This window comes from Streptomyces sp. NPDC030183 (assembly GCF_055573455.1).
On record NZ_JBVIBK010000005.1, the window covers coordinates 230,687 to 322,893 of the forward strand.

The 92,207-nt window shown below is 71.3% G+C and carries 83 protein-coding genes and 5 pseudogenes (1 of these 88 cut by a window edge); 46 read left to right on the forward strand and 42 right to left on the reverse strand.

Annotated features, from left to right (window positions below):
• The 3 genes from ACZ4Z2_RS08170 to ACZ4Z2_RS08180 form a co-directional block, all read right to left on the reverse strand.
• On the reverse strand, positions 1-982 hold the 5' end (the start) of the coding sequence (locus ACZ4Z2_RS08170) for an NADP-dependent isocitrate dehydrogenase (protein ID WP_468073586.1). The gene continues 1,238 nt to the left of window position 1, outside the view; only the first 982 of its 2,220 coding nucleotides appear in the window; its start codon is at positions 980-982; the stop codon falls past the left edge of the window.
• A gap of 250 nt (positions 983-1,232) precedes the next feature.
• Positions 1,233-2,336, reverse strand: a complete 1,104-nt coding sequence (locus tag ACZ4Z2_RS08175; protein ID WP_468073587.1) for a mechanosensitive ion channel family protein — start codon at positions 2,334-2,336, stop codon at positions 1,233-1,235.
• A gap of 275 nt (positions 2,337-2,611) precedes the next feature.
• Positions 2,612-3,529, reverse strand: a complete 918-nt coding sequence (locus ACZ4Z2_RS08180) for a lysylphosphatidylglycerol synthase transmembrane domain-containing protein (protein WP_468073589.1) — start codon at positions 3,527-3,529, stop codon at positions 2,612-2,614.
• A 197-nt stretch (positions 3,530-3,726) separates the two neighbouring features.
• Between ACZ4Z2_RS08180 and ACZ4Z2_RS08185 the strand changes: the two genes are divergently transcribed.
• Positions 3,727-5,604, forward strand: coding sequence for an ABC transporter ATP-binding protein (locus ACZ4Z2_RS08185; protein WP_468073763.1), 1,878 nt, complete (start codon positions 3,727-3,729; stop codon positions 5,602-5,604).
• 43 nt (positions 5,605-5,647) lie between these two features.
• On the opposite strand, the gene ACZ4Z2_RS08190 is transcribed toward ACZ4Z2_RS08185, so the two are convergent.
• The 5 genes from ACZ4Z2_RS08190 to ACZ4Z2_RS08210 form a co-directional block, all read right to left on the reverse strand.
• Positions 5,648-6,334, reverse strand: a complete 687-nt coding sequence (locus tag ACZ4Z2_RS08190; protein WP_468073591.1) for a DUF6766 family protein — start codon at positions 6,332-6,334, stop codon at positions 5,648-5,650.
• Positions 6,335-6,421: 87 nt separating this feature from the next.
• On the reverse strand, positions 6,422-6,856 hold the full coding sequence (locus ACZ4Z2_RS08195; RefSeq protein WP_468073593.1) for a hypothetical protein: 435 nt from the start codon (positions 6,854-6,856) through the stop codon (positions 6,422-6,424).
• Positions 6,857-6,977: 121 nt separating this feature from the next.
• The gene (locus ACZ4Z2_RS08200) at positions 6,978-7,724 is read right to left on the reverse strand and encodes a metallophosphoesterase family protein (protein WP_468073595.1); all 747 of its coding nucleotides are present in this window, start codon (positions 7,722-7,724) and stop codon (positions 6,978-6,980) included.
• Entirely contained in the window at positions 7,721-8,035 is a 315-nt protein-coding gene (locus ACZ4Z2_RS08205) for a hypothetical protein (RefSeq protein ID WP_468073597.1), read from the reverse strand. The genes ACZ4Z2_RS08200 and ACZ4Z2_RS08205 overlap by 4 nt, the downstream gene beginning before the upstream one ends.
• Complete coding sequence (locus ACZ4Z2_RS08210) at positions 8,019-8,666, reverse strand: nucleotidyltransferase family protein (protein ID WP_468073599.1); 648 nt, start codon at positions 8,664-8,666, stop codon at positions 8,019-8,021. The genes ACZ4Z2_RS08205 and ACZ4Z2_RS08210 overlap by 17 nt, the downstream gene beginning before the upstream one ends.
• 142 nt (positions 8,667-8,808) lie before the next feature.
• Between ACZ4Z2_RS08210 and ACZ4Z2_RS08215 the strand changes: the two genes are divergently transcribed.
• Positions 8,809-9,033: a hypothetical protein gene (locus tag ACZ4Z2_RS08215; RefSeq protein WP_468073601.1), complete on the forward strand. Its 225-nt coding sequence runs from the start codon at positions 8,809-8,811 to the stop codon at positions 9,031-9,033.
• A gap of 175 nt (positions 9,034-9,208) precedes the next feature.
• Positions 9,209-10,543, forward strand: coding sequence for a cytochrome P450 (locus ACZ4Z2_RS08220; protein WP_468073603.1), 1,335 nt, complete (start codon positions 9,209-9,211; stop codon positions 10,541-10,543).
• 9 nt (positions 10,544-10,552) lie between these two features.
• Here ACZ4Z2_RS08220 and ACZ4Z2_RS08225 read toward each other — a convergent pair whose 3' ends face one another.
• A complete protein-coding gene (locus tag ACZ4Z2_RS08225) occupies positions 10,553-11,212 on the reverse strand; it encodes a GNAT family N-acetyltransferase (RefSeq protein WP_468073605.1) in 660 nt (219 codons plus the stop codon).
• Between the two features lie 660 nt (positions 11,213-11,872).
• Here ACZ4Z2_RS08225 and ACZ4Z2_RS08230 point away from each other — a divergent pair.
• The 3 genes and pseudogenes from ACZ4Z2_RS08230 to ACZ4Z2_RS08240 form a co-directional block, all read left to right on the forward strand.
• Positions 11,873-12,775 (forward strand): annotated as a pseudogene (locus ACZ4Z2_RS08230) (non-reducing end alpha-L-arabinofuranosidase family hydrolase); the annotation flags it as partial.
• A gap of 130 nt (positions 12,776-12,905) precedes the next feature.
• Positions 12,906-13,802, forward strand: a complete 897-nt coding sequence (locus ACZ4Z2_RS08235) for a phosphotransferase (RefSeq protein ID WP_468073607.1) — start codon at positions 12,906-12,908, stop codon at positions 13,800-13,802.
• Positions 13,803-13,924: 122 nt separating this feature from the next.
• Entirely contained in the window at positions 13,925-14,182 is a 258-nt protein-coding gene (locus tag ACZ4Z2_RS08240) for a hypothetical protein (RefSeq protein ID WP_468073609.1), read from the forward strand.
• Positions 14,183-14,284: 102 nt separating this feature from the next.
• On the opposite strand, the gene ACZ4Z2_RS08245 is transcribed toward ACZ4Z2_RS08240, so the two are convergent.
• Positions 14,285-14,809, reverse strand: coding sequence for a hypothetical protein (locus tag ACZ4Z2_RS08245; protein ID WP_468073611.1), 525 nt, complete (start codon positions 14,807-14,809; stop codon positions 14,285-14,287).
• A 349-nt stretch (positions 14,810-15,158) separates the two neighbouring features.
• Here ACZ4Z2_RS08245 and ACZ4Z2_RS08250 point away from each other — a divergent pair, with 349 nt between their 5' ends.
• The gene (locus tag ACZ4Z2_RS08250) at positions 15,159-15,842 is read left to right on the forward strand and encodes a four-helix bundle copper-binding protein (RefSeq protein ID WP_468073613.1); all 684 of its coding nucleotides are present in this window, start codon (positions 15,159-15,161) and stop codon (positions 15,840-15,842) included.
• 46 nt (positions 15,843-15,888) lie between these two features.
• On the opposite strand, the gene ACZ4Z2_RS08255 is transcribed toward ACZ4Z2_RS08250, so the two are convergent.
• The 5 genes from ACZ4Z2_RS08255 to ACZ4Z2_RS08275 form a co-directional block, all read right to left on the reverse strand.
• Complete coding sequence (locus ACZ4Z2_RS08255) at positions 15,889-16,725, reverse strand: cytochrome c oxidase assembly protein (protein ID WP_468073615.1); 837 nt, start codon at positions 16,723-16,725, stop codon at positions 15,889-15,891.
• Positions 16,722-17,213 carry a DUF2243 domain-containing protein gene (locus ACZ4Z2_RS08260; protein WP_468073617.1) on the reverse strand — a complete coding sequence of 164 codons (492 nt, stop codon included), beginning with the start codon at positions 17,211-17,213 and terminating at the stop codon, positions 16,722-16,724. Before ACZ4Z2_RS08260 ends, ACZ4Z2_RS08255 begins: the two co-directional genes overlap by 4 nt.
• A gap of 105 nt (positions 17,214-17,318) precedes the next feature.
• Complete coding sequence (locus tag ACZ4Z2_RS08265) at positions 17,319-17,570, reverse strand: hypothetical protein (RefSeq protein WP_468073619.1); 252 nt, start codon at positions 17,568-17,570, stop codon at positions 17,319-17,321.
• Between the two features lie 82 nt (positions 17,571-17,652).
• Positions 17,653-18,327, reverse strand: coding sequence for a hemerythrin domain-containing protein (locus ACZ4Z2_RS08270; protein WP_468073621.1), 675 nt, complete (start codon positions 18,325-18,327; stop codon positions 17,653-17,655).
• Between the two features lie 187 nt (positions 18,328-18,514).
• Positions 18,515-20,050, reverse strand: coding sequence for a RecQ family ATP-dependent DNA helicase (locus tag ACZ4Z2_RS08275; protein ID WP_468073765.1), 1,536 nt, complete (start codon positions 20,048-20,050; stop codon positions 18,515-18,517).
• An 87-nt stretch (positions 20,051-20,137) separates the two neighbouring features.
• Between ACZ4Z2_RS08275 and ACZ4Z2_RS08280 the strand changes: the two genes are divergently transcribed.
• From ACZ4Z2_RS08280 to ACZ4Z2_RS08295, 4 genes are all read left to right on the forward strand, one after another.
• Positions 20,138-20,401: a hypothetical protein gene (locus tag ACZ4Z2_RS08280; protein WP_468073623.1), complete on the forward strand. Its 264-nt coding sequence runs from the start codon at positions 20,138-20,140 to the stop codon at positions 20,399-20,401.
• A gap of 148 nt (positions 20,402-20,549) precedes the next feature.
• Positions 20,550-20,969, forward strand: coding sequence for an aspartate 1-decarboxylase (gene panD, locus ACZ4Z2_RS08285; protein WP_468073625.1), 420 nt, complete (start codon positions 20,550-20,552; stop codon positions 20,967-20,969).
• Between the two features lie 47 nt (positions 20,970-21,016).
• The gene (locus tag ACZ4Z2_RS08290) at positions 21,017-21,361 is read left to right on the forward strand and encodes a GNAT family N-acetyltransferase (protein ID WP_468073627.1); all 345 of its coding nucleotides are present in this window, start codon (positions 21,017-21,019) and stop codon (positions 21,359-21,361) included.
• A gap of 8 nt (positions 21,362-21,369) precedes the next feature.
• Positions 21,370-22,026: an aspartate/glutamate racemase family protein gene (locus tag ACZ4Z2_RS08295; protein ID WP_468073767.1), complete on the forward strand. Its 657-nt coding sequence runs from the start codon at positions 21,370-21,372 to the stop codon at positions 22,024-22,026.
• A gap of 716 nt (positions 22,027-22,742) precedes the next feature.
• Here the strand turns inward: ACZ4Z2_RS08295 and gndA are convergent.
• Positions 22,743-24,182: an NADP-dependent phosphogluconate dehydrogenase gene (gene gndA, locus ACZ4Z2_RS08300; protein ID WP_468073629.1), complete on the reverse strand. Its 1,440-nt coding sequence runs from the start codon at positions 24,180-24,182 to the stop codon at positions 22,743-22,745.
• A 427-nt stretch (positions 24,183-24,609) separates the two neighbouring features.
• Between gndA and ACZ4Z2_RS08305 the strand changes: the two genes are divergently transcribed.
• Positions 24,610-25,740, forward strand: coding sequence for a transglycosylase family protein (locus tag ACZ4Z2_RS08305; protein WP_468073631.1), 1,131 nt, complete (start codon positions 24,610-24,612; stop codon positions 25,738-25,740).
• Between the two features lie 78 nt (positions 25,741-25,818).
• Here ACZ4Z2_RS08305 and ACZ4Z2_RS08310 read toward each other — a convergent pair whose 3' ends face one another.
• The gene (locus ACZ4Z2_RS08310; RefSeq protein ID WP_468073633.1) at positions 25,819-26,964 is read right to left on the reverse strand and encodes a DMT family transporter; all 1,146 of its coding nucleotides are present in this window, start codon (positions 26,962-26,964) and stop codon (positions 25,819-25,821) included.
• A 228-nt stretch (positions 26,965-27,192) separates the two neighbouring features.
• Here ACZ4Z2_RS08310 and ACZ4Z2_RS08315 point away from each other — a divergent pair, with 228 nt between their 5' ends.
• The 5 genes from ACZ4Z2_RS08315 (at position 27,193) to ACZ4Z2_RS08335 (ending at position 33,866) form a co-directional block, all read left to right on the forward strand.
• On the forward strand, positions 27,193-27,942 hold the full coding sequence (locus tag ACZ4Z2_RS08315) for a (2Fe-2S)-binding protein (RefSeq protein ID WP_468073635.1): 750 nt from the start codon (positions 27,193-27,195) through the stop codon (positions 27,940-27,942).
• Between the two features lie 78 nt (positions 27,943-28,020).
• The gene (glgA, locus tag ACZ4Z2_RS08320; RefSeq protein ID WP_468073637.1) at positions 28,021-29,172 is read left to right on the forward strand and encodes a glycogen synthase; all 1,152 of its coding nucleotides are present in this window, start codon (positions 28,021-28,023) and stop codon (positions 29,170-29,172) included.
• A gap of 47 nt (positions 29,173-29,219) precedes the next feature.
• Positions 29,220-30,440 carry a glucose-1-phosphate adenylyltransferase gene (glgC, locus tag ACZ4Z2_RS08325; RefSeq protein WP_055712986.1) on the forward strand — a complete coding sequence of 407 codons (1,221 nt, stop codon included), beginning with the start codon at positions 29,220-29,222 and terminating at the stop codon, positions 30,438-30,440.
• Positions 30,441-30,687: 247 nt separating this feature from the next.
• Positions 30,688-32,034 carry a wax ester/triacylglycerol synthase family O-acyltransferase gene (locus tag ACZ4Z2_RS08330; protein WP_468073639.1) on the forward strand — a complete coding sequence of 449 codons (1,347 nt, stop codon included), beginning with the start codon at positions 30,688-30,690 and terminating at the stop codon, positions 32,032-32,034.
• 329 nt (positions 32,035-32,363) lie between these two features.
• A complete protein-coding gene (locus ACZ4Z2_RS08335; RefSeq protein ID WP_468073641.1) occupies positions 32,364-33,866 on the forward strand; it encodes an SDR family NAD(P)-dependent oxidoreductase in 1,503 nt (500 codons plus the stop codon).
• Here the strand turns inward: ACZ4Z2_RS08335 and ACZ4Z2_RS08340 are convergent.
• Complete coding sequence (locus tag ACZ4Z2_RS08340) at positions 33,845-34,348, reverse strand: hypothetical protein (RefSeq protein WP_468073643.1); 504 nt, start codon at positions 34,346-34,348, stop codon at positions 33,845-33,847. The genes ACZ4Z2_RS08335 and ACZ4Z2_RS08340 overlap by 22 nt on opposite strands.
• Before the next feature lie 494 nt (positions 34,349-34,842).
• On the opposite strand from ACZ4Z2_RS08340, the gene ACZ4Z2_RS08345 reads away from it, so the two are divergent.
• Positions 34,843-35,016, forward strand: coding sequence for a hypothetical protein (locus tag ACZ4Z2_RS08345; RefSeq protein ID WP_468073645.1), 174 nt, complete (start codon positions 34,843-34,845; stop codon positions 35,014-35,016).
• 53 nt (positions 35,017-35,069) lie between these two features.
• A complete protein-coding gene (locus tag ACZ4Z2_RS08350; RefSeq protein WP_468073647.1) occupies positions 35,070-35,552 on the forward strand; it encodes a GNAT family N-acetyltransferase in 483 nt (160 codons plus the stop codon).
• A 12-nt stretch (positions 35,553-35,564) separates the two neighbouring features.
• On the opposite strand, the gene ACZ4Z2_RS08355 is transcribed toward ACZ4Z2_RS08350, so the two are convergent.
• Positions 35,565-36,905 (reverse strand): amidase, encoded by a 1,341-nt coding sequence (locus ACZ4Z2_RS08355; RefSeq protein WP_468073648.1) that lies wholly within the window; start codon positions 36,903-36,905, stop codon positions 35,565-35,567.
• A gap of 84 nt (positions 36,906-36,989) precedes the next feature.
• On the reverse strand, positions 36,990-38,414 hold the full coding sequence (locus ACZ4Z2_RS08360) for a lipase maturation factor family protein (protein ID WP_468073650.1): 1,425 nt from the start codon (positions 38,412-38,414) through the stop codon (positions 36,990-36,992).
• 129 nt (positions 38,415-38,543) lie between these two features.
• On the opposite strand from ACZ4Z2_RS08360, the gene ACZ4Z2_RS08365 reads away from it, so the two are divergent.
• Positions 38,544-40,625, forward strand: a complete 2,082-nt coding sequence (locus tag ACZ4Z2_RS08365; protein ID WP_468073652.1) for a SpoIIE family protein phosphatase — start codon at positions 38,544-38,546, stop codon at positions 40,623-40,625.
• Positions 40,626-40,874: 249 nt separating this feature from the next.
• Positions 40,875-41,750, forward strand: coding sequence for an Fpg/Nei family DNA glycosylase (locus ACZ4Z2_RS08370; protein WP_468073654.1), 876 nt, complete (start codon positions 40,875-40,877; stop codon positions 41,748-41,750).
• 150 nt (positions 41,751-41,900) lie between these two features.
• Here ACZ4Z2_RS08370 and ACZ4Z2_RS08375 read toward each other — a convergent pair whose 3' ends face one another.
• The 4 genes from ACZ4Z2_RS08375 to ACZ4Z2_RS08390 all read right to left on the reverse strand — a co-directional run bounded on the left by ACZ4Z2_RS08375 (position 41,901) and on the right by ACZ4Z2_RS08390 (position 44,740).
• Complete coding sequence (locus ACZ4Z2_RS08375; RefSeq protein WP_468073656.1) at positions 41,901-42,560, reverse strand: hypothetical protein; 660 nt, start codon at positions 42,558-42,560, stop codon at positions 41,901-41,903.
• Positions 42,561-42,788: 228 nt separating this feature from the next.
• Positions 42,789-43,304: a hypothetical protein gene (locus ACZ4Z2_RS08380; RefSeq protein ID WP_468073658.1), complete on the reverse strand. Its 516-nt coding sequence runs from the start codon at positions 43,302-43,304 to the stop codon at positions 42,789-42,791.
• Positions 43,305-43,451: 147 nt separating this feature from the next.
• Positions 43,452-43,997 carry a sigma-70 family RNA polymerase sigma factor gene (locus tag ACZ4Z2_RS08385; RefSeq protein ID WP_468073660.1) on the reverse strand — a complete coding sequence of 182 codons (546 nt, stop codon included), beginning with the start codon at positions 43,995-43,997 and terminating at the stop codon, positions 43,452-43,454.
• 281 nt (positions 43,998-44,278) lie between these two features.
• Complete coding sequence (locus ACZ4Z2_RS08390; protein WP_468073662.1) at positions 44,279-44,740, reverse strand: universal stress protein; 462 nt, start codon at positions 44,738-44,740, stop codon at positions 44,279-44,281.
• 147 nt (positions 44,741-44,887) lie between these two features.
• On the opposite strand from ACZ4Z2_RS08390, the gene ACZ4Z2_RS08395 reads away from it, so the two are divergent.
• Positions 44,888-45,742 (forward strand): polysaccharide deacetylase family protein, encoded by an 855-nt coding sequence (locus ACZ4Z2_RS08395; protein ID WP_468073664.1) that lies wholly within the window; start codon positions 44,888-44,890, stop codon positions 45,740-45,742.
• A gap of 51 nt (positions 45,743-45,793) precedes the next feature.
• Here ACZ4Z2_RS08395 and ACZ4Z2_RS08400 read toward each other — a convergent pair whose 3' ends face one another.
• On the reverse strand, positions 45,794-46,465 hold the full coding sequence (locus ACZ4Z2_RS08400; protein WP_468073666.1) for a class F sortase: 672 nt from the start codon (positions 46,463-46,465) through the stop codon (positions 45,794-45,796).
• 333 nt (positions 46,466-46,798) lie between these two features.
• Between ACZ4Z2_RS08400 and ACZ4Z2_RS08405 the strand changes: the two genes are divergently transcribed.
• Positions 46,799-47,290: a hypothetical protein gene (locus tag ACZ4Z2_RS08405; protein ID WP_468073668.1), complete on the forward strand. Its 492-nt coding sequence runs from the start codon at positions 46,799-46,801 to the stop codon at positions 47,288-47,290.
• Positions 47,291-47,424: 134 nt separating this feature from the next.
• On the opposite strand, the gene ACZ4Z2_RS08410 is transcribed toward ACZ4Z2_RS08405, so the two are convergent.
• The 3 genes from ACZ4Z2_RS08410 to ACZ4Z2_RS08420 form a co-directional block, all read right to left on the reverse strand.
• Entirely contained in the window at positions 47,425-47,931 is a 507-nt protein-coding gene (locus ACZ4Z2_RS08410) for a hypothetical protein (protein ID WP_468073670.1), read from the reverse strand.
• Positions 47,932-48,220: 289 nt separating this feature from the next.
• On the reverse strand, positions 48,221-48,985 hold the full coding sequence (locus ACZ4Z2_RS08415; RefSeq protein ID WP_468073672.1) for a bestrophin-like domain: 765 nt from the start codon (positions 48,983-48,985) through the stop codon (positions 48,221-48,223).
• A gap of 16 nt (positions 48,986-49,001) precedes the next feature.
• Positions 49,002-49,619: a hypothetical protein gene (locus ACZ4Z2_RS08420; RefSeq protein WP_468073674.1), complete on the reverse strand. Its 618-nt coding sequence runs from the start codon at positions 49,617-49,619 to the stop codon at positions 49,002-49,004.
• Positions 49,620-49,892: 273 nt separating this feature from the next.
• Here ACZ4Z2_RS08420 and ACZ4Z2_RS08425 point away from each other — a divergent pair, with 273 nt between their 5' ends.
• The 3 genes from ACZ4Z2_RS08425 (at position 49,893) to ACZ4Z2_RS08435 (ending at position 54,137) form a co-directional block, all read left to right on the forward strand.
• The gene (locus ACZ4Z2_RS08425; protein WP_468073676.1) at positions 49,893-50,897 is read left to right on the forward strand and encodes an SCO0930 family lipoprotein; all 1,005 of its coding nucleotides are present in this window, start codon (positions 49,893-49,895) and stop codon (positions 50,895-50,897) included.
• A gap of 295 nt (positions 50,898-51,192) precedes the next feature.
• Positions 51,193-52,005, forward strand: a complete 813-nt coding sequence (locus tag ACZ4Z2_RS08430) for an SAM-dependent methyltransferase (protein WP_468073678.1) — start codon at positions 51,193-51,195, stop codon at positions 52,003-52,005.
• Positions 52,002-54,137, forward strand: coding sequence for a putative bifunctional diguanylate cyclase/phosphodiesterase (locus tag ACZ4Z2_RS08435; RefSeq protein WP_468073680.1), 2,136 nt, complete (start codon positions 52,002-52,004; stop codon positions 54,135-54,137). Before ACZ4Z2_RS08430 ends, ACZ4Z2_RS08435 begins: the two co-directional genes overlap by 4 nt.
• A gap of 115 nt (positions 54,138-54,252) precedes the next feature.
• Here ACZ4Z2_RS08435 and ACZ4Z2_RS08440 read toward each other — a convergent pair whose 3' ends face one another.
• On the reverse strand, positions 54,253-55,137 hold the full coding sequence (locus tag ACZ4Z2_RS08440) for a LysR family transcriptional regulator (RefSeq protein ID WP_468073682.1): 885 nt from the start codon (positions 55,135-55,137) through the stop codon (positions 54,253-54,255).
• 93 nt (positions 55,138-55,230) lie between these two features.
• Here ACZ4Z2_RS08440 and ACZ4Z2_RS08445 point away from each other — a divergent pair, with 93 nt between their 5' ends.
• From ACZ4Z2_RS08445 to ACZ4Z2_RS08465, 5 genes are all read left to right on the forward strand, one after another.
• Entirely contained in the window at positions 55,231-55,938 is a 708-nt protein-coding gene (locus tag ACZ4Z2_RS08445; RefSeq protein ID WP_468073684.1) for a succinate dehydrogenase, read from the forward strand.
• Positions 55,939-55,940: 2 nt separating this feature from the next.
• The gene (locus ACZ4Z2_RS08450) at positions 55,941-57,899 is read left to right on the forward strand and encodes a fumarate reductase/succinate dehydrogenase flavoprotein subunit (RefSeq protein WP_468073686.1); all 1,959 of its coding nucleotides are present in this window, start codon (positions 55,941-55,943) and stop codon (positions 57,897-57,899) included.
• Positions 57,896-58,645, forward strand: coding sequence for a succinate dehydrogenase/fumarate reductase iron-sulfur subunit (locus tag ACZ4Z2_RS08455; RefSeq protein WP_468073688.1), 750 nt, complete (start codon positions 57,896-57,898; stop codon positions 58,643-58,645). The genes ACZ4Z2_RS08450 and ACZ4Z2_RS08455 overlap by 4 nt, the downstream gene beginning before the upstream one ends.
• Before the next feature lie 239 nt (positions 58,646-58,884).
• Complete coding sequence (locus ACZ4Z2_RS08460; RefSeq protein WP_468073690.1) at positions 58,885-59,667, forward strand: GNAT family N-acetyltransferase; 783 nt, start codon at positions 58,885-58,887, stop codon at positions 59,665-59,667.
• A 4-nt stretch (positions 59,668-59,671) separates the two neighbouring features.
• Positions 59,672-60,535 (forward strand): lysophospholipid acyltransferase family protein, encoded by an 864-nt coding sequence (locus tag ACZ4Z2_RS08465; RefSeq protein ID WP_468073692.1) that lies wholly within the window; start codon positions 59,672-59,674, stop codon positions 60,533-60,535.
• Here the strand turns inward: ACZ4Z2_RS08465 and ACZ4Z2_RS08470 are convergent.
• The 6 genes from ACZ4Z2_RS08470 to ACZ4Z2_RS08495 all read right to left on the reverse strand — a co-directional run bounded on the left by ACZ4Z2_RS08470 (position 60,490) and on the right by ACZ4Z2_RS08495 (position 70,923).
• Positions 60,490-61,506, reverse strand: a complete 1,017-nt coding sequence (locus ACZ4Z2_RS08470) for an LLM class flavin-dependent oxidoreductase (protein WP_468073694.1) — start codon at positions 61,504-61,506, stop codon at positions 60,490-60,492. The genes ACZ4Z2_RS08465 and ACZ4Z2_RS08470 overlap by 46 nt on opposite strands.
• Positions 61,507-61,647: 141 nt before the next feature.
• A complete protein-coding gene (locus ACZ4Z2_RS08475; protein WP_468073696.1) occupies positions 61,648-66,843 on the reverse strand; it encodes a family 43 glycosylhydrolase in 5,196 nt (1,731 codons plus the stop codon).
• A gap of 329 nt (positions 66,844-67,172) precedes the next feature.
• The gene (locus ACZ4Z2_RS08480) at positions 67,173-68,132 is read right to left on the reverse strand and encodes a GNAT family N-acetyltransferase (protein WP_468073698.1); all 960 of its coding nucleotides are present in this window, start codon (positions 68,130-68,132) and stop codon (positions 67,173-67,175) included.
• 313 nt (positions 68,133-68,445) lie between these two features.
• Positions 68,446-69,171 carry an FAD:protein FMN transferase gene (locus ACZ4Z2_RS08485; RefSeq protein ID WP_468073700.1) on the reverse strand — a complete coding sequence of 242 codons (726 nt, stop codon included), beginning with the start codon at positions 69,169-69,171 and terminating at the stop codon, positions 68,446-68,448.
• A 2-nt stretch (positions 69,172-69,173) separates the two neighbouring features.
• Positions 69,174-69,569, reverse strand: coding sequence for an FMN-binding protein (locus ACZ4Z2_RS08490; protein WP_468073702.1), 396 nt, complete (start codon positions 69,567-69,569; stop codon positions 69,174-69,176).
• 10 nt (positions 69,570-69,579) lie between these two features.
• The gene (locus ACZ4Z2_RS08495; protein WP_468073704.1) at positions 69,580-70,923 is read right to left on the reverse strand and encodes a ferredoxin reductase family protein; all 1,344 of its coding nucleotides are present in this window, start codon (positions 70,921-70,923) and stop codon (positions 69,580-69,582) included.
• Between the two features lie 148 nt (positions 70,924-71,071).
• On the opposite strand from ACZ4Z2_RS08495, the gene ACZ4Z2_RS08500 reads away from it, so the two are divergent.
• Together ACZ4Z2_RS08500 and ACZ4Z2_RS08505 are read left to right on the forward strand one after the other, a co-directional pair.
• Positions 71,072-71,761, forward strand: a complete 690-nt coding sequence (locus ACZ4Z2_RS08500; RefSeq protein ID WP_468073706.1) for a response regulator transcription factor — start codon at positions 71,072-71,074, stop codon at positions 71,759-71,761.
• Positions 71,758-73,203: a sensor histidine kinase gene (locus tag ACZ4Z2_RS08505; protein WP_468073708.1), complete on the forward strand. Its 1,446-nt coding sequence runs from the start codon at positions 71,758-71,760 to the stop codon at positions 73,201-73,203. Before ACZ4Z2_RS08500 ends, ACZ4Z2_RS08505 begins: the two co-directional genes overlap by 4 nt.
• 58 nt (positions 73,204-73,261) lie before the next feature.
• Here the strand turns inward: ACZ4Z2_RS08505 and ACZ4Z2_RS08510 are convergent, their stop codons facing one another.
• Together ACZ4Z2_RS08510 and ACZ4Z2_RS08515 are read right to left on the reverse strand one after the other, a co-directional pair.
• Positions 73,262-73,435, reverse strand: coding sequence for a hypothetical protein (locus tag ACZ4Z2_RS08510; RefSeq protein ID WP_468073769.1), 174 nt, complete (start codon positions 73,433-73,435; stop codon positions 73,262-73,264).
• A gap of 121 nt (positions 73,436-73,556) precedes the next feature.
• A pseudogene (locus ACZ4Z2_RS08515) lies at positions 73,557-73,922 on the reverse strand (hypothetical protein); the annotation flags it as partial.
• Here ACZ4Z2_RS08515 and solA (ACZ4Z2_RS08520) point away from each other — a divergent pair.
• Both solA (ACZ4Z2_RS08520) and ACZ4Z2_RS08525 read left to right on the forward strand, forming a co-directional pair.
• Positions 73,921-75,156, forward strand: a complete 1,236-nt coding sequence (gene solA / locus ACZ4Z2_RS08520) for an N-methyl-L-tryptophan oxidase (RefSeq protein ID WP_468073710.1) — start codon at positions 73,921-73,923, stop codon at positions 75,154-75,156. The pseudogene ACZ4Z2_RS08515 and the gene solA (ACZ4Z2_RS08520) overlap by 2 nt on opposite strands.
• Positions 75,157-75,222: 66 nt before the next feature.
• On the forward strand, positions 75,223-75,684 hold the full coding sequence (locus ACZ4Z2_RS08525; RefSeq protein WP_468073712.1) for an Lrp/AsnC family transcriptional regulator: 462 nt from the start codon (positions 75,223-75,225) through the stop codon (positions 75,682-75,684).
• A 27-nt stretch (positions 75,685-75,711) separates the two neighbouring features.
• On the opposite strand, the gene ACZ4Z2_RS08530 is transcribed toward ACZ4Z2_RS08525, so the two are convergent.
• Positions 75,712-77,142, reverse strand: coding sequence for an aldehyde dehydrogenase family protein (locus tag ACZ4Z2_RS08530; RefSeq protein ID WP_468073714.1), 1,431 nt, complete (start codon positions 77,140-77,142; stop codon positions 75,712-75,714).
• The gene (locus ACZ4Z2_RS08535; protein ID WP_468073716.1) at positions 77,135-78,223 is read right to left on the reverse strand and encodes a homoserine dehydrogenase; all 1,089 of its coding nucleotides are present in this window, start codon (positions 78,221-78,223) and stop codon (positions 77,135-77,137) included. Before ACZ4Z2_RS08535 ends, ACZ4Z2_RS08530 begins: the two co-directional genes overlap by 8 nt.
• A 254-nt stretch (positions 78,224-78,477) precedes the next feature.
• On the opposite strand from ACZ4Z2_RS08535, the gene ligA reads away from it, so the two are divergent.
• Both ligA and ACZ4Z2_RS08545 read left to right on the forward strand, forming a co-directional pair.
• Positions 78,478-80,553, forward strand: a complete 2,076-nt coding sequence (gene ligA / locus ACZ4Z2_RS08540; protein WP_468073718.1) for an NAD-dependent DNA ligase LigA — start codon at positions 78,478-78,480, stop codon at positions 80,551-80,553.
• A gap of 17 nt (positions 80,554-80,570) precedes the next feature.
• Positions 80,571-80,765: pseudogene (locus tag ACZ4Z2_RS08545) on the forward strand (EamA family transporter); the annotation flags it as partial.
• A gap of 89 nt (positions 80,766-80,854) precedes the next feature.
• Here the strand turns inward: ACZ4Z2_RS08545 and solA (ACZ4Z2_RS08550) are convergent.
• The 3 genes from solA (ACZ4Z2_RS08550) to ACZ4Z2_RS08560 form a co-directional block, all read right to left on the reverse strand.
• Positions 80,855-82,000, reverse strand: a complete 1,146-nt coding sequence (gene solA / locus ACZ4Z2_RS08550; RefSeq protein ID WP_468073720.1) for an N-methyl-L-tryptophan oxidase — start codon at positions 81,998-82,000, stop codon at positions 80,855-80,857.
• Between the two features lie 20 nt (positions 82,001-82,020).
• The gene (locus ACZ4Z2_RS08555) at positions 82,021-83,424 is read right to left on the reverse strand and encodes an NAD(P)/FAD-dependent oxidoreductase (protein ID WP_468073722.1); all 1,404 of its coding nucleotides are present in this window, start codon (positions 83,422-83,424) and stop codon (positions 82,021-82,023) included.
• Between the two features lie 318 nt (positions 83,425-83,742).
• Entirely contained in the window at positions 83,743-84,423 is a 681-nt protein-coding gene (locus ACZ4Z2_RS08560) for a haloacid dehalogenase type II (RefSeq protein WP_468073724.1), read from the reverse strand.
• Between the two features lie 191 nt (positions 84,424-84,614).
• On the opposite strand from ACZ4Z2_RS08560, the gene ACZ4Z2_RS08565 reads away from it, so the two are divergent.
• The 9 genes and pseudogenes from ACZ4Z2_RS08565 (at position 84,615) to ACZ4Z2_RS08605 (ending at position 92,169) form a co-directional block, all read left to right on the forward strand.
• Positions 84,615-85,301 (forward strand): GntR family transcriptional regulator, encoded by a 687-nt coding sequence (locus tag ACZ4Z2_RS08565; RefSeq protein ID WP_468073725.1) that lies wholly within the window; start codon positions 84,615-84,617, stop codon positions 85,299-85,301.
• Between the two features lie 290 nt (positions 85,302-85,591).
• Positions 85,592-85,701, forward strand: a pseudogene (locus tag ACZ4Z2_RS08570) (LysR family transcriptional regulator); the annotation flags it as partial.
• 3 nt (positions 85,702-85,704) lie between these two features.
• Positions 85,705-85,928 (forward strand): annotated as a pseudogene (locus ACZ4Z2_RS08575) (LysR substrate-binding domain-containing protein); the annotation flags it as partial.
• Between the two features lie 323 nt (positions 85,929-86,251).
• Positions 86,252-86,740 (forward strand): RidA family protein, encoded by a 489-nt coding sequence (locus ACZ4Z2_RS08580; RefSeq protein WP_468073727.1) that lies wholly within the window; start codon positions 86,252-86,254, stop codon positions 86,738-86,740.
• Positions 86,737-87,843: an alanine racemase gene (locus ACZ4Z2_RS08585; RefSeq protein WP_468073729.1), complete on the forward strand. Its 1,107-nt coding sequence runs from the start codon at positions 86,737-86,739 to the stop codon at positions 87,841-87,843. Before ACZ4Z2_RS08580 ends, ACZ4Z2_RS08585 begins: the two co-directional genes overlap by 4 nt.
• Before the next feature lie 118 nt (positions 87,844-87,961).
• On the forward strand, positions 87,962-88,696 hold the full coding sequence (locus tag ACZ4Z2_RS08590; protein ID WP_468073731.1) for an SDR family NAD(P)-dependent oxidoreductase: 735 nt from the start codon (positions 87,962-87,964) through the stop codon (positions 88,694-88,696).
• Between the two features lie 337 nt (positions 88,697-89,033).
• Positions 89,034-90,137, forward strand: coding sequence for an ABC transporter substrate-binding protein (locus tag ACZ4Z2_RS08595; protein WP_468073733.1), 1,104 nt, complete (start codon positions 89,034-89,036; stop codon positions 90,135-90,137).
• Complete coding sequence (locus ACZ4Z2_RS08600; protein WP_468073735.1) at positions 90,130-91,269, forward strand: ABC transporter ATP-binding protein; 1,140 nt, start codon at positions 90,130-90,132, stop codon at positions 91,267-91,269. The genes ACZ4Z2_RS08595 and ACZ4Z2_RS08600 overlap by 8 nt, the downstream gene beginning before the upstream one ends.
• A 3-nt stretch (positions 91,270-91,272) precedes the next feature.
• Complete coding sequence (locus ACZ4Z2_RS08605) at positions 91,273-92,169, forward strand: ABC transporter permease (RefSeq protein ID WP_468073737.1); 897 nt, start codon at positions 91,273-91,275, stop codon at positions 92,167-92,169.
• Positions 92,170-92,207: the final 38 nt, after the last annotated feature.

Consider the following 92,207-nt stretch of genomic DNA (forward strand, 5'->3'; position numbering starts at 1 on the left):
CCAGCTCCGGGCCCTCGGCGAGCTCCGCGTCGAAGGAAGCCTTGATCTCGGCGCCCTCCGGCAGGGCCTCCAGGCCCTTGAAGATGCCGCCCAGGCCGTCGTTCGGGGAGAGGCCGGCCGCGGCCAGCGTCTCGCCGTACTTCGCGAACGTCTTCGGGAAGAAGGCGCGCACCACGTGACCGAAGACGATCGGGTCGGAGACCTTCATCATCGTGGCCTTGAGGTGCACGGAGAACAGCACGCCCTCCGCCTTGGCCCGGGCGACCTGGGCGGTGAGGAACTCGCGCAGCGCCGCGACACGCATCACGGAGGCGTCGACGACCTCGCCCGCGAGGACCGGTACGGACTCGCGCAGCACGGTGGTGGTGCCGTCGTCGCCGACCAGCTCGATCCGCAGCGCGCCGTCCTCGGCGATCACCACGGACTTCTCGGTGGAGCGGAAGTCGTTCTCGCCCATCGTCGCCACGTTGGTCCTGGACTCCGAGGTCCAGGCGCCCATGCGGTGCGGGTGGGTCTTGGCGTAGTTCTTGACGGAGGCGGGGGCGCGGCGGTCGGAGTTGCCCTCACGCAGGACCGGGTTCACGGCGGAACCCTTGATCTTGTCGTAGCGGGCGCGGATCTCGCGCTCCTCGTCGGTCTTCGGGTCGTCCGGGTAGTCCGGAAGCGCGTAGCCCTGGCTCTGGAGCTCGGCGACGGCGGCCTTCAGCTGCGGGATCGACGCCGAGATGTTCGGCAGCTTGATGATGTTCGCCGCGGGCGTCTTGGCCAGCTCGCCCAGCTCGGAGAGGGCGTCGGGGATGCGCTGCCCCTCCTGGAGGTACTCCGGGAAGACGGCGATGATGCGCCCGGCCAGCGAGATGTCACGGGTCTCGACGGAGACACCGGCCTGCGAGGCGTACGCCTTGATCACCGGCAGGAACGAATACGTCGCCAGGGCCGGGGCCTCGTCAGTGTGTGTGTAGATGATGGTCGAGTCAGTCACCGGGTGCTCCGCTCCACGTCTGCAACATTGCTCGACATCAAGATATCTCGTGCGGGGGCCGTGCGGCGCAGGGGGCCGGGCGCGTAGTGACTCGGGGGTGCGCCGACGTCGGCGGGTGCGGGTGCGTTGTGGTTGTTCGCGCGGTTCCCCGCGCCCCCGAAAAGCGTCCGGGGCTGCGCCCCGTGCTTTTCAGCTGAAGGGCGGGCCGCAGGCCCGACCCTTCCGTGGGCGCGGGGAACTGCGTGAATCCCTACCGCGCCTCGACGGAGTCGATCGACGCCTCGCGCTGGTGCGGGATCTCGAGACCCGCACCCGCACCCGCACCCGTCCCCGGCTGGAGCGTGACCGTCCGGCGGGGGGCCGGGATGTGGATGCCCTCGGCCCGGTAGCGCCGGTGCAGGCGCTTGATGAACTCATGCTTGATCCGGTACTGGTCGCTGAACTCCCCGACCCCGAGGATCACCGTCATTCCGATCCGTGAGTCGCCGAACGTGTGGAAGCGCACGGCGGGCTCATGGTCCGGCACCGCGCCCTCGACCTCCTTCATGGTCTCGGCGATGACCTCGTTGGTCACCCGCTCCACGTGCTCCAGGTCGCTGTCGTACGCGACGCCCACCTGCACGAGCAGGGTCATGTCCTGCTCGGGCTGGTTGAAGTTGGTCATGTTCGTGCCGGCGAGCTGCCCGTTCGGGATGATCACCAGGTTGTTGGAGAGCGACTTGATCGTCGTCTGCCGCCAGTTGATGTCGACGACATAGCCCTCCTCGCCACTGCTCAGCCGGATGTAGTCGCCCGGCTGGACCGTTTTGGAGGCGAGGATGTGGATGCCCGCGAAGAGGTTGGCGAGCGTGTCCTGGAGGGCCAGCGCCACCGCCAGACCGCCCACGCCGAGGGCCGTGACCAGCGGCGCGACCGGGATGCCCAGGGTCTGCAGGATCACCAGGCAGCCGAGCGCGAGCACGGCGACCCGGGTGATGTTCACGAAGATGGTCACCGAGCCGGCGACCCCGGCCCGCGACTGCGTCACCGTACGGACCAGCCCGGCGATCACCCGGGCCGCGGTGATCGTCGCGACCAGGATCAGCAGCACCGTCAGCGACTGGTTCACATTGTGGTGGACCGTCCGCGTGAGGGGCAGCGCCGCCGCCGCGGCCGCCGCGCCGCCGACGAACGCGCCCCAGGGCACCAGGGAACGCAGCGCGTCGACGATGACGTCGTCACCGCTCCAGCGCGTCTTCGTCGCGTGTCCGCCGAGCCAGCGCAGCAGCAGGCGCAGCAGGAAGGCGGCCGCCAGTCCCGCGACCAGGATGATTCCGGCCACGAGGCAGTCGTCGAGGGTGAGGGCCCGGGTCATCGGTCGCCTCCCGAGGGGCGCGGGGAGCGGTCGACGGGCCGTATGTCATGTCCCGCGGACCGTATGTGATGTGTCGTCACCTTGCCACCTGCTCGAATCCGGAATTGCACGATCACGCCTGCCCGGACGTGTGTACGACGTCGGGCGCGACCGCTCATCCTGCCGCACTCGTCCGGCTGATCGGCACCGGACCTGCGTGGATCGGCCATGAACGACCCGCCGAACGCAGCGGAATGTCTGATACGCGGCACCGCGCCCGACGGGCCGTCAGACGCTCAGAGCACCTTCAGCCGCACCAGCGCCCCCAGCGTCAACGCCCCCGGCAGCAACGGCAGCCAGAGCGTGATGACGCGGTACGCCAGCACCACCGCCGTCGCGACGGCCGCCGGCGCGCCCGCCGCGACGAGGGCGACCACGAGCGCCGCGTCCACCGAGCCGAGGCCGCCCGGCGTCGGTACCAGAGCCACCGCCACGGTGGCCGCGAGATACGCCACCGCCACGTGCGGCACGGGTATCCGCAGCCCCAACGCCAGCCCGACGGCGGCCAGTCCGGCCGCCTGGAGCGAGGGGAAGGCCAGCGAACCGCCCCACAGGGCGAGGACCCGGGACGGCCGGGTGTGGACCGAACGGGCCTCGCTCAACGCGGTGCGCACAAAACCGGACACCGTCGTACGCAGCCGCCGCACCAGCAGCAGCGCGAGCGCGGCGGCGCAGACCGCCCCCGCCGCGGCGGCCGACAGGACGGTCGCCGACCCGTCCGGGAGCAGCGGGCCGAGGCGCAGCGCACCGGGGAACGCCAGCAGCAGGGCCAGCAGCAGACCCAGCCGGGCGACGGACTCGGCCAGCAGATACAGCGCGAGCGCCGCCGACGAACGGGCCGGCGGCACCCCGCAGACCGTCATGAACCGCAGGTTCACCGCGCTCGCCCCGAGGCCGGTGGGCAGCAGGTGGTTCGCCGCGCCGGCCGCGCACTGCGTGGCCAGCAACCGCCGGGCGGGCAGCCGTTCCACCAGGGCGCCCTGCCGGGTCACGGCCGCCGCCACCCACGTCAGACAGGTCGCGCAGACCGCCGCCGCCAGCCAGGGCCACCGCGCGGACGCCAACTGCCCGAACCCCTCCACGAGCACGGAACGATGGCGCACGGCGAGGACCAGGACAAGGGCGAGGGGCAGCAGGCACAGGATCCGGCGCACCGGGACACGCCTGGGGAGCCCCCGGGGGAGCCGTATCGCTGTCACACCGGGAGACGTTCTCCGTCACTCCCCAACGGCGGGTTGCGGCCACGGGGACGGGCGGTGACCGGCACGGGACTTCACCGCTCGCGGACATCGTCGGAGGAGGACCCCTTGACCTCAAGATTGGTTGAGGTTTTAGCGTCCTTCCCATGAGTATGGAGATGACCGCCTGGAGCCAGCTGCAGGGCTTGTCGAACGCCCGGCGGCCGAGCCGCCCCTTCGCCCGCGCCACGTTACGGCGCGTCGGCGCCTTCGCCCGTCCACATCGTCGCCGTATCGCGTGGTTCGTCGCGGTCAGCGTGATGACCGCCCTGCTCGCCGTCGCGACACCCGTGCTCGCGGGGAACGTCGTGGACGTGATCGTGTCGGACGGGGACGAGGCACTCGTCGTCCGCCTTGCCGTGCTCATCGCCCTCATCGCGGTCGCCGAGGCGGCCCTCGGGCTGCTGGGCCGCTGGCTGTCGGCGAAACTCGGCGAGGGACTCATCCTCGATCTGCGGACCGCTGTCTTCGATCATGTGCAGCGCATGCCGGTAGCGTTCTTCACACGTACGCGTACGGGAGCGCTCGTCAGTCGTCTCAACAACGACGTCATCGGCGCCCAGCGGGCGTTCAGCAACACCCTGTCCGGAGTGGTCGGCAACCTGGTCACCCTGGTCCTCACCCTCACCGTCATGCTCACCCTGTCCTGGCAGATCACCCTGCTGTCGCTGGTCCTGCTGCCCGTGTTCGTGATCCCCGCCCGCCGGACGGGCGCCCGGATGGCCCGGCTCCAGCGGGAGGCGGCCGACCTCAACGCGGCCATGGGCACCCGGATGACCGAACGCTTCTCGGCGCCCGGCGCCACCCTCGTCAAACTCTTCGGACGCCCGGCCGACGAGTCCGCGGAGTTCGCCGAACGGGCCCGCCGCGTCCGGGACATCGGCGTGCGCACGGCCATGGCCCAGTCGGCGTTCATCACCGCGCTCACCCTGGTCTCGGCCCTGGCCCTCGCCCTGGTGTACGGCCTCGGCGGCTGGTTCGCGCTGCGCGGCACCCTCGAAGCGGGCGCGATCGTCTCCCTGGCCCTCCTGCTGACCCGCCTCTACGCCCCGCTGACCGCCCTCGCCGGTGCCCGCGTCGAGATCATGAGCGCCCTCGTCAGCTTCGAGCGGGTCTTCGAGGTGCTCGACCTGAAACCGCTGATCGACGAGAAACCGGACGCCCGCGAGGTGCCCGAGGGGCCGGTGTCCGTGGAGTTCGAGGACGTCCGCTTCGGCTACCCGTCCGCCGACAAGGTCTCCCTCGCCTCCCTGGAGGAGGTCGCCGCGCTCGACACCCGGGGCGGCACCGAGGTCCTGCACGGCATCTCCTTCCGCGCCGAACCCGGCCGCACGATCGCCCTCGTCGGCTCCTCCGGCGCCGGCAAGTCGACCGTCGCGCAGCTCCTGCCCCGCCTGTACGACACCGACGCCGGCAGCGTCCGCATCGGCGGCGTCGACGTACGCGACCTGAGCGCCGAGTCGCTGCGCGGCACCGTCGGCATGGTCACCCAGGACGGGCACCTCTTCCACGACACCGTCCGCGCCAACCTGCTGCTCGCCCGCCCCGCGGCCACCGACGACGACCTGTGGGAGGTCTTGCGCCGGGCCCGCCTCGACGACCTCGTCCGCTCCCTGCCCGACGGCCTCGACACCGTCGTCGGCGAACGCGGCTACCGGCTCTCCGGCGGCGAACGCCAGCGCATGACCATCGCCCGGCTGCTGCTGGCCCGCCAACGCGTCGTCATCCTCGACGAGGCCACGGCCCACCTCGACAACACCTCCGAGGCCGCCGTCCAGGAGGCCCTCACCGAGGCCCTGGAGGGCCGCACCGCCGTCGTCATCGCCCACCGCCTGTCGACCGTACGGGCCGCCGACCAGATCCTCGTCGTCGAGGCCGGCCGCATCGTGGAACGCGGCACCCACGACGAACTCCTCGCCGCGGACGGCCGCTACGCGCAGCTGTACCAGACGCAGTTCACCAAGGACAGGCCGACGGCGACGGTCGCCTAGGAAGCGCCTGAACCCCGGACCGGGCCCCCGCCCGTTCCGGGGTTCAGCCCTCCACGCCGGTCGAGGTGTGGGCGGAACCGACCGGCTTCGACTCCGGGGAACCCCGCTGGCGCAGATAGATCGAGAGGATCGCCATGGAGGCGATGGCCAGGAACTCCGACTGCCAGTTCTGCAGCGTGCGGTTCCAGAAGTCCGCCGACATGACGTACGCGCCCCAGCCGACCGGAGCCTGGAGCTGCCTCAACTGCTCCTCGTCGTACGCGGCGACACCGGTGACCGACTGGGCGAGCCAGGACAGTAGGAAGATCGCCCCCATCGCATACCCCAAGGAGCTGGCGTACAGCTTGAGGCGCACGCCCCCGGCCGCCGCCCACCGAGGGGAGTCCGGCCCGGCGTGCGGCCCCACACGCTGCTCCTCGTCCGACTCCACACCGATCTTGTCCAGGCTCTTGGACTCCGGTGAACCGCGCTGGACCAGCCAGACGGTGAGGAAGAGGAACAGGAAGAACTGGAGGTACTCGGACTGCCAGTTCTCCATGAGGTCGACGGCGAAGTCCGAGGACGTGACGTACTCGCCGAGGGTGATCTCCTGGAGGTCCTCCGCCGCGAGCTGGTTGTTGAAGTCGGCGTGACCGGCGAACGCCTGCCCGACCACGGCCAGGGCGAACAGCGTCAGGAAGGTCAGCCCCAGCCCGTTGTCGCGCAGGAACCGCCGTACGGATCCGCTCACCGGTGCAGCACCCCCAGCGTGACGCAGTAGGCCAGACCGCCCGCGATGACCAGCAGGCACAGGACGAACATGGTGCGCACCGGGTCCTCACCCGCCCTTCAGAAGACACTGGTAGGGCCGCTGCGGACGAGGCGTGCACCCGGCGGCGACGACCTTCCAGCCCTCGGAGAACCGCGACAGGAACAGGGTGTCACCGGGGAACCGGACGCGGGCCTGCCGCCCGTACACGTCGACGCCCGCGCCCCGCTCCCCGGCCGCCTCGACGGTCGGCACGTCCTCCTCCAGGACGCCCTCAGCGCACGCCGTACCGGCGGACTGCTCGACCTCGTCGCGGACGGCCGGGGCCAGCAGCCCGCACACGGCCGCGCCGTCGCCCGCACCCACGGCGCGTTCGAACGCGAGGGCCGCGTCCAGGGCGGCCGTGCGCCGCTCGTCCACCGAACCGCAGCCGGCGGCCAGCGCGAGGGGCACCAGCACGGTCCCCGTCACCACCACCGTTCGCCACCGCCGTCGCCAGGGCATCCCGCCGCCTCCCGTCCGACCGTCCAGGGACGTGTCGAGGGAAGGTAACCCGCCTCACGGTTCGGGGAGGGCGCCGCGCGAGGGGTACGGGCCCGCCGTCCCCCGGCCGGGGCAACCCGCGCTACGACCCGGCGGCGCGGGACCCGTCCACCGGCAGCCCGTACACGGCGAAGGCGCGCCGGATGACCGGCTGGGCGACATTGCGCACCCGTACCCCGCCGCTGGTGATGCCGTGCTCGGTGCCCAGATGGGCGTGGCCGTGGACGGCGAGGTCGGCGCCCGAATCGTCCATCGCCTCCGCCAGCAGATAGCTGCCGAGGAACGGATAGATCTCCAGCGGCTCGCCGACCAGGGTGTCCGGTACGGGGGAGAAGTGGGTGAGCGCGATCCGCACCGCGCAGCCGTCCGCGGCCAGCCCGTCGAGGGCGCCGCGCAGCCCGTCCGCGAGACCCCGGGTGTGGCGGACGAACGCCTTCATCTCGGGTTCGCCGAACTCGCTGCCGCTGCGCCCGGCGAAGCCGCCGCCGAACCCCTTCGTCCCGGCGACCCCCACCCGTACCCCGTCGACCTCGACGACGGTCCCCTCGCCCTCCAGTACGGTCACGCCCGCCGTCCGGAGGACGTCCGTGACGTCGTCGGGCCGCTCGGCGTGGTGGTCGTGGTTGCCGAGGACGGCGATCACGGGCACGGGCAGCCCCGCCACCTCGTCGGCGACGACCCGGGCCTCCTCGGGGGTGCCGTGCCGGGTGAGGTCTCCGGCCAGCAGCAGGAGATCGGCCTGCCGGTGCAGGGTCTCGAACGCGGGGCGGAGCAGTCCTCGGCTGTCCGGCCCCAGATGGATGTCCCCGACGGCGGCGACCCGGATCACGACAGGTCCTCCGGATGGTCGGGCGCGGTCACGTCGGCCAGCGCGATGTCGGCCCGGACGGCGATGCCCGGCAGCTCCTCCGCCGCCAGACGCAGGATCGCCTCGCGGTCGTGGGCCGTGGACGCGGTACCGGTGATGTGCACGGAGTCGCCCCGGGCCTCGATCCGCATCCCGAGTTCGGCGAGATCCCCGGCGGCGAGCCGTTCGCCCAGGTGGGCGATGCGGTACTCGGTGTTCGGCGCGGGGTGCCCAGGGTGCGCGGGGTGCGGCGCGGGGTGCGCGGTGTGGGCGTCGTCAGGTTCTGTCGCCATGGCCGGTCTCCTCCGGCTCGATCACATGGAGGCGTTCCAGCAGGTACAGGAAGGCCGCGGGCATCGGTGCGGCACCGCACTCCCGCCGCACCCGGGCCCAGTCGATCTTCTCCCGCAGGGTCCGGGCGAGCGGCAGCGCGGAACCGAAGTCGCAGTAGTGCTCCGAGAACGACAGCAGCCGCCCGATGAGCAGGTCCGTCGCCGACAGCACCGGCATCCACACGGACTGGACCGACAGCACCTCCGCCCGGTCCAGCAGCTCACGGCTCACCGGTACCCGGGCGGGCCGGAAGATCAGGTCGACCTCCTGGCCGTGGCTCCGGGTCTTGAGCAGCCAGTCCTCGGGGGGCTGGACCACCGCCAGGCCCGCCGATTCCAGGGTCACGGTGACCGCGTCGATGTCCTCGGGCAGGACACAGAAGTCGACGTCGTGCTGGAGGGTGCCGGGGCCGCCGTGGGCGTACACGGCGACACCGCCCGCCAGCGCGAAGGGATGGCCGCCCGCCTTGAGCAGCGAAGCGACCTCCTTGGCCGCTTCGAGAATCGCCTGGGTGCGGTCCGGAGGGAGCCCGTCGTCGTTCGGGTCGGCGAGATCGTCCGCCGACCGGGCTCCGTTGTTCCGCGTCTTCACGCGCCGCCTCCGGCCGCCGCGAAGAGTGCGGGGCACCGCTGGAGCACGAACGGGTTCTCCATGCCTTCCACGATAGTGCGGCTCCCGCCGATGGCGAGGCGGACGACAGGACACTCTCCGAGGAGGCGTCTGGCGGCGGCACGTGTTCCTCATCCGCGCCAGACGCGTTCGATCTCCTCGAGAGCTCGGCGCCACCGAGGACGTCGAGCGGGCACATCTCGCCGCCTCGGCGCTGACCGACGTGCCCGCGGCGCTGAGCCTGCCCGCGCTGGTCGGCGCCGTGCAGGACCAGGTACGGGCGGCCGAGGAAGTCGCCGCGGCGGTGCGGGCCGCGGAGGACCGTGTGGAGCGACTCCGGGCCGCCTGACGCGGTCCAGTGATCCGCGGCGCCGACCTGGCTGATCGTCACCGAGTCACCGTGTCACCGGGGTCGCTGGGGTCACCGGGGTCACCGGCTGAACGTCCACGGGTAGTCGCCGCTCCCGTACAGTCCGTGCTGTGCCCCGTGGCGGCCGTGCCCGGCGGTCGCCAGGAGAGGAGACATGGACACCGAAGCCGGTTCCGGACCGCTCCCGTACGCCTCCGGGACGGGCCCTCGGCCCGTTCCCGAAGTCGAGCGCCAGGTCGTCGAACGGTGGCGGTCGGGTGGAGGCGAGCTGGTCGAGCTGTTGACCGAGGTGCGCGCACGGCTCGGTGGTGTCGCGGCCTTCCGCCTCGGACCGTCGCCCACCGTCCTCGTCACCGACCCTCGGGCGGTCCAGCACGTCCTCGCCCTGCACCCCGAGCGGTACGTCAAGCGCTCCCACCGTGCCCGTCTCCTGGTCGGCGACGGTGTGCTCGCCGCCACCGGGGCGGCCTGGAAGAGCCAACGCCGACTGCTCCAGTCCCAGTTCACCGGCACCGGCATGCGTCGCCACGAGCACCGGATCGTCGCGGCCGCCCGGACCACCGCCGAGCGCTGGGACACGTACGCCCGTGACGGCCGGCATCTGGACGTCGGGCGCGAGATGCGCCGTTTCGCCCTGGACGCCATCTGGCGCGCGCTCACCGGACATCCCCTCGACGACACGACCGAGCACGAGCTGGGCGCCGTCGCCGGTGTGGGGGCCGCCCTGCCGACCCTGCCCGCCGACGCCACCGCCGCCCGGGACGCCGTCGCCGCCGATCTCGCCCGGATCGACGGGGTCGCCCGGCACGCCATCGAGGCCGCCCGGAAGGGGGAGGCGGGCCCCGACGGCCCCGGCGTCCTGCACGTCCTGCTCGGAGCCGCGCGCGAACGCCCGGAATACACCGACCAGTTGATCCGCGATGAGCTGGTCACGCTGCTCGCCGCCGGACATGAGACCACCGCCACCACCCTGACCTGGCTGTACCTGCTCCTCGACCGGTATCCGGGCGCGCGGGAACAGGCGCTCGCCGCCGGCGGCGACGGCTCACCGCGGCGCCGCCAGGCCGTCCAGGCCCTGGTGCACGAGACCCTCCGGCTCTACCCGTCCGTCTGGATCCTGCCCCGCCACGCCGCCGAGGCGGACACCCTCGCCGGCCACACCGTTGAGGCGGGCACCGACATCCTGGTCTGCCCTTACCTCACCCACCGGGACCCCCGACTCTGGGCCGATCCGGACGAGTTCGTCCCGCGCCGCTTCACCGCCCCGGACGGCCGCCCCACCCACCCCGGCGCCTACTACCCCTTCGGCGTCGGCCCCCGTGCCTGCCTCGGCCTCCAGTTCGCCCTGCGTGAGTCCACCGTCCTCCTCGAACACCTCCTGCCCGCCCACACGGTGACGTTCTCCTCCACCCCCACGAGGACCGTGTACGGCATCACCGTCCGCCCCGACGGCCCCACACCCGCGACCCTGCGACCGCCGGTCACCTGAACGCGGCGCTCAACGCAACCACCGGGCCATGAAGAGCGCCTGCTCTCCGGCCGACTCCGTACCGTCGTAGAGGGAGGTGTCCAGGCCGCAGAAGACGAAGCCGAGCCGGAGATAGGCGCGAATCGCGGGGGCGTTGACGTTGCTGACCTCCAGCCACACGTGTCCCGCCCCGCACTCCTCGGCGAAGTCGAAGGCGTGGCGCATCAGGGTTCGCCCGATTCCCTTGCCGCGCCAGGCCGGTGCGACCTCGATGTCACAGATGGTCAGCCGACGGTTCCACGTGTCGAAGGACGCCTCCACGAACCCGAGCACCCCGCCCCCGTCTCCGTCGCAGGCGACCACCGTCCGGCACGGCCCGGGAACGGCGTCCTCCGCGTCGTCGTCCTCGACCGGGAAGACCTTGCGGAGGGGAGGGTCCGCCGGCGTCTGACGGACGGTGAACCCCTCGCCGGTCGCGGTCACCTGGAACACCGAGTCCGTGGTGAACGACCCGTCCAGCCCGGCCAGGGCCTCGTCGTCGTCCGGCCGCGCCAACCGGTACACGACGGTCCCCGCCGTACCGGGTGCCGCCGCGTCGTGGGCCGTCGTACCGTGTGCCACTGCTTCGTCCGCCGTCGTACCGGGTGTCGCCGCTTCGTCCGCCGTCGTGTCGCCCGCTGCCGTCTCCATGGCTCGACCGTACGCCCGTACGCCCGTCCGCCCGGGCGATCGGCGAAGAAGGGCGCCAGCTCCTCGCCTGCCGATGCACCTCTCGGCGTCGGCGAGCGGGGCGCTCGGGAGCCCGACAGGGGCCGTTCCACCACGGCTTTCGCTGAATCGCAACGTCGGTCCCACTGGCGGGTCGCCGCACGCACCCCTCGTCGAAACATTTCGATGTCCGCAACGAATCTTGCGAGAGGTATTGACGCCGCTCACAGGCTCCTTATGATCCGAAGCGGTCGACACTTCGATGCTTGTTCGAAATCACGCACAAAGTCGGGCTGTTCATGCGCAAGTCGGGCCGTTCCGCTCGCGAGGCGGAACAGACCCGGGATCGTGCCCACCGAAATGGTTCGAGACGCAGGGAGTACGTCGCTCATGTGTGTGTCATGCACTCGTCAGCCCGGCGGCGACGGCCGATGCGGGACCGTCACCGGGCACGACCCTCACCAGTCCAGCCGTCCCCCGGCGGGGTCGGCCGGGAGCCGCTCACTCAAGAATCAAGAGGTCGTCATGCGCACAGGAAGCTTCAGCCGCAAACGTCTGTCCGCCGTGCTGGCCGCCGCGACCGCGGCGCTGATCTCGGCGGGGTCGCTCGTCGCCAACCCGGCCCAGGCGGCCACCAGCGCCTGCTCCCTCCCGTCGACCTACCGCTGGACGTCGACCGGTCCCCTGGCGCAGCCGCAGAACGGGTGGGCCTCGCTGAAGGACTTCACCAACGTGACGTACAACGGCAGGCACCTGGTCTACGGGACGAACTACTCGGGATCGGGCTGGGGCTCGATGATGTTCAGCCCCTTCACCAACTGGTCGGACATGGGGTCGGCCCGCCAGAACGGCATGAGCCAGTCCACGGTGGCGCCCACGCTTTTCTACTTCGCGCCCAAGAACGTCTGGGTCCTGGCCTACCAGTGGGGTCAGTGGCCCTTCATCTACCGCACGTCCAGCGACCCGACCAACCCCAACGGCTGGTCCGCGCCGAAGCCGCTGTTCACCGGGAGCATCTCCGGCTCCGACACCGGCCCGATCGACCAGACCCTGATCGCCGACGGCCAGAACATGTACCTGTTCTTCGCCGGGGACAACGGCAAGATCTACCGGGCGAGCATGCCGCTCGGGAACTTCCCGGGCAACTTCGGCTCCTCGTACACGACGATCATGAGCGACACGAAGGCCAACCTGTTCGAGGCGCCCCAGGTCTACAAGCTCAAGGACCAGAACCAGTACCTGATGATCGTCGAGGCCATGGGCGCGGGCGGACGCTACTTCCGCTCCTTCACCGCCTCCAGCCTGAACGGTTCGTGGACCCCGCAGGCCGCCAGCGAGAGCCGGCCCTTCGCCGGCAAGGCCAACAGCGGTGCCACCTGGACCAACGACATCAGCCACGGCGACCTGGTCCGCAACAACCCCGACCAGACCATGACCGTCGACCCCTGCAACCTCCAGTTCCTCTACCAGGGCAAGTCCCCGTCGGCGGGCGGCCCCTACAACCAGCTGCCCTACCGCCCGGGCCTCCTCACCCTGCAGCGCTGACCCCTCCCGTCCGGGAGGCATCGGTGAACGGGTGCCTGACGGGGATCTCCACGTCCACGTCAGGCACCCCTGCGTGCGGGGCGGCGGCTGCCGGACGGTGGTGCCTGCCGCCTCAGTACTGTCACTTCGCATGACCGACACAGAGATCGAGATCACCGCGGACCTGGTTCGCGCTCTGCTGCGTGAGCAGCATCCAGATCTTGCGGGGCTGGCCGTCCGGGAGGTGGCGGGCGGCTGGGGCAATCAGATGTGGCGCCTCGGAGACGAGTTGGCGGTGCGCATGCAGCGCATGGATCCCACTCCGGAGCTCCAGCTCAAGGAACGGCGGTGGCTGCCGGTGCTGGCCCCGCGCCTGCCGCTCCCCGTGCCGGTCCCGGTGCGGTTCGGTGAACCGTCCCCGCCCTTTCCCAAGCACTGGACCGTGATGACGTGGGTTCCCGGCGAGCCTCTGGACCAGGGCTCGATCAGCCGCGGCGTCCACGCGGCCGACACGCTGGCGGGCTTCCTCCGGGCGCTCCACGTGGAGGCGCCCGCCGAGGCGCCGGTCTCCACGGACTTCGGAGCCCATCCCAGGAGCTGCACGGGCGGCTTCGAGCACTTCTTCAGCGCCGTTGTCCCCGATGACATCGCGGCCGACGTCCGGGCCGTCTGGGACGCCGCCGTCGCGGCCGACGAGTGGGAGGGCCCGCCGGTGTGGGTGCACGGCGACCTCCATCCCGCCAACGTCGTCGTCGCGGGCGGAACGCTCTCGGGCATCGTCGACTTCGGTGCCCTGTCCGCCGGCGACCCGGCGTGGGACCTCGCCGCCGCATGGGTGCTGCTGCCCGCGGGCACGGCCTCACGGTTCTTCGACACGTACGCGCACGCGGACGAGGCGGCGATCCGGCGCGCCCGCGGGCTGGCTGCCATGAAGAGCCTGTTCCTGATGCTCATGGGCCAGAACGGGGAACGGGGCCTCCCCGGCGGCAAGCCCCACTGGGGACCTGCGGGCCGGGCGGCGCTCGATCGTGTTCTGAAGGGCGTTTGAGGCACGCTCTTCCCGGTTCCGCCTCACCCCTGAACCGATGACGGGTACCCGGCAGGGGCCGCCGGGCTGCTCCTCCTCGGCCTGAGGGCAATGAAGGAAGAGAGGAAGCTAGGGAGAGAACCGTGCATCGGTCTGACGAGGAACTGCTGGATTTCGATACCGGCGAGCTGGAGGACTGGGACGAGGAGCGCACACGAGCGGCTCTTGACGGCGCACACGGCGCGCTCTACCGCAACCACCTCCACATCGCCCTCCACCTCGACCAGTGGGCAGAGGCCGAAAGCCGGCGTACCGACACGGACGCGGGCTACAAGGCGGGCTATACCCAGGCCCTGCGGGACATGGCCGCGTTCCTGCGGCAGACCTACTACCTTCCCTGAGCCCCGGCGAGGCATTTCCCCCGGACGCCCTGGCTGACGTCGCCGACGCGGCGTTCGGTGACGACGCGTGCCGTTCGGTGCGGACCGCCGGAATCACGCCCATTAGGCGTGCCCGCGCGGCAGGGGCCCGACATGAGCGTGGCGGCCAGGGCGGGTGGCGGCGTGGCGCTGTCCGGGGCCCGGGCCGCCGCGGGCGGCCAGGGCGTCGGCGACAGCGCCCGTGGCGAAGGCGTAGACGGCTTTGTGCAGCAGGTCCACGACGAGTTCCTTGCGGGGCCAGGTCTGCGGCGGGGCGCCGACGCCGGTCGCGTTCTCCAGAATCTGGTCGTTGGTGAGGCGGACGACGGCGAACTTGGCGGAGGCGACCGGTCCGCGCAGTCCGGCCTGGGCCATGACCGACCGGAGCACCCCGAGGAGGGCGGCCTGGCCGAAGTGCATGCCCCAGTTGGCGGGCAGCGGCTGCGGGCCGGGGCGTTCTGGCAGGCCGGTCAGTCGCCCCAGGACCCGTGCGGGCACGTGGGAGTCGGGCCGACCGGTCACGGCCTGCTCGATCTTCTCGCCCAGGGTCATCGCGACGCCTCCGGCGGTACCGGCGAGCAACCCCTGCCACAGTGCGCGCTTGATCATGCGTGGCGAGTACCCGGTGCGAGCGTCCTCACCCACCGGCCGCGCGGCGGCAGGCGCCCGTGGGCGCCGGCGCGCGGGGGGCGCCCCGGCCGTCCCGGCTACGCCGATCGCCCCGGCCGTCCCGACCACGTGTCCCTGTGTCTCCCTCGCCGCCCCGGCCGGTACACGGACCGCGCACAGTCTCGGCGAGATCTGCGGCCCCATGCACAGCATCGGAGTGGGTGGCGGACACAAGTGCGGGTACCCGGGGCGCGAATTGCGCGAAACGGATATTTTCGACCTCGTCGGATCCCGTGGACCCACATGAACATGACCCCACCGGATCCCACCCATCAATGCGGAGGATGCCATGTCCTTGGTCGAGAAGCTGCTCGACGCCTACCCCGCCGAGACCGGGATGCCGCCCAAGATGCTGGCCGAAGCGGTCGACAAGCTGTACGAGTGCGCCGGTGTCTGCCTCACCTGCGCCGACGCGGCCGCCGCCGAGCAGGACCCGGAAAAGATAGTGATGTCCATCAAGTGCGTGCGCCTGGACAACGACTGCGCCGACCTGTGTACGGTCGCGGCCCGGATCCTGGCCCGCCAGACGGGCTACGACGCGCCGACGACGATGGCGATCATCGAGGCGACCCGCACCGTCCTGCGCGCGAGCGCGGACGCTGCCGAGGAGTTCAAGGGAACCCCGTACTTCGAGCTGTCCGCGAAGGAGTGCCGCGAGACCGAACAGCTGCTTGGCCGGCTGGCCGAGCAGATGGGCTCGAGTGACGCCGGCGAGGGGTACCCCACGTCACCGCCCAGCGCGACGACACCTGCCGGAGCCTCCATGGGGGGCGAGACGGAGGCAGCTGAAGCATCAGAAACGCCTGAACCATCGGAGACATCCGAGGCGTCCCAGGAGGTCTCCGAGGAGCAACTCCGCGAGATGAACATGGACGAACTGCGCGACATGGCCCGCGACAGGGGCCTCAGCGGTGTTCACGACATGCGCAAGGAGGACCTCATCGAGGCGATCAGCGGGAAGCGCGGATCTTGAAGCGCGGACAACTGGCACGCGGACGGGTGAGCCGGACGGACCGGCGTCAGCAGGGCCTTGACACGTCAAGGCCCTGCTGGGGAACCGCGCGGCTGGTGCGACGGGCGCGGGCACGCCCGGCGGCCGTGTACCAGCCCACCCCCAGCACCACAGCCAGGGCCGCCTCCGCCATGTCGCCGCCGTAGTACATCCATTGCGCCCCGTTGTGCACGTCGGCGGGAGCGAAGTCGGTGCCGGGCGGCGGCACCGCGTACAGGCTCTTGGCGAGCACCGCGTGCCCGGCGCCGGCGGCCAGCAACGTGGTACCGCGCACGGCAACGCTCCAGCGACGGCGCACAGGATCGAGCTGGCACACGGCGAAGGTGAAGACGAGCCCTGCCGCCAGCATGTGCGCGTGCACCACGCCGTGCAGCAACGGCTCGTGCCGCATGACTGCGAACAGTTCCGTCCGGTACAGCAGCCAGAGGCCGCCGACGTCCAGCAGGGCCGCCAGCGGCGGGAAGACCAGCCAGCCCACGGGACGGGACCGCGCGAGGGCCCGCAGCCGTGGTCGTGCCGGGCCGGGCCCGAGGGCTCGCAGGGCGAGGGTGAGGGGACGGGCCATGACGAACAGCAGCGGGGCGGCCATGCCCACGAGGAGGTGCTGGATCATGTGCCCGGTGAACGCCCCGCCCCCCACCGCTCCCCCCGACGCCCATGCGGTACCGATGCCCCCGGCGGTGAACGACACGTCCCGCCAGCGGGGCCAGGCATCCCCGCGGCGCCGCAGACGCCCCGCGGCCAGCAGATACGCCACCGCCACCAGCAGCGCGGCCACGGCGGTGAGCAACTGTCCCGTCCCGGGTCCGGTGGCCGCGCCGGGGTGGACGTGCGTGAGTGTCACGACGCCGGCCCGGCCCCGCTGCGGCGGGCCGCACGCAGGGCCAGGATCCCGCCGATGAGCAACAGGACCAGACCGGCGGTGTTCCACGCCCAGTCGTAAGCAGTGAGATCCACCCCGTACCGGATCTGGTGCAGACGCAGCAGTTTGTGATCCACGATCCCGTCGAACAGCTGGAAGCCACCCAGCCCGAGGAAGAAGCCCGCCCACGCGTGGGCCGGCGCCAGGGCCCCGCGGCGGCGCAGATCGGCGTAGAGGAAGAACCCCGCGACCAGAGCCAGCAGTTCGGCGGTGTGCAGCAACCCGTCGGACAGCAGACCCATGCTGGAGGTGGAGCGGTCGTAGAAGTGGTGCCACCCCAGGACCTGGTGGAAGACGATCTCGTCGACCGACGCCATGACCGCCGCACCCATCAGCGCGCAGACGGCCATGGACGTGCGGGGTGCGGATCCGTTGCCCGGTACGGTGTCCGACCGGACGGAGTCGCTCATGGCTCTTCCTTCCTGCCTCGACGACGACGTGCCTGCCTCCTGGGTACAGGGCGCAGAGGAACGCCGCCCGTGCTCGGTCCCGTCGGAGCCGGAGCCGGAGTCCGGTCAGGTCTCGTCGCCCTCTGCGGTGTCCGGTTCGGCGCGCTTTTCGGCGCCTGTCTCCAGGTAGCCGGGGTCGTCGCCCGCGGCCCGGCCCACGAAGACGTCGTTGGGCGTCGTGCCCGTCGTACTGTGCCGGTCCGGCGCCTCGGTGTCCGGCTTGCCGCCCGTGTCCTGCGACCGACCGGAACGGACCTCCATGGAGGGTTCGGTCGTGCCACCCCCCAGGTGTTCGCGGACCCATGACCACACGGACATGCTGCCTCCGATCAGAAGATGCGTGCCGACGCCGACGGCCGGTTCTCCGTGCCCTCGGCACTCGGCGCCGCATCCGGTTGGTTCACCGTCGTGTGCGGCGCGCAGCGACGGCCGCGACCAGCACCAGGATCCCGGCGAGCCCGGTGAACACCTTCTTGGCGGCGGCCAGGGACGTGCTCAGTCCGAAGGCGTCGCGCATCCGGTCGTACAGACCGAGGGGGACGCCCAGGACCGCGTTGCCGGGCGGGCGCCGCGGGATGACGGGGTGGGGGTGGGTGGGTGCGCTGCGCCGCACCGTGTCCCAGGCCACGCCGAGCCGGCGCAGCTGCGGGGCGGGCATCGCTTGCTGCAGCCGGGGCAGCACGAGGTCCTCCTCGTCGCGGATGTCCTGCCGTATCAGTGCGAAGACTTGTCGTACCTTCTCCTCCCGCTCGGGAGAACCGGGATTCAGGCGTTCGATGTCGGCGACGAGATCGTTGATCTGCTGGTGTTCCTCCTCGACCCGCGAGGTCAGCTCGTGCCCGCCCTCGGTCGAACGCCGGACGGCCGGCCACAGCACGGTCTCCTCCGCGAAGGCATGGCTGAAGACCAGCCGGACGGTCTCCCGCAGGACTCGTTCGCGGTCCTCGCCGTCCGACAGGGTCGGATAGCGGTCCATCAACCTGTCCATCTCGGCATGATCCCGGCGTTGCCGGGCCAGCACACTCCCCAGGCCGCCCAGTCGCTCGACCGTCTGCTCTCTGATCGTCTCGGGCATGGGTCTCTCCTCCGCGCAGAACAGGACCGGCCGCAGCGCCCGTCCCCCCAGCCGCTGCCGGCAGTGTCCGTGGGCGAGTACCCCGCTCCGGCGCGGCGCACCGCATGTGATGTTCCCGCCCGCGGCTCGGCGCGCCGCATGTGATGTTCCCGCCCGCGGCTCGGCCGGGTCCGGTCGCCGGGCGGCATCAGACGCCGGTCAGCAGGTCGCCCTCCTGCACCGCTGTCAAGGACAGCGTCTTGTAGCCGACCTGCTCGAACAGCACGACGAGACGGTCCTCCTCCGTGTGCATCACCGTGCCCGCCCCCCACTCCGCGTGACGAACCCGCTCGTTCGTCTCGTAGGGCCCGCTGTGGCCGGGCGGGCGAGCGGCGTCCCGGTGCCCGGCTCCGGTGGCGGGGTGCTCGTCCTCGCGGTCACAACCGTCGCACCGTCCGCACCGTTCGTCGAGCTGCTCGCCGAAGTAACCCAGAAGGTACTGGCGGCGGCAGGTCGGCGTCTCGGCGTAGCCGCGCATCATCTCGATGCGCGAGCGGTCGACGCGCCGTCGCCGATCGAACACCTGCGCCGCCTCTGCCGCGGCCTCGTCCGCCGTGCGCCCGGGGACCGCCCGGACCGCGCGGCGCCTGCCCTCGACCGCCACCGCTCTCGCCTCTTCCAGCAGGTTCAGCAGATCGCCGGCCTTCCGGCGCGACAGACCGCACAGCTGCGCGGTCCGGCTGCGGCTCAGCGGGGCGTCCTCGTCGAGCAGTGCGGTCATGATTTTCCGCAGTGCGTCGGCGTCCAGGGCCCGGGCCGTGAGGAACTTCTGCAGTCCCAGGTCCTCCGGCCGGTAGAACAGCACCGCGTCGGCCGGTTCCCCGTCCCGGCCGGCGCGTCCGATCTCCTGGTAGTAGGAGTCCAGGGACTCCGGGACGGACGTGTGGGCGACGAACCGTACGTCCGGCTTGTCGATGCCCATCCCGAACGCGGAGGTGGCCACCACCACGGCGGGAGCGCCGGACATGAAGCCGTCGTGGATCCGGCGGCGGTCGGCTGCCTTCATACCCGCGTGGTACGCCTCGGCGTCGACGCCGTCCTGCCGAAGCCGTTCCGCGTACGCCTCGGCGTCCTTGCGGGTGGCGGTGTAGAGGATGCCCGGGGCGCGGGCCCGGGCCGTCCAGCGGGCGGCGGCCTCGCGTTTGGACGGGTCGTCGGTGAAGGTGCGCACCGCCAGATGGATCGTGGGCCGGTCGATCCCGGTCGTCACGACGTGGGCGTCGCGCATGTGCAGGTGCTCGGCGATGTCCGCGCGGACCGGGGCCGCGGCCGTCGCCGTCAGAGCGAGTACCGGCGGGCGGCCCAGCCGTTCGGCGGCCTCGCCCAGGTTCAGGTAGTCGGGACGGAAGTCGTGTCCCCAGGCGGAAACGCAGTGGGCCTCGTCCACCACGAACAGCGAGGGGCCCAGTTCCCGAAGCTGTTCCACGACACTGTCCTTGGTCAGCTGCTCGGGGGAGAGGAACAGGTATTCGGCATCACCGTCCTGGATCGCCCGCCAACCTGTCTCGGTGGCCGACCGGGGCTGTGCGGAGTTCACGGCCACGGCGTCCGGTGCCGCGCTCTCCCGCAGGCCGGCGACCTGGTCGCGCTGCAGGGCGATGAGCGGCGACACCACGACGGTGGGACCACCCAGCAGGACGGTCGGCACCTGATAGATCGCCGACTTGCCCGAACCGGTGGGCATGACAACCAGCACGTCGCGGCCCTCCAGCAGACGGACCGCCCCACCGCCGTACGGCAGGCCATCCACGCCTGCCTCAAGGGCGGCACGGTGTTCGTCCTCGGCGTCTTCGCCGGCGGGGTCGACAAGTTCCCGCTGGGCGCGGTGATCAACAAGGGCCTGACCGTGCGGGGCGCCCAGCAGCACGGCCAGCGCTACATCCCGATGCTGTTGGACCGGCTGGCGGCCGGAGAGCTGAGCACGGCGCACCTGGCGACCCGTACCGTGCCCCTGGACGAGGCGCCGCGGGCGTACGAGATGTTCAAGGACAAGAACGACGGCTGCGTACGGGCGGTGATCCGGCCGGGCGGCTGACCGCAGTCCACCGAAGGCGGTCCCTGGCTCCCCTGCGGGCCGACATGAGTTCCCTCACACCCTTCGAGTCCGGAGCGTGCCCCTGTACAGTGAAGACCGCCCTTGACCTGCACAAAGCAGGCAGGGAGCCGTCTTCCAGGAGTTCAACATGCTGCGCACCATGTTCAAGTCCAAGATCCACAGAGCGACCGTCACCCAGGCCGACCTGCACTACGTCGGGTCCGTGACCATCGACGCCGATCTGCTCGACGCCGCCGATCTGCTGCCCGGCGAGCTCGTGCACATCGTGGACATCACCAACGGGTCCCGGCTCGAGACGTACGTCATCGAGGGTGAGCGCGGTTCCGGAGTCATCGGCATCAACGGTGCCGCCGCCCACCTCGTGCATCCCGGAGACCTGGTGATCATCATCAGCTACGCTCAGGTCTCCGACGCCGAAGCCCGGACGATGAAGCCCAGGGTGGTGCACGTGGACGGTGACAACCGGATCGTGGCCCTCGGCGCGGACCCGTCCGAGCCGGTGCCGGGCTCGGACCAGCGGCGCAGCCCGCAGGCCCTCACGGTCTGACCACGCTCGCGGCCGCGCCGACGCCGACCGCACGCGAGGAGAACCGCATGAGCGACATCGACATCCGCGACGACCGGGCCGGCGGCCGCCTGGAGGCATTCGCCGGGGACGAACTGGCCGGGCACATCCAGTACTTCGTGCTGGAGGCCCCACAGCGCGCCCTCGTCCCGGTCCACACGATCGTCGAGCCCGCGTACGAGGGCCAGGGGATCGCCGGTTCGCTGGCGCGGTGGCTGTACGGCACGGCGGAACGCGAGGGCATCGTCGTCGCGCCGCTGTGCCCGTACGTCGTGAAGTGGGCGGAGCGGCACCCCGACGAGGCCCCGGCGGCCGCGCCCGAGCTCCTGCGGGCCGCCAAGGACTGGCTCGTCGCCCACCCGGAGGGGTTCTGATGGGCGGTGTGCTCGCCCTGCTGCACACCTCCCCCCTCCACATCCCCGTCTTCGACGCCCTCCGCGACGAGGCCCACCCCGGCCTGGAACTACGGCACTTCGTCGCCGAGGAGCTGCTGGCCCGCGCGTCTGCCGACGGCCCCGCGTCGGTCGCCGGCGATGTGCGGACCCTGCTCGACGAGGCCGTCGCCGGGGGCGCCGCGGCCGTGCTGTGCACCTGCTCCAGCATCGGCGCCGTCGCCGAGGCGGCCGATGTCGGCGTGCCCGTGCTGCGGGTGGACCGTCCGATGGCGGCCGCCGCCGTGGCCGCGGGGCCACGGATCGTCGTCCTCGCCACCGTGCGCAGCACCCTCGCTCCCACGGTGGCCCTGATCGAGGAGGAGGCCACGGGACCGGTGGAGATCCGCACCCTTCTCCTCGACGGTGCCTGGGCGTTGTTCGAGGCCGGCGACACCGAGGGCTACGCCCGCGCGATCGCCGCGGCCGCCGACGAGGTCACCGACGCCGACGCGATCGTCCTGGCCCAGGCGTCCATGACGCCCGCCGGGCAGTGGACCACGACCCCGATCCCCGTCCTGTCCAGCCCTCGACCGGGGCTGGCGGCGGGAGCGGCGGTGGTGCGGCCGACCGGACCTGGAACGGCGGCGGTCCGGCCGAGCGGGTGACTGTCCGTGGGGTGCCGGGGTACCCGTGGGACAAGTCCATGGCCGACACCCACTGGCTGGAGGACACGATGACCCACCCAGAACCGGACCCCGTGCGGCCCGGCCCCACGCCGGGCCCCGGCCCCGACCGCCCCGAACCCGTCCCGGCCCCCAACCCCTACCCCGACCCGGTCCCGCCACCGGAGCCCGCCCCGACGCCGGAGCCGGACCCCGTTCCCCAACCCCCGGGCCCTGACCCGATCCCGGGCGAACCGACGCCCAAGCCCCTGTCCTGACGGGGCCGATGGGCAATCGAACGACAAGTGGCCCGGCGTGAACCTCTTCACGCCGGGCCACTGCACGTCCACCGCGGGGGAGTTCGCCGAACGACACATCACGGCCCACGAACGCCGGGGACGACCACCCACGACCGACCGGCCCGCCAAGCCCTCCCGCTGCCCGGCCACGACCGACGGGCCCCGTCAGGCCGTCCCGCGACCAGCCGGCGACCGACCGGCCTCGCCAAGCCCTTCCGCCGGCTGGCCACGACCGACGGGCCCCGTCAGGCCGTCCCGCGACCAGCCGGCGACCGACCGGCCTCGCCAAGTCCTTCCGCCGGCTGGCCGCGATCGACCGGCCTCGTCAAGCCGCCCCGCAGCCCGGCCACGGCCGACCGGCCCGCCGAAGGGCCCCGGCGGTCAGTCCCCCCTCCCCGTCGGCCCCGCTTCGGTCGATGCCTACGCCTCGACCTCGGACCGGTCGCCGCCCCACAGCGTGTGGAACGAGCCCTCGCGGTCCACCCTCCGGTACGTGTGCGCGCCGAAGAAGTCCCGCTGGCCCTGCGTGAGCGCCGCGGGCAGCCGCTCCGCGCGCAGGGCGTCGTAGTACGCGAGCGCCGCCGCGAAGCCCGGCGTCGGTACGCCCTGCCGGGTCGCGGCCACGATCACCTCGCGCCAGTCGTCCTGCGCCGCGGCGATCTCCTGCGCGAACGTCTCGTCGGACAGCAGGCTCGGCAGGTCCGGCCGGGCGTCGTACGCCGCGCGGATACGGTCGAGGAAGGCCGCGCGGATGATGCAGCCGCCGCGCCAGATGGAGGCGACCTTGCCGAGGTCGATGTCCCAGTCGTACTCGGCGCGGGCCGCGTCGATCTCGTGGAAGCCCTGCGTGTACGACACGATCTTGGAGGCGTACAGCGCCTGCTCGACACGGTCGGCGAACGCACCCGCCTCGGCCTCGCCGAGCGGCGCCGCCTTCGGACCCGCCAGCGTCCGCGAGGCGTCCCGCAGCGTGGCGTGCCCCGACAGCGAGCGCGCGAAGACGGCCTCGGCGATCCCGGAGACCGGCACCCCCAGGTCCAGCGCGATCTGTACGGTCCAGCGGCCCGTGCCCTTCTGCTCGGCCTGGTCGACGACCACGTCCACGAACGGCTTGCCGGTCGCCGCGTCCACGTGCGCCAGCACCTCGGCGGTGATCTCGATCAGATACGAGTCGAGGCGCCCGGTGTTCCAGGTGCGGAAGATCTCCGCGATCTGCGCGGGGGAGTAGCCGGCCACGTCGCGCAGCAGCTGGTACGCCTCGCCGATCAGCTGCATGTCGGCGTACTCGATGCCGTTGTGGACCATCTTCACGAAGTGCCCGGCACCGTCCGGACCGACGTGCGTGACGCACGGCGCCCCGTCGGCGGCCTTCGCGGAGATCTTCTCCAGCATCGGGCCCAGGGAGTCGTACGACTCGGCCGGGCCGCCCGGCATGATGCTGGGTCCGTTGAGCGCGCCCTCCTCACCGCCGGAGATGCCCGCGCCGACGAAGAGGATGCCCTGCTCGCGCAGCGCGGCCTCGCGACGGCGGGTGTCGGCGAAGTGCGCGTTGCCCCCGTCGATGATCATGTCGCCCGGCTCCAGCAGCGGCGCGAACTCCTCGATCACCGCGTCCGTGGGACCGCCGGCCTTCACCATCACCACCAGGCGCCGGGGGCGTTCCAGAGCCTGGACGAAGTCCTTGGCGGTCTCGGCCGCGATGAAGTCGCCCTCGTGCCCGTGCTCCTCCACCAGCGCGTGCGTCCGCGCCGCGGTGCGGTTGTGGACGGCGACCGTGTAGCCGTTGCGGGCGAAGTTGCGGGCGAGGTTGCTCCCCATGACCGCGAGGCCGGTGACGCCGATCTGGGCTGAAGTGCTCATGCGGTTGGCTCCTATGGATCCTGGAATCAGTGGTGCCGGTGAATCGGTCGAGTCGTGATGCTGAAGTCGTGGTGCTCACGTCGTGATGGACAAGTGGTGCCGGTAGGTCCTCATATCGGTGCTGCCGTCAGTGCTCGCCAGTATTGCCCTTCCGGTCATCCTGACGTGTGGCGGCTCCGTGCGCGCCGCGCGGCACGTCGTGCTTCAGTACGCGGAAAGGGCCCCACCTGCCTCAATGGACCGCGCAACCGGCGCCTTTCACGCGCCGCACTCGCTCACGCGTGCGCCGGACACGGGTACTTACGCGCCGGGACAGGTCGTTTCCACGCCACGCACGGGGTGCGTGCGGCTGGATTTTCGTCTTGTCATGGCCGGTTCGTGGCGCTTACTTTTGCGGCTTCGTGGCAGAGGCGAGGGGGGCTACTCCATGGCCGTACGCGGCCGGCACCGCCGGTACCAGCCGAACAGAATCAACCGTGCTTCACTCACGGTCACAGCCGGCGGCGCCGGCATCGCACTCCCGCTGATCGGCACGGGAGTCGCCGAGGCGGCCGACGTGGACACCTGGGAGAAGGTCGCGGCCTGCGAGTCCACCGGTGACTGGGACATCAACACCGGCAACGGCTACTACGGCGGCCTCCAGTTCAGTCAGTCGACGTGGGAGGCGTACGGCGGAAGGGCCTACGCCGCGCGCGCCGACCTGGCGACCAAGGAACAGCAGATCGCGATCGCCGAGAAGGTGCTGGACGGCCAGGGCCCCCGCGCCTGGCCCCACTGCTCGGTCCGCGCGGGCCTCACCCGCGGCGGCGACGCGCCGCGCACCATCGAGGACGTCAAACCGCAGACCACGCCCCAGTCCCAGGCGGGCAAGGTCGAGATGTACACGGTCGTCCGGGGCGACACGCTCTCCGAGATCGCCGAGTCCGAGGAGGTCAAGGGCGGTTGGCGCGGGCTCTACAACGCCAACCGCGGGATCATCGGCTCCGACCCGGACCGCATCCTCCCGGGCCAGCGGCTCAGCCTGACCTCGGCCGCCCCGAAGAAGGAACACAAGAAGGACCACAAGAAAGAGCAGTCCAAGAAGGAACAGCCCAAGAAGGAGGAGAAGAAGGAGCAGAAGCGGGAGCAGCGGACCGACCACCGGCAGCAGTCCGGGTCCCTGGTCGCTCCCGTGAACGCCTCGCTCGGCACCCCGTACCGCGCCTCCGGGTCCTCCTGGTCGAAGGGCTACCACACGGGTGTCGACTTCCCCGTGCCGACCGGCAGCACCGTGAAGTCCGTGGCGTCCGGCCAGGTCGTCACGGCGGGCTGGGGCGGCTCCTTCGGCTACCAGGTGGTGATCCGCCACGCCGACGGCCGGTACACGCAGTACGCGCACCTGTCGGCGATCTCCGTGAAGGCCGGGCAGGGTGTGAGCGCGGGCCAGCGCATCGGCCGGTCGGGGTCCACGGGCAACAGTTCGGGCCCGCATCTGCACTTCGAGGTGCGGACGGGGCCCGGTTTCGGCAGTGACGTCGACCCGATCGCCTATCTGCGGGCGGGAGGGGTGCGTCTCTGACGCGCCGACGTACCGGCGGGAGGCCCGCTCCGGGCCTCCCGCTCACGTCTCCACGTGGTCCTGATGCCGGCCTCCCGCTCACGTCCCCACGTGGTCCCGATGGCGGTCGGCGTGCGGCCGCGGCACATACAGCTCGCCGTGGAACGGCCCCAGGTCCAGCCCGGCCGGACCCTCGCCCCCGGAGCCGCCGCTCCCGGAGCCGCCGCTCCCGCGGAACGGAGCCGGTACGAGCACCCGCTGGTCGAGGCCGAGCGAGGCGTCGGCCGCCGACGGCACCCCGGCGGACCGCGAGGGAAGCCCCGCGAGCAGCCGCTCCACGGCGAGGGCAGCCTCCCGGTCGGCGGCCGTGGACGCGTCGTCCGCGCCCTCGCCCCTGACCCGCTCGGGCCGCGTCTCGTCATGGAGCCGCTCGGTGGTGAGCAGGATCAGACCGCCCGCCGCGACGACCCCGCAGCCCAGCGCGAGGAGGGTGCCCGTGGTGCCGTAGCGGAACGTCTCGCCGAACATCGTGATACCGACGGCCGCCGCCACCACCGGGTTCACGACGGTCAGGGTGGCGAGCGGGGCCGCGAGACCGCCGCCGCGGTAGGCGGCCTGGGACAGCAGCAGACCGGCCGTGGCGAAGACGCCGATGGCCGCGAGGGTCGGCAGGTCGGCGGGGGCGACGCCGTCCGTCCAGTCGACGGCGACCGTCTTCGTGAACACCGAGGCCATGCCGAACGCCACGCCGGACGCCACCGCCAGCAGGATGCTGCGGATCGCGGGATGCCGGTGCGCCGCGTGGGCCGCCGTCGTCAGCGCCGCCACCGCACCCGCGCTGACCATGGCCACCAGCACGCGGTCGGCGGTGCCCAGGGACTGCGTGTCGGCCGCGCCGACGAGGGAGAGCAGGCCCGCGAGACCCACCGTCGCCATGATCGCGCCCCGCCAGGCCGTCGCCCCGGCCCTGCGGCCCACGAAGAGCGCCGCCATGGGCAGGGCGAAGACGATGGTCAACGCGCCCAGCGGCTGCACCAGGCTGAGCGGGCCGTACGCCAGGGCAACCACGTGCAGCAGCCCGCCGAGACCGTTCAGTCCGACGGCGGCCCACCAGCCCGGGCGGCGCAGCGGCGCGTAGGTACGGCCGGGGGAGGACACCGCGACACGCTCCTGCACGATCGCACCGCCCGCGTACGCCACGGCGGAGACGAACGACAGCAGCACGGACAACGCGAGGGCGCTCATGTGCGGCTCCTCGGCGAGGGGCGGGGGCGCTCGGCCCGCCGCTGCGAACGGTCGGCTTTCATGGTGACCACGATGCCTCGCGAACGCGTTCGCGTCGTCGTACCTGAGCACTCATTGAGTCGTACTGCCGATGGAGTACGACTCGTCGCCCGTCATCCTCAGGAGGGGCGACACGGGGTGCACCCCTCCCGCCGAACGCGCCGGTGGCCCCTGGTACTACTCGACTCCGTGGATCACGCCCCCGACCTCACGGACCTCTCGGCCCTCGGCGGCTTCTTCGTACTACGCACGGGGGAACCACCGGGAGGCCCCCTGCCCACGCTCGCGGAGGCGTACGCGGCACGGGATGCCGATGTGAGTGAGGAGGTTTACGCGAATCCCGTAATTTTCCGTGTCCGAAAGGTCGCGGACAGCGTCCGGGCCTCCGAGCCGCGCGTCGCCGCCTCCCTCATGCACCTCGGCCTGGCCGCCCGGCTGTGGTCGGTCGCGCTCGGCGCCGCCGCCCTCCATGACCGCGTCCCCGATCTCGACCCGCGGTTGTTGCGCTGGGACCCCGGCGCGAGCGCCCCCGACGAGCTGTGGCCGGCCGGCGTACGGATGCTGCCCGCCGACCGGATCGGCGAGGTCGTACGGGAGGCGCATCTGGTCCCGCTGGCGGCGGCCCTCTGCTCCCAGCTGCCCGTTTCCCCTCGTCTGCTGTGGGGCAACGCGGCCGCCGCGCTCATGGGCGCGGTGCGGCAGATCGACCGCTGGGCCGTCGTGAACGGACGCGCGGAGGTGGCCGTCCGGGCCCGGCGGCTGGCCGCCGGGCAGCTCGCCCACCCCGCTCTCGCCGGCACCCTCGACCCCGCCACCGACCGCCGCCGCAGCTGCTGCCTCTACTACCGGCTGCCCGGCGGCGGACTGTGCGGCGACTGCTGCTTCGACCGGCCACCGGCCCGGACCCGCCCGCCGGGCACCCCGAGCGGCCGCGGCTAGGCGGAGATCGCGGTCTTCCCCAACCGCCCCGTGTAGGTGACCATGTGGGAACGAGTCATGTGAGACAGGGGGTTCCGGGTGCGAGTCGGCCTGCTGACCCGGGAGTATCCGCCCGACGTCTACGGCGGCGCGGGGGTCCACGTCGAGTTCCTCGCACGGGAGTTGAGATCCCTCGTCGACCTCGACGTGCACTGCTGGGGCGAGGGCGCCGCGGGCGGCGTCATACGTCACCGCCCCTGGTCGGCGCTGGACGGCGCCAACGACGCGCTGCGCACGTTCTCCGTCGACCTGTCCATCGCCGCCGGCCTCCAAGGCCGCGAACTCGTCCACTCGCACACCTGGTACGCCAACCTCGCCGGCCACTTCGGCAAGCTGCTGCACGGCATCCCGCACGTGATGACCGCCCACTCGCTGGAGCCGCTGCGCCCCTGGAAGGCCGAACAGCTGGGCGGCGGTTACGCCCTCTCCAGCTGGGCCGAGCGCACGGCGATCGAGTCCGCCGACGCGGTGATCGCGGTGTCCGGCGCCATGCGCGACGACATCCTCGGCTGCTACCCGGCCCTGGACCCGGCCAAGGTGCGGGTCGTGCACAACGGCATCGACACCGCCCTCTACCGGCCGGACCACGCCACGGACGTGCTCGACCGCGTCGGCCTCGACCGGGCCCGCCCCTACGTCCTGTTCGTCGGCCGCATCACCCGCCAGAAGGGTGTGCCCCATCTGCTGCGGGCGGTCCGGGACATCGACCCGGACGTCCAGGTCGTGCTGTGCGCCGGCGCCCCGGACACCCCGGAGATCGACCGGGAGTTCCGCGACCTCTTCGAGGAGCTGAGCCGCGTCCGCGAGGGCCTGCACTGGATCCCGCAGATGCTGCCGCGCCCGGAGGTGATCCAACTCCTCACCCACGCCGCCGTGTTCGTCTGCCCCTCGGTGTACGAACCGCTCGGTATCGTCAACCTGGAGGCCATGGCCTGCGGGACGGCGGTGGTCGCGTCACGGGTGGGCGGCATCCCGGAGGTCGTGGAGGACGGCGTCACCGGCCTCCTCGTGTCCACCGGGGACGACTTCGAAGCTCAGCTGGCCCGCGCCCTCGACTCGGTCCTCGCCGACCCCGCGACCGCCGCCCGTATGGGTGAGGCCGGACGGGAGCGCGCGGTACGGGAGTTCGGCTGGGACGCGGTGGCCCGGCGGACGGTCCACCTGTACGAGGAAATCCTCAAACAGGGGTAGACGCACAGGACAGAGCACGGCACAACCGGGCGTAGAGGGGCGGCGGCATGCGGCGCGGTGGACCTTCGGTGCTGGGAATCGTACTGGCGGGCGGCGAGGGCAAGAGGCTGATGCCTCTGACCGCCGACCGCGCGAAACCGGCGGTGACCTTCGGCGGGACGTACCGTCTCGTGGACTTCGTACTCTCCAATCTCGTGAACGCGGACATCCTGCGGATCTGCGTCCTGACCCAGTACAAATCACACTCCCTCGACCGGCACATCACCACCACCTGGCGGATGTCGAGCCTGCTCGGCAACTACGTCACCCCGGTCCCCGCCCAGCAGCGGCTCGGCCCGCGCTGGTACCTGGGCAGCGCCGACGCGCTGCTGCAGTCGCTGAACCTCGTGCACGACGAACAGCCCGAGTACGTCGCCGTCTTCGGCGCCGACCACGTCTACCGCATGGACCCGCGGCAGATGCTGGCCCAGCACATCGAGGGCGGCGCGGGGGTGACCGTCGCCGGGATACGGGTGCCCCGCACCGAGTCCTCCTCCTTCGGTGTGATCACCCCCGGCTCCGACGGCCGGTCCGTGGAGCGCTTCCTGGAGAAGCCCGCCGACCCGCCCGGCCTGGTCGACGACCCCGAGTGCGTGTTCGCCTCGATGGGCAACTACATCTTCACCACCAAGGCCCTGGTGGAGGCGCTCCAGCGGGACGCCGAGGACGAGAACTCCGTCCACGACATGGGCGGCTCGATCCTGCCGCAGCTCACCGAGCGGGGCGAGGCGCAGCTGTACGACTTCAGCGCCAACCACGTGCCCGGCGAGACCAACCGCGACCGCGGCTACTGGCGGGACGTCGGCACCCTCGACGCCTACTACGACGCCCATATGGACCTCATCGCCGAGCGCCCCGCGTTCAACCTGTTCAACCGCAGCTGGCCCATCTACACCAGCTCCGGCCAGCTCTCCCCGGCCCGCTTCAACGCGGGCGGCATGGCCAGCGAGTCGATCATCAGTGCGGGCTGCCTGATCCGGGGCCAGGTGACCCGGTCCGTGCTGTCGCCGGGCGTGGTCGTCGACCCGGGCGCCGTGGTCCAGGGGTCGGTGCTGCACGACAACGTCCACATCGGCCGGGGCGCGGTCGTCCGGGGTGCCGTCCTCGACAAGAACGTCCAGGTGCCCCCGGGCGCCACCATCGGCGTCAACCCGGAGCGTGACGCCGAGCTGTACACGGTCTCCAAGGGCGGGGTGATCGCCCTCGGCAAGGGCCAGCAGGTGTCGTAGGCGTGCCGTAGGAGGTGTCGCGCCCTGCACAGGTGCGCGTCGAGTGGCTGTGCGGTTCGACACGCCGCGCTGGGCCGGGTGGGTTGAGATGGCCCCCGAGTGAGCGCAGATATCCCCATAGTCCCGCCTCTCCCCAGGAGGTGGGACTTAATCTGCTGTTAACTGAGCGTAGCCCGATCGTACTTGACCGTAATCGGCCAACGGCGATTGACTGCAGACTCACCCGTCGTCGACGCGAGGCAAGCCATTGACTTCTGACGAGCTCGCACCACTCGACCTGGCCTTCTGGAACATCGAGTCCGCCGAACATCCCATGCACCTGGCCGCCCTCGGCGTCTTCACGGCGAACTCGCCCACCGCGGGCGCACACGCCGCCGACCTGCTCGCCGCCCGTGCCGCCGGGGTGCCCGCGCTGCGGATGCGGATCCGGGACGTCTGGCGGCCCGACGTGAGGACGCCGCTCACCTTCGGCGGCGCGGCCCGCGAGCCCGTCGCCGACTTCGAGCCCTTCGACCACGTACGGCTCCACGCACCGGCCCGCGACTTCCACGCGGTGGCCGGACCGCTGCTGGAACGCCCCCTGGAGCGCGGCCGGCCGCCCTGGGAGGCGCACGTCCTGCCCGGCGAGGACGGCACCTCCTTCGCCGTGCTGTTCAAGTTCCACCACGCCCTCGCCGACGGACTGCGGGCGCTGACGCTCGCCGCCGCCGTCATGGACCCCGTCGACATGCCCGCGCCCCGGCCGCGCCCCGTCGAACCCCCGCGCAGCCTCCTCGGCGAGGTGCGCAAGCTGCCCGCGCTCCTCCGCGGCACCCTCTCCGACCTGAACCGGGCCGTGGACATCGGCACGTCCGTCGTCCGCACCACCCTCGACGCGACGCTGGGCGCGCGGGGCACCGCCGCCCTGACCGCCGAGCCGAGCGGCACCCGCCGTACCGTCGGCGTGGTCCTCGACCTCGACGACGTGCACCGCATCCGCAAGACCGTCGGCGGCACCGTCAACGACGTCCTCATCGCCGTCGTCGCCGGTGCGCTGCGCCGCTGGCTGGACGAGCGGGGCGACGGCAGCGAAGGGGTCGCGCCCCGGGCGCTCATCCCCGTCTCCAAGCGCCGGCCGCGCACCGCGCACCCCCAGGGCAACCGGCTCTCCGGCTATCTGATGAAGCTGCCGGTGGACGACCCCGACCCGCTCGGCCGCCTCCGCACGGTCCGCACGGCCATGGACCGCAACAAGGACGCGGGGCCGAACCGCGGCGCCGGGGCGGTCGCGCTGCTCGCGGACCACGTGCCGCCGCTGGGGCACCGTCTGGGCGGGCCCCTGGTCAGCCAGGCCGCGCGCCTCTGGTTCGACATCCTCGTCACCAGCGTGCCGCTCCCGAGCCTCGGCCTGCGGCTCGGCGGCTGCCCGCTGGCCGAGGTCTACCCGCTGGCCCCCCTCGCCCACGGGCAGTCCGTGGCGGTGGCGATCTCCACGTACCGGGGGAGCGTCCACTACGGGCTGGTCGCCGACGCGGAGGCCGTGCCGGATCTGGAGGTGCTGGGGAAGGCGGTGACCGGGGAGCTGGAGGAACTGCTGGCAGCGTGCGAGAGCTGACCGGGGGCGCCTTACAGCCCGGGGGTACGCGGTTCGTCGGCGGGTGCGGGTGGGTGGGGGTTTCTCGCGCAGTTCCCCGCGCCCCTGAAAAGCCGGCGGCTGCGCCCCCAGGCTTTTCGTCTGAAGGCCGGGCCGCAGGCCCAAGCCTTCAGGGGCGCGGGGAACTGCGCGAGAAACCACACACGACCCGCACACGCCAAAAACCACGCGTACCCCCGAGCCGCTGGGCGCCCCGCGTTTGGCCAGCCGCGCTCCCGTCCGTAGAATTCCGCGTTCGGTGACGGGCGCGAGTCGGCGCGCCGCGGGTGAAACAGGGAAACGGCAGCGCGATGACGGTGACAGAGGACGGCCCGGCGACCACGGACGAGGCCGTGTACGGCCCCGGTATCGACCCCGAGCGGCTCGCCGTCTGCCTCAGCGTGCTCGAGGAACTCGACACGCTGGACGTCGACCACCCGGACGCGATCACGGTGCGCCGTGCCACCGCCGCCATCTATCGCACGGTGAAGCAGCGCCGCCGCCAGGAGCGGCGCGCCGCGAAGACCGCCCATGACAAGTCGGTCACCGAGGCCACCGCCACCGGCTCCGCCCAGCGCATCGACGACGAGACCGAGGGCATCCTGCCGTCGTCGGTGACCGAGAAGGGCCAGATCGCGGGGATACTCCAGCGCCCGCGCTCCTGCTACGTCTGCAAGACCCGCTACGTCGAGGTCGACTACTTCTACCACCAGCTCTGCCAGGACTGCGCCGCCGAGAACCGCGCCCGCCGTGACGCCCGCGCGGACCTCACCGGCAAGCGCGCCCTGCTCACCGGCGGCCGCGCCAAGATCGGCATGTACATCGCCCTGCGACTGCTGCGGGACGGCGCGCACACCACGATCACCACCCGCTTCCCGAAGGACGCCATCCGCCGTTTCAAGGCGATGGACGACTCCGCGGACTGGATGCACCGCCTGGAGGTCGTCGGCATCGACCTGCGCGACCCCGCCCAGGTCGTCGCCCTCGCCGACCAGGTCACCGACGCGGGCCCCCTCGACATCCTCATCAACAACGCGACGCAGACCGTGCGCCGCCTCCCCTCCGCCTACGCGGCCCTGGTCGAGGGCGAGAGCGCCCCGCTGCCCGCCGGGGAGCTGCCCGCCCACCACGTCATCGGCGCCTTCAACTCCGGCGCGGTGGACCGGCTGACGGGACCGGCCGAGCTGCCCGTCGGCACCAGCGGTCTCGACGCGCAGCGGGTCGCCGACCTCGCCCTGGTCGCGGGCAACGCCAGCGTCGCCCGGCACCTCGACGGCACCGCCATCGACGCGGGCGGCCTCGTCCCCGACGTGGTGGACAGCAACACCTGGGTGCAGACCATCGAGCAGATCTCCCCGGTGGAGCTGCTGGAGACCCAGCTGTGCAACTACACCGCGCCGTTCATCCTCATCAGCAAGCTCCGCCCGGCCATGGCCGACGCCGCCCGGAAGGCGCCGAGCGGACGGGCGTACGTGGTCAACGTCTCCGCGATGGAGGGCGTCTTCGGCCGCGGCTACAAGGGCGCGGGCCACCCCAACACCAACGCCGCCAAGGCCGCGATGAACATGGTGACGCGCACCAGCGCCCAGGAGATGTTCCAGACCGACGGCATCCTCATGACCTCGGTCGACACCGGCTGGATCACCGATGAGCGCCCCCACTTCGACAAACTCCGCCTCGCCGAGGAGGGCTTCCACGCCCCGCTCGACCTCGTCGACGGCGCGGCCCGCGTCTACGACCCGGTCGTCCGCGGCGAGCAGGGCGAGGACCTGTACGGCGTCTTCCTGAAGGACTACGCGCCCGGCAAGTGGTGAGACGCCCTCACCCGGTCCGACACCAGCTCCAGCACCGTCCGCCAGTCCTCCAGCACCCCGGCGTCCACCCCCGGGGTCCGGGCCGCCTCGTCCGCGTCCCGCAGCGTCAGCACGTCCTCCACGAGGGCCGCGTCGGCCCAGCCGCCCGCGTGCAGCCGGACCAGGTCGTCGGGGCCGAGGGCATGCAGCCGTACGAGACGGGCGACCCGCTCCCCGAGCAGCGGGCGCACCGTGTCGGCGGCCAGATCGGCGTGGCCGGTGTCGTCACCCGGAAGGAGCAGACGGCCGAGGGTGTGCACCAGGCCGGCGACCTGGAGTTCCTTGTCGGCCGGACGTGCCCGGCGCAGCAGCGCGGCGGTGCGCAGCGCGTGCTCGTGCCGGTCCCCCGGGTCACCGGGGCCGCCCGGGGTGCCGGGCGCGTCCCTGGCGCCCCGGCACGCGTACAGCAGATCCATCAGCTCGTCGATGCCGCGCAGCTCCATTCGTCGGTCCTCCCGAGTCCGCCCGCGAGAAATGCCGTTGCGACACAGGAGCAGATCATGGTCGGCTTGCTGTTCGGCCAACGGGACCTGAACTGCGTGCCGAGGGCGGCGATCCGCTGGAGCCCTGGTGGAGCGCGGAGTTCGGCAACTCGGCCGATTGGGTGATAGTAAAACGTAACGGAATGGGGCGAATCGCCACACGGTGGCTCGCTGGACACGGAATGACTCAAGACAGTTACCTCGTGTTTTCAGCCCCATCGAGCGGGCGCCCGCTCATTTGGTTACTCTGTACCGGACGGACAGCCTTATATGGGTTCCACCCACACCCACGGTCCGTCCCGGGACAAGCCGGTCACCACGGCCTGCTCTCACCCAAGTGAATCCGGCGCCACCGCGACCGAAATGACCTCGACTCAGACCCGAGTGGACGTCAGGCGAACAGCGGCAGGCTGGGCCGACGTCCCGAGGGTGACCCGACACATAAGGAGTGCGCGGTGACACCAGAGAAGACGAATCGCGATCAGCGCCCCAAGGAACGCACGGAGCACGCCGGCCGGTCGAAGAAGGAACTCGGCAGCCTCGACGTGTGGGCCAGGTCCGCCCCCATCCGGCTCGCGGGCTACGAGGACGACCTCGCCGAGCCCCACATCCTGCCCAGCGTGGACTGACCCGTCAGCGCCCTCGCGATCGCCGTCTGCATGGGCGTGCCAGACTCGCGCCCATGCAGATCAGAGAAGCCACCGCCGGGGACTGGCCGCGGATCTGGCCGTTCTGGCACCGCGTAGTCGCCGCCGGCGAGACCTACACCTGGGACCCGGACACCTCCGAGGAAGCCGCCCGCGCCCTCTGGATGGCCCCCGCCAAGCGGGTGTTCGTCGTCGAGGACGGCACCGGAGCGGTCGTCGCCTCCGCCTTCCTCACCCCCAACTACGGCGGTCCCGCCGCCCGTATGGCCAACGCGGGCTTCATGGTCGACCCCGATCACGGCGGCCGGGGCATCGGCCGCGCGCTCGCCGAGCACGTCCTGGCCGCGGCCAAGGCCGACGGCTACCGGGGGATGGTCTTCAACGCCGTCGTCGAGACCAACCCGGCCGTCCGGCTGTGGACCTCCCTCGGCTTCACCGTCCTCGGCACCGTGCCGGACGCCTTCGAGCACCCCCGGGACGGCCGGGTGGGGCTGCACATCATGTACCGGGCCCTGTGAGGCCGGGCCCCGTCAGTCGAGCGGTGCCGTCCGTCGCCACGGGTGCAGCTCCCACAACTGCTCCGCCACAGCGAGGAGTTCGAGCTCGGAGCCGGGGCGGCCCACCAGCTGCACCGCGCAGGGGGCGCCCGACGGCAGCGTGCCGAACGGCACCGACATCGCCGGCCAGCCCGTCAGGTTCCACGGAGGGGTGAGCGGCGAGTAGCGGGTGTTCACGAGCAGATTGCGCAGCCATCCCCGCTCGTGCCAGGGCGCGGCGGCCGGTCCCCGCCGGGCGAGCGCCGGGGTGAGCAGCACATCGTGCTCGGCGAAGAACGGCTCCATCCGTCGGCGCAGCAGCTCCCGCCGCCCGCCCGCCCGGACGCCCTTGAGGAAGCGGCGCCCCACTGCGGCGTGCACCCGGGTGCGCCGGGTCAGCAGCCCCGGGTCGAGGTCCTCGGCGTCCACCGCCGTGCCCGCCGTCCAGTGCGCCAGCGACGTCGTGCCCAGCCAGACCGGATACGGCGGATCGGCGCGCCGCACCCGATGACCCGCCCCGGCCAGCGACTCGGCGGCCCGGCGCGCGGCATCGGCGTACGGGCGGGTCACCGGCGCCCCGACCAGGGGGCTGCGCACGGAGAGGGCGATGGTGCGGGGGGAGCGCGGCGGTTCGGCGGCCTCCGCGCCCGCCAGGACCCGGAACATCAGCCGGGCGTCCTCGACGGTCGTCGCGAGCGGGCCGTTCTCCGACATGCCGAACCAGTCGCCGTGCCCGATACCGGCCGGGACGACCCCGTGGCCCGGCTTCAGGCCGACGAGGCCGCAGTTGGCGGCCGGTATGCGCAGGGAGCCCATCCCGTCGTTGCCGAGCGCGAGGGGCACCAGGCCGGCCGCCACGGCCGCCGCGCTGCCGCCGGACGAGCCACCGGCGGTCCGGGTGAGGTCCCAAGGGTTGCGGGCGGTGCCGTGCACCCCGTCGGTCGTGCCGAAGACGCACAGCTCGGGCACGTTCGTCAGGCCCACGACCACCGCGCCCGCCGCCCGCAGCCGGGCCACCGTCACATGGTCCTCGGCGGCCGGGGTGTCCGGGGTCGCGGCGGACCCGTTGCGCGTGGCCTCGCCCCGTACCGCGAGGTTGTCCTTGACCGCCACCGGCACCCCGGCCAGCGGGAGTCCGCCCAGATCCGCGCGGGCCCCGACCTCGTCCGCCTCGGACAGGGCCGCCTCCGCCCGGACCGTGCGGAACGCGCCGATCCGCCCGTCCAGCGACGCGATCCGCGCGAGATGCTCCGCCACCACCTCGCGCGGCGTCACCCGCTTCTCCCGTACGGCGGCGGCGATCTCGGCGGCGGTCCGGCCGACCCAGCTGGTCACGGTGGCTCCCTGTCGATCTGGTGTGCGTGGGAGCACTGTGCCCCGCGGGGCGGCGCCACGTCGAGAGCCGGGTGAGGGCCGGTGTCAGCGGTCCCGGGCCGCGGGGACGGCCAGCCGCGTCGGTGGCATGAACTCCCGTACGTACGTCCGCTCCCAGCAGGCGCCCGTCGCCCGCAGCTCCCGCCACGTCGTGTAGCGGTAGCGGAAGAGGCGGGCGCGGACGTACCGCGGCGGGGCGTCGGCGGGGAAGGGGGAGCGGCGCAGCAGCCGCAGGGTGTCGCGGTCGTTCTCCAGGAGGCGTTCGACCAGCCCGCCGAACCAGGGGTGCGCGTACGCCGGGGAGAGCGCCGCGAACCACATCAGCCAGTCCAGCCGCAGATGGTACGGGGCGAACTGGCGCGGCCAGCGCCGGGGATCACCCGGCTTGCCCTTGAACTCGTACTCCCGCCAGCCCGTGTCCTCACGCGGCACCTCGTCCGCCGTCCCCTCCACGACCACCTCGTACCGCACGCGGCTGACACTGCCGAAGGCCCCGTACGTGTTGACCAGGTGCAGCGGGTCGAAGGAGCGGTTCATCACCTGGCGGCGGGAGATCATGTTGCGGACCGGGTGGTAGCTGAGCCACAGCACCAGCGCGGTGACGGCGAGGACGACGATCTGGTACCACAGGGGCGCGCCGGGGACGTCCGGCGCGCCGGTGCCGAGGTCCACCGCCGACAGGGCCAGCACGATCGTGATCCAGTTCAGCCAGCTGAAGTTGCCCGACAGCACCAGCCACAGCTGGGTCAGGATCATCAGCGAGGCGGCGGCCGTCGCGAGGGGCTGCGGGGTGAACAGCAGGAAGGGCACGACCAGCTGGGTGACATGGTTGGCGGCGACTTCCACCCGGTGCAGCGGCCTCGGCAGATGGTGGAAGAACCAGCTCAGCGGCCCCGGCATCGGCTGCGTCTCGTGGTGGTGGTCCAGGCAGGTCAGCTTCCGCCAGCACTCGTCGCCGCGCATCTTGATCAGTCCCGCCCCGAACTCGACCCGGAACAGCACCCAGCGCAGCAGGAACAGCACGACGATCGGCGGCGCCACCTCGTCGTTGCCCAGGAACACCGCCAGGAAGCCGACCTCCAGGAGCAGCGACTCCCAGCCGAACGAGTACCAGGTCTGGCCGACGTTCACGATCGACAGGTACATCACCCACGGCACCAGCCACAGCAGCATGCCGCCCCACAGGGGGAGCAGGGAGTCCGCCCCGGCGACAAGCGCCGCCGACACCGCGCAGCCCGCCCACGCCCAGATGGCGAAGAAACGGTCCGAGTAGTGGAGGTGGAACACGCTCGGTGACCGCCGCCAGGGCATCCGCGCGACGAAACGGTCGACGGGCAGCATGCCCCGCTCCCCGAGCAGCGCCCGGAACTGCAGGGCCGCCCCGAGAAAGGCCACCAGGTAGATCACGGCGAGGGAGCGCTGGAAGAGCAGCCGGCCGAGCCAGTAGTCGGGTGCGGTGAACCAGTCCATGGCTGTCGCGCTCCTGGGTCGCGCGCCGGAACAGGGGCGGTACCGACACTAGTGATCGGATCCACGGGGCCGAAACAGGACAGCCCAGCCCCACTCGAATAATCGGGCAAACCCTGGCAAAGTGGCCACATGGTTGATCGGGGAGCGAGTGAGCTGCCGCTGCCGGACGATTGGCTCGCCCACCCGGACCCCGTCCTGGCGCTCAATCTCATGGGCAGCTTCGACTGGGACCTCGACGCCGGCGTGATGCACATGGACGCCACGGCCCACGAGGTCTTCGACCTGCGCCCCGACGAGTACGACGGCCGCCCCGAGAGCCTGACCGTCCGGGTCCCCCCGGTGGAGGGCCGCAAGCTGGACACCCTGGTGTCCCAGGCCCTCAAGGACGGCAGCGAGAACTACGGCGCCTACTTCCGCATCCGGCTGCGCGACGGCACACCCCGCTGGACCCACACCCAGGGCTACATCCGCCGCGACGAGACCGGCCGCCCGTACCGGGTCATCGGCATCGTCCGCGACGCCACCCGGGAACTGCGGGAGCTCGGCGCCCGCACCGAGCCGGCGGCCCTGAACCGGGCCCACCGCAGACGCACCGACGTCGTGCAGGTCATCACCGCCGCCCTCGCCCACGCCCGCACCGTCCAGGACGTGATCGACGTCCTGGAGGACACCGACGGCATCACCCACCTCGGCGCGACCAGCCTGGTCATGGGCCTGGTCGAGGCCGGGCGCATCCGCATGATCGCCGCCGGCCCCAGGGCCAGCTACGTACCCGGCACCCGGATCACCCGCCTCGACGTGAAGTACCCGATGAACGAGGTCGTACGGAGCCTCGCCCCGCACTTCATCGAGTCACCGGAGGAGTTCGCCGAGTCGTATCCGTTGCTCTGGCCGCACATCACCGACCTCCAGATCACCTCGGCCGCCTATCTGCCGCTGATCGTGCAGGCCCGCCCCATCGGCGCCATGGGGCTGCTCTACAACGACCGGCGAGGCTTCACCCGCGAGGAACGCGACGTCCTCGTGGCGCTCGGCAGCAGCATCGCCCAGAGCCTGCAACGGGCCATGTTCTACGAGGGCGAGAAGGACCTCGCGGAGGGCCTCCAGCAGGCCATGCTGCCCCGGTCCATCCCCAGCGTGCCCGGCGCCGACATCGCCGTCCGCTACCGGGCCGCGTCGTTCGGCGGCTCCCTCGGCCGGGACATCGGTGGCGACTGGTACGACCTCGTCCCGCTGCCCGGCGGCCGGGTCGGCGCGGTCATCGGCGACGTCCAGGGCCACGACACCCATGCCGCCGCCGTCATGGGCCAGCTGCGCATCGTCCTCAAGGCGTACGCCACCGAGGGCCACACCCCGGCCACCGTGATGGCCCGCGCCTCCGCCTTCCTCCACGAACTCGACACGGACCGCTTCGCCACCTGCCTGTACGCGGAGGCCGACCTGTCCACCGGAGTGGTCCAGGTGGTCCGGGCCGGACACATCGACCCCCTGATCCGGGCGCCCGACGGAACCTGCCGGCGGGTGACCGTCGACGGCGGCCTGCCGCTCGGGCTGTCCGCCGAGTTCGGCGGACTGGAGTACCCCGTGGGCACGATCGAGCTGGACCCCGGGGACACGCTGCTGCTCTGCACGGACGGCCTGATCGAACAGCCCGGCGCCGACCTCGACGACGGCATGCGCACCCTGCAGACGCTGATCAGCACGGGCCCCGACGACGTCGACGACCTCGCCGACCGGCTCATCGACGTGGCGGAGGAACGAGGCGGCGACGACGACGTGGCCCTGCTCCTGCTGCGCCGCCGCAGCCGCAGCGCGCAGCAGCCCGGGGGGCGGCTCCAGCAGCATGTCGCCCCCGGCGACCCGGAGGCGCTCACCGAGGCCCGGCACATGATCGGGGCGGCCGTGCGCACCTGGGGCGCGCGGGAGCGGGCCGACGAGATCGAACTCGTCGCCGACGAACTGATCACCAACGCGCTCATGCACACGGAGGGCTCCGCGATCGTGACGCTCCGGGCGCTGACCGGGACGGATCGGCGCCTGCGGGTGGAGGTCGAGGACTCCTCCAGCGCGCTGCCGCGCCGTCGGGAGGCGGGGGAGTCGGGCGTCTCGGGCCGGGGGCTGCTGCTGGTGGACCGGCTGACGGATGTGTGGGGGGTGGAGGCGAGGGGCGGGGGCAAGTGCGTGTGGTGTGAGTTCGTGTTCGCCCAGTAGCTCGGGGGTGCGCCTTCGTCGGCGGACGCGGGTGGTGTGTGGTTTCTCGCGCGGTTCCCCGCGCCCCCGGAAAGCGCCCGGGGCTGCGCCCCGTGCCTTTCGCTGAAGGCGGGCCGCAGGCCCGAAGCCTTCAGGGGCGCGGGGAACGGCGCGAACAGCCCCCACCCACCCGCACCCGCCGACGAAACCCGACCGCCCTCACCCGGAACGCGCCCGGCAGAGCGCCGCAGGCAGTGGCACTCTGGACGCATGCCGGAACTACCGGAGGTCGACGCCCTGCGGGACTTCCTGGTCGGCGCTCTCGTCGGCCATGAGGTCGTCCGCGTGCTGCCCGTGGCGATCAGCGTGCTGAAGACGTACGACCCGCCCGTCACCGCCCTGGAGGGGCGGGAGGTCACGGCGGTGGGCCGGTACGGCAAGTTCCTCGACGTGGCGACGGACGGTGACGGCGGCGAGCTGCACCTCGTGACCCACCTCGCCCGCGCCGGCTGGCTGCACTGGCGGGACCGGCTCCCCGACGGACCGCCCCGCCCGGGCGGGAAGAGCCCGCTCGCGCTGCGGGTGGCCCTGGAGACCGGCGAGGGCTTCGACCTCACCGAGGCCGGCACGCAGAAGAGGCTCGCGGTGTACGTCGTACGGGATCCGCTGAGCGTCCCCGGTGTCGCCCGGCTCGGCCCCGATCCCCTCGCCGACGACTTCGACGCGGCCCGTCTCGCCGAACTGCTCGCGGGGGAGCGCCGCCAGATCAAGGGCGCCCTCAGGGACCAGAGCCTGATCGCGGGGATCGGCAACGCGTACAGCGACGAGATCCTGCACGCCGCCAGGATGTCGCCCTTCAAGCTGGCCTCGTCCCTGAAGCCGGAGGAGGTCCGGCATCTCCACGAGGCGCTGCGCACCACGCTCACGGAGGCCGTCGAGCGCTCGCGGGGCCTGGCCGCCGGGAGGCTGAAGGCGGAGAAGAAGAGCGGACTGCGGGTGCACGGCCGGACCGGTGAACCCTGCCCGGTGTGCGGGGACACCGTCCGCGAGGTGTCCTTCAGCGACTCGTCGCTGCAGTACTGCCCGACCTGTCAGACCGGGGGCAAGCCGCTCGCCGACCGGCGGATGTCGCGCCTGCTGAAGTAGCCCGGCGGCGGTCCCGGATCATCCACGACTCGGACCTGACTCGGCCCTGATGCGTTCCTGACTCGGCCATGACCCGGTTCCTGACCATGATCCGCAACCATTGAAGGTATGGACCACGACTCCGGGGGCGGCGGTCGTCGCCGGGGTGGCTCAGCGCCAGGCCGGGGCCTTCAGTGTCACCAGGAGTTCACCTTCCTGGCTGCGCACCTCGAAGTGGCTGATGTCCTCGCGCTGCATCGAGGTGCCGCCCTGCATCGTGGAGGGGCGGTCCGCGTGCTCGGGGGACTTCCAGTTGGCGGCCGTCTCCTGCGAACCGTCCTTGCCGATCACGATCAGCCGGCAGGCGTGGGCGTCCTCGGCCTCCTTGACCTTCAGCTGGATGTCGCTGCCCCAGATCCGGTCCTCGGCCGTGACCTCGGCCCACACCCCCGTCTCGGGGTCCGTGGCCGCGACCGCGTCCGGAGGGGCGCCCGGACCTGCGAGAACGGCGACGGCGGGACCACCGACGGCGATGATCACGGACGCGGCGAGGGCGAACAGCCAGCGCCTGCGACGCGCGCGGTGGCGGGCCGCCACCTCGTCGAGCAGCCGTCCCAGCAACCGGGGGCCGGGCGCGGCGAAGGGGTGCACGGCGCGCGGGGTCGCGTTCCGGTAGAGCATCAGCTGCCGGGCGGCGGGACGGAACTCGGTGACCTGTACCGCGCACTGGGGGCAGCCGCGGACATGGTCCTCGAAGTGGAAGGACTCCACCTCGTCGAGCACGCCCAGCGAGTACGCGCCGACGTCGTGATGACGATCCTGGGACCACATGGCAATTCCTCGGGCCGGTGTGCGGTGGGGGTTGCTTCCTGCCCCCACCGGTACGGACCAGACCCGGGAAACACTCAAGCCCGCGACCAATGCCAACCAAAAGATTCGGAGCCGTGATCCCGGCGGATTGGTCGGAGACCGGGAGAACTTTGCCGCCGCGGCCCGAACAGACGGTTCACCGCACGGATACGCCCCGGTCACACGGAGTGCCCGCGGGGGCCGCCGCCCTCAGAAGAGATGGATCGCCAGATGGCCGAGCGGCAGACCGAGCCGCCAGGCCGGTGTCCAGACCTTTGGACCGTCGTCCTCGCCCAGCACCGCGCCGCCCCCCGGCACCGCGTCCAGGTCGGGCGCGAGCAGCTCGGTCTCCTCAAGCCACCGCCAGGTCGCCGCCGCCAGTTCCAGGTCCGGCGCGGGGCCGCCGGCCTCCAGCGCCTCGGCGGTGAGGTGGGCCAGGCGCTCGCCCACCCAGTCCTGCCACGGCTGGTCGTACGCCGTCAGCGACAGCCAGGTCTCCAGCTGGGTGACGACCCGGATGCCGGAGAGCTCACCGCCGGAGTCCGCGAGGAAGATGGTCAGCGCCAGGGCGTCGCGCCCCGCACGGAACTCGAAGGACGTCGGCGGCATGAGGTCGCCGGTCCGCAGCAGTTCCTCGGCGATGTACTCGGCGTAGAACCACGCCATGGGGACGGTCAGTTCGCCGCCGCCGGCGCCGTCCGTGCTCTCGTGACCTCTGTGCAGCATCCCTTCCTGCCTTCCTCCGGTACGTGCGCGTCGCCCGACACCGGGCCCCGGGGCAGGGCCCCATCCGGAACACGGATGAGGACAGCTGATTGCTCAACAGGGGTCCTCAGCAAGGCGCTTTACGGAGGTTTGACTCGGCCATGGGTTTCACCGCAGGTCGGCCGCGTATCCCGGAAGCACCCGGCGCAGGGCGCGCAGCGCGTAGTAAGCGCGCGACTTCACCGTACCGGGCGGGATTCCCAGGGCCTCGGCGGCTTCCGCCACACTCGCCCCCTGGAAATACACCTGCACCAGTACTTCGCGGTGTTCCGGAGTGAGTGTCTTCACAGCTTCGCGCACATCGAGGGTGGCGACGGACCGCTCGGAGTGGTCAGCCATCACTCGGGCGTTCTCCAGCACCGCGTCCCCCACCTCCGCGGGGCGTGCCTGCCGGGCCCGCCGCGCGTCGATGGCGAGCCGCCGGCCGACCGTGAGCAGCCAGGGGCGCACGGAGTCGAAGTCGTCGGCGCGCAGCGCCTCCGGGTGCTGCCAGGCGCGCACGAAGGTCTCCTGCACGAGGTCCTCTGCGCGATGACGGTCCCCGTCGGAGAGCCGTAGCAGCAGGGCGAAGAGCGGGCGTCCGTGTTCACGCTGGATCTCGGCCAGTTCGTGTTCGGCGGTCGTCCCGTTGGTGATCGTGGTTCCGGCCGTCATGGGCGTATGGGAACGCGGGGCGCTCCCCGGGGACAGAGGCCGGTCACGGGTGTGCGGCGGGCGGTCGAAGCTGTCGACGAACGGTGCGACGAACGGTCTGCCGGGGGCTCGACGGCTCCGCCCCCGAGCTCTCGCCGGGGGCGCCAGGACCGGCTGGAAGGGGTGCCGTACGGCACAGCGCGGCGCCTCGGGCCCGGGAACCTCGGTGAGCCCCTGCCGACGGCCCCACGGGCCACCTCGCGGCTCCGGCCGCTCGGCGAGCGGCCGGCGTGCGGCGGCCGTTACGGCACCACCGTCACCGGCCAGCGGCCCGCCTTCACCAGGCGGATCGCCACCGAGCCGACGATGCGGTGGCCGGCCTGTTCGGAGGCGCCCACCACGACCGCGTCGGCCTTGAGCTCGTCCGCCGCCCTGACCAGCCCGTTGTACGGGTCGCCGCGGAAGGTGTGGAACTCCCAGCGGGTCTCGAAGACGCCCTTCACCTGCTCGGCGGCCTCACGGACCTGCGCGACGAGGCTCTCGGCGATCTCGTCGGTTGTCCCGGCCACCGGCACCCCGAGTGCCGCGCCGGCCGCCATCACCGGCTGCACGTACACGATCGCCAGCAGCGCCCGCTGCCGCCGGGCGAGGCCCGCCGCGTAGGCCACGGCGCGCAGGGAGGACTCGGAGCCGTCCAGGCCGACGAGGATGACCTTCGGCCCGTCGGTACCCCGCTCGAACTGGTGCGCTTGCTGATCCGTCACGACGGCGAGGCTATCCGAGCGCCCCGGTCCCGGCGTGCGCCGGGCGGTCACCCAGAGGCACGCCGCATTGCTCCCTTCGGGTGTTTCCATGCCGCCGCACCGGTGTCGTGGTGGTGCGCCGCCCGTGACTTGGTCGACTCATGAGTCATGACGAAGGATCAGTTGTTCACGCGCCGCCGCCTCCTGCTCGGCGGTGCCGCCCTGCTCGGTGCCGCCGGTGTCGCGGGCACCACGGCGCTGCTCACCGGCGAGGAGGGCTCCGGCTCGGCCCGGGACGCCGCCACGGCCGCCGGCCCCGGCGCCCGTCCCGCGTTCAAGCCCTCCACGTACCGGTTGCAGCCCATCGCCGGATACGGCGCTCCGCAGGTGCGGCGCCGCACCCTCGTCCCCGCCACCGTCCGCAGCCGCCCCTACCTGCGGGTGGACGGACGGGGCCGGACCATGGTGCTGACCTTCGACGACGGCCCGGACCCGCGCTACACCCCGGACATCCTGCGCATCCTCCGCAAGCACGACGTCCGCGCGATGTTCTTCGTGTGCGGCGAGATGGTCGACCGGCACAAGGACCTGCTGCGGGAGATGGCGGACGACGGCCACGCCGTCGGCAACCACACCTGGTCCCACCCCATGCTGCCCAGCCTCTCCCGGTCCAGGATCCACGCGGAGATGTCCCGCACCTGCGAGATCATCGACAAGGCATACGGCGAACCCCCGCTGTGGTTCCGCGCACCCTACGGCGCCTGGAACCGGGCCGTCTTCGAGTTCGGCGCCGAACTCGGCATGGAACCCCTGGCGTGGACCGTGGACACCCTCGACTGGCGTGCCCCGGCGGCCGCCGCCATCGCGGACCGGGTGGAGAAGGGCGCGGCGCCCGGTGTCGTGGTGCTCTCCCACGACGCGGGCGGCGACCGCACGCAAAGCGTCCGGGCGCTGCGTGAATACCTGCCCGAACTGCTCGACTCGGGATATCGGATCACGGTGCCGCAGCGGAGATACGCATAGCGCCGGAAAGCGAATCGGCTACGGGCTTTCGCCCGCCCGGTCGGGGAACGCTCAGCGAACCTCGACCAGGCGGGCGAACACGACGACGTTTCCGTCGTAGCCGTTCTGCTTGGAGAAACCGCCTCCGCAGGTGATGACCCGCAATTCGGGAATCCCGCTGTTGCCGTAGACGCGGTCACCGGGGAAGTTGTTCTTCGCGAAGACCTCGATCCCGTAGATCTCGAACACCGCCGTCTTCGCGTCGCCGCGCTGGACCTCGACCCGGCTGCCCTTCTTCAGCGCCCCGAGACCGTAGAACACGGCGGGGCCCCGGGCGTTGTCCACATGGCCGACGACGACGGCGGTGCCCTTCTCGCCGGGGGAGACCGCGCCGGTGAACCAGCCGGCGAGGTTCGGGTCCTCGGCGGGCGGCGCGTCGACCCAGCCCTGGGCGTCCAGCCCGACCGGCATGACCGGCGCGTCGACCTGGATCGACGGGATCCGCACCCGCTCGACCATGGCGTACGGCAGGGGATCGGGCACATTGGTGAAGGTGCCGTGGGGGGTGCTGCGGCTGTCGGCGGCGGCCGCCTGGGCGGGCTGCGGCGGTCCCACGTCGAATTCCCCCGAACCGTTCCGGATGAGAGCGAGACCGGTCAGCAGAACCAGCGCTATCACGCCCCACGGCGCGCGCTTTCTCCGCCGCTCCTCCTCTTCGGCCTCGGCCGGCTGGGACCAAGACATTCGCCATCCCCTCTCGACACGGCCGTCGCCGCGTCAGTCGCGCATAGGGAAACGCTAAGCGTGCCGCATCAGGACGGCGACGGGTCAGGTACGAACGGGTGGCGGTGGTCCGGGGGCCCTGCGCCATCCGAGTCGCGGCGCACAGGAATTTTCTGACGGTCCGTGACCTGCGGCGATATCCGGCGACGCGGAAATATCACGGCGTGTCCCCTCACCAGGACGGACCAGCCTCGAAATGCGGCCCTGTGCACGGCATCTGAGGGTCTTTCTGGGAGGCGCTTTCTCGCCGATCGACCGGGGACGGGTCCCGGGGCGTCTTCCGCGGAGGATCACATGCGTACTACTCGTGCCCTGGCGGCCTCGGCCGTCGCGGTCACCCTGGTCGGCCTCGCCGCGCCGTCGGCCGCCGCCTGGGACCAGCCCACCTCGGTCACGGCCGCCCCCCAGGTCATCGCCCGCGGCGGACAGCTCGTCCTCACCGTCAGTGGCGGCGACGCGTGCGCGACGCCCAACAGCACCATCAGTTCGAACGCGTTCCCCACCACCAACCTCAGGTCCGTCGACGGACGGACCGCCACGGCGACGGTGCGGGTCAACACCAACGCGAACCCCGGCGCGTACAGCGTCACCACGCACTGCGAGGGCCAGCGCAGGACGTTCAACGACGTGTTCACCGTCATCGGCGGTGTCCGCGGCGGTCTCGGCGGCAGCAGCTCCAGCGGGGCCACGCCGACCGACATCGCGATCGGCGGGGGACTGGTGGCCGCCGCGGTCATCGGCGGTGGCGTCTTCTGGATGCGCCGTCGCTCGGAGAACAGGATCTGAGGTCACCCCCGCGCCACCTGCCAGGGAACAGGATCTGTCGCTCACCCCCTTCGGAGCACGGATCGCACGCCGTTCAGCCTTTCGCCCCGGTCCCTCACGGGAGGCCGGGGCGAAAGGCTGAACGGCGTACGCCGTCAGGTGTGGCTGCCGTCCTCGGAACGGCGGCGCGACCAGTGCCACGCGATGCCCAGCGTGCCCGCGACGAGCGCGGTGCCGAGGCCGATCTCCCCGAGGTCCAGGCCGGCGACGGTGCCGCCGGCCCCGGCGTGGGAACCGTGCGAGGGGTGGTGGCCCGGGCGCCGGGCTGTGATCGTGAGGTCCGTCTGACCGCTCTCGTCGCCGCACTGGAAGGAGACTTCGTACACCGCTCCGTGCCTGGCGTCCCAGTCGACGGTGGCCCTCGCCGAGGACTGCCCCCTCGGGATGGTGACGGTGTCGAACACGGCCGACGACACGGTCGTCCGGGAATGGCAGCCGTACACGCGCAGCACGACCTCACCGCCGGGGGCGACGGTCGAGGGCACGACGCTGAAGCCGAACGACGTGATGTCGCCGGCCGGTGCCGCGTGCGCGGCGGGAGCGGTGAGGGAAAGGGCGGTCACGCCCAGCAGAGCGGCCGAAGCGACGCGTATCGCGCGCATGATGAGCCTCCGGGTCCCCGAGGAGCCCGCCGCGGACTTCTTCCGCCGGCGCCTGATGTGCACCTCGATGGGCGAAACGCTAGGAACGCGTGCCCGGGGCCGCGATCGCAGTAGCGCGAACGGGGCAATCGTGTGCTCCGCTCAGGGGACGTCCCCGGGTGGGACGGACGGGGGGCGGGCACGCGTACGGCCGGGGGCGGGCACTCGTACGGCCGGGCAGGCACGCGTACGGCCGGGGCGGGCGTGTGAAGGCGTCCGTCCCGGCCGCGGGGGTCGTGCTGAGCGGTCGTCAGGCCTTGACGCCGGGGAAAAGGGCCAGGAACGGCTCGGCCGAGGCGGTCAGCCCCCGGCTGTAGGGCGAGTCGAAGTCCCAGACCAGGAAAAGCAGGAAGGCGATGAGGGCGGAGAACAGGCCGGCGAGGATCAGCTCGCGCGCCGTACGCCTGATCTGCAGGGCGAACACCATGCCGACGGTCACCACGGCCCCGGCGATCAGCCCGAACCACACCACCCCGGGCATCGTCTCGCCGGTGGAGTCGGCACGGTTGTTGCGCGCCGCGTCGGCCGCCGCCATCTGGTCGAGCAGCGGCTGGTACGCCTGCGCCTCGAAGTCGTTCGCCGGCTCGTAGTCGGTGACGTCGCGGCGCACCGTGTCGAGCAGCTCGTCGCCCCGTTCCGTCATCTCGCCCTTCGTCGACATGACCTTCCACTCGGTGGACACCACATGGCCGACATACGCGTCGATGTCGTCGCGGATCCGGTCTCGCGCCCCCTCCGGGTAGACCCGCACCCGCTCGCTGATCTCGTGCAGCGCCTGCGCCTCCGCCTGCACATGGTCCTGGGCGACGCTGCGGGCCTCCCAGACACCGGCGATGGCCAGACCCAGGACGATCGCGTACACCACGCCGATCATCATGGTGATGTACTCGATCACGTCCGGAGTCTCGGACGGGTCCTCGTCCGCCGGTGCGGCGTGGTGCCGTACGACGGCCACGAGGAGGACGACGAGACATGCCGCCCCCATCGCGAGGGTGAGAACAAGCCATTCCGACAAGAGGTTCCTCCAGGGGTCAGCGCGGGCGCAGCGCGGCGACGGCGAACACCGCGGGCGCGGTGATGAGCAGGGCGAGGGAGACGAGGGACGGCCCCGCACGCTTGGTCCGCGGGCGGGTCGTCGCCTTGTACGGCGGGTAGTGCACCGGGCTCGGCGACGCCTCGGGCCTGGGGCGCGGCGGCGGCTTCGGCGCCGGGGCCGGCGGTGGGGTGGGCGCCGGTCGGGGTGCCTTGGTGACGGGCGGCGGCGGTGGCGGCTCCGGTCGGGGCGCCGGCGGGGGAGTGGGCCGTGGCGGGGGCGCCGGATCGACGCTGGGTTCGGGCCTGGGCTTCGGCGGCTTCGGCTTCGGCGGCTTCGGCTGCGGCGGGGGAGTCGGGGTGGGCGTCGGTTCCGGCGGGCACCAGGGGGTGGGGCTGGGTGTGGGCGAGGGGGTGGTCGCCGGGGCCGGCTCGCAGGAGCCGGTGTCCCCGACCGTCAGGGCGACGGCGGCGCCGCCGTCCGGGCCGGTCGAGGCGTACGCGCAGGCGTCGGCGACCGCCGTGCCGCTCGGCGCTCCGGTGAGGAGCCAGGTCAGTGCGAGCAGGGCCGACAGCCGCAGGGCGAGAGCGGAACGGGTCCGCGGGGGTCCTTGCACGTCGCAGATCATCCGTTGCCCCGCGCGCCCGCGTACGCGGGAGCACAGGCGGATTGCTCCAAAGGAGCGAAAAACGGGCCCCGAAGGTTTGACGGGGGGCTCGGTCGCTGACCTGGCTGTCGGTTCTTGCGGAGGCCGCGCCGGAGGCGTCCTCAAGGAGTTTCGAAAGAAATCTGTGTTCCGTTGAACACTTCGGCCACCCCCGCCCGTACCTAGGGCCAGCGAGCGGCGCAGTAGGGCGCTGCAACACCCAAAGATTGACGGGGAGTTGGAATGAACACCTCCTGGCGGAGCGCCTCACTCGTAGCCTCAGCTGCGGCTGTGCTGGCGCTGACGACGGCGTGCGGTCAGGAACAGGGCTCCACGTCCTCGCAGAACGTGGGTGCCGCTTCCACCCCGACACTCGGCGCCGGCACCATCGCCGGAGCGGCCGGCACGGCGGGGGCCGGCGCGGCCGGGACCGACACGTCGGACCAGGCGGCCCAGTCGACCACGGCGGCCTCCGCGGGCCAGCTGACGGTGTGGAACAGCGACGAGTACGGCAAGGTCCTCACCGACAGCGCCGGTCGCACCCTGTACCGCTTCGACAAGGACTCCTTCGAGCCGCCGAAGACGACCTGTGAGGGCGAGTGCGCCACGACGTGGCCGCCGGTCCCGGCCGCGGGCGCCACCGCCGCCGACGGCGTCGACAAGGCGCTGCTCGGCGAGATCACCCGCCCCGACGGCACCAAGCAGCTGACCGTCGGCGGCTGGCCGATGTACTACTTCGCCAAGGACACCAAGGCCGGTGACATCAAGGGCCAGGGCCTCAAGGGCACCTGGTTCGCCTCCGCCCCCAACGGCAAGAAGGCGTCCACCAAGGGCGGCGGCGGTGGCGGTGCCGGTGCCGCGGGCGACGCCGGTGGCCAGGCGGTCGGGCAGGCCGGTCTGACCACCCGCAACGACCCCAAGCTCGGCGAGGTCGTCGTCGACAAGAACGGCATGACGGTCTACCGCTTCCTCAAGGACAAGCAGTGGCCGATGTCGACCAAGTGCACCGGTGCCTGCCTCGACAAGTGGCCCGTGGTCGCCCCGGTAAACAAGAACGACACCGAGGGCATCCTGCTGAAGGGCTACACCGTCTTCGACCGGCCCGACGGCATCAAGCAGCAGACCATCAACTGCATCCCGCTCTACACGTTCGCCGGTGACAAGGCCCCGGGTGACACCAAGGGTCAGGGTGTGGGCGGCACCTGGTTCGCCATCAACGGCGACGGAGAGCCGATCGGCGCGCAGTAACGACGACCACCTTCCCCACGCACCACAACAGCGCGGCCGATCAAGGACCCGCCCCCTCCGCACCGCATCGGAGGGGGCGGGTCGCTTGGCGTGCCCGTGCGCGCGGTCGCGGGCGACCGGCGGCGCTCGGACGTGAACAGGCATGGTCGGGGCGGCGATTGGGCATGTGCCCCCGGCAGCGAGGTTGAACGGACGGTCAATTTCCGTTTTTGCTCGCTCCATTGGCGGGCGATCAGTAGCCTCTGCTCGAACACCGGATCGCCTACGCCGCCCCCGACGCGTTGGAGTCACAGACATGGAGCGTCCCGCCTGGGCTCCACGGAGCATCGACATCTCGATGCCGTCCGTGGCCCGCATGTACGACTACTACCTGGGCGGTTCGCACAACTTCGAGGTCGACCGGGAAGCGGCGCGCAGGGCCATGGGGTTCGTGCCGGGCCTGCCCAAGATCATGCAGGCGAACCGCGCCTTCATGCGCCGCGCCGTGCGGCACGCGACCGGGCAGGGGGTCACCCAGTTCCTGGACATCGGATCCGGAATCCCCTCCTTCGGAAACGTGCACGAAGTGGCGCGGGAGGCCGGAACCGGCGCCCGTGTCGTCTACGTCGACCACGACCCGGTCGCCGTAGCACACACCCAGGCCGTTCTGGAGGGCGCCGACGACGCGGAAGTGGTCGCGGCCGATCTGCGCAAGCCCCGGGACATCCTCACGAGCCCCCACGTCGAGCGGCTGATCGACCTGAACCGGCCAGTGGCCCTGCTCCTGGTTGGGATACTGCACTTCGTGGAGGACACGGACGACCCGTACGGAGCGGTGGCCGAGGTGCGCGACGCGCTCGCGCCCGGCTCCGTGCTCGTCGTCTCGCACGCCTCCCACGAGGGAATTCCGCTTCCCCGGGAGCGGATCGAGGGCGCGGTGGACGTGTACAAGGACATTCGCAATCCGCTGATCATGCGCTCTCGCGACGAGATCGCGCGGTTCTTCGAGGGGTACGACATGGTGGAACCCGGACTGGTGCCGATGGCGAAGTGGCGGCCCGACACGGCTCCCGAGGACGAGAATCCGTACGCCTTCTCCTGGTTCGCCGGCGTGGGGACCAAAGCGTGAGCGCGGAACCGGACGGGCCGGAGGACAGACTGCGCCGGTTCGCGACGATCTGGAGCCGCGCCGTCTTCCCGGTCACCTCCACGTCGCTGACCCGCCCCGAGTTCGAGGAACTGCTCCTGCCGCTCGCCCGGCGCCTGAGCCGGGCGCTGCGGGCCAGGACGTACGACGCCGACGAGGGCAGGGCCGTCGGTGCCGCCCTCGTCGAGGCGCACTGCACCGAACCCGAGGCCCTCGGCCAGACCCTCGACTGCGTCGACGCCTATCTGGTGCTGTACTGCGGTGGCGACGGCAACCAGGAGGACCTGCGGGCCCGTGCCGCGCGCCTGCAGTCCGCGATGGCCGCCGGGTACGCCGAGGCGCTGCGGCAGCGGACCCTGGCCGAGCAGGAGGCGATCGCCCGCGCTGCCCTTGAGGCGCAGGGCGCCGTGGCCCGCGCCCTGCACGCCACCGAGGCCCGGTTCCGCGCGGTGTTCGAGGGCGCCGCCATAGGCATCGGCATCGCCGACCTCGAAGGCAACATCCTCCAGGTCAACGGCGCGCTGCTCCGCATGTTCGGCGTCACCGAGCAGACGATGCTCGCGCGTTGCGTCACCGAGTGGACGCATCCCGAGGACGCGCCGCAGGTCTGGCGCCTCTACGAGGAACTGGTGCGGGCCGAACGCGAGCACTACCACACCGAGAAGGCGTTCTACCGCCCCGACGGTACGGTCCTGTGGACCAATCTGACGGTGTCCCTGCTGCGGGACGCGGACGGCAACCCCCAGTACCAGCTGGCGCTGATGGAGGACACCACCGAGCGCCGTCTGCTCAACCTCCGCCTGCGCTACGAGGCCACGCACGACGCGCTCACCGGACTGCCCAACCGCACCCTGTTCTTCGAGCGCCTGGAGAAGGCCCTCGCGGCGGGCGACGGCCAGCGGTTCGGCCTGTGCTACCTCGACCTGGACGGCTTCAAGGCGATCAACGACAGCCTCGGCCACGCGGCCGGCGACCGGCTGCTCGTCGAGGTCGCCGACCGGCTCCAGTCCTGCGCGACCGCCCCCGGTGAGATGGTCGCCCGGCTCGGCGGCGACGAGTTCGTGGCGCTGACCACCGGCCCCGACACCGAGAGCGAGGTCGACGAACTCGCCGACCGCATCATGAACGCCCTGGTCACACCCGTCCGGATCGACGGCCGGGAACTGCTCGTGCGCGGCAGCATCGGCATCGTCGAGGGCCCGGCGGGCGAGCGGGGCCCGGCGGAGGTGCTGCGCAGCGCCGACATCACGATGTACCGGGCCAAGTCGGCGGGCGGCAACCGCTACGAGGTCGCCGACGCCGAGGCCGACGCCCGCGCCATCACCCGGCACGGGCTCACCACGGCCCTGCCCGCCGCGCTCGACCGGGGCGAGTTCTTCATCGAGTACCAGCCGCTCGTCCATCTCGGCGACGGCACCGTGCGTGGCGCGGAGGCGCTGGTCCGCTGGCTGCATCCGCAGCACGGCGTCCTCGGCCCCGACCGGTTCATCCCGCTCGCCGAGCGCACCGGCCTGATCGTGCCGCTCGGCCGCTGGGTGCTGGAGCAGTCGGTGCGCCAGGCATGCGCATGGCAGCGGCGGCACGGCGGCACGGGTCCGCTGCGTGTCAACGTGAACCTGTCGCCGTGCCAGCTCACGCATCCCGGGCTGGTGCAGGACACCGTGGAGATCCTGGAGCGGGCCGGACTCGAACCGGACGCCCTGTGCCTGGAGGTGACCGAGTCCGCGCTGATCGGCGCCGACGACGATCTGCTCAAACCGCTGCGCAGGCTCTCCGAGATGGGCATCGACATCGCCCTCGACGACTTCGGCACCGGCTACTCCAACCTCGCCAATCTGCGGCGGCTGCCGGTCCGGGTGCTGAAGTTGGACCGGTCCTTCACGCAGGGCATGCAGCAGTTCCCGGCGGACCCCGTCGACCTGAAGATCGTCGAGGGCATCGTCTCCCTCGCCCACAGCCTCGACCTCGCCGTCACCGTCGAGGGCGTCGAGACGGGCGCCCAGGCCGAACAGCTGCGGATCCTCGGCTGCGACACCGCCCAGGGCTGGTACTACGCCCGCCCGGGCCCACCGGAACGCCTGCACGAACTGGCCCTGGTGGACGCGACGGGTTAGGGGCGCGGCAGCGCCCCCTCAGGGGCGCGGGGAACTGCGCGATCAGCCACAGCGAGTCCGCAGTCCCGAACGGCGAGCACACGACAACGGCGCGACCGGGAACAACAGCTCCCGCTCACCGCTCCACCAACATCCGCTGCAACTCCCTCGCGGCCCGAGGCGGAGCCACATCGCTGCGGTGGGCCAGGGCGATGGTGCGGTGCAGGCCGGGGCGGGCCAAGGGGGTGACCCGCAGGCCACGGCCCGCGCCGGTCGCCACCATGCGCGGGACCACGGCCACCCCCAGCCCCGCCCGGACGAACCCCAGCACCGCGTCCATCTCACCGCCCTCCACCGCGAAGTCCGGCTCGAAGCCCTCGGCCCGGCACGCGGCCACGGTCAGTTCCCGCAGGTCGTAGCCGTGCCGGAACATCACGAGCCGCTCGCCCTCCAGATCGGCGACCCGTATCGTGCGCCGCCCCTCACCGGGCCGGGGCGCGTCCGGGGACGACACCACCACCAGGTCCTCCCGCAGCAGCTCCACCGTGGTCAGCGCGGGGGACGGCGTCGGCAGGGGCAGCACGACCAGGGCCAGGTCGAGGGCGCCGCGCGCGAGCTGCCGTACGAGGTCGTGGGAGCCGCCCTCCTCGACCAGCAGCCGGATGCCGGGGTAGCGGTCGTGGAAGGCGCGCAGTACGTCGGGCAGCAGACCGGTGCACAGGCTCGGGGTCGCCCCCAGCCGGACCCGGCCCCGGCGCAGCTGCACCAGCTCCTGCACCTCCAGCCGGGCCGTGTCCGTGTCGGCGAGGATGCGGCGGGCCAGCGGCAGCAGGGCCTCGCCCGCGTCGGTGAGCGTGATGTTGCCGCGCGCCCGCAGGAACAGATCGGCCCCCAACTCCCGTTCCAGCGCCTTGATCTGCTGCGACAGCGACGGTTGGGCGACATGGACCTGCTCGGCGGCACGGGTGAAGTGCCGGGTCTCGGCGACCGCCACGAAGTACTGGAGCTGCTGGAACTGCACCCCTCCACGATACGGGACGATAGCTTCCGGCTATCGAATCGAGCCGCATCATGTCTTGGACCGATGGGGGAGGGCGGTCCTAGCGTCTTTTCCATGGCTCTGGCAACGCGGACGGACCGAAAGCCGTCCATGGCGCGCACGGTGTGGGACAGCTCCGTCGGCAAGAAGACGGTGATGGCCGTCAGCGGTCTGATCATGCTGGCGTACCTGGTCGTCCACATGCTGGGCAACCTCAAGATCTTCTTCGGCTCTTCCGAGTTCAACGGGTACGCGCACTGGCTGCGCACCCTCGGTGAGCCCTTCCTCCACCACGAATGGGCGCTGTGGACCGTCCGCGTGGTCCTCGTCGCCGCGGTCGTCGCCCACGCCACGGCCGCCTACCAGCTCAGCCGCCGGGACATCAAGGCCCGGCCCACCAAGTACGTGCACACCAGGCGCCGGGCGAGCTACGCGACCCGCACCATGCGGTGGGGCGGCGTCATCCTCGGACTGTTCATCGTCTGGCACATCCTCGACCTGACGACCGGCACCGTCCACCCGAACGGGTTCCAGTCCGGCCACCCGTACCAGAACGTCATCGACACCTTCTCCACCTGGTACGGCAACGTCATCTACCTCGTCGCGATGCTCGCCCTCGGCCTGCACATCCGGCACGGCTTCTGGAGCGCCGCGCAGACCGTGGGCGCCGGCAGCCGCACCCGTGACCGGGCCCTGAAGGCCACCGCGAACGTCCTCGCGCTGGTGCTGACCCTGGGCTTCGTCTCCGTACCCGTCGCCGTCATGACCGGAGTGGTGAGCTGACCATGAGTACCTCCTCCGAGTACGCGGACTACACGACCGGCGCCCCGGTCGTCGACACGAAGGCGCCCGAGGGCCCGATCGCCGAGCGCTGGGACAAGCGCCGCTTCGAGGCCAAGCTCGTCAATCCCGCCAACCGCCGCAAGCACACCGTCATCGTCGTCGGCACCGGGCTCGCCGGCGGCTCCGCCGGGGCCACGCTCGCCGAACAGGGCTACCACGTCGTCCAGTTCTGCTACCAGGACTCCCCGCGCCGCGCCCACTCGATCGCCGCCCAGGGCGGCATCAACGCCGCGAAGAACTACCGCAACGACGGCGACTCCGTCCACCGGCTGTTCTACGACACCGTCAAGGGCGGCGACTTCCGGGCCCGTGAGTCCAACGTCCACCGGCTCGCGCAGATCTCCGTGGAGATCATCGACCAGTGCGTCGCCCAGGGCGTGCCGTTCGCCCGGGAGTACGGCGGTCTGCTCGACACCCGCTCCTTCGGCGGCGTCCAGGTCTCCCGCACCTTCTACGCCCGCGGCCAGACGGGTCAGCAGCTCCTGCTCGGCGCCTACCAGGCCCTCAGCAGGCAGATCGCCGCCGGGAACGTGGAGATGCACCCACGCACCGAGATGCTCGACCTGATCGTCGTGGACGGGCGGGCGCGCGGCATCGTCGCCCGGGACCTCATCACCGGCAGGATCGACACCTACTTCGCGGACGCCGTCGTGCTCGCCTCCGGCGGCTACGGCAACGTCTTCTACCTGTCGACCAACGCGATGAACTCCAACGCGACCGCCGTCTGGCGGGCGCACCGGCGCGGCGCGCTGTTCGCCAACCCCTGCTTCACCCAGATCCACCCCACGTGTATCCCGCGCACCGGCGACCACCAGTCCAAGCTGACGCTGATGAGCGAGTCGCTGCGCAACGACGGCCGGATCTGGGTGCCGAAGGCCAAGGGCGACCACCGGCCCCCCAACCAGATCCCCGAGGACGAGCGCGACTACTACCTGGAGCGCATCTACCCCTCCTTCGGCAACCTCGTGCCGCGCGACATCGCCTCCCGCGCCGCGAAGAACGTCTGCGACGAGGGCCGCGGCGTCGGCCCCGGCGGGCAGGGCGTCTACCTCGACTTCGCCGACGCCATCCAGCGCATGGGCCGCAAGGCCGTCGAGGCCAAGTACGGCAACCTCTTCGACATGTACCAGCGGATCACCGACGAGGATCCGTACCAGGTCCCCATGCGGATCTACCCGGCCGTGCACTACACGATGGGCGGACTGTGGGTCGACTACGACCTCCAGACCACCGTCCCCGGCCTGTTCGCGATCGGCGAGGCCAACTTCTCCGACCACGGGGCCAACCGGCTCGGCGCCTCCGCGCTGATGCAGGGCCTCGCCGACGGGTACTTCGTCCTCCCCGCGACGATCAACGACTACCTCGCCCGTCACCCCCGCCAGGACGAGGTCGGCACCGAACACCCGGTCGTGCAGGAGGTCCTCGCCGAGACCGAGGACCGGCTGCACCTGCTGCTCGCCGTCGACGGCGACCGCACGCCCGACTCCTTCCACCGGGAACTCGGCGAGCTGATGTGGGAGTTCTGCGGCATGGCCCGCTCCGAGAGCGGGCTGCGCAAGGCCCTGGAGCGGATCCCGCAGATCCGCGACGAGTTCTGGCGGCGGATCAAGGTCCCGGGCACCGGCGAGGAGTTCAACCAGTCCCTGGAGAAGGCCAACCGGATCGTCGACTACCTGGAGCTCGCCGAGCTGATGTGCCTCGACGCGCTGCACCGGAGCGAGTCCTGCGGCGGGCACTTCCGCGAGGAGTCCCAGACCCCGGACGGCGAGGCGGAACGCAAGGACGACGCGTTCTCGTACGCGGCCGCCTGGGAGTTCACGGGCACCGGCACCGCCCCCGTCCTGCACAAGGAAGACCTCGTCTTCGAGTACGTCCACCCCACCCAGCGGAGCTACGCATGAAGCTCACCCTGCGCGTCTGGCGACAGCGCGCCGCCGACGCCGAAGGCGCCATGTCCACGTACGAGGTGGACGGCATCTCACCCGACATGTCCTTCCTGGAGATGCTCGACACCCTCAACGAGGACCTCATCCTGCGTGGTGAGGACCCGGTGGCCTTCGACCACGACTGCCGGGAGGGCATCTGCGGGGCGTGCTCGCTGGTCATCAACGGGGACGCGCACGGGCCCGAGCGGACGACCACCTGCCAGCTGCACATGCGGTCCTTCGCCGACGGCGACACGATCGACGTGGAGCCGTGGCGGGCCTCGGCTTTCCCGGTGATCAAGGACCTCGTCGTGGACCGGTCCGCGTTCGACCGGATCATCCAGGCCGGCGGCTACATCACCGCCCCCACCGGCTCCGCGCCGGAGGCCCATGCCACGGCCGTGCCGAAGCCGGACGCGGACTTCGCGTTCGAGCACGCCGAGTGCATCGGCTGTGGCGCCTGCGTGGCCGCCTGCCCCAACGGCGCCGCCATGCTGTTCACCTCCGCCAAGGTCAACCACCTGAACGTGCTGCCGCAGGGGGCGCCCGAGCGCGAGACCCGCATCCTCGACATGGTGGCCCGGATGGACGAGGAGGGCTTCGGCGGCTGCACCCTCGCCGGCGAGTGCGCCACCGCCTGCCCCAAGGGCATCCCCCTGGTCTCCATCACGAACATGAACAAGGAGTGGCTGCGCGCCACGCGGAAGGCCGGGAAACGGTAGCGGGACACGGAGACGTTCGCCGACAGGTGCGGACGGGCGGGGCCGGGAGTGGTGCTCATCCCCGGCCCCGTCTGGTTTCCCGGAAGGCCGTCCCGGTTCGTTCAGCGAGCGCACATCCGCGCTCCCGTCCTCGGTCACGCGTCGGCCAGACGACATCGGGAGAACAGGTACGAGCGCGCCGCACCCGACCGGCCCGCTCTTCCGCCCAGGCCGAACCGGCCCGTGACCTGGAGTGAGCCATGACCGCCGTACCCGCTCTGGACACCCCGCCCCTGCCGTCCCCGTCAGCGGTCCCCACCCGCTACACCGTCGCTCTCGCCCGCGACGAGGCCGACGTACGTGCCGCGCAGCGCCTGCGGCACGACGTGTTCGCCGGCGAGATGGGCGCCCTGCTGGCCGGCCCGCAGCCGGGCCTCGACATCGACGCCTTCGACGCCTACTGCGACCACCTGCTCGTCCGCGAGACCCTGACCGGGCAGGTCGTCGGCACCTACCGGCTGCTGCCGCCCGAGCGCGCCGCCGTCGCCGGACGGCTCTACTCGGAGGGCGAGTTCGACCTCGGCCGCCTCGACACGATCCGCCCGGACCTCGTCGAGGTCGGCCGCTCCTGTGTGCACCCCGACCACCGGGACGGCGCCGTCATCGGCCTCATCTGGGCCGGCATCGCCCGCTACATGCTCGACCGCGGCCACGAGTGGCTCGCCGGCTGCTGCTCCGTCCCCCTCGCCGACGGCGGCGCCCTCGCCACCGCCACCTGGGACCGGGCCAAGGACAAGCACCTGGCGCCGGAGGAGTACCGGGTACGCCCGCTGCTGCCGTGGATCCCCCAGACCGAGGCCCCCGCCGAGCGCGTCGACCTGCCCCCGCTGCTGCGCGGTTACCTGCGGCTCGGCGCCTGGGTGTGCGGCGAGCCCGCGCACGACCCCGACTTCGGCGTCGCCGACCTGTACGTGCTGCTGCCCATGCGCCGCGTCAACGCCCGCTACCTGCGGCACTTCCTCTCCCTCGTCCCGGCGGCCTGACGCGATGAGCGTGTGGCTGCCCGGCGCGCCCTGCACGCCGCGTTCCTGCGTGGACACCGCGCGGCCGACCGCCGCCGTGCCACGGGCCGTGCTGCGGCTCACCGCGGTCCTGGCCCTCATCCTCACCGGGATCCTCCTGAGTGGCTTCGGCCCCCGCATCCCGGCGGGCGCGATACGGCACTGGTGCCGGTGGATCGTCCGGGCCTCGGGAGTCCGCGTACGGATCACCGGCACCGCCCCGCCCGCCGGGGGCCTCCTCGTCGTCGCCAACCACATCTCCTGGCTGGACATACCGCTCCTCGCGGCGGTCCGCCCCGCGCGGATGCTCGCCAAGTCCGACATCCGGCGCTGGCCCGTCGCCGGCACCCTCGCCGAGCGGGGCGGCTCCCTCTTCATCGAACGGGACCGCATCCGCGCCCTGCCCGGCACGGTCACCCGCATCGCCGACGAACTGCGCGCCGGCACGGCCGTCGCCGTCTTCCCCGAGGGCAGCACCTGGTGCGGCCGGGCCCAGGGGCGCTTCCGGCGGGCCGTGTTCCAGGCCGCGCTCGACGCGGGCGTCCCCGTACAGCCGGTGCGCGTCCGCTACCGGTCGGCCGGGGGAGGGGCCAGCACCGCGCCCGCCTATGTCGGGGACGACCCGCTCCTCACATCCGTGTGGCGCGTGGTCACCGCACGCGGAGTCCTCGCCGAGCTCGACGTACGGCCCCTGATCCACCCGGGCACCCACCCCGACCGGCGCGCCCTGGCGGCGGTCGCGCAGACGGCGGTGATCGATCTGGAGGCCATGACGGCGCACCTGACGGAAGGACGTGAGGGCGCTCAGGAAGCGCTGCCGAGGCCCGCGACCCGGGCGAGCCTCCGGTAGGACTCCAGCAGCGCCCCACGGTCGTACGTACTGGTCGTGACCAGCACCTCCTGGGCGCCCGTCTCCTTGACCAGCGACTCCAGCTCGTGCGCGACCTGCTCCTCGGTGCCGACGACATGGCCGGTGAGCCCCGACTCGTAGAACCCGCGTTCCTTGGCCGTCATGGTCCGCCGCTCGACCTCCTCCGCGGGGGCGAGCGGCGGGAACGTGCCGTGGGTGCGGGAGTGGGCCATCGCCCATGCCTCGGGCAGGAGGAGGCGGTGGGCCTCCTCGTGGGTCGCCGCGACGGCGACCGTGCCGGAGACGACGACATACGGCTCCGCCGCCCAGACCGACGGCCGGAACTCGGCGCGGTACCGCTCGATGCCGCGCAGCATCCGGTCCCGGGCGCGGAGGTCGCCGATCACCATCGGCAGGCCCGCCCGCGCGGCGATCGACGCGCCCTCGCCCATCGCCAGGACGAACGGCGGAACGGACAGGCCCTCCGGGGGACGCGCGTGCACACCGGTCGGGGAGGTCCCGAGGAACCAGCCGAGCAGTTCGTCGAGCTGCGCCGCGAAGTCGGCCGTGTCTGCGGCGTCCTTGTCCCGGCCCAGCGCCCTGCGGACACCGTCCGTGAAGCCCACGGAGCGGCCGAGGCCCATGTCGACCCGCCCCGGGAAGAGGGACTCCAGCACCCCGAACTGCTCGGCCACGACCAGGGGGCGGTGGTTGGGCAGCATCACCCCGCCGGTGCCCACCCGGATCGTGCGGGTGGCCGCCGCGACCGCCGCGGCCAGTACCGTCGGCGCGGAACCGGCCACCCCCGGCACCCCGTGGTGCTCCGAGACCCAGAACCGGTGGAAGCCCAGCTCCTCCACGTCCCGCGCCAGCCGCACGGTGTCCCGCAGGGCCTCGAAGGCGCCATGGCCCTCCCGGACACGGGAGCGGTCGAGGACGGAGAAACGGGTGGCGGAGAGCACGGAGGTCACAGGGGGTTCAACGTTCTGGGGGCGCCGGGATTCCCGACGACCCCGAGAGACGCGGGACGGGACCTTGCACATTCCGGCCGCCGACGTGCCGAGGGGCGCCCGGAGGTGTCTCCGGGCGCCCCTCGGTGGAGCATGCACCGACTAGCGGCCGACGCTGATTCCCCTCGTCTTCGCGGCCTTGGCGTTCTCGTAGACGACCTTGCCGGTGGACTTCTTCCAGATCTTGATCTTGAAGGTGTCCGGGCCGTCGGTGACGGTGATCCGGAAGGCGTAGCCGCTCGCGCCGCCGACCTTGCCGGAGCCCTGGTAGACGGCCTTGTCACCGGTCACCACGAGCCAGTCGGAGCCCGTGGAGCGGAACTTCAGCCTCGCCGCGCCGAAGTCGAAGGAGGCCCTGCCCGTGGGGACGGTGGCGTTCTTCGTGTACTTGGCGAGGAAGGAGAAGGCCGCCTTGCCGGTCAGACCGGCCTTGGCCGGGTAGGCGCCCGCCGGTGAGGTGAAGGTCCCGGCACCGGTCGCGGAGCCCGCGGCACGGTCGTAGACGATCAGCTCGGGGAGCTTGGCGGTGTCCGAGGCGCCGTCGTCGTCGGTGACCGTGACCACCGGGCGGTGGATACCGGCCTTGCGGTAGACGTGCCCGGCCGTGCAGACACCGGCGCCGACCTTGCCGGCCGTCGGCTGGGTGCCGTCCTTCCAGTCGACCTTGCAGGTGTGCTTGTCGGCGGTGCCCGGGTCGGTGAACTTCACCGTGACCGACGTGCCCTTGCCCGCCGCCACCGGCGACTTCGGACCGGTCGCGGAGGTGATCACCGGGGCCGCGTTGGTGACGGTCACGGTGGCCTTGTCGCTGCTGCGGCCGCCGGTCAGGGTCACCGTGTAGATGCCGTTGTCGGCGCAGGTGATCGTCGTCCTCGCGGCGGAGGCGTCGGCGAAGACGCAGGGCGCGCCCACCTCGACCTTCCACTGGGCGCCGCCCGCCCCGGAGACGGTGCCGCCCAGCTCGATGGGCTCGCCCTCCTTGCCCTGGGCGTCCTCGCCGGCCCGGGCGATGGTGACCGGGTCGATGCTGCCGAGGGTGGGGACGACCTTCTTGATCAGGCCGTCGGCGTCGAACTCCAGCTTGTCGATGGTGGTTTCGCGGTGGGTGCCGTCTCCGCCGGGGAGGGCGAAGCGGTGGTAGGCGATGTACCAGTCGTCGGTGTTCGGGACGTGGACCACGGAGTGGTGGCCGGGGCCCTTGATGCCGAGCGAGAGGTCCTTCTCCAGGATCACGCCCCGCTTGGTCCAGGGACCGGTGGGCGAGGAGCCGGTGGCGTAGGCGACCCGGTAGTTCTCGTCACGTGTGTCGTTCTCCGACCACATGAAGTAGTAGGTGCCCTTGCGCTTGATGACGAACGTGCCCTCGTTGTAGCCGCTGGGGGTGATGTCGGTGACCTTCGAGGCGTCGAAGGAGACCATGTCGTCATTGAGCGGGACGACATAGGCGCGGCCGTTGCCCCAGTAGAGGTACGACTGGCCGTCGTCGTCGGTGTAGACCGCCGGGTCGATCATCTGGCCGGGTCGGTCGCCCGCCTTCAGCAGCGGCTTGCCCAGCGCGTCCTTGAACGGGCCGGTCGGCGAGTCGGAGACCGCGACACCGATGTTGGCGTCGGCGCAGAAGTAGAAGTAGTACTTGCCGTTCTTCTCCTCGATGGCCGGCGCCCAGGCCCGGCTGTCGGCCCAGGAGACGTCAGGACCGAGGTCGAGGATGACGCCGTGGTCCTTCCAGTGGACCAGGTCCTTGGAGGAGTACGCCTTGAACTGCGTGCCGCTCCAGCCCTCGAAGCCGTCGGTGGTCGGGTAGATGTAGAAGGTGTCGCCGAAGCGGACGATGTTCGGGTCGGCGTTGAGCCCCGGCAGGACCGGGCTCTTCATGATCAGAGCTGAGACCGTCCAGGTGCGCTTCTCGCCGTCCGAGCCGGTGACCTCGTACGTCTTCGGCTCGCTGAAGTCGCGCAGGGTGCCGGATGCCGGGCTGATGGTCGCGCCGTGGGCCAGGGTGAACTCCGGCGCCAGGGCGGTGATGTCGCTGCCCTCGGTCAGCGGCAGGACGATCTTGCTGTCCTTGTCGTCGATGATCGCGTCGACCTTGAGCGCCGGGTGGGTCGCCGCGGCGATCCCGGTGGTGTTGCCGCCGAGCTCCAGGACCTCGGCGGGCGACAGGGCCCGGTTGTAGATCCGGAAGTCGTCGACCTCGCCCCCGAAGTACGGGTCCGGGGCGTACATGGACCTGCCGATGTAGCCGGAGTGGTCCTTGGCGGAGTCGTACAGGTCGGACGGCTTGATGGTGACACCGTTGACGCGGGCCACCTCGGCGCCGTCCACGTAGAGGATCGCCGTCTCCGTCGCGCCGTCCAGGGTGACGGTGAGGTGCTTCCACTCGCCCTGGGTGAGCGGGGCGCCGCCGATCATCTGCTTCTCACCGGACCAGGTGGCCTTGGTGATCGCGGAGAACAGCTTCCCGGCGCCGTTGGAGGGAGTGGCGAAGAGGTACTTGTTGCTGTCGGGGCCGAGGCCGAACAGCCACTGGAAGTTGTCGCCGCCCTTCCACTTGACGTACGTGGAGACGGTGACGCCGTTCGCGCCCTTGAGGACCCCGTTCGGGATCTTCACGTACGGCGAGTCGGAGCCGCTGTTGCCGCCGGACATCTTGAACGAGCCGCCGTCGACACCGGTCCCGAAGGCGGGCGTACGGACGTAGGTGCCGTGGTAGCCGTGGCCGCTGGAGTCGCGGACGATGCTGCCGCCGGTCTCGTCGAAGCCGTAGTGCAGGACCAGGTCCGTGGGGACGTCAGGGCCCTTCTCGGAGACGGTGACCTCGGCGCTGACCCCGATCGTGGCGTCGCCCGGCAGACTGCCTTCGACCGTGAACGTGCCGGCCTGCGCGTACTTCGACGCGTCCACGTCGGCCCAGGTGACCGCGATGGGCTTCTTGGTGCCGTCGGCGTACTCGGCGATGACGGTGGCGGGCAGCACCGGGGCCTCACCGATGCGCGTCTCGACCTTGATGTCCTCGACGCTCTTGACGATCTGGTCCGGCTGGTAGGTGCTCAGCAGCCGGTCGTACTCGGCCTGGGTCACCGGCAGCACCGTGCCGTGCCGGGGCTTGGACGGCAGGTCGTACGAGCTGGACGGCGTCCACACGCCGGAGGCGAGGTCGGTGGTCTCGAAGGGGATGTAGCCGCGTCCGCCGAACTCGTCGAGGAACGCGTACCACTTGTCCTCGGTGTTCGACTTGAACACCAGCGGGCCCTCGGCCGCGCTCATCGCGCCCTTGCCGATGCCCTCGGCGACCGCGTCCCAGGACAGGTCGAGCAGCGAGTCGCTCTTCTCCTCGAAGACGAACTTGCTGTTGGGGGTGGAGGAGCTGTTGTTCCGCTCGTCCTTGGAGAGGCGGAAGTACGTGCCGTCGTGCTGGATGACCGTGGAGTCGATCACCGAGTAGCCGCGGTCGATCCAGACCTTGGGCTCGCTGAACGTGTAGAAGTCGCGGGTCGTCGCGTACATCATGCGGTTGTACGTGTCGCCGGTGTGCGCCTCGTTGTCGTACAGCTTCGACGCCCAGAAGACGACGTACTCGCCGAGCTTCTCGTCGTAGTACGCCTCGGGGGCCCAGGTGTTGCCGGCCGAGTCCGGGGAGACCTTGACCAGGCGCTGGTTGGTCCAGTTCACCAGGTCGGTGGACTCCCAGACCATGATCGACTTGCTGCCCTGGCGCTGCGAGCGGTCCCAGTCGCCGTTGCCGTAGATCTTGAGGTCGGTGGCGATCTGGTAGAACTTGTCGCCCTCGGGGGAGCGGATGATGAACGGGTCGCGCAGGCCCTTCTCGCCGAGCGAGGAGGTGAGGACGGGCTTGCCGTCGTTCAGCTCACGCCACTTCAGCGGGTCGTTGCCCTTGCTGAGCGCGAAGTACAGCTGCTCGCCGTCCGCGGTGCCCTCGCCGGTGAAGTAGCTGAACATGTAGCCCTTGCGGGCTTCCTTCTTCGGCAGCTCCGGCACCTTCACGGTGAAGGCGCGGGTGGTCTTCGCGTCGTTCTTGGTGACGGTCGCGGTCAGCTCGGCGGTCGTGCCGCCGTCGCCGTGCGCCGGGCGGTGCACCACACCGTCGTCGGTGACGACGTCCGGGTCCGCGGAGGACCACGACACCTTGGTGCTGAAGTCACCGGACGTCGGGAGGGTGAGGTTGCCGCGGGCGTCGTCGGCGTTGTGGACGGTCAGCGCCTCGGCGGCCTGCTTGACGGCCGTGGTGTCGTCGAAGGACGGCAGGACCGTGACCTCGAAGCTCTTGGTGTCCGTCACGGAGCCCCGCTTCAGGGTCGCCGTGAGGGTGGCGTGGCCGTTCGGTTCCCCGGCCGCGGGGCGGGTCACCGCGCCGGAGTCCGAGACCACGGCGGTGTTGTCGCTCTTCCAGCTGATGGAGGAGCCCCCGGCCGTGCCGGTCTTCGGCAGGTCCAGGTCGGCGGTCACCTCACTCGTGTCACCGAGGGTGAGAGCGGCCTTGTCGGCGGCGACGCCCTGCGTGGCCACGGGGAGCGAGAGCTGCTCGACCTCGGTGGCGGCGAGAGCGCGGTTGTACACCCGGAAGTCACGGATCTTGCCCTTGAAGAGCTTGTCCCCGGTGTAGACCGACTTGCCTATGTAGTTGGCGGTCGTGGTGCCCGAGCCGATCGAGCCCGGCGTGGTGGTGACCGACGTGTTGCGGCCGACCTCGACGCCGTCCTCGTACAGCACGCCCGTGGTGCCGGTCTGCGTGTACGTGAGCTGCTTCCACACCGAGCGGGTCAGGTTGTGCGAGTCGCCGGGCCGGGTGTTCTGCTCGGTCGACCAGTTGCCGGAGGCGATGGCGGTGCGCAGCGAGTTGCCCGTGGCGAAGAGGTAGCCGTTGCCGGTGCCGCCGCTGGTGTTGCCGAAGCCGTAGATGAAGTACGGGCCGACCTGCGACTCGTCCATCAGCACGTCCATGGAGACGCTGATGGAGTTCATGCCCTTCATGACGTCGTTCGGCACCTTGACGTAGGTGTCCGTACCGTTGAACGCCAGGCCCTGGCCGTCGCCCGTCCAGCCGGCGGTGCCGTTCACCGTGCCGTTCCGGCCGTTGCCGGAGGCGTCGGTGACGGTGGTGCCGGAGGTGGCGTCCAGCTTGTACCAGAGGGCCAGGCCGTCGGTGAGGTCCGCGGTGTCCGCGACGGCGGGGGCGACCGGGCCGGCGAGGCCCAGGAGCAGTGACGCGACGGTCAGCCCGGCGAGCCGGCCTGCCCGGCGTCTCGCGCGGTCGCGTGGACCTGCGATGTACGTCATATGGTGTTTCCCTGCTGAGAGCACGGCTGATGAAAGGGCGGAACCAGGAAAAGGGGGACGGCCGAGGGCGAAGGACCCCGTCCCTGGGTGCTCCGCCGTTTCGGCTGTGTGACGTCGTGTTGCGAGAGTGTCAATCGAGGCGTGGCGGGGCGTCAAGAGGAATCGAACGATGTCCGACTGGTCGAACAAAGCCGAGCCGTCGCTCGTGGAGAACCACGCTGCCGCTCGCCAAGAACCGCGCCGCCGCTCGCCAAGAACCGCGCTGCGCAACCGCGTTGAGGTGATGCCGTGCTACCGACTCAGCACTTTGTCGACACCGCCGCCCCCGCTCATACCACGGGGCGGACGAGCTCCCAGGTGTCGACGGCGAAGTCCAGCGTCATGCCGTGCCGCTCGTACAGCGCGAGGGCGCCGGAGCTGTTGTCCGTGTCGACACCGAGGCCGATGCGGTCGCGGCCCCGCGCCGCGTAGTGGCCGAAGGCGTGGCGCAGCAGATGGCTGCCCAGACCCCGGCCGCGGGCCTCGGCGAGGACGCCGAGGGAGGAGATCCACGCCATGGCCGTACGGTCGTCACGGGTGCGCAGGGCCGCCGCGTCGCCGAGACCGTCGACCTGCGCGATCCAGATCAGCGACCAGTCGACGTTCTCGGCGTCGATGTCGTCCAGCCACTGCTCGTAGGTGCGCGGCTGGAAGTCGAAGTGGTCGGCGAAGGACGCCTGCAACAGGGCGTGGGCCCGCCGGCGGTCCGCCTCGCTCGCGCACGGCCGCAGGGTCACCCCGGGTGGTGGGGCGGGGAGCGTGTCGGTGGCGGACAGGGGCCGCTCCAGCACGTGGTAGCGGCGGACCGCACGCCAGCCCCGGCCGCGCAGGGCGTCCAGATCCGTGGTGGGCGCGGTGTTGAGGTGCAGGTGCACCACCGCGCGGCCCGCCCCGTTGGCGGCGGCCCGCTCCACGGCACGGGCCTCCATCAGCTCGAACAGGTGCAGGGCCCCGAGCGGCCGGTCCGGCAGGGCGTAGTGGTCCATGTCGATGCGCTCACCGCCCGACTCGTCCCACATCAGGCCGTACCCCACGAGCCGGTCCCCGTCGAACAGCAGCCAGGAGTCGCGCTCCAGATCCACCTCGGGGTGCTTCAGGTCGGCCTGCACCTCGGCGAGCTCGGTCTCGGCCCGGCCGATCTCCAGCAGGTCGACCTCGTTCAGCAGCGCACACACCGCCACGGCGTCATCGAGGCGCGCCGGGCGCACGGTCATACCGGCCGGCAGCGCGGCGGAGTGCGTCATCGTCATGGGGGCCACTGTCAACGGCACCCACCACACCCCGCAACGCAATTTCGCAGGACCAGCCCGCCACCGCCAACCCTTGGCACCGGAGCCCAGCCCTTCCAGGGGCGCGGGGAACTGCGCGAACAACCACGAACCACCCGCAGCCGCCGTACCGCACTGGCCCCCGAGCTCTGAGGCGAGCCGACAACCGCCCGGTACCACTGGCACCGGGGCTCAGCCCTTCGAGGGGCGCGGGGAACTGCGCGAACAACCACGAACCACCCGCAGCCACCGTACCGCACTGCCCCCCGAGCTCTGAGGCGCCGCACCCCGACCCTCAGGCCGCCGCCACCGGCAACCCCGGAGTCCGGTGCACCTTCCGATCCGCGGAGACCGCGAACACCTCGCACCCCTCCCTGGACGCGGCCCACTCGATCCCCTCCACCCCCATCGCGAACGCCGCCGTCGCGGTGGCGTCGGCCTCCGTGAGGGACGCGGCGACGACGGTCACGCTCAGCAGGCCCGTCGCCGGACGCCCGGTACGGCCGTCGAGGATATGGTCGCCGCGCTCGTACCGCGCGGACGTGGCCACCGCCCCCTCGCCCACCTCCAGCACCGTGCAGAGCCGGTCGGCCCGCTCGGGATGGCGCACGCCGACCCGCCACGGACCGCCGGTCACCGCCACGTCCCCGCCCGCGTTGAGGCAGACCCGCCGCGCGCCGCCCTCCGTCAGCAGGTCCGCCGCCCGCTGCACGGCCCACCCCTTCACCATGGCGCAGGGATCGAGCCCCCGCCCCGGCAGCCGTACGTCGAACGCGCCACCGGTCGCCACCCGGTACTCCTCGCACAGGTCGAGGACCTCGGCCAGGTCCGGGCTGAGCTCGTGTGGGGCGAGCTCACCCCGGTCCAGCCGGGACACCTCGCTGTCGGCCCGGAACGGACTGAACCGGGCGTCGACCTGGCGCAGCCAGTCGAACGCCGGCTCCGCGGCCTCGGCGGTGGTGCCCTCGTCCTCGATGAGCAGGGAGATCGGGAAACCCATGATGTGTTCGACGCGGCGCATGATCAGCCCTTCGCGTCGAGGGCGGCCTGGAGGGACTTCCGGTAGGCGCCACTGGTGATCGTCGCGCCGGAGACCGTGTCGATGTCGGCGCTCTGCGCCTGAAGCGTCTCCTCGATCAGCTTCGGCACCGCCGCCTCGGTCTGCGGATGGTTCGGCTGCTGGAGCATCTTGACGGCGGTGATCTTCTCGCCCTTGAAGGTCGCCTGGACCTGGACGGGACCCTTCTCCGTGTCGATCGTGGGGCCCGACACCACGGTGGAGCCGCCCGAGGCGGACGTCGAGGCCGACGGCGCCGGCTCGGCGGTCGCCGTGGTGGTCGCCGCTGTCGAGGGGGCGTAGCGCCACACGGGGACCAGCGCGGCGGCGCTCAGGACCAGGGCGGGTATCGCTCGTTTCACGGTGTCTTCCTCATCCCGCCAGGCTGAAGCGTTCGAAGTGGATCTGCGGCTTGGGCACGTCCAGCTCGCGCAGGCTGCCCAGGACGGCGTTCATCATCGGCGGCGGTCCGCACAGGAACACGTCGCGGTCGGCGATGTCCGGCACCATCCGGGCCAGCTCGCGCGGCGCGAGGAGGTCAGGGACGGCGGGCCCCGAGACCAGGTGCAGTTCGGCGCCCTTGTCGAAGGCGAGCCGCTGGAGCTCCTCGTACAGGACGGCGTCCTGCCGCGTGCCCACCCGGTAGATCACCACGGCGTGCCCCTGGATCTCCTCCAGCAGCGCCCGGATCGGGGTGACGCCGACGCCGCCCGCGATGAGCACCGACTCCGGCCGGGTGCGGTGCATCGCGGTGAACGCGCCGTACGGGCCCTCCGCGAACACCCGCGTGCCGACCTTCACATGGCGCAGCGCGGCGGAGCCCGCACCGGCCGACTTGGCCGTCAGCCGCAGCTGCTTGCCGTCGGGCGCCGCCGACAGGGAGAACGGGTTGGCCTGCCACCAACGGTCCCGGGTCAGGAACCGCCACAGGAAGAACTGTCCGGCCCGCGCGGGCATCCGGTCCAGGTCACGGCCGCTCATATAGATGGAGACGACGTGGTCCGACTCGTGGACGACGGCCGTGACGCGCAGCTGGTGCCGCCAGTTCCGCCACAGCGGCAGCACCAGCCGGCCCAGGAACACCGCCGTCAGGGCGCCGCCCCACAGCGCGTACCAGTACGCCGTCGCCACCTCGGACGACGCGAACGTCGTGCCCGCCGCGACCTGGTGGGTGAAGGCCAGGACCACCGCCACGTAGGTGTACAGGTGGATGAAGTGCCAGGTCTCGTAGGCGAGCCGGCGCCGCGCGTAGCGGGCCGACACCACGCCGATCACGATGATGATGCCGAGCGCGACGATGGCGCGGAGCACGCCCTCGGTGGTCTCGGCGAGGTCGATCACCTGGTTCACCGGGCCCATGCCCGAGGACTGGGCGTACCCGAAGGCGATGAACACCCCGTGCGCCACCAGCAGCCACAGCACGGAGAAGCCGGTCCAGCGGTGCCAGGAGGTCAGCCGGTCCATGCCGATGCGCCGGTCGAACCACGGCAGCCGGGCCACCAGGAGCAGCTGGAAGGCCATCAGCAGCGCCCCGTACAGACCGGTCAGCCGGCCCAGCACGATCAGGGCGTTCGAGGCGAAGCTCGCCTGCACGAAGAAGACGGCCACCGCGACCACGTTCGCCGCCAGCACCGCGTACAGACCGGTGCGGGCGACCACTTTGGGCCGCGCTCCCGAGCGGCTCGCCGCCGCGAGGGGTTGTTGGACAGTGGTCACGCTGACAGCTCCTTGATCGGGTCCGGGATACGAGCTTGTCCGTGCACCGCTGTCGTTTTACTGTCGGTTAACTTTCAAGTTTTTATCGATCTTCTGGCGAGCTGTGAGCGGCTATGGCCGAAGGCGATCGGTGCCGCAGTATGAGCACGTGGAAAAAGTGCGACTTCTCGTGGTGGACGACGATCCGCCCATCGCGGATCTGGTGGCGACCGTCGCCCGCTACGAGGGCTGGGACGCGGTCACGGCGAACTCCGGCGAGGAGGCGCTGCGCCAGGCCGCCGAGTTCCATCCGGACATCGTGGTCCTCGACCTGATGCTGCCCGGCCTGGACGGCTTCGGCGTGCTCGACCGGCTGCGCCGGTCCGGCACGATGGTGCCCGTGGTGTTCCTGACCGCCCGCGACGGCGTCGCCGACCGCGTCGCCGGACTGACCCGCGGAGGTGACGACTACCTGGTCAAACCCTTCGCCGTGGAGGAGCTGATGGCCCGGCTGCGCACCGTCCTGCGCCGCAGCACCGGCCCCGGCTTCCAGCGCTCCGTGCTCCAGGTCGCCGACCTGACGATGGACGAGGACACCCGCGAGGTCCGCCGCGGCGAGAAGCTCCTCACCCTCACCCCCACCGAGTACGAGGTGCTGCGCTACCTCATGCGCAAGTCGCCGACCGTCCTCACGAAGGCGCAGATCCTCGACCACGTCTGGGAGTACGGCTTCGGCGGTCGCTCCAATGTCGTCGAACTCGTCGTCAGCAGGCTGCGCCGCAAGCTCGACGACAACGGCGAACCGCTCATCCACACCGTGCGCGGCTTCGGCTACGTGCTGCGGCAGGCGGCCGAGTGATCGCCCGTCTGAAGGAGACCTACCGCGGCATGCGCCTGGGTACGAGGCTCGCCCTCGGCCTCGGCGCCCTCGCGCTCGTGGTGTTCGCCATCGTCGGCAACGCGCTGACCATGTACATGCGCGACTATCTGTCGCGGCAGCTCGACGAACAGCTCCATGTCGCGCAGGTCGCCCAGTCCAAGAGCATCGCGGCCGACGGCACGCTGGAGGGCAAGAAGTACTGGGGCTGGTACTACGCCGTCTACGACATCAAGGACGGCACTCCCGACCTGCGGACCCCCGAGGACTCGGTCGACCTGCCCCAGGACATCGACGACTTCACGCGCCTCGCCGCGGACCAGGTCGGCTCGGACACCGAGATCACCCGCACCGAGCAGCTCGGGGGAGCCGGTCTGTACCGGCTGCGGGCCTGCGAGGCCGAACCAGGGGTGATCCTGGTCGGCGCCGCCCCCATGGAGGAGATCGAGGACACCGTCGAGCAGCTGGTCACGATCCAGGTCGTCGCGTTCGCCCTCGCCCTCGCCGCCCTCGTCGTGTTCGGCCGGGCCATGCTGCGGCGCGGACTGAAGCCCCTCAGCGACATGGCGCACACCGCCCGCGGCATCACCTCCCACGACCTGACGGACTCGGCACGCCTGCCGGTGCGCCACGACCGCCGCGACGGCGGCCCCGAAGTCGAGGAGCTGCGGACCGCGTTCAACAGGATGCTGGAGCACATCGACGACGCGTTCGCCGTCCGCACCGCGGCCGAACAGCGCCTGCGCCAGTTCGTCGCCGACGCCTCGCACGAACTGCGCACCCCGCTGATGTCCGTACGCGGCTACGCCGACCTCTTCCAGTACGCCGCCGCCCACAGCCCCGAGGAACGCGACAAGCACCTGGCCCGGCTGCGCGCCGAGGCCGCCCGCATGGGGGCCCTGCTGGACGACCTCCTCACGCTGGCCCGCCTCGACGCGGCCGACGTGGAAGCACCGCTGCGCCGGGAGGAGGCCGATCTGGTGGAGCTGGCCCAGCAGGCCGGGGACGCGTTCCGCGCCGGGCACCCCGGCCATCCGCTGACCCTCACCGCGGGCCCCGACCGGGTACGGCTGCGCCTGGACCCGCTGCGGATCCGGCAGGTGCTCGACAACCTCCTGACCAACGCCGCCGTGCACACCCCGCCGGGCACCAAGGTGCACCTGGAGGTGTACGTCGTCGCCGGCACGGCCGAGGTCCGGGTCACCGACTCCGGGCCCGGCATCCCGGTGGACGACCAGGAGCGCGTCTTCGACCGCTTCTACCGCGTCGACAAGGCCCGCAGCCGCGACCGCGGCGGCAGCGGCCTCGGCCTCGCCGTGGCCCACTCCCTCCTCCGGGCCCACGACGGCACCCTCACCCTGACCAGCACCCCGGGGACGACGACCTTCACGATCCGCCTGCCCCTGGAGGGGACGACGACGTAGGGCGGCCGCCGACCGCTCGTCGACTGCCGGCCCGCCGGTCCGACCGCCGCCCCTCCCACTACGACGATCTCCGGGTGGCCTCGCAGATCTCCGTGGGGTAGCCCTGCGACGCGACGAGGGTCAACTCGCTGCGCGGCATGCCCCCGAGGTCGATCTCCGCGCCCTTCATCTGCACCGCGACCATGACGAGCGTCGCGTGCCACTTCGCCGACCGCACGACCGTGTCGAACACGCCGGGGCACCGGCCGCGTCGATGGAGAGTCGGTGCCCGGCCGGGGCCGGCCCAGCGCGTTGGCCGCCTGGCCGTGCAGCGCGGTGAGCCGGGCCGTGACGTCCTCCCGGGACGAGTCGACGACGGCGTCCGCGCCCACGGCCAGCGCCTTCTCCAGCCGGGAGGGGAGGACGTCGATGACGACCACGTGCTCGACTCCGCGCGGCTTCAGCCAGATCGCCGCGCCGAGACCGATGGGCCTGGCGCCGACCACGACGACCGCGTCGTCCCGGCTTCGCCCCGGAGCGGTTGACGCAGTGCCGGGCGACGGCCATGGGCTCGTCGAGGGAAGTGACGTCGAACGGCACGTGGTGGGGAGACCGCGCCGCCCACGCCGCGGGCGAGTGATGCGGTCATCCGCTGGACCCCCTTGACTCCTCCCGAGGCGAGGGCCATGATCTGTGCCAGATAATAGCACAGCATGCCGCATTGTGGCACGACATGACATGGGGTCTCAACGGCCCGCCCCCCTCCACGTCGCCATACATCATCCTCATGCTCGGGCCCGGTGGTGCCGGCCCGGGAGACGGAAGGACAGTCCTGTGTCAGCTGCGAGGAAGCGCGTCGCGGTGGTCGGTGTGGGAACGATGGGCAGTCAGGCCGCCTGGCGGCTGGCCGGCCGAGGTGCCGAAGTCGTCGGCTACGACCGGTTCGCGCCCGGCCACGACCGCAGTGCCGCAGGCGGTGAGACCCGGGTCTTCCGCAGCGTGCAGACCCACGACGGCCGCTATGTGCCGCTCGTCCGGCACGCCGACGCCCTCTGGAAGGAGTTGCAGGCGGAGACCGGACGGGAACTGCGCCGACTGATCGGCGCCCTGGTCATGGGGCCGGCCGACGACCCCGAGATGCGGACTGTCATCGACGGCATCGCCGAGCACGGCCTCGACCACGAGGTGATCGACGCCGAGGCGATGACGAAGCGTTTCCCGCAGTTCCGCGTCAACGACGGCGACCTGGTGGTCCTCGACCCCCACGCGGGGTTCATCCGCCCCGAGCTGACGGTCCAGACCGCGGCCCGGCGCGCCGAGGAACTGGGGGCCCGGATCCGCCGCTACACACCGGTGCGGGAAGTCACGCCCGCCGCCGGGGGAGGCGTTCTGATCCGCACCGACACCGACACCGAGCGCTTCGACGCCGCGGTCGTCACGCCTGGCCCCTGGGTGTGTGATCTCCTGCCCGACCTGCCGTGGGACGTCAGCGTCCACCGTGCGATCAGCGCCTGGTTCCTGCCCCACGAGGACCACCCGGGGGGCGCCGAGCGCCCCGCCTTCATCCGCTGCGGCGACACCCCCTTCTACGGCATCCCCTCCCCGGACGGCCTGGCCGTCAAGCTGGGCCTGCCCCAGCCGCACCACAAGCTGGTGGACGACCCGAACCGGTTGAACCGGACCGTCGCACCGGAAGAACTGGAGAGCTTCACCAAGGTGGTGCGCCGCCACCTGCCCGGCCTGAACGCCGACCCGGTGCGCCTGTCCGTCTTCATGGAGGGCTACACCGACAGCACCCGCCCGCTGGTCGGCCCTCTGCCGGGCTGCGACGACATCGTCCTGCTGGCCGGGTTCTCCGGCCAGGGCTTCAAGGTCTCACCCGCCATGGGCGACATCGCCGCGGACCTCGCCCTTGAGGGCCGCACCTCCCAGCCGATCGACTTCATCACCACGACCGGCCGCACCACGGCCTGAGCCCGAACGGGGAGGCACGCACCTCGCCGCCATCGCCAACCCCGGTCGTGAAGGAGACGGTCCGCTGTGGACGCCATCGACGAGAAGATCATCGCCGAGCTGACCCGCAACGCCCGCGTCTCGCACTCCGAGCTGGCGGGCAAGGTGCTGCTGTCCCGCAACGCGGTGCGCCAGCGCGTCGAACGTCTGGAGCGCCAGGGCCACATCGCCGGATACACCATCGTCCGCCCGGGCCACGACACCGGCAACGTCGTCCCGGCGCTCGTGCTCGTCTACCGCCAGGACCGCATGCGCGGCGGCGACGTCCTGGCCGCGCTCAAACGCATCCCCGAGGTCGTCATCTGCGAGATCCTCAGCGGCGACTTCGACATCATGGTGCGCTTGGAGGCGGCCTCGCTGGAACGCGTACGGAGCATCTGGGAGGAGATCGCCAGGATGCCCGGCGTACGGGACACCGTCACCGCGCTCACCCTGTCCAGGGTGGTCGATCGCCCGCGGGGAGAGCAGCCACCGGCGGCAGCCGGGTGAGCGCGGCGGACGGTGGACGGTGGACGGTCAGCGGACCACTTCACTGATGTGGTTCACGCAGACGACCTTGGGCTGGGTCATCTCCTCGAAGGCGAAGCGCACGCCTTCGCGGCCCATGCTGCCGTATTTGAACCCGCCGAACGGCATGGCGTCGAGGCGGTAGTCGGAGGAGTCGTTGATCATGACTCCGCCGGCTTCCAGCAGCCGGGCCGCGGTCAGGGCGCGGTCCAGGCGGGAGGTGAAGATGCCGGCGTGGAGGCTGTAGTCGAGGGCGTTGGCCTGCTCGACGGCGTCCTGGAAGGAGGTGAACGGCTGGAGCACGACGACCGGGGCGAACACCTCTTCGTGCCAGATCGAGCAGGTCGGCGGGACGTCTTCCAGGACGGCCGGTGTGTACAGGGCGCCGGTGACGGTGTTGCCGCACAGCAGGACCGCGCCCTGGGCCACCGCCGTGTCGACCTTGGCCCGGGTGGCGGCCGCCGCGTCCGGGGTGATCATGGGGCCGACGTCGGTGTGTTCGTCGCGGGGGTCGCCGGTGCGCAGCAGCTTGGTGCGGGCGACGAAGGTGTCGCGGAAGCGCTTGTAGACCTCGGCCGCGATGAGGATGCGCTGGGTGCCGATGCAGTTCTGGCCGGCGGCCCAGAAGGCGCCGGAGACGCAGGAGGCGACGGCCTCGTCGAGGTCGGCGTCGTCCATGACGATGACCGGGGCGTTGCCGCCCAGGTCCATGGCGAGCTTCTTCAGGCCGGCGGTGCGGGAGATGGCCTCGCCGGTGGCGAAGCCTCCGGTGAAGGACACCATGCGCACGTCGGGGGCGGCCACGATCGCGGCGCCGAGGTCGGCGTCGCCGTGGGCGACGGTGACGATCTCCTCGGGCAGGCCGGCCTCGATGAGGGTGTCGACCAGGCGCAGCGCGGACAGCGGGGTCAGCGCGGAGGGTTTGAGGATGATGGCGTTGCCGCCGGCGATGGCGGGGCCGAGTTTGTGGGCGACGAGGTTGAGGGGGTCGTTGAAGGGGGTGATGGCGACGATGATGCCCAGCGGTTCGCGGGTGAACCAGCCCTGCCGTTTCTCCGAGCCCTCGTGGGAGTCGAAGGGGATGACCTCGCCGGCGTTGCGTCGTGCCTCGGCTGCGGACAGGGTCAGGGTGTTGACGGCGCGGGCGGCTTCCTTGCGGGCCTGGACGATGGTCTTGCCGGCCTCGCTGACGATGAGCTGGGCGAAGGACTCGGCGCGCCGCTGGATCAGGTGGGCGGCGCGTTCCAGGATCGCGGCTCTGGTGGCGCGGGACAGGGAGGCCGCGGTGCGGCGCCCGCACCTGGCCTGCCGCAGGATGCCGTCGACGGCGCTCGCGTCGGTGGTGGGCACCGAGGCGATGACCTCGCCGGTGTAGGGGTTGCGCACGGGCGTGGCGTCGGTGCCGAGGGCGATGGCGGGGGGCACGGCGGTGTCAGACACGGGAGGTCTCCTTCAGAACGGGGCGCGCCGGCGCGGAGTCGGCGTCCGCGTGACGCTGGTGAATGGCGGCGATGTCCGACAGCAGGGCGTAGGCGGTCTCGATGCGCCCGGCACCCGGCCCGGACACCATGACGGTGCCGAGGAGGTCGGTGTGGAAGGCGACCGCGTTGACCGGGCCGGAGATCCCGGCGAGCGGGTGCTCGGCAGGCAGGGCGAGCGGGGTGACGCGGGCGTCGACGCCGCCGTCCTCGTGGCGGGTGGCGGAGCCGACCAGCTTCCACCGCAGCCCCTTCGAGGCGGCGTCCCGCACCTCGTGCGGGGTGAGCGAGGAGATGCCCTCGCAGAAGACGTCCTCGCGGCGCAGGTCGGCGCCGAGCACCTCGTTGGCCAGGATCATCACCTTGAGCTGGACGTCGTGGCCCTCGATGTCCGCGGTGGGGTCGGCTTCGGCGTACCCGAGTCGCTGGGCCTCGGCGATGGCCGCCCACAGTTCGATGCCCTCTTCGAGGCGGCCGAGGACGTAGTTCGAGGTGCCGTTCATGATGCCCTGGACCCCCGTGATCTCCAGGCCCCCGAACATGCGCTCGGCGGTGCGCAGAACGGGGGTGCCGCTGAGCACCGAGCCCTCGAACTCGAAGCCGACACCACGCTCGGCGGCCAGCCGCTTCAGGGCGCGGCCGGCGAGCGCGACAGGTCCCTTGTTGGTGGTGCACACGTGCTTGCCCGATTCCAGGGCCCAGCGCACATGGGAGAGGGCGGGCTCGCCGTCGACCGGGTCGGTGAACGTCGCCTCCACGACGATGTCGGCCGGCACCTCGCGGATCACCCACTCGTTGCGTGGATCCGCGCTGCCGCCGGCCAGGCCGGCGAAGCTCAGCTCCCCAGGCTCGGCGGCCAGCAGCGGCGCCAGATCGATGCCGTCGGTGTCCACCAGGGAACCGGCCCGCAGATCGGTGATCGCCACCACCCGCAGGGTGAAGCCCAGCTCCTCGGCCAGGCGGTCCCCACGCTGGGACACGAGTTCGGCGAGCGCGCGATTGACGCCGCCGAATCCGATGAGGGCGAGATCGTATCGGCCCATGAGATCGCTCCTTCGCAGTCCGCCGCCTTGCACGGTGCGGCTGCCGAGGAGCCTCGCCCGCGCGCCTGTCACCCGCTCCATGCCACAACGGCCACGACACATGCCGATCTGCTCCGTCCCCTGGCGATTCGCCCGCCCCGGGGGCCCTTCGAGGTGCCGGCCCTGTTCACCGCCCTGCCCGGCCGTGCCTGTCCCAGCCGTGCGCCGCCGCTGTCCCGGGGCCGTTGTCAGTGGTGGCAGGCAGGATGACGGTCATGACGACTCCTGTTGCACAGATCGTGGATGCCGCCGCCTACGTGCAGGCGGTCGAGGACGCGGTGAAGGCCGCGGCGGCCTACTACGCGGGCGGTACCTCACCACTGGACGACGATGCCTACGACCGGCTGGTGCGCGGCATCGCCGCGTGGGAGGCCGACCATCCCGACCAGGTGCTCCCGGACTCGCCGACGGGGAAGGTCGCGGGCGGCGCGGTCGAGGGCGATGTGCCGCACACCGTGGCGATGCTGAGCCTGGACAACGTGTTCTCCGCCGAGGAGTTCACCGCGTGGGCGGCGTCCTTGGCCCGGCGTGTCGGCCACGAGGTGGACCAGTGGAGCGTGGAGGCGAAGCTGGACGGTCTCGCCATCGCCGCCCGCTACACCCGTGGCCGCCTCACCCGGCTGATCACCCGGGGGGACGGGACGGCCGGGGAGGACGTCTCGCACGCGATGGGCACCATCGAGGGCCTGCCCGAGACCCTGTCGGAACCGGTGAGCGTGGAGGTGCGCGGCGAAGTCCTCATGACGACCGCCCAGTTCGAGCACGCCAACGAGGTCCGCACCGGGCACGGCGGGCAGCCCTTCGCCAACCCCCGCAACGCGGCCGCGGGCACACTGCGCGCCAAGGAGCGCGCCTACACGGTGCCCATGACGTTCTTCGGCTACGGCCTGCTGCCCCTGCCCGACACCGATCCCGCCCTCGCGACGCGGCTGGGCGACCTCGCCCACAGTGACCTGATGGTCCTCGCCGCCGACCTCGGGGTGAACACCACCGCCTCGACCGCGGTCCCCGGCACAGTGGCCCGCAGCGGTGAACAGGTGCTGGCCCGGGTGGAGGAGATCGCGGCGCTGCGGGCGCGGTTGCCGTTCGGGATCGACGGGATCGTCATCAAGGCCGACCTCGCCGCCGACCAGCACACCGCCGGATCCGGATCGAGAGCTCCCCGGTGGGCGATCGCTTACAAACTCCCGGCCGTGGAGAAGATCACCCGGCTGCTGGAGGTCGAGTGGAACGTGGGCCGCACGGGCATCATCGCCCCGCGCGGCGTGCTGGAACCCGTCGAGATCGACGGCGCCACCATCACCTACGCCACGCTGCACAACCCCGCCGACATCACCCGCCGAGACCTCCGGCTGGGCGACCACGTCATGGTCCACCGGGCCGGCGACGTGATACCGCGGATCGAGGCCCCCGTCGCGCACCTGCGCACCGGCGCCGAGCAGCCCATCGTCTTCCCCGAGGTGTGCCCGCGCTGCGGTTCCGGCATCGACACCAGCCAGGAGCGCTGGCGCTGCGAGCAGGGCCGCAACTGCCACCTGGTCGCCTCCCTCTCCTACGCCGCCGGCCGCGACCAGCTCGACATCGAGGGCCTCGGCGCCACGCGTGTCGTCCAACTCGTCGAGGCCGGCCTGGTCGCCGATCTCGCCGACCTGTTCACCCTCACCCGCGAGCAACTGCTCGGCCTGGAGCGCATGGGGGAGACCAGCACCGACAACCTCCTGACCGCGATCAGCACCGCCAAGGCCCAGCCGCTGTCCCGCGTGCTGTGCGCGCTCGGCGTACGCGGCACGGGCCGGTCCATGTCACGGCGCATCGCCCGCTGGTTCGCCACCATGGACAACATCCGCGCCGCCGACGCCACCGCCATGCAGCAGGTCGAGGGCATCGGCACCGAGAAGGCCCCTTCCATCGTCGCCGAACTGGCCGAACTCGCCCCGCTCATCGACAAGCTCGTCGCCGCCGGGGTGAACATGACCGAGCCCGGCGCCACGCCGCCGAGCCCCACCGCCGCCGACACGGGGAGTGCGAACGCCGCGGGCGGGCCGCTCTCGGGCATGACCGTGGTGGTCACCGGCGCCATGTCCGGTCCGCTGGAGAAGCTCAGCCGCAACCAGATGAACGAGCTGATCGAACGGGCCGGAGGGCGCTCCTCCTCCAGCGTGTCGAAGAAGACCTCACTGGTCGTCGCCGGGGAGAACGCCGGATCCAAGCGGACCAAAGCGGAAGACCTCGGTATCCGCCTGGCCACCCCCGACGAGTTCGCCACCCTGGTGGCCGACTATCTGGTCTGACCGTCTCCTGACGCGAAGCGTCGTACATCCTGCTCAACCGTACGGTCGGCCGCCGTGTCCCCGGCGCGCAGGGTTCCGCGGCGGCCGCCGCGCTCTCGGCGCTGCTCTTCCTCCCCGTCGGCCTGGTCGTGATGGTCCGGCAGCCGCCGACCGTCGGGGTGGTGGGGTACGCCGTGGCCGCCGGGATCCTCGCCTCGGCCGTCCCCTACCTCACCGCGAACGCCTTGAGCATCCTGGCCCCCGCCGCTGACCCCGCCGCTGCCCCGCCGCTGCCCCCCGCCGCCCGGGCGAGCGCGGTGGGCTACCGGGACTTGAACCGGGCCGGACGCACGAAGTCCAGCCCGTCGAACGTCTGCTTGCCGAGCGCCTCGTGTGCGGCGATGTGGCCGTAGCCGGTGGCCATCTTGAAGCCCTTCCCGGAGAACCCTGTGGCGCAGTAGACGCGGCTGTTCTCGTCCAGCCGGCCGAGGAGGGGGTGCCTGTCCTCGGTGAAGAGGTCGGGGAAGGCGTCGGAGCGCACGATGGTGGGGATCAGGCCGGGGAAGAACTCGGTGACCGTCTCGGTGACCTTCTCGATTTCTTCCCGGGTGAGTTCCCTCGGCACGGAGTCCGGGTCGGGGGTGGTCCTGGCGCGTCCGCTGAGCGGTCCGTCCACCGACGCCTTGACCGTCACGCCGTCGACGGCGGGTGCGCCGTACAGGGAGCGATCGTCGTACAGCCGGCTGAAGACGGGGAAGTTCTCCGGGGAGAACTGTGCGCTGTCCTGGGCGACGAACCAGGTCAGGACGATCCGATGGGTTTCCGTGACGGCCTTGAGGTGGTCGGGCATGAGCCTTCGGGACCAGCCGCCCGACGCGACGATGACCTTGTCGAACGTCCAGGTTCTGTCGCCCGAGGTGACGACCACGCCGTGCTCGGTCTCGGTGATGCTGTCCACGGGGGTGTTCTGCAGGACGGTGGCGCCGTTCGCCTGGGCCGCCGCGACGGCCGCGCTGACGGCGCGGTCGGTGCGCAGCACGCCGGCGCGGGGGTCGTAGACGGCGCAGTCGTCGGGGCGCAGGTTGTGCTGCGGGTAGCGTTCGGCCAACTCTTTCCGGCTGAGGAGGCGGTGCTCGGCTCCGTTGACCCGGGCTGTCTCGAGGAGGCTGTTGAGGAAGCCGCTGTTCGCCGTACCGATGGACAGTCCCCCGGTCGGCGTGAAGATCTCCTGCCCCGTCTCCGCTTCGAGTTCGGCCCACAGGCCGCGGGAGCGTTCCATGATGGGGTAGTAGTCGGGCTTCCCGAAATAGATCATGCGGAGCAGGCGGGTGTCCCCGCCCACGGCACTGCGGCCGTGGGCGGGGGTCGCGGCCTCGAAGCCCACGACCGAGTCGGACAGTCGGGAAGCCTGCCACAGGGCCATGCTTCCGATGCTGCCCAGACCGATGACGGCGAGTTGTGCGTCCATGCGAGCGGTTTCCCTTTCGTCTACTCGTGAAGCCCGGCGAGTCTGCTGCCGAAGTCGGCCAGAAGTGAGGTCTTGCGGGAACCCCTGTGCTCTTCCCACCGGTCGGCGATGCCGAAGAGCCGGTACATGGCGTGAACGCCCAGCCAGCGGACGGGTTCCGGTTCCCACTTCCGCGCCCGGTAGCCGACCCAGGGGAGGGTGGTCCGCTCGGTCTCCCGCTCGAAGGCGAGCTCCACGAGAGTCCTGCCGCCGACGTACGCCGATGTGACGCCGTGTCCCGCGTAGCCGGTGGACGATCCGACCCCGGACGCCGGGTCCCAGTGCACACCGCCGTTCCAGTCACGCGTCACGCCCAGCACTCCCGACCAGGCATGCTCCACCTCGAAGGGGATGCCCGGGAAGAAGGAACCGAGCTTGTGCGACAGCAGGTCGACGGTCGACCGGGCGGTCGCACCGGCTCCCCCTGTGCCGGACCCGAAGCGGTAGGGGACACCGCGGCCCCCGATGGCGATACGGCCGTCCGAGGTCCGCTGGGCGTAGATGAACGTGTGCGCGGAGTCGCTGAGACACTGGGGCCCGTCCCAGCCGATCTGCTGCCAGACCTCCTCCGGCAGGGGCTTGGTCACGATCATCGAGGAATTGACGGGGATCAGGGTCCGGCTGCCGAGCAGCGGTCCCGAATAGCCTTCGGTGCAGATGAACGTCCTGGCCGCGGTGACACGTCCGTCGGCCAGGGTGAGGGTCTTGCCGCCGACGCTTTCCACGCGGCTGCCCTCGTAGATCGCCACCCCCATGGAGGTCAGGGTGTCGGCGAGGCCGTAGACGAGCTTCGCGGGGTGGAACCGCGCGCAGTGCTTGTAGTAGAGCCCGCCGTGGACGGTGGAGATGTTGATCCGGCTCCGGAACTCCTCCCGGTCGAGCATGCGGACGTCGTCGCCGGTCAGTCCGTACTTCAGGTCGGCGTCCCGTCTGGCGACAAGCCGGCCCAGCCCCGCCCGGGTGTGGGCGGCGACGAGCGCGCCGCCCTTGCGTTGATCGGCGTCGATGCCCTCGGCCTGGAGGATGTCCAGGACGGAGTCGACGCCGGTGACGAACTCCTGCTGCAGCGCCCGGCTCGCTGCCAGACCTCCTCCGGCGCGGGCGAAGGTGGCGCGGTTTCCCGGAGGCATGGCCGAGAGCCAACCACCGTTGCGGCCCGACGCTCCGTAGCCCACCTGTTCGGCCTCGAAGACGGCGACCGAGAGCGATGGTTCGAGCTTCTTGGCGAAGTACGCCGCCCACAGGCCGGTGTAACCGCCGCCGACGATGGCCACGTCGACGGAGTCCTGGCCGGTGAAACGGGGGAACGAGGGCCTGATGTCGGCGAGTTGGGCCACCCAGAAGCCGAGCTCTCCGTTGCGGGGTGGCGCCGCGAGGGCGTTCATGGTGTGTCCTTCGTCTGGGGCTGGGGACCGAGGAGCCCATTCCTCCGCCGCGTCCTTGGTGAGCAGGATGAGGCTGCCTCCCATGGCGGAGCACAGGACCTCCTCGGGTTCGCCGACCAGCCGACCGTGCCGAGCCGTGAGCCGTCGAAGACGAAGTCGTCCCGATCACGGCGGCCGGCACGATCGGCGCCGGGGTGTCGATTCGCTCGACGAGCGTGTCCAGGGCCTGGGGGAGCCGGTGCACAGCCGTACCGCTATGACCGGTTCGCCGCCGCACCCGTACCACGGTGCGGATGACAGGAGGTCTCCGCCCAGGCGTCAGGGGCGGGGCAGGCCGAACAGGACGGGGAGATCGGCGATGTCGGTGATCCGCTCGTAGCCGAGCCAGTGCTCGTCGTGCTCCCAGCCCCGGTCCATGTACACCTTGTTCTCGATGCCCATGATCGCCGCCGAGCGCAGGTCGTACATCGGGCTCGCGGAGACGTGCACGATCTCGTCGGGCGTCACACCGAGCTTCTCGAACATGTAGTCGAACGTGCCCAGTCGCGGCTTGTAGACGCCCATCTCCTCGGCGCTGATGACGACCTCGAACGGGGCCTTCAGGTTCTCCGCGAGGCGCTCGGCGTGCGCGGTGTCGCTGTTCGTGATGATGACCAGCGGGACCTCCTCGGCCAGGCGGTTCAGCGCCTCGGTGACACCGGGGTACGGGCCCCAGGTCGGGATGGTCTCGTACACGGCCCGCGCGTCCTCCTCGCGGAACTCGAGACCGACCTTGCGCGAGGCCCGCTCCATGGAGCGGGCGACGACCTGGTGGAACGGCTGGTACGCACCCGTGCACTCGTCGATCCGGTACGCCTTGCAGATCCGCAGGAAGTCGTCGGCGATCTCGGCCGGCAGCCGGTCGCCCAGCACTTCGCGCATCGTGTCGTTGATGCTGAACTTGATCAGCGTTCCGTTCATGTCGAACGTCGCGAACTTGGGCTTGAAGTCGAATGGCATGGGTCCTCCTGGTGATCAGTGGCGGGGCAACCCCGGGAGCCGTGGTCGATTGTCGACCATCTGCGGTTGGTCGATTGTCGACCGTGGGGCTGTCGAGTGTCAACCATGCCCGCGGAACCTCGGATGGAGGCACTGCCCGCAGGGGTATAGTCGACAAACGACCAAGTGGCGTGCCGAGAAAGGGCGACGGGGTGGACCACAAGTTCGAGTGGCAGGAACAGCGGACCACGACGCCGGACGGTGTGTACCGTACGCTGCGTGCCGCCATCCTCGATGGAAGCGTCCCTCCCGGTGGACAGCTGCGCGAGGCGCACATCGCCACGGATCTGGGGATCAGCCGGTCCCCGCTCCGTGAGGCGCTGACGAAGCTGGAGGAGGAAGGACTCGTCGTCAAGATCCCCTATCGAGGGGCGTTCGTCGTAGAGGTGAGCCCTCGTGAGGTCGCCGAGATCGACTCGGTCCGGCTGCACGTCGAGCCGTACGCCGCCGAACTCTCGGCCGAAGCGCTGCGTGGTGCTGAGCGGCCGCGGCTGCTGCAGACCGTCGAGGATCTGCGTCGGGCGATGGAGAAGGACGACATCCCGGCCAGCATCGACGCGCACCTCCGCTTCCACAGGCTCTTCTACGACCTCTCGGGCCACGGTGTCCTGCAGGGTATGTGGAACGGCTGGGAGACCAAGCTGCGCCTCTACCTCAGCGTCGATCACCGCACGTACAGCGACAACCCGCAGCAACTGGTCGTCGAGCACGAGAAGTTGGCCACGGTCGCCCTGGAGGGCGACTCCGACGCGTTCCGCCAGGAACTGGCCGCCCACTTCCCCATGGGGCTGGGAGACCGGACGGCAGATCGAGGGGAACACGCGCCCCGGCACTCTTGAGGGCCATGCCGACGTGCGTGAAGCGTCAAAGCCCGGCTCGCCGGCGTGACGCCGCACGCCCGTGCCGAGACGTCGGCGGCTGACTCCGCAGCCGCTCAGGCTGTGTGTCGGCTACTTGCCTCTGCGTCATGGTCATTGTTCTGTGCTCGTGCGAGGTTCCTGGGCGCGGCCGGAGTCGCGACCGCCGCGCGCTGAGCAAGCCGCCTGGCCGGTTCCGGCCGATGGTCGGCGGAGGTGACGAGGCGGACGACGCCCGGCGCCCGGCAGGCGGCAGGCGGCAGAAGAGGATGTTGGCCTGCGCCTTGCCGGCTGGCCATATGCCGGCGTCCAGCCGCTGCCCACGCCGCGGGACGTGGCGGACCAGCCGTGGATCACGGTGCACGACGGCTTCCCGCTGATGTCCGCGGTGCTAGCCGAGGTCGTCGCCGCCGGCGGCGGCCTCACGCTGATGCCCGTTGGACCGCTCGGCCGCACCCGGACGTCGTCCTCAAGCCGCTCGGCGGGGTGTACGCCCGACGCGACATCGACCTCCTCCACCGGCCTGAGCGCACCGCCCGGAAGGCCGCCCGCGCAGTCCTTGCCGAGTTGCACCGCGCCGCCGCACGGATCCAGGGCCAGGACCACTGATTCGCCAACCGCTACGGGTCCGTGGCACATGTCGTAGCTGTCCCGGAGCGCCCGCGCGGGCTTTTACGGCCTCTTCGGCAGCCAGGGTCAGGCGTCGACCGTTGCCTCCAGCGGTATTGACAGTGCTCTACGGGCAACCATATGGTCGACAAACGACAATAGCCCGGGCGCTTATAAGCCACGATATGGCGCTTTGTCGCCCCTGCCGCTCGAGGAGAGAGCCGAGTGCAGATGATCAAGATTCGTGTGAAACAGGTATGTGTCACCAACCATGTCGTCCTGTTCCCCGTGCTGTCCGCGGCGGTGACGAGATGAGTCGGTCCGTGACGTCGGCAGCGAGCACCGGTTCGGCTTCCGCTCGGCTTCAGGCCCTGGGCCTCGCCCTTCCCGAACTCGCCGACAACCCGTACTACGTGCACCACCGGTCGGTGGACTCCAGCATCTACATCTCGGGCCAACTGCCGTACAAGGACGGTTGGTTGCTGGGTCAGGGCATAGTCGGCCGGGACGTCGAGCTGGAGACGGCGCGGTCACTGGCCCGCCATGCCGCGCTCAACGCTCTCGCCGCCGCTGTGCAGGCGGTGGGCGACCTGGAACGGGTCCGGATCGTGCAGATGCTGGTCTTCGTGGCCAGCACGCCGGACTTCGGAGAGCAGTCGAATGTCGCCAGCGCGGCCAGCGAACTGCTCATCGAGGTACTGGGTGAGAACGGACGGCACGCTCGCACCGCGATCGGTGTCGCCGGGCTGCCGCTTAACAGCCCCGTCGAGATCCAGATGGTGTGCACCGCCGTCCCGGGGAGGGCAGCGTGAACCGGCTGCAACGAGCACTCGACGCTCTGGCCGAGCGGATCGACACCCCCGCGCCGATCGTGTTGGTCGACGTCATGCAGGGCAACATCGACCGCGTCCAGGGTTTCGCCGACCAGCACGACCTCAAGGTCAGGCCACACGTCAAGACGCACAAGTGCGTGGAGATCGGGCGACGTCAGATCGAGGCGGGCGCGGTCGGAATCACCGCGGGAAACGTCGGTGAGGCCGAGGTCTTCGCCGCGGCCGGGTTCGACGACATCTTCCTCGCCTACCCGGTCTGGGTCGCGGGATCGAAGAAGCCCCGGATCCGCCGGCTCGCCGAGGCCGCCAGGCTGCGGGTGGGCGTCGACAACGTCGCGGCGATCGAGGCGCTCGCCGACGCGATGGGAGACGAACCGGACCGGCTGCAGGTCGTGATCGAGGTCGACTGCGGTGCCCGTCGTTCGGGGGCGCCGCCCGAGGTCGCGGGCGAACTCGCGCTCGCCGCCCGCAAGCGCGGTCTGGTGCCGGTGGGAGTCTTCACCTATCCCGGTCACGGTGGCACCGACCGGGACGCTCGCCGGCGCGCCGCGCAGGATCAGGAAGCCACGCTCACCGCTGCCGTACGCAGCCTCGAAGGCGTCGGGGTCACCGCGGAGGTGGTCAGCGCGGGCTCCACTCCCACCCTCGAGTTCTCCACCAGCGGCGTGATCACCGAGATCCGTCCCGGTGAGTACGTCTTCGGCGATCTGAACAACGCCCGGCTGGGCGCCTGCACGGAGGACCAGATCGCGCTGTTCGTCGCCGGGACCGTGGTCAGCGACTGGGTCCCCGGCCAGGTCATCCTCGATGTGGGCAACAAGGCCCTCAGCAAAGAAGGCAGCCCCGAGATCGGCTACGGCGGCATCGCCGGCACGACAGCGGTCCTGTCCAAGGTCAACGAGTACCACGGGTTCCTCCCGCTGCCGGACGGTGAGTTCCGCCCCCGCGTCGGCTCCGTCGTACCGGTCGTGCCGAACCATGTCTGCCCGGTCGTCCTCGGCTTCGAGGAACTCATCGTCACCGACAGCACGGGAACGTCGCTGGAGCGCTGGCCCGTCGACGCCCGCGGATTCCTCAACTGACCGGCATGGGACGAGAACTGACCGGCACGGGACGAGAACTGACCGGCACCGGACGAGAATCCCGTCCTCCCCGAGCCCCCACCCCCGACCGACCTCCCCCGCAAGAGGAGTGCCTGACATGAGACTCAAGAACGTCACTGCCCTGGTGACAGGCGCCAGCAGTGGCATAGGGCAGGCGGTGAGTTCCCACTTCCGCCGTGAGGGCGGGCGGCTGCTGCTCACCGGCCGCAGGGAGCGGCTCGACAGCGCTCAACCCGACGACCTGTACGTTCCCGGGGACCTCAACGACGAGGCGTTCGTCGAGCACCTGGCCGAACAGGCCGCGGAGTCCTTCGGCACCGTCGACGTCGTCGTCCTCAACCACGGTCTGCAGGCCGACGGTCCGCTCACCGAGATGGCCTGCGACGACGCGAGGAACGTGCTGGAGAGCAACCTGCTCAGCGCGTTCCTGGTGATGAAGCACTTCGCGCCGCTGATGCCCGAGACCGGAGGTTCGTTCGTCTGCGTCAGCTCGCGGCTGGGCATGGTGGGCATGGCGGGGCAGGTCCTGTACTCCGCCGCCAAGGGGGGCCTCATCATGCTCGCCAAGGGCGCGGCGATCGAGTGGGCCCCGCGCAACATCCGCGTCAACGTCGTCGCTCCCGGCCTGACCGCCACCCCGGTCATCGAGGCGGCGTTCCAGCGCAGGCTCGACCCCGAGGCATACCGCCGCCAGCGCGAGAGCACGATCCCGCTCCAGCGCCTCGCCACCCCCGAAGAGGTCGCCGACGCGGTGCTCTTCTTCGCGTCGTCGGAGTCGTCGTACGTGACCGGATCGGTCCTGACCGTCGACGGCGGCTACACCGCCGGCTGAGCCCCTGCCGGGCCTCACCACCAGCAACGGGCTGAACGACCTGCGCTGCTCTCGCCTGCCTTGGGCGACCGCCGTCGCGGCACGAACCGTCGAACACTCGCCGGGTAGTGCTCCGGCTCTGGTGAGGACCACCCCCACTCCGCTGGCCACCCAGCCGCCCCGCTCCGACGACAAGGTCGTCGGGAACTTCGATTCACGGCGAACACGCGCCCCAAACAGCGATCGGCAACGCAAGCGGGCGATGCTCTGCCCGCGTTCGCCGCCCTGAACGCCCCCGCCCGCGAGGTAAAGCCCCCGCACAACTGGTCCCACGCGTCCCCAGATGAGGAGTATTGCCATGAGTGATGCCCAGATCGGTCGTAGAGCGCTCCTGCGCGGAGCAGGCGGTCTAGCCGCCCTCGCCGCTCTCCCGTCCCTCTCCGCCTGCGGCACCGGCACCAGCCGGGTTTCGTCGGGCAGCGGCAAGGGCGGCGGCAAGACGGTGGTCGTCCGTGACAGCGGCGGTTCCTACGGCGCGGCTCTGCAGAAGGCGATCTACACGCCGTTCACGCGGGAGACCGGTATCCAGGTGAAGGTGCTGAACCTGGACGACGCCCCGCTGCTGGCGCAGATCAAGCAGGGCCGCCCGCAGTGCGACCTCATCAACAACTCGATGATGTCCCACCTCAAGTACCTGGGGCAGAACGCCCTGGAGATGCTGGACCATGACCGGATCAAGAGCGTGAAGAGCGCGAAGATCCCCGAGGCCCAGGTCACCGACCATGCCATCAGCGCGGCTTTCTACGGCCAGTGCATCGGGTACCGCACGGACGCGTTCGGGGGCAGGAAGCCGGAGTCGTGGGCGGACTTCTGGGACACCAAGGCGTTCCCGGGCAGCCGTGCGATGGTCCATCCGGACGGTGACCTGCCGGAGCTGGAGTTCGCGCTGCTGGCCGACGGCGTCCCGATGGACAAGCTGTACCCGCTGGACGTGGACCGCGCGTTCAAGGTGCTGACCCGGCTGCGGGGCGACATCAAGAAGTTCTGGGACAGCGGCCCGCTCCCCGGCGTGCTGCTGAGCCGCCAGGAGGTGACGATGTCCACCGTGTGGGACGGCCGTCTCGCCGATCTGCAGAAGCAGGGTGTGCCGGTGGAGCGTCAGCTCAACGGCATGCGCCGCCAGTTCTCGGGTTATGCCATCGCCAAGGGCGCGTCGAACGTGGACAACGCCTACCTGTTGATGGACTTCTCGCTGCGGGCGGAGAGCCAGGTCGCTCTGGCGAAGGCGTTCCCGTCGAACCCCTCCTCGCCGCTGGCCTACGCCAAGCTCACCGAGGACGAGCGCAACGCGCTCGCCGGTGCGCCGAAGTACTACGACAAGGGCTTCGACGCGGACATCGACTGGTGGCTGAAGAACGAGTCGGCCGTCACCAAGCGCTGGTTGGAGTGGGCTCGTGGCTGATTTCGGTGTCGCCGCACCGTCGGTGAAGGTGGCCGGCGCCAAGCCGGCCACCGCGACCGGCAAGGCGCTGTCGGTGGTGGCTCTGCGCAAGACCTACGGCGACGTCGTCGCCGTCGACGAGGCGTCGATGGAGATCGCGGCGGGGGAGTTCGTCACCTTCCTCGGCTCCTCCGGCTCGGGCAAGACCACGACGCTGATGATGATCGCTGGTTTCTGCGAACCGGACTCCGGCACCATCACCGTCGGCGGCCGGGACGTGACGCGGCTTGCGCCGCAGAAGCGGGGGCTGGGCTTCGTCTTCCAGCAGTACCTGCTCTTCCCGCACATGACCGTCAGTGAGAACGTCGCCTTCCCCCTCACCCTGCGAGGTGTGCCGAAGGACGAGATCCGCAGGCGTGTCGGGGAGACGCTGGAGATCGCCGGTCTGTCCGGGTTCGGCGGCCGTAAGCCGCGTGAGCTGTCCGGTGGCCAGCAGCAGCGTGTCGCCCTGTGCCGGGCGCTGGTCTACCGCCCGCCGGTGATCCTCATGGACGAACCGCTCGGCGCCCTGGACAAGAAGCTCCGTGACCAGCTCCAGATCGAGATCAAGTCCATCCAGCAGGAACTCGGCCTGACCGTCATCTACGTGACGCACGATCAGGAAGAAGCGCTGGTCATGTCCGACCGTATCGCGGTGATGCGCAACGGTCTCATCGAGCAGTTCGACACCCCCCGCGAGCTGTTCGAACGGCCCAGGACGCCGTTCGTGGCGGACTTCCTGGGTGCGGCGAACTTCCTGCCCGGCCGGGTGGAGAAGCAGGACGGCGAGTACACCCTGGTCCGCCTGGACAACTCCGGTGGGCTGGTCAAGGCCCGCCGTCACCAGCTGGCCCCCGGTACCCAGGTGAAGGTCGCGGTGCAGCCGGGCCGGCTGCGGGCCAGCGCCGCCGACGACGGCTTCTGTACCGGCACGGTCGAGACCGCCACCTACGTCGGCACCCTGGTCCGCGCGGGCGTACGCATCGACGGCAAGGAAGCGCCGCTGCTGCGCCTGGAGGTCCCGGCCGGCCGCGGCCCGGTCGCCGGTGAGCGGGTCGGGATCACCGCCGACCCCGAGGACGTCAACCTCTTCCCCGTCGAACAGGGCGGGTGAGTCATGGCTGCCACCCTCACCGCGGGGGCACCCGCCCGCCCGCGGAAGCTGCTTGCTTCGCGCCGGACCCGGGTCGGGATCCTCTACGCCCTGCCCGTGGTCGTGTACCTGCTGGTGCTGTTCGTGTACCCGATCTTCAGCACGCTCCTGCTGAGCCTGAAGGACGCGGACGGATCGTTCACGCTGCACTGGTACGCCGACGCCCTGACCGGCGTGAACCTGTCGGTGCTGTTCACCACGCTGCGGATCTCCGCCGAGACGGCGGTGCTGAGCCTGGTGTTCGGGTTCGTCCTGGCGCAGGCGATCACCCGTCTGAAGCCGGTGTGGGCGGGTCTGGCGATGCTGGTCGTGGTCGTGCCGCACTTCGTCTCCGCGCTGGTGCGCACCTACGGCTGGATCATCATGCTCGGCGACAAGGGCCTGGTGAACGAGACCCTGACCGCCATGTCCATCCCCGGCGCGCCCTTCCAACTCCTCTACAACGAGCTCGGCGTCGTCATCGGCACCACCTCGATGATGCTCCCCTACACCGTCCTCCTGCTGTACGGCGTGATGCGCGGCGTGGACCGCCGCCTGCTGGCCGCGGCCGCGAGCATGGGCGCGAACCGCGTGACGATCTTCCGCCGCGTGTATCTGCCCCTCGTCGCGCCGGGTCTGGCCAGTGCCGGACTGCTCAGCTTCATCCTCTCGCTGGGCTACTACATCACCCCGGCCCTGATGGGCGGCCCCAACCAGACGATGATCGCCACCCTCATCAACCAGCAGGTCACCAAGGAGAACCAGTGGAACGGGGCCGCCGCGCAGGGCGTCATCCTGCTGGTCCTGACCCTGGCCGGACTGCTCCTGGTGAAGGTCGTCAGCTCTCTGGGGGCCAGCCGTAGGCGGAGGAACGGATCATGATGGAGCTGCGCAAGACCCTCACCGGCCGGATCGCCCTG

Excerpts from the sequence above, each read along its gene's own strand:
- ACZ4Z2_RS08175 (WP_468073587.1), bottom strand. The coding sequence starts at position 2,336 with ATGACCCGGGCCCTCACCCTCGACGACTGCCTCGTGGCCGGAATCATC.
- ACZ4Z2_RS08185 (WP_468073763.1), top strand. The coding sequence starts at position 3,727 with ATGGAGATGACCGCCTGGAGCCAGCTGCAGGGCTTGTCGAACGCCCGG.
- ACZ4Z2_RS08195 (WP_468073593.1), bottom strand. The coding sequence starts at position 6,856 with ATGCCCTGGCGACGGCGGTGGCGAACGGTGGTGGTGACGGGGACCGTG.
- ACZ4Z2_RS08205 (WP_468073597.1), bottom strand. The coding sequence starts at position 8,035 with ATGGCGACAGAACCTGACGACGCCCACACCGCGCACCCCGCGCCGCAC.
- ACZ4Z2_RS08220 (WP_468073603.1), top strand. The coding sequence starts at position 9,209 with ATGGACACCGAAGCCGGTTCCGGACCGCTCCCGTACGCCTCCGGGACG.
- ACZ4Z2_RS08225 (WP_468073605.1), bottom strand. The coding sequence starts at position 11,212 with ATGGAGACGGCAGCGGGCGACACGACGGCGGACGAAGCGGCGACACCC.
- ACZ4Z2_RS08235 (WP_468073607.1), top strand. The coding sequence starts at position 12,906 with ATGACCGACACAGAGATCGAGATCACCGCGGACCTGGTTCGCGCTCTG.
- ACZ4Z2_RS08245 (WP_468073611.1), bottom strand. The coding sequence starts at position 14,809 with ATGATCAAGCGCGCACTGTGGCAGGGGTTGCTCGCCGGTACCGCCGGA.
- ACZ4Z2_RS08250 (WP_468073613.1), top strand. The coding sequence starts at position 15,159 with ATGTCCTTGGTCGAGAAGCTGCTCGACGCCTACCCCGCCGAGACCGGG.
- ACZ4Z2_RS08260 (WP_468073617.1), bottom strand. The coding sequence starts at position 17,213 with ATGAGCGACTCCGTCCGGTCGGACACCGTACCGGGCAACGGATCCGCA.
- ACZ4Z2_RS08265 (WP_468073619.1), bottom strand. The coding sequence starts at position 17,570 with ATGTCCGTGTGGTCATGGGTCCGCGAACACCTGGGGGGTGGCACGACC.
- ACZ4Z2_RS08270 (WP_468073621.1), bottom strand. The coding sequence starts at position 18,327 with ATGCCCGAGACGATCAGAGAGCAGACGGTCGAGCGACTGGGCGGCCTG.
- ACZ4Z2_RS08275 (WP_468073765.1), bottom strand. The coding sequence starts at position 20,050 with ATGCCCACCGGTTCGGGCAAGTCGGCGATCTATCAGGTGCCGACCGTC.
- panD (WP_468073625.1), top strand. The coding sequence starts at position 20,550 with ATGCTGCGCACCATGTTCAAGTCCAAGATCCACAGAGCGACCGTCACC.
- ACZ4Z2_RS08290 (WP_468073627.1), top strand. The coding sequence starts at position 21,017 with ATGAGCGACATCGACATCCGCGACGACCGGGCCGGCGGCCGCCTGGAG.
- gndA (WP_468073629.1), bottom strand. The coding sequence starts at position 24,182 with ATGAGCACTTCAGCCCAGATCGGCGTCACCGGCCTCGCGGTCATGGGG.
- ACZ4Z2_RS08305 (WP_468073631.1), top strand. The coding sequence starts at position 24,610 with ATGGCCGTACGCGGCCGGCACCGCCGGTACCAGCCGAACAGAATCAAC.
- ACZ4Z2_RS08310 (WP_468073633.1), bottom strand. The coding sequence starts at position 26,964 with ATGAGCGCCCTCGCGTTGTCCGTGCTGCTGTCGTTCGTCTCCGCCGTG.
- glgC (WP_055712986.1), top strand. The coding sequence starts at position 29,220 with ATGCGGCGCGGTGGACCTTCGGTGCTGGGAATCGTACTGGCGGGCGGC.
- ACZ4Z2_RS08335 (WP_468073641.1), top strand. The coding sequence starts at position 32,364 with ATGACGGTGACAGAGGACGGCCCGGCGACCACGGACGAGGCCGTGTAC.
- ACZ4Z2_RS08340 (WP_468073643.1), bottom strand. The coding sequence starts at position 34,348 with ATGGAGCTGCGCGGCATCGACGAGCTGATGGATCTGCTGTACGCGTGC.
- ACZ4Z2_RS08350 (WP_468073647.1), top strand. The coding sequence starts at position 35,070 with ATGCAGATCAGAGAAGCCACCGCCGGGGACTGGCCGCGGATCTGGCCG.
- ACZ4Z2_RS08360 (WP_468073650.1), bottom strand. The coding sequence starts at position 38,414 with ATGGACTGGTTCACCGCACCCGACTACTGGCTCGGCCGGCTGCTCTTC.
- ACZ4Z2_RS08365 (WP_468073652.1), top strand. The coding sequence starts at position 38,544 with ATGGTTGATCGGGGAGCGAGTGAGCTGCCGCTGCCGGACGATTGGCTC.
- ACZ4Z2_RS08370 (WP_468073654.1), top strand. The coding sequence starts at position 40,875 with ATGCCGGAACTACCGGAGGTCGACGCCCTGCGGGACTTCCTGGTCGGC.
- ACZ4Z2_RS08375 (WP_468073656.1), bottom strand. The coding sequence starts at position 42,560 with ATGTGGTCCCAGGATCGTCATCACGACGTCGGCGCGTACTCGCTGGGC.
- ACZ4Z2_RS08380 (WP_468073658.1), bottom strand. The coding sequence starts at position 43,304 with ATGCTGCACAGAGGTCACGAGAGCACGGACGGCGCCGGCGGCGGCGAA.
- ACZ4Z2_RS08385 (WP_468073660.1), bottom strand. The coding sequence starts at position 43,997 with ATGACGGCCGGAACCACGATCACCAACGGGACGACCGCCGAACACGAA.
- ACZ4Z2_RS08395 (WP_468073664.1), top strand. The coding sequence starts at position 44,888 with ATGACGAAGGATCAGTTGTTCACGCGCCGCCGCCTCCTGCTCGGCGGT.
- ACZ4Z2_RS08400 (WP_468073666.1), bottom strand. The coding sequence starts at position 46,465 with ATGTCTTGGTCCCAGCCGGCCGAGGCCGAAGAGGAGGAGCGGCGGAGA.
- ACZ4Z2_RS08405 (WP_468073668.1), top strand. The coding sequence starts at position 46,799 with ATGCGTACTACTCGTGCCCTGGCGGCCTCGGCCGTCGCGGTCACCCTG.
- ACZ4Z2_RS08410 (WP_468073670.1), bottom strand. The coding sequence starts at position 47,931 with ATGCGCGCGATACGCGTCGCTTCGGCCGCTCTGCTGGGCGTGACCGCC.
- ACZ4Z2_RS08425 (WP_468073676.1), top strand. The coding sequence starts at position 49,893 with ATGAACACCTCCTGGCGGAGCGCCTCACTCGTAGCCTCAGCTGCGGCT.
- ACZ4Z2_RS08430 (WP_468073678.1), top strand. The coding sequence starts at position 51,193 with ATGGAGCGTCCCGCCTGGGCTCCACGGAGCATCGACATCTCGATGCCG.
- ACZ4Z2_RS08445 (WP_468073684.1), top strand. The coding sequence starts at position 55,231 with ATGGCTCTGGCAACGCGGACGGACCGAAAGCCGTCCATGGCGCGCACG.
- ACZ4Z2_RS08450 (WP_468073686.1), top strand. The coding sequence starts at position 55,941 with ATGAGTACCTCCTCCGAGTACGCGGACTACACGACCGGCGCCCCGGTC.
- ACZ4Z2_RS08455 (WP_468073688.1), top strand. The coding sequence starts at position 57,896 with ATGAAGCTCACCCTGCGCGTCTGGCGACAGCGCGCCGCCGACGCCGAA.
- ACZ4Z2_RS08460 (WP_468073690.1), top strand. The coding sequence starts at position 58,885 with ATGACCGCCGTACCCGCTCTGGACACCCCGCCCCTGCCGTCCCCGTCA.
- ACZ4Z2_RS08465 (WP_468073692.1), top strand. The coding sequence starts at position 59,672 with ATGAGCGTGTGGCTGCCCGGCGCGCCCTGCACGCCGCGTTCCTGCGTG.
- ACZ4Z2_RS08475 (WP_468073696.1), bottom strand. The coding sequence starts at position 66,843 with ATGACGTACATCGCAGGTCCACGCGACCGCGCGAGACGCCGGGCAGGC.
- ACZ4Z2_RS08480 (WP_468073698.1), bottom strand. The coding sequence starts at position 68,132 with ATGACGATGACGCACTCCGCCGCGCTGCCGGCCGGTATGACCGTGCGC.
- ACZ4Z2_RS08485 (WP_468073700.1), bottom strand. The coding sequence starts at position 69,171 with ATGCGCCGCGTCGAACACATCATGGGTTTCCCGATCTCCCTGCTCATC.
- solA (WP_468073710.1), top strand. The coding sequence starts at position 73,921 with ATGGGGTCTCAACGGCCCGCCCCCCTCCACGTCGCCATACATCATCCT.
- ACZ4Z2_RS08535 (WP_468073716.1), bottom strand. The coding sequence starts at position 78,223 with ATGGGCCGATACGATCTCGCCCTCATCGGATTCGGCGGCGTCAATCGC.
- ligA (WP_468073718.1), top strand. The coding sequence starts at position 78,478 with ATGACGACTCCTGTTGCACAGATCGTGGATGCCGCCGCCTACGTGCAG.
- solA (WP_468073720.1), bottom strand. The coding sequence starts at position 82,000 with ATGGACGCACAACTCGCCGTCATCGGTCTGGGCAGCATCGGAAGCATG.
- ACZ4Z2_RS08555 (WP_468073722.1), bottom strand. The coding sequence starts at position 83,424 with ATGAACGCCCTCGCGGCGCCACCCCGCAACGGAGAGCTCGGCTTCTGG.
- ACZ4Z2_RS08560 (WP_468073724.1), bottom strand. The coding sequence starts at position 84,423 with ATGCCATTCGACTTCAAGCCCAAGTTCGCGACGTTCGACATGAACGGA.
- ACZ4Z2_RS08590 (WP_468073731.1), top strand. The coding sequence starts at position 87,962 with ATGAGACTCAAGAACGTCACTGCCCTGGTGACAGGCGCCAGCAGTGGC.
- ACZ4Z2_RS08595 (WP_468073733.1), top strand. The coding sequence starts at position 89,034 with ATGAGTGATGCCCAGATCGGTCGTAGAGCGCTCCTGCGCGGAGCAGGC.
- ACZ4Z2_RS08605 (WP_468073737.1), top strand. The coding sequence starts at position 91,273 with ATGGCTGCCACCCTCACCGCGGGGGCACCCGCCCGCCCGCGGAAGCTG.